The sequence below is a fragment of the Pusillimonas sp. genome (assembly GCF_044464525.1).
Classification (GTDB): domain Bacteria; phylum Pseudomonadota; class Gammaproteobacteria; order Burkholderiales; family Burkholderiaceae_B; genus Pusillimonas.
Window position 1 is genome coordinate 113,686 of record NZ_JBIQLE010000002.1, and the last position, 98,030, is coordinate 211,715.

Sequence of the window (98,030 nt, forward strand, 5' to 3'; positions counted from 1 at the left end):
CGGGGGTTCGATATCTGGAAGAACCTTCCGACGTGGTATCCTGAATCTGTCGTCAACTACACAAATGGAGCTGCACAATGGCAAAGGCAACACGCAAGTCTTCAAGTAAAACCGACAAAGGCATCGCAATCGATATCGGCATCAGCGCCAAAGATCGTGAGGCGGTTGCGCACGAGCTTTCCAAGATGCTCGCCGACTCATACACGCTTTACCTTACAACCCACAATTTTCACTGGAACGTCACCGGGCCCCTGTTCAATACCCTCCATGAAATGTTCATGACCCAGTACACCGAGCAGTGGCAGGCAATCGACGAAATAGCCGAACGCATCCGTGCGCTGGGCCATTACGCGCCAGGCACCTACGCCCAGTACGGCAAACTGGCATCCATCGCGGCGCCCGAAGACGTGCCCCAAGCAGACGAGATGGTGCATTTCCTCGTCAAGGGCAACGAAGCCGTGGCCAAAACGGCACGCGCAGCACTCGAGCGCGCAGAAGACGCCAAAGACGCACCGACGGTCGATCTTCTTACCCGTCGCCTCGACGTTCACGAAAAGAACGCCTGGATGCTGCGCAGCTTGCTGCAATAGCTTTCATATCATCCGTTTCGCAATTCATGAATCAAGAACTTACCTTAGGCTTCATCGGCGGAGGCAATATGGCCTCCGCACTTGCGTCAGGCCTGATCGGAAAGCGCTGCGGCGCATCCGACGTACACGTCATCGACATTGACCCGGACGCGTTGGCGCGCTGGCGCGAACAGGGCGTCAGTACCGCAGCGGCGCCGAACGATACATTATCCTCACGACGCGTCTGGATCTTCGCGGTCAAGCCCCAGGTCATGAAAGAAACCGTGGCGCAGTGCAGGCCGTTCTTGCGTCCCGACACCCTGGTCATCAGCATCGCCGCCGGCATCGATAGCGGAACGCTGGCACGCTGGCTTGGCGGCGACACACCCTGGACACGACTGATACGCAGCATGCCCAACACTCCGTCGCTTATCGGGGCAGGGGCGACCGGCCTGCTGGCGTTGCCAGGAGTTTCCGAAGATGACCGCGCAGTGGCGCAACTTTTGTTCAAAGCGGTGGGCGAGTTCATCTGGGTCGATGATGACACGCAGCTTGACGCCGTCACCGCCTTGTCTGGCAGCGGGCCGGCCTATGTATTCCTCTTTCTCGAGGCGCTGATCCAGGGCGGGCTTGATCTTGGCCTCAATGCCGAACAATCGCGCAAGTTGGCCCTGGCAACCTTGCATGGGGCAACAGAATTGGCGGCCTTGTCGCCAGAGTCGCCCGCCACATTGCGCGAAAGGGTAACTTCCAAGGGCGGCACCACAGCCGCCGCGTTGGCAGTATTCGAACAACAAGGTTTTGCGCCCCTGGTTCGGCAGGCCATGCGTTCGGCCTACGAGCGCGCCGGCGAACTGGCCACCGAACTTTCAAAATAAGTTTAGACCAAACCCTGCTTCTTCAGCGCAGTCTGGGCGCCTGGATCGGCATCCATGCGCTCCATGAACCGCTTCAGATTGTGCAGGTTCGACAGGTCGAGTTTTTTAATACGAGCCCAAAGGCCCACCACATACAGATAAGGGTCTGCAATGGAGCGTTTGCCGGCGATCCAATCTTTTCCTTCAAGCTGCTTGTCGACAACGCCGAACAGGAAGCGCAGGCGCTCTGAGGTTTTCTCGAGCAGTAAATTTTGTATATCGGCATCGTCGGTATACGCTTGCACGCCGAACATCATCGAGAAGGTGCGGTGCAGGTCGGAGTTCGCGAAGTTGAGCCAGCGGCGCACCTCGGTACGCTCGACAATGTCCGCGCCGTGCAGGCCTGCGTCGGGATGAAGCTCGTTAAGATACTCAAGGATGGCGACGGTTTGCGTCAGCACCAGGTCTCCGTCTTTAAGAACCGGCACGGAACCCAAGGGATTAAGCTGAAGGAAGTCGGGTTGCTTAAGGGCATCGCGTTCAACCGACTCGGTTTCGTACGACAGCCCCATCCATTCCAGCACGATTTGCGTGACCAAAGGGCAGGCGCCGGTCAGATAATACAGTTTCATTTTCTCTCCTGTGGTTTGCGGTGGGCGCTTATCGATTATTTAAGATGGACATCAAGAAAGCGCGCCATCCGATGGTAGAACTCGAATTTGTTTTCGTCATTATGGAACCCGTGGCCCTCATTATCCTTGACGATGTATTCCACGTCGATGCCCCGGGCCTGCAGGGCGGCCACCATTTGGTCGCTCTCATCCTTGTTGACGCGTGGATCGTGAGCCCCCTGCGCGATAAGCAACGGAGTCTTGATTCGATCGGCGTTCAAAGCCGGTGAGGTGGCCTCGAGGCGTTCACGGTCGGCCTCCGGGTCGCCCACCATCTGGTGCATTTTTTCCAGCATGGGCTTCCAATACGGCGGGATGGTGTTCAAGAAAGTGAGCAGGTTGGACACCCCCACGTAATCGATGGCCGCCGCGTACAGTTCGGGCGTATATGTAATGCCTGCCAGTGTCGCATAGCCGCCATAGCTTCCGCCATAGATTGCGATGCGGGACGGGTCGGCAATACCCTGGTCAATCATCCACTGGACGCCGTCGGTGACGTCATCCTGCATGGACAGCCCCCATTGCCCGAAACTGCTTTCCCAAAAAGCGCGGCCGTAGCCGGTGGAGCCGCGAAAGTTCATTTGCAGCACGGCGTAGCCACGATTGGCCAGGAACTGCGCCTCGGGATTGAAGCCCCAGCTATCGCGCGCCCAGGGGCCGCCATGCGGGTTGACAACGCAGGGCAGGGCGTGCGCCTCGCGTCCCAAGGGCAAAGTAAGGTAACCGTGTATCGTCAGGCCATCGCGGCTTGTGTATTGAATGGGCCTTACCACCGCCATATGCTCTTCGGGCAGGTCGGGATTTATGTCGGCCAACTTGTCCAGAGTGTCGAGTCGTGCATCGTAAATGTAGCGGCTGCCGGGCGTGCGGTCGTTATAGGCGGCGACGATGAACTTGTCTTCGGCGCGCGTGCTGCTTTGATACGCAACCTCGTAGCCCGGCAGATGGTTTTGAAGTCGCTCATGCCGTTCACGGCTTAATTCGTCGAAAAAATGATACGCGGGCTTGTCGGTTTGGTACGCCGCCATCGTAAGCACTTTGCGCAAGCGCGAGTAGCCCGCCCCGTCCAGATCGACCTCGGAGTGTTCAAAGACAAGTTCTTCTACATCGGGCTTGGCCGGGTCGATGCGTGTCAACGCCAGCTTGTCGCGTCCCCGGTTGCTAAGGGCATAAAAACCCACATTGTCGAAGTCGAAAAACTGAGGTGAAACAGTGGTGCGGAAATCGGTTTGTATCAAGGGACGGAAATCGCTCTTTTCGTCTTCTCGATACAGGAACACCGTCTCGAGGCCATCGCTGGCGATGGCGGCGCGCACACGCCCGGCATGGTCAGTTTGCCAACCCACGACATTGCCCGGGTTCTCGGCCACCAGCGTAAGTTCACCGTTGCGGATGTCGACCCTATAAACATCGAAAGCCTCGGGGTTGCGTCCGTTATGGCTGATCAGCATGTGATCGGGGTCGTCTTCAAGATCGTCTTCGATACTGGCGCGCACGCCGTCGAACGGGGTCAGGTCGGTAACGGCGCCTGTTTTCGTGTCGACTGCCAGCACGTGGAAGTTCTCATCGCCGTTAAAATCCTTTTCATAAATGACGGTGTGTTCGCCTTTCCAGAAATACCCGCTGATGTCGCGCTCGGTTTCCGCCGTGATGCGCCGGGCTTGTCCGGTGGGCCGACTACCGTCCAGCGCTTGAACAAAGACGTTCATGCGCGCGGGCTGCCCATCGATGGAAACGGGTTCCATGAACCCCAACATCGTCCCATCGTCCGACAATCTGAAATAACCCCGTGCCGGGTTGCGAAAAAATGTCTCGATGGGATAGATCGGGGGCACAGGCTGCGAGGAAGCTCCGTCTGGGACGAGGCCGATGCGAAAATAAAGATGGTCAAATAAAGAAAGCATGAGAAAACCCTGAAAGTGCATAGACATTACTATATCGGCTTGAACACGCGCTGCATACGTTTCCCTTTCTTTCATCACCATTTGCCATTCCATGCAAGCCCCTGATTTTTCTCTTTCCGGCAAGACAGCCCTTATCACGGGCTCGACCGGCGGCCTGGGTTTTGAGATCGCCAAGGCCTACGCCGCAAGTGGCGCGCGGGTAATCGTCAACGGCCGCACACAAGATCGCGTCATGCTTGCGGTGAGCGCCATAAACGAAGCCGGAGGGCAGGCGGTTCCGCTGGTGTACGACGTCGGCGACCTGAAGGCGCAGGCTTCGGCCTTCGAGCAGGCTTGCAGGCAAATCGGCACGCCCGACATTCTGGTCAACAACGTCGGCATCCGCTTGCGTAAAAGCCTCAGCGAATCGAAACTTGAAGAAATCCAGACTCTAATCCACGTCGATCTGATCGCGGCAATGCACCTTTCCAAACTGGCGGCCGCGCGCATGAGAGATAATCAGCTCGCAGGGCGCATCATTACGCTGACCTCCATCGCAGATCGCGTTGCGCGCCCGGGTGACGCCGCCTACGCTGTAGCCAAGCACGGCCTGGCGGGCCTGGTAAAGGCGCTTGCCGTGGAATACGGCCCCCATGGCATTACCAGCAACGGCATTGCACCCGGCACTTTCGCCACCGAAAGCAATGCCAGGCTTGCCAGCGACCCCATCGAAGGGCCGCGCGTATTGGGTCGCAACCCGCTCCAGCGCTGGGCGCAGCCTGGCGAAATAGCCGGCGCCGCCGTCTTCCTGGCTTCGTCTGCAGCCTCTTACGTCAATGGCCACATCCTGGTGGTGGATGGCGGTTTTTCTATTGCGTTTTAAAGATGGACTTTTGACATGAACACACCGTTTCGCCTGGCCATAAATGGGTACGGCCGTATCGGACGCTGCTTTCTGCGCGCTCTATACGAGTCGCCGCTGATCGACCGCTTTCGCGTCGTCGCCATCAACGAGCCGGCTGACCTGGACACCATGACCTACCTGACGCGTTTTGACTCCACCCACGGCGTCTTCCACGGCAAGGTGGAGCAGGGCGCGCAAAGCATGCTGATCGACGGGCACGAAATCGCAGTCACCCATGCAAGCACGCCCGAAGAAGTGGATTGGCCCGGGCTGGGCATTGACATGCTGATTGAATGCTCGGGCCGTTACGGAACCCGCGGGCAATTGCAGCGTTTCATCGACGCCGGCGTACCGCGTTTATTGCTTTCACATCCCGGCGCCAGTGCCACCGACGTTGACGCCACCGTGGTGTACGGCATCAATCATCAAAAGTTGACCGGGCACGAGCGTATTGTCTCCAACGCATCGTGCACCACCAACGCGATCGTGCCGGTGTTGAATCTGCTGCACGGTTCCTTCGGTGTCGAACAGGCTTTCCTGACCACCTTGCATTCCGTGATGAATGACCAGCCCCTGATCGACGGCTACCACAACTCCGACTTGCGGCTCACCCGCTCGGCGATGCAATCCTTTGTTCCCGTCGCCACCGGGCTGGCCAAAGGGGTGGAACGGCTGCTGCCCGAGCTTGCCGGTCGCATCCAGGCCAAGGCCATTCGGGTTCCCACCCTGAACGTCTCGGCCATCGATCTCATGTTCCAGACCCAAGCCGATGTGGGCGTTGCGGAAATCAACGCGCTTATGCGCCAAGCCGCAAAAAATGCGCCCGATTACATTGCTTACTCTGATCAGCCCCACGCATCGGTAGACTTCAACCATGACCCGCACTCGGCCATCTTCGACGGCAGCCAGACGCGGCTCTGCGGCTCGCGCATGGCCAACACTCTGGTGTGGTTCGACAACGAATGGGGGTTCACCAATCGCCTGCTCGACGTTACCGCCATCTGGAGCCGGCTGCTGGACGAGCAAAGGGAAACCCGGCCCACCGGCAAAAGCGAAAGCGAAAGCGTATAGTAATAAGTTCAATGGCGAGCCTTTCGTCGAGGTATTGCCTGTTTTCCAACACGCATCAAACAGGAGCCCGCAGCAATGGCCAGCACGCGCGTCGAAACCGATTCCATGGGAGAAATTGAAGTTCCCGCCGAGCGTTATTGGGGCGCTCAAACCCAGCGTTCAATCCATAACTTCCCTATCGGCGTGTCGCGGTTCAAATGGCAGCCGCCCATCATCCGGGCCCTTGGCATCCTCAAACGCGCCGCCGCCGAAGCCAACGCTGAAGTGGGCGAACTACCTCAAGACATCGCCGACCTTATCGTGCAGGCAGCCGACGAAGTTATCTCCGGCAAGCTTGATGAGCAGTTTCCATTGGTCGTGTTCCAGACCGGCTCAGGCACACAGTCAAATATGAACGCGAACGAGGTGATCTCCAATCGCGCCATCGAACTGGCCGGCGGGGCCATGGGCAGCAAAGCCCCGGTTCATCCCAACGATCACGTCAATCGCGGCCAGTCGTCCAACGACACCTTTCCCACCGCCATGCATATCGCCGTTGCGCAAGAACTCGAGCGCGACTTTTTCCCGGCGTTGCGCCAGCTTCGGTCCACCTTGCACGACAAAGCCCGTGAGTACGATCAGCTCGTCAAGACCGGCCGAACCCATTTGCAGGACGCCACTCCCATAACCCTCGGTCAGGAAATCGGCGGCTGGGTGGCGCAAATAGACTTCGGGCTTCAGGCGATAGAGGCCGCCTTGCCGGGTATCTACGACCTGGCCATAGGCGGCACGGCCGTGGGCACCGGCCTGAATGCTCACCCGCGTTTCGGCGATACGGCCGCCGCCCGCATCGCGCAGATCACCGGCTTGCCGTTCAAGTCGGCCGACAATAAATTTTTTGCATTGTCTGCACACGACGCCCTGGCTAATCTGTCTTCCGCCTTGCGCCTGCTTGCCGGCGGGTTGTTTAAGATGGCCAACGACGTTCGCTGGCTGGCCAGCGGCCCGCGTTGCGGCATTGGCGAGTTGGTCATCCCCGACAACGAACCGGGCTCTTCCATCATGCCCGGCAAGGTCAACCCGACCCAGTGCGAAGCGCTGACCATGGTCTGCGTCCAGGTGTTCGGCAACGATGCAACGGTTGCCTTTGCCGCGAGTCAGGGTAATTTCCAACTTAACGTGTATAAGCCCGTCATGGTTCACAACGTGCTCGAAAGCATTGCGCTACTGGCCGATGCAAGCCGTGCCTTCAATGATTATTGCGCCGTGGGGATCGAACCCAATCTTGAAGTGATCGAAGCCAATCTGCAGAAAAACCTCATGCTGGTCACGGCGCTAAACCGCCACATCGGCTACGACAAGGCGGCAGCCATCGCCAAGAAAGCCCAGAAAGAAGGGACCACGCTGCGCGAGGCCGCACTTGAGCTTGGACACGTCACCGCTGAGCAATATGAGCAATGGATCGTGCCCATTGACATGACCCGCAACTAGCGACGGCGAATCCCAGGAGGCCGGCACATGAAAATCAAGGTCGACATCAGGCGCGCCTATGAGAAAGCAGGCAAAAGCGAGGGCTACCGTGTATTGGTGGACCGCATATGGCCGCGCGGCATCTCTAAAGACGAATTGCATTTCGACACCTGGTGCAAAGATCTCGCTCCCAGTCCCGAGCTGCGTAAATGGTTTGCCCATAAGGTAGAGAACTGGGATCGGTTCCGCAAGGATTACCAGGCGGAACTGCGCGGTGAAGATCAAAAGGAGCGCATCCGCCAGCTGGTCAAGGACGCCGGGGAATCACATATCACCCTGCTGTATGGCGCTCGTGACACCGAGCACAATCACGCTCTGATCCTGGCCGACGAAATTTCGCGCGTTGCGGCTTCCATGCGCAAATCAGCCAAAAGCGGCGGCGAAGCTAAAAAATCCGCGTAAGCGGCGGGTAAGGCTATACTGGGAACTGAAGGCGTTCGCGGGGCGCCGCACATCGGAAGCCGCAATGATCCGATCTATTCAAACCCACCTTGTTTCCTTCCGCTGGCTGTTTTGGGCCGCCATGGCGGTCGCCATGCTTTGCGTGGGCAACCTCTCTATCGGCCAGACCAAGGGGCAAGTCGTCGAGCTCAAGCTAGACGGCGTCATCAGCCCAGCCTCGTCCGACTTCATCGTGCGCGGCATCGATCGCGCCGCATCGCAAGATGCCCAGCTCGTCGTCATCACTCTGGACACTCCAGGGGGCCTGGACGCCTCCATGCGCAGTATCGTCAAATCGATATTGTCGTCCCCCGTGCCCGTCGCGACCTATGTCGCTCCCACCGGCGCCCGTGCCGCCAGCGCCGGTACCTTTATCCTGTACGCCAGCCACATAGCCGCCATGGCGCCGGCCAGCAACATCGGCGCCGCCACGCCCGTACAGATAGGCGGTGCATCCAAGCCTGCCGAAGCCGCAAAGAAGGGCGAACAAGAAACCGAGCCCACTGACGCCTCGGGTAGAAAAGCCCGCAACGATGCAGCCGCCTACATCCGCAGCCTGGCGCAATTGCGGGGCCGCAACGCCGACTTCGCCGGAAGGGCGGTTCTGGACGCCGCCAGCATGTCGGCACAGGAAGCCCTTGAAGAAGACGTGATCGATGTCATCGCCACTGATATTTCCGACCTCTTGAAACAGCTCGATGGGCGTCAGGTCGAACTTGCCGGCGGCAATATGGCCAGCCTTCAAACGGCCGATGCGCCCGTTGCGCAAGTAGAGCCCGACTGGCGCACCAAGTTGTTGCTGCTGATCGCCAACCCGCAGGTGGCGGTGATACTGATGATGATAGGCGTTTACGGGCTTTTCTACGAAGTAACCAGCCCAGGCCTGGCGGGCCCGGGCATCGCAGGCCTCATCAGTTTGCTGCTTGCTTTTTATGCGTTCCAATTGTTGCCCGTCAACTGGGCGGGTGTCGGCCTTATTTTCCTGGGACTGAGCCTTATGATTGCCGAAGTGTTCTTGTCCAGCTTCGGCATCGCCGGAGCGGGCGGCGTTGTCGCCTTTGTCCTGGGCGGCATATTCCTTACTGACACTGATATTCCCGGTTTTGATCTGGGGCTTCCCTTCATCATCGGCACTGCATTATTTAGTGCCGCAGTACTTCTGATCATCGGCCACCTGGCGCTTCGATCGTATCGCAGCCGTGTCGTCAGCGGCGCCGAATACATGGTTGGCCAGACAGGCACGGTAACCCATATCGAGAACGGCACTACTTATGCCAACATCCAGGGCGAGCTGTGGAAAGTTCATGGCGGCCAGCCGCTGCATACGGGCCAGACGGTGCGCGTTACATCGATTGACGGCCTGCTTCTTGCTGTCGACGTCGTTGCGCCGACTGCTTCCCGATCCAACCCACGACACTCCTAACTGTCCACCAAGGAAAACCTATGTTCTTCTTCGATTTCGATCTTAACTTCGGCCTGCTGATCCTGTTGATCGTCATTGTGGTCATCTTGATCAACACGGTGAAGATTTTGCGCGAGTATCAGCGCGCCGTGATATTTACCCTGGGTCGCTTTACAGGTGTGAAAGGGCCGGGCCTGGTCATCGTCATTCCCGGACTGCAACAGATGGTGCGAGTCGACCTGCGTGTAATAACCATGGATGTGCCCAGCCAGGACGTCATCTCACGCGATAACGTTTCGGTCAGCGTCAACGCGGTGATCTACTTTCGCGTCGTTGCGCCGGACAAAGCCATCATCCAGGTCGAGCGTTACCTGGACGCCACCAGCCAGTTGGCCCAAACCACATTGCGCGCCGTGCTGGGCAAGCATGACCTGGACGACATGCTCTCCGAACGCGAGAAGCTCAACCACGACATACAGGCCATACTTGACCAGCAGACCGACGGCTGGGGCATCAAGGTAACCAACGTCGAGATCAAGCATATCGATCTCAACGAAACCATGATCCGGGCTATCGCACGCCAGGCCGAAGCAGAGCGCGAGCGGCGCGCCAAGGTCATCCATGCCGAGGGCGAAAAGCAGGCTGCCCAGGCATTGATGGAAGCCGCCCAGAAACTCGCCGAGCAACCCACGGCCATGCAATTGCGCTATCTGCAAACGCTTACGCAGGTGGCCGGCGACAAGACCTCCACTATCGTGTTTCCGGTGCCGGTCGACATGATCGCGGGCTTCTTTGATAAATCGGCGAAGGGCTTCTCTCCCATCGTGCCGCCTGTGCCCGCGCAGCCGACGGCGCCTGCCACCGACCCCGATCTGCCCCGGCGTATCGACCCGGTCGCATAAGGTACGGCATGAGCAATCGTCCAAGCAAAAAGATGCGATCTTCGAAGGCGCGCTATGCGGCGCAGGGCCGAGCGCTGCTTGCCGGCTTGGCAATCGCCGCGGCTGTGCTGCATGCGCCGGCTTTTGCACAAACCGAGACATTTGAAAGTGAAGCCGGGCCGCTCGAGGTAACGACGCTGCTAAAGGGCCTGGAAAACCCCTGGAGCATGGCGTTCCTACCCGACGGCCGGGGCATGCTTATTACTGAAAGGCCGGGGCGCTTGCGTCTCTGGACGCCGCAAGACGGCTTGTCAAAAGCGCTGGCGGGAACGCCCGAAGTGTTCGCCCAGGGGCAGGGCGGTTTGCTCGACGTGGCATTGCCGCCCGACTTCCCCGAAACCCGACGCGTTTATCTGTCGTTTGCCGAAGGCTCGCCCCGCAATCCGAGCGAAGGGCCGGCCGGCACGGCAGTGGGATATGGCAGGCTGTCGCAAGACGGTCTTCGTCTGGAAGACTTTCAAGTCATTTTCCGTCAACAGCCCAAATTATCCAGTGGCGTGCATTTTGGGTCGCGCCTGGTGTTCGACGGCGACGGCCATTTGTTCATCGCCTTGGGCGAAAACAATCAACGCTCCACCGCCCAAGATCTGGACAAACTGCAAGGGAAGATCGCTCGCGTGCACCTGGACGGCAGCGTGCCGGAAGACAATCCTTTTCTTGACCGTGACGACGCCGCGCCTGAAATCTGGTCTTACGGCCATCGCAATCAACAGGGCGCCGCCATTAATCCCTGGAGCGGCGCACTTTGGACCCACGAACATGGGCCGCGCGGCGGCGACGAAATCAATATAGCCGTCGCCGGCAGGAACTACGGCTGGCCGCTGGCCACCCACGGCATCAATTATTCAGGCTTGGCCATACCCGAGGCTCAAGGCGAAGCTGTATCCGGGACAGAGCCGCCACACCATGTGTGGGAAAAATCCCCTGCAATCAGTGGAATGGCTTTTTATGATGCTCAGCGCTTTGCGCAATGGGAACATTCTCTTTTCATCGGCGCCTTGGTCGATAAATCAGTCATACGGCTGAAGCTGGACGGCGACAAGATTACTCACGAGGAAAGATTCCTGAAAGAAATGGGTGCGCGCATCCGCGACGTCAGGGTTGGCCCGGACGGCTATCTTTATGTATTGACCGACGAACGGGACGGACGCTTGTTGAAAGTGGGTCTCGAGCCCTGAAAAGCGGCATAGGCTTACTTGACCAATGTCACGGGCAGGTCGATCAGGCTTATCACCTTGGTAGCCACCGAGCCCATCACCAGGCCCGAAATGCGGCTGAGGCCCCTGGTGCCCATTACCACGTGGCTGCTGCCTTGCTCTTTGGCGTGCTCGACTATGGTCTCGGCCACGGGCCCCACCAACACGGCGAATGTCGTCGTGGGTGCGGATGCGCCCGCCAGCAGCTCACGTGCGTCCTTAAGCGCCTTTTCGCCTTCTTCTTCGTAATATTCGTCGAGGATATCGGCCGAGATGAAACGCTTGACGTTGCCCGAGGCGATGGGCGGCTGCACCGTAATGACTTGCAGCGTGGCGCCGGCGCGCTCGCCTATCATGGCAAGAGCCGTCTTGAGAGCGTTGAGGGACGATTCGGACCCGTCGACAGGGACTAGTACTTTATTCATTCGGAACCCATAAGAATTTTGAGCCGTGCTCCGCGCTACGGATCGTTTTGGAATAGGGTTATCTTAAACCATGCGAATCGGGGTTGTTCCACTAGGTTTCGTACAGTTTGCGTAAAAGGCGCAGCAAGGTATCGCGTTCACTATCTGAAAGGACGCTGGCGGCCTCATCTTCTATACGCAGAGCTTCTTTCTCTGCGCTTCGACAAAGTGTCAGGCCGGCGTCCGTCAGAGAAAAGCGTTGCTTGCGCCCATCGCGGTCGCTGCGCTGGCGAACAAGCAAGCCCCGGGCCTCAAGCCTTTCCAAAACAGGAGCCAGATTGGGCGGCGCCACGCCGATGCCCTGGGCCACCTCTTTTTGGCTAAGGCCGGCGTTGGCCAATAAAAGGCTCAACACGGCGAAGTCGGCGGGCCGCAAGGAAAAAGACGCCATCCTCTGGTCGGAAAATGGTTCGACCTTCAGGAACGCCCGCCGGCAATGATAGCCCAGAAGGCGGTGCATCAGCGATGGAAGCAGGGCGCCTTGGTTATCGTCGTCGGCTGGATTATTCTGATGTGGAGCGGCCGAAGCGACGGCCGTCCGGCGACCCGATGTCAATTCAAGACTCCGCCGGCGCCGCGTTGAGCCGTTGCGCGAAATTGACAAACCAGGCCATGCTGTCGGGATTGGACATGGCATCGGGGCTGGCGACCTTGTCGACGCTGGTACCCAGCAGCAGCTTGCGCACGGGCAGTTCCATCTTCTTTCCGCTAAGTGTGCGGGGAATCTGCGTTACAGCGTGGACGTCATTAGGCACATGGCGGGCTGACGCCTTGGTCCGGATTTGCTCTTTGATGCGCGCCGCCAACGCATCGTCCAGTTCGACGCCCTCGGCCAGCACCACGAACAGCGGCATGTAAGAAGGGCGGCCCAGATATTCAAGATCGACCACCATGCTGTCACGCACCTCGGACAGCTCTTCGACGACGCGATAAATTTCGGCCGTGCCCATGCGTATGCCATGGCGGTTGATGGTCGTGTCGGAACGACCATAAATTACCGCCGTGCCGCGTTGGCTGAACTCAATCCAGTCGCCATGTCGCCAGTAACCCGGGAAGGTTTCGAAATAGCTTTCAAGATAGCGCTGATTGCCGGCGTCGTTCCAGAAACAAAGCGGCATCGAAGGCATGGGCTTGGTAATGACAAGCTCGCCGACTTCGTTGATGACGGCTTCTCCGTCGTCATTGAACGCGTATGCGGCCACGCCCAGCTCGGCGCATTGAATTTCGCCGGCCGTGACGGGCAGGCAGGGGGCGCAGGCCACGAAGCCCGACGCAATGTCGGTACCGCCGCTGATGGACGCCAGCCACAGATCGCGCTTGACGTGGTCGTAGACCCATTGGTAAGCGTCCAGCGGCAGCGGTGAGCCGGTGGAGTTGATACTGCGCAAGGCTTGGAAATTCGCTTGAGCGCCGGGGTTCAGTTCATCTTTCTTGCATTGGATCAAGAATGCGGCGCCGCAGCCGAAATGGGTAATGCCTTGCTCGTCAATGAAACGCCACAGCGATTGCGTATCCGGGTAAGCCGGATTGCCGTCGTACAGCACCACCGTGGCGCCCGATAAAAGACCGCCCACCATCAGGTTCCAGACAATCCATCCGGTGCTGCCCAGGAACATGAATCGGTCGCCCGCGCGCACGTCGTGCTGCAGCTGCATGGTCTTGAGGTGGGTGAGCACGATGCCGCCATGTCCGTGCACCATGGCCTTGGGCATGCCCGTGGTGCCCGAAGAATAGACAATCCAAAGCGGGTGATCGAAAGGCAGACGCGTGAACTCCAGCGGCGCCTGCCGAGATAGCGCTTCAGTCCATGAAAGGCGATTTTTCCAGGACGGCGCGTCGTTGGAAGCCGGACCAGGCACGTGGATGACATGGTCGATAGACGGCAGTTTGTCCAGCAGTTCGGATACCACGGCGGAGCGGTCGTGCAATTTGCCGTTGTAGCGATAGCTGTCAACGGCAAACATGACCTTGGGCTCGATCTGCTGGAAACGATCGACCACCACCGATACGCCCATCTCCGGAGAGCAACTGGACCAAATGGCTCCCAGGCTGGCGCAGGCCAGAAAAGCCACCACGGTTTCGGGAAGATTGGGCATATAGGATACGACCCGGTCTCCGGGGCCTACCCCCAACTGCCGCAAGCGAGCCGCCAGCGCACCCGTTTGTTCTTGTAGATCTTTCCATGACACCTCGCGCGGCGGCGCGTCTTCTGCGCGGGCCAGCAGTGCAGGGCGGGAGGGGTCTGCGTTGCGAAAAACGTGTTCGGCATAGTTGAGCTTCACGTCTGGAAACCACTTGGCTCCGGGCATGCTTGCATCAGCCAACACCTCTGTGGGATCGCCATCGGCCTGCACATCGAAAAAGCGCCAGACTGCGCTCCAAAACTGCTCGAGCTCGTCGACCGACCATTGCCAGAGCGAGGCGTAGTCATCGAAGTGTTTTCCGTGCTCTTGCTTCATGTACTCGATGAACGCCGCCAGCCGTGTCTCGTTGATCTGTTGCGCGGTGGGGCGCCAAAGGACTTCGCCTTGCTCGATGGCCATGCCTGGACCTCTTGATGTAAAGAAACTGGAATAAATGCTTATGATACATAAGTAATTCTGCAGGCACATGAGGATAGGCCTGGGGAAAACCATAAGACGAAGGCGACTCATGGTCCATCAGTTACAAACTGTGCTTCTTTTGTCCATTGAACCTCAAAGCACGGCATATATTGCAGTTTGATGTCATGACCGTGACTTATACGCATACTTATGCACAGACTTTGTGGATAAGCTTCCTGTCGCCGGGCGTGGTGCTTGCTAGGAAGATACAGCCATTTCGATTACCAGGCGAAGTCATGAAAGCGTATCGCGTCGCAATATTGGTCGGCAGTTTGCGTAGGGATTCCTACAACCGGCAGTTGGCCGAAGCCCTCATTGCAGCGGGTTCAGGCCGGTTCGAATTTCAGCGAGTGCGCATCGATGATCTGCCTTTGTACAACCAGGATCACGATGAAAACCAGGCAGAGCCCGTAAGGCGGATGAAACGCCAAGTGCGGGAAGCAGACGGGGTGATTTTCGTCACGCCGGAATACAACCGTTCGATACCAGGGGTCTTGAAGAACGCCATCGACCATGGGTCTCGGCCCTTTGACGATAGTGTCTGGGCGGGAAAGCCTGCAGGAGTGATGGGGGCGAGCCCGGGGTCCATGGCTACGGCGCTGTCACAGCGCGATCTGCGCAATGTCTTGGCGTCATTGGATATGCCGACGCTGGCCCAACCGGAAGCCTATGTGCTGGTTAAAGAGGGAACGTTCAATAACATAGGCGGCGTAAACGAAGAGTCGGTACATGTCTTTATGCAAGACTGGCTGCATCGCTACGCCGCCTGGGTGGCGAGATTCGCTTGAAGGGGAATTAGCTGCTGAGCTTGAGGGTGCCCTTCATGATTGCCCAGTGGCCGGGGAAGGAGCAGAAGTAGGCGTAATCTTCGCCGGCGCTGAGCTTGCTGACGTCGAAAGTGACGGAAGCTTCTTCGCCTCCGCCTATCAGGTCGGTGTGGGCAATAATGCGCTCGTCGTCGGGCTTGAGGTAGTCATTGGCGGCGCCGGCGGCCATGCCGTCGGTGGCGGCGGCCTGCATGTCGGCCTGGGTGGTCAGGACCCAGTTGTGGCCCATGGCGGCCACGGGCAGCTTGCCCACGTGCTTGAGATGAACCGTGTATTTTTCGCACGATTTATCCACGGTGATTTCTTTTACGTTGAACTGCATTGCATCGTTGCCTTCGATGACGGTTTCGCAATTTGCGGCCATGGCGGGAAGCGCGGCGGCGGACAAAACAGCGGCTAGGGCGAATTTGGCGAACATATCTGGCTCCGTTTAGCAGTAAAAAATTCGTGACAACGCGGCCCTTCCGACAATTCCGGAGGGGCCGCGCCGTATCTTGTGTACCCATTCTAACCTTGAGCACGGATATCCGGGTTGACCCTGATCAAACAGAATGTAAAAAGCCCGCCTCAAAAGAGGCGGGCCAGGCAAGGACATATACAAGTCCTTGGATAAACGCGCCGTCACGGCGCGCCATGCCGCTGAATCGGCTTATTGCTTTTTATTCGTCAATGCATCCATGTCGATGAGGGACCAGTCGCCATCCTTGACAGTGATGAGAACGCGGCCACGCTCGTCCATGCCGAAGTGATCGGTTGGCGTCATGTTGTAGATGCCGTGGGTTGCGACCACTTCTTTGGCGTTCTCGATGGCGTCGCGAAGGCCGGCGCGGAATTCTGGAGTGCCGGGCTTGCCCGCCTTGAGCGCTTCAGGCACGGCGTTTTGGAACAGCAGGAAGGCGTCGTAGAACTGTGCGCCAAAGGCCGAAAGAGAGCCCTCGCCGTACTTGGCTTCGTAGCGCTCGGTATAGTCGAGGCCCAGTTTTTTGGACGGGTTGCTGTCGGGAAGCTGATCGGCCACGACAACCGGACCAACCGGCATGATGGTGCCTTCGACAGCCTTGCCGCCCACGCGCATGAACTCTTTGGTTGCCGTACCGTGCGTTTGGTAGATTTGGCCCTTGAAGCCGCGGTCTTGCAAGGTGACCTGCGGCAAGACCGAAGGCGTGCCAGAGGCAACCACCAGCACCGCATCGGGCTTGAGGGACACGATCTTGACTGCCTGGCCGGTTACGCTGGTGTCTGTGCGGTTGAAGCGCTCCACGGCGGTAAGCTTGATGCCCGCGGCTTCGGTGGCTTTTTTCATGGCGGTGAGCCAGCTTTCGCCATAGGCGTCGGTATAGCCGATGAAGCCCAGCGTCTTGACTCCGGTAGCTTTCATGTGGGAGATCAGGCCGTCGGCCATTACATCGTAATGCTGCGGCGCACGGAACACCCATTTGTTCTTGTCTTCAGGCAGCTCGACCGGCGCGACGGTAATCTGCGGGGTCTTGGATTCGTTGGCGATCTCGGCCATGGCCGCGCTGGGCGGGGTGGAGGACGAGCCCAGCAGGATATCGACCTTGTCTTCGGCGACCAGCTTGCGTGCATTGCGGCCCGCCTGGGTGGCGTCGGTGGCGTCGTCAAGAACGATGTAGTTGACTTTTTCACCCTCGATGGTGTCAGGCAGCAAGGGCACGGTGTTTTTTTCGGGGATGCCAAGCGCGGCGGCCGGGCCCGTTGTGGAAAGCGATATGCCCACATTGATGTCGGCCTGCGCCGGCATGGCAAAGACCGCCATCGAACCGGCGGCGATAGCCGCCGCGAGCGTCAACTTTTTATTCATGCTTACTCCTGATTTGCAACTTAAGGCACTGTTATTGAATTATGGCGCTCGCCCGGATCTGTTCTCCAGGCGCCAGCAGCGACTCTACGCCGTTAAAAAACCAGGGTCAAGATTTCTGGTTACATCTTCGGGTTAACCATCCCCATTACGGTATCGGCCGTGCCGCAAGAAGCTGTTGGAGCCGCGAACGCGCCGATTGCGACGAGCGCAAGCTAATGGAACGAGACCTTAAGGCGCGCAGGCCGGAAACACCAGCAGCGGCAGGCCGGTGACGAACACCGCGCCAAGCGCCGAGACGTCGATCAGAAAAGTGGTACGCCACATGAAGCGGCCATGGAGGCCTTCGCCGTGTCCGTGCCGCAGCCTCCGCCACTGGCCGCCGCTGCGCCATGCCAGCGCCGCGCACGCCAGCAGGTGCGCCGCCCACAGTACGCCCAGCGCCAGGCTAACAGTCGACGCCCGCATTTCGGATGGAACAGAGAGGCAAGCCAGGGCGTGGCCCACATACAGGACGGTGAAGGCGACCGCCCACACAATGAAACCGGCGATGGCGCGCCACACGCCGGGCACCGGCCATGAAGCGCCATCATTTCGGCCGGGCCGAAGGGGGCCGTTCATGCCGAACCTCGCAAACCAAGCATCAAGACCAGCAAGCCCAGGCCGCTCAAGCTTGTGTAGCCGGTCCACAGGGCCTGCACCCGCAACTCTTCCAGACATACCGCCTCGGCATGCAGGGCACGCCGGCACAAAGCGTACAGCGCCATCAGCAGTGCGACGGCCAGATGCAGGCCGATATACACCAGAACGACCAGCATCAGAGCCGAATACGCATGCCCGGTCGGCGCTTCAAGCCAGTGAATCAGCACGCCGACCGCCGCCAGGGCCACTGCCGCACAAAGCACGCCGGCCGCCTGTGGCGCGATGCCGCGCCCCCTTGCTGGCGTGGCCAAAGCGGCGACAAGCAGCCCGGCCAGCGGCACACCCAGCATGACCCAGACCCAGGGATCTGGATCCAGCCGGCGCGGCGGCGGCCAGTTGGGCGCATACAGGCTCAGGAACAGGCAGCCAAATATCAGAGAACTCAGCAGGGCGGTGTTGGCGGCCAGCGCGCACGCCATTCCCCACCAGCCAGGCGAACCCCTGGCCGCCCAGTGGCCGGGCAGGTCCACCCCCGTACCGGCCGCAACACGCGGCGGATTGCCCTTGGGCGCCAACTGCCAAATCCATGCGGCAAAGAGCAGCACCGTCGCTGCGACGGCGGCCAAAGCGATTACATAGGTTTTAAAAAGCAGCGCAAGGAAAAACACGCCTGTTGCGATACCGCAATACAAGGGCATCCAGGTGGGGCCGGGCAAATGGATGACGCTGCGCGGCTCGCCGGTGATCACCTCGATGCTGAGTGTTTGGCGGGTGGGCGGCGGACATGCCGCCAGCCACATGCGGCCCCCCTCGATCTCGCCGCCCAGCGTGGGCCTCTCCCACAAGGGATAGCGTCCCGGTATGTCGGGGATGCTTGCAAAATTGTACGAGGGCGGCGGCATGGGCATGGCCCATTCCAAGGTGCCGGCCTGCCATGGGTTGTGGCGCGCGGGATCGCCTTTGCGGGCATGCAGCACCAGGTCGATCAGAAATATGCCGAAGCCTATGGCCTGAATGAAGCCGCCCATGCTGCTTAGCAGATTGAGCGTGTCCCAGCCCGAGTCTTGGCCATATGCGAAGATGCGTCGCGGCATGCCGAGCAGGCCGGTCAGGTGCATGGGCAGAAAGGTAAGGTTGAAGCCAACGAATACCAGCCAGAACGCCGTCGACCCAAGCCGGGCCGATGGCATGCGTCCGGTCAGGTGCGGCATCCAATAGTAGGCGGCCGCCATCAGCGGAAAGACTGCGCCGCCGATCAGCACGTAATGCATGTGGGCGACGACGAAATGGGTGTCGTGCACCTGCACATTGAACGGTATCAATGCCACCATGACGCCCGTCAGGCCGCCCAGCACGAAGATCACGAGAAACCCGCCCAGGTACAGCATGGGCAGGCCGAAGCGCACTTTGCCCGACCATAGCGTGGCGATCCAGGAAAAAAACTGTATGGCCGTGGGTATGGCCACCAGCATGCTCGCGGCGGAGAAAAGCGCAAGGCTCAGTTGCGGAATACCCACGGCGTACATGTGATGTACCCACAGCCCGAAGCTGAGAAAGCCCATGGCCACGATCGCGTTCACCACCCATGTGTGGCCCACCAGAGGATGGCGTGCGAAAGTGGGAATCAAGGTTGAGACCATGCCCGCGGCCGGAAGAAAAATGATGTAGACCTCGGGATGGCCGAACATCCAGAACAGATGTTGCCAGAGCAGGTTGTCCCCACCCAGTTCGACGGTAAAAAAGGGCAGGCCGAAGGCGCGCTCAAGTTCAAGCAGGATGCTGCCCAGGATCAGCGGCGGAAACCCCACCAGGATCATGCCGGCCGTGATCAGCATATACCACGCGAAGATGGGCATGCGCGCGAGGCTCATGCCCGGCGCCCGCATCTTCAGAATGGTGGCGATCAATTCAACCGCCCCGCACAACGCCGAGATCTCCGCGAACGTGATGCCTATCAGCCATATGTCGCTGTTGATGCCCGGTGTGTACTGGTTGCCGGCCAGCGGCGTATACATGAACCAGCCGCTGGAGGGCGCAAGCCCCAGCGCCATGCCCGCCATCAGAATCAAGCCGCCGAATAGATAGCACCACCAGGCATAGGCGCCCAGCCTGGGAAAAGCCAAGTCGCGCGAGCCCAGCATCTTGGGCAACAGATAGAAGGCAAAGCCTTCAAGCATGGGTATGGCGAACAGGAACATCATCACCGTGCCATGCATGGTGAAGATCTGGCTGTACAGCTCGCTGTCCAGGAAACCGCTGTGCGAGGTGGCAAGCTGGGCCCGTATCAGCATGGCCAGCACGCCGCCGATTAGGAAGAAGCAAAGCGCGGCCAGCATGAAGCGCTTGCCCATGGCCGTATGGTTCACCGCCGACCAGCCGCGCCAGCCCGGCGGGGAACGCCAGACGCCGTCCAGGGCGCGATGCAGGGCGGCGGGATCGGCCCGCCCGCTCTGGGCGACGCCCTTCGCTGAGCCGGGCGCTTCATTTAGAGAACCGCGCGCCTTGCCGTTCGAGGGGCCGGGGGAGTCGTTCATGGCGCTCCTTGGCGATGGAGGGGCAGCGAGGCAAGCACCTGGGCAAGCCGCGCCTCTTCATGCGCCACGACTTGAAAATGCATGGCGGCATGCCCGATGCCGCAGTATTCGGCGCACTGGCCGTGATAAACGCCCGCCTGGCCGGCGGTGTACACGACCCGGTTCGTGCGTCCGGGTATCGCGTCCATCTTGCCACCCAGCCGGGGAACCCAGAAGCCATGTATGACGTCGGACGCGGTCAGTTCAATGGACACGGGCGCACCCGCCGGTACATGCAGCACATTCACCGAGTAACGCGCGCCGCCGGGCGCATCGGGGTAACTGACTTCCCACTGCCATTGGCTGGCCGTCACCTGGACGCGGTATTGCGTCTCGCCCTGTCCGGGCATGGCAAGATAGGCGTAGGCCAGCAGCGCCGACATCACGCTCAGCGGAAACAGCACGCCGCCGCCGAGCAACAGCCACAAGGGGCGCCGGCCCGGACGGCTTTCCGACCGCGCGCGAAGAGCGAAAAACACCAAGGCCAGCATCATCAGCAGTACTGATAGGCTGCCCCAGGCCATGACATACCAAATGTTGGCGATGTGCTGGGCCTGAGCACTGGCCGGATCCAAAGTGGATAGCGGAGCGCTATCGCATCCCGCCAGAAATGCCGCCGGCATGATGAGCGCCGACTTCCAATCGCGAAGCCGCTTACCTTGCCGTCCCGGTTGTTGCTCGCTTGCAAGGTACGCGGCTTGCTGGCGTCTATGGTTCCGGGGCAAAAGGACCATATCCATGAAAGCCATGAAAGCATTCTTGCGGCGCAAGTCGGAAAACCCGCATACGGCGATGGCCCTTGGCAGCCATCCCTTGCACCCCATGGTCGTGCCTTTCCCAATCGCTTTCTTGATAACGGCGTTGGCCACGGACCTGATCTTCCTGATGACGGCCGACGCATTCTGGGCTCGCTTATCCCTTTGGCTGCTGGGTGGCGGGGCGTTCATGGGCGTGGTCGCAGGCCTGATCGGAGCGGCCGAACTGCTCATCATCGGTTCCATACGACGCAGGGCGGCCGCCTGGAGCCATTTCGTGGTGGCGGTGATGCTGTTGTCGGTCGCGTTCCTGAACTGGTTCATGAGACTGTCCGATCCGGTTGCCGCCATGTTTCCGTGGGGGCTGGGCCTGTCCTTTCTTGGCTTCCTGCTGGTCTCGATTGCGGGATGGCTGGGCGGAAAGCTGGTGTTTGAAGAGCGGGTGGGGGTAAAAGAGGCTTGAAGCCGCTTTGGCTCTGGCGAGGCTCCAAAATTGGCGCCGGACTAGCATCTGAAAAATAGGGCAGGCGCGGCTTGGCCAACACCAGCCACAGCACGCAGGGGAACAGCAACACCGGCAGGGCGATGCGCATCACACGCGACAAGGCGTTGGCGCGCTCCGCTGTGTGACTTTGCTTGGCCAGGATGACGCCGCAGCGAGCATGAATAATGGCCAGTATCGCCACAAAAAGCAGTTTTACCGCGAACCAGGGCGCGGTCACCTCGCGCATCGGAATCAGCGCGGTCCCGCTCACGATAGCCACAATGGCGAAAGGGGAGGCGATCCAGATATATAGGTTGCGGACCATGCCGTGCAGGCGCAAGTACTCGGGGTTGGATAGGCGCGGGTTATGTTCTGCCATAAGAATTGGCAGGTAGATCAAAGAGGCGCTCCAACAAACGATCGAAATGATGTGCAACCCCTTCACCCAGGCCATTCTTCCTCCATTCGATCCCCGCGTTTCATCACTCGAAGGCTGGAGCAGCAAGCAGCATGCCCATCCGGCTCACCACCATAATCTGCTCAGTGCGGGCGCTCTAAGGGCGAAAGGCATCGACACATTCGCTGCACGGCAAGGGCATAGATATTGCTGATGCCACAGCTCGTTCGACGGGGTAAATACTATGACTAAAAAACTTGATCGGGACTCCGGCCCCTATGCCGGCGTGCATCATGAAAAATCCAGCCCGTACGAAGGCTCTTCAGGGGGGTGGGGTTCTGTGCGCGCCCTGGCCGACATCTTTGCAAGAACTGGCGCCGCTACTGCGATGGCCACGATTCTGCCCAGACAGAACAAGCCGGGCGGAGTCGCATGCGTAAGCTGTGCGTGGGCCAAGCCGGCCGATCCGCACACTTTTGAGTTTTGCGAGAATGGCGCCAAAGCGACGGCGTGGGAGGCCACTTCTCACAAGATAGACGCCTCGTTTTTCGCCGACCATCCAGTATCAGAGCTGCGCCGCTGGAACGATCACCAGCTTGAAAACAAGGGCCGCCTTGTGGAACCCATGGCATGGGATGAAGACTCCGGCTGCTACCAGCCCATTCCGTGGGATCAGGCCTTCGCCGAAATCGGGGCTCAATTGGACAGCATGGAGCCCGACTCGGTGGTTTTCTATACCTCGGGGCGCGCCTCGCTGGAGGCCGCCTACATGTACCAGTTGCTAGCGCGCACCTATGGAACGAACAACCTGCCGGACAGCTCCAACATGTGTCACGAGTCGACGTCCGTCGGCTTAAAAGACGCCATCGGGCTTGGCGTGGGCACTGTACGTCTAGAGGACTTTCGCCAGACTGAGGCCATCTTCTTTTTCGGCCAGAATGTCGGAAGCAACAGCCCTCGAATGCTGCACGAGCTTCAGGCGGCAAGCGAGCGGGGCGTTCCCATCGTCACGTTCAACCCGCTTCGCGAAAGGGGGTTGGAACGCTTTCGCAATCCGCAACGTCCCAGTCAGATGCTGGGCGCCGAAAGCACACCAGTCAGTTCACACTATCACCAAGTACGACTTGGCGGTGACATTGCCGCTGTGGCGGGAATCTGCAAAGCACTGCTTGAACGCCATGAGGCCCAATCGGGCGACGCTTCAGCCGCATCCATTCTGGACATGGACTTCATTGACCGCCATACCTCTGGTTTCGAAGGCTTCGCCCAGTATTTACGCGACGCGCCATGGCCCGACATCGAACGGCACAGTGGCTTGACACGCACCGCGCTTGAGGACGCCGCTCGCATCTACGAAGCAGCCGACGGGGTGTTGCTGGTGTACGGCATGGGGCTTACCCAGCACTTGCGCGGCGTGGACAACGTGCGCATGTTGGTGAATCTAGCCCTGATGCGAGGCAATATCGGCAAGCCCGGCGCCGGCCTCTGTCCGGTCCGAGGCCACTCGAATGTGCAGGGCCAACGCAGTGTAGGCATCACGGAAAAACCCGAACTGGCTCCGCTGGACCGGCTCGAGGAGCTCTATGCCTTCGAAGCTCCGCGCAAGAAGGGGCGGGACACAATCGGCACGTGCGAGGGCGTAATGGACGGTAGTGTGCGTGGCTTCGTGGCCTTGGGCGGCAACTTCGTGCGAGCCGCGCCGGATACCGAAGCGCTCGAGGGCGCGTGGTCGTCGCTCGACCTCACGGTTCATATCACCACAACCCTCAATCGCAGTCATTTGTATCCTGGCAAGGCGTCGTATCTGCTGCCTTGCCTGGGCCGCACGGAAGTAGACGAGCAGCTCAACGTGGCACAGGCGGTATCCGTAGAAGACAGTACGGCTTGCGTGCATGGTTCGCTCGGACGCAAGCCGCCGGCCGACCTGCGCCAGATGTCCGAGCCCGCCGTCATTGCCGGCATTGCCCTGGCCACCCCCAGGCTTGAAAGGGCCAGCGTGCCGTGGATTGAATGGTCGCAGGATTATTCCCAGGTTCGAGACGCCATCGAAGCAACTTATCCGCAACGATTTTCGCGCTTCAATGAACGATTATGGGAGCCCGGCGGCTTTCCTCTGACGAACGCTCCGCGTGAACGCATTTGGCATACCGACACCGGCAAGGCCCAGTTCGCAGCACCTGCCGACTTGACGGCCTTGCGACGCGAGCGGCTCGACGATGAAGACGTCATGCAGCTCATGACGCTGCGTAGCAACGATCAATTCAATACCACCATCTACGGTTACGAGGACCGGTTCCGTGGCGTCTCAGGTACCCGGCAGATCGTGTTCATGAACGAGGCCGACATGCAGCGGCTGGGCTTGGCCGAGGGTGACCGCATTACCCTGCACACTGCGTTGGAAGAGAACGTGGAACGGCGCGTGGCCGGGTTGAAGGTCGTTCCCTACGACATTCCGCAGGGGTGTTGCGCCGCTTATTACCCGGAATGCAATGTATTGCTTCCGGTCTGGCACCATGCTGAAATAAGTCGGGTGCCTGCCGCAAAGTCCATCCCTGTGCAAGTGTCGCATCACACCGAGAGTCTATAAACATACGAAATCCGTCCAGTGCGTTTCGTTGCGTTGCAGCATACAGGTCGACAAAAAAACTTATAGGGCAAATGGCCTAAATTCTGTTACGATCGGCGGCAACTCGAACGGCGACTTGTAAGTTGTGCCGCGAAGCCGCCACGCACTGGAGACAATCTTGAAGAATACAGTTCCAGCCCTCATGGCGGCCGGCTTGGCCGCGTTCGTGCTTGCCGGTTGTGGAAGCGGAGGAGGATCGGGCGACGACACCGCGCAAGGCCCCAACATTCTGTTCGTCATCATGGACGATGTCGGCATCGACCAGATGAAGGTCTTCGGCTATGGCGGCGCCGTCGGCCCCGACCTGCCCAATATCGACGCCGTCGCCCATGCGGGCGTGCGCTTTCGCAATACATGGTCCATGCCCGAGTGCTCTCCGGGCCGCGCCGCCTTCTTCACTGGCCGCTACCCACATCGCACCGGCATCCATCAGGCCATCGGCCCTCTGGATCTGGCCAATTCACAATTGTCTCCCTACGACGCCACCACGCCCAAGCTGCTTAAGCAGGCCGGCTACGAAAGCGCCATGTTCGGCAAGTTCCACCTGGCCGGCCCCGAGAATAACGAGGCCGAGAACGCCACGCCCGCCGTATTGGGATGGGATCATTTCTATGGCTGGGTGGGCGGTTTACCTGGTTCAATCGACAGCACGGCTGGTGGCGTCGACGCAAGCGGGCCATATATGTGCGGCTTCGTGCCGGGGGTCAACCTTCCTCCTGGGGAAAACATAGGAGCGCAAAAAGGCGCTTGCTACCAGCCTGATGGCGCTTGCCAGGTAATGGAGCGCACGTCGCCGGATCAAGACCCGGCCGGATTGCAATGCCTTGCGTCAGGAGGCGTCTTGGTCCCTGGTGAACAAACCTGCGGCACAATGCCGACGAATCTCACCTTCGACAAGCTCAATGGCTACTATGTGTCGCCGCTGGTCATCATCAACAACGGCGACGTCGAAGAAGTGCCGCTTACCGATGAACGCGCACGCGGCTATCGCACCACCATCGAAACCGATGCCGCCGTCGAATGGATCAATTCGCGGCCGGCGAACAAGCCCTGGATGGCCACGGTCAGCTACAGCGCCGTACACACGCCATGGCAGCAGCCGCCCCGAAACCTTCTTGCGGGCCATGTGGGGCCGCTGGATCATCTTAGCTGCACAGATGGAGTTGGCGTGCGTGTCATTCAAGACCGCATGACCGAGGCCCTGGATACTGAATTCGGCCGCCTGCTGGTAGAAACCGGCCTTGCGTCGTACAACGCTGACGGCAGCCTCAATTACGACCCCAGCGCCTCGAACACCGTCATCGTCATCGTCGGCGACAATGGTTCGCTGGCCACGGCGGTCAAGCTGCCTTTCGATTTCACGCGCTCCAAGGGTTCGGCCTACCAGACCGGCGTCTGGGATCCGCTGATCATCGCCGGGCCGCAAGTGGTGCAGCCCGACCGCGAAGTCGACCATATGGTCAACATGGTCGACGTGTTCCAGTTCTTCGGCGAACTGGCCGGCATCGACGTTCATAAAGAGGTGCCGCGCACCGTCGATTCGGTGGGCATCCTGCCTTACCTGAAGGACCCGGGGCAGGGCAGCCTGCGCACCATCAACTTCACCATGGGCGGCATGAACATACAGGCTGACGGCGGAAGAAACGGTCCTTGCATCCTGGCCGAGTCCGCATGCACGGTTATCCCCACATCCAAGAGCGTCTGCGAAGACAACCTGGGTGTGTGGTGGGGCAAAGACTACAACGAGGGCGAGGGGGTGATACCCACCAATCCCCCCGGAGCCGGCTATGAAACCTGCGCTGATGTAAACAAGGCCATGTTCGAGACGCACGGGACGATGTACGGGCTGGTGCCCGAGTCCTCCGTGGCCATCCGCGACGACACTTACAAGCTGGTACGCAACAGCAGCAGGGACTACGACCCCGCTACCAAAGACTTCGTGACGGAAACGGTTGAAGAACTATTCGTAATCGACCAGGCCAAGCCTGTCCCCAAACTCGACCGTGAAGGCGAGAGCCTCCTGGTGGGGCCTGGAAAAGCGAAGGATGCAGAGTCGCAAGAAGCCTACAACTACCTGCGCGTCATGCTGGACGACATGCTGGCCTCCAACCCCGAGTGCCCGGGCGACGGCAATATGGATGGCGTCGTCGACGCTGAAGACCTGACGCAATGGCGGCGCATCGCTCACGCCTGGGGCGAATCCAGCGTCTACGATTTCGTCACCGGCGAACATCGCGACGGCAAGACCAACCACCTTGACGAAGCGGTCATCCTGGCCAAACTGAACACGACCTGCGAACGCACCTACAGCATCTATTGATGCCCACCCTCAAGGCCCGCCCGCCCCGGCGGGCCTGCCGCTCCTTTTGCTTCGGCGCGGTTCCGCATTAATTGTTAGTGGCTTCTTGATTCAACGGGGCGAACACCTAAGGACGCAACATTGAACAAGACCGCGACCACCTTGCTTGCCGCCACCTGCTGCGCACTGGCGCTTGCCGCATGCAGCAGCGGGGGAAGCTCCGACGATACGGCGTCAGGAACCCCCAACATCCTCTTCGTCATCATGGACGACGTCGGCATAGACCAGATGAAGGCCTTTGGTTATGGCGGCGACGATCCTCCGCACATGCCCAACATCGACATGGTGGCGGAAGCGGGGCTGCGCTTTCGCAATACCTGGTCCATGCCCGAGTGCTCACCGGCACGCGCGGGCTTTTTCGTGGGACGCTATCCATTTCGAACCCACATCTACCAGGCCATTGGCGAGAACGACCTGGCCAATGCCCAGCTTTCTCCTTACGAAACCGCCATCCCGCAATTGCTTAAGCAGCGCGGCTATGAAAACGGCCTGTTCGGCAAGTTTCACCTGGCGGGGCCCGACAACATCGAGCAGACAAACACCATGCCGGCCGTGCTGGGCTGGGACCGCTTCTACGGCTGGATCGAGGGCTTGCCAGAATCCATCGACACCTCGGCCGGAGGTGTGGCTTCGGAAGGCGTGCATATGTGCGGTTTCGTTCCCGGCAGCCGTGCTGCGGGCGGGGCCGATGCGGGCGCCTGCTACCAGCCTGATCTTAGCTGCGCGTACATCGAGCGAGAGTCGCTAGACCACGACGCGGCCGGCCTGCAGTGCCTCGATTCCGGCGGAATTTTCGTGCCGAACGCTCAATGCAGCGACACAGCGCCCACAGGCCTGAACTTCAAGCAGACCAATGCGCATTACGTATCGCCCTTGGTGATTATCGAGGCAGGCCAGGTCGAGGACGTACCGCTCGACGACAGCCGCTCGCGCGGTTTCCGCGCCCGCATCGAAACCAACGCCGCCATCGAATGGATCAATTCCCGCCCGGCGCAAAAGCCGTGGATGGCCACGCTTAGCTTCAGTTCGGCCCACACGCCCTGGCAACAGCCGCCCCAAAGCATGCTTCCAGGCGGGAAACCGGCCCTGGACACGCTGGACTGCAGCGAAACAGCACACGGCCGCCGGATACAGAATCGCATGACCGAAGCCCTGGACAGCGAGTTTGGCCGGCTGCTGGTCGAAACCGGCATGGCCACCCGCAACCGCGACGGCAGCCTGAACTACGATCCCAAGGCAAGCAACACCGTCATCGTCATCGTGGGCGATAACGGCACGCTGGCTTCGGCGGTCAAAAAACCTTTCGTCAGCGGCCAGGCCAAGGGCACCGCCTACCAGACAGGCGTATGGGACCCGCTGATCGTCGCCGGGCCGCAAGTGGTCGAACCTGGACGAGAAATCGACCACATGGTCAACGTCGTCGATCTGTTCCAGTTTTTCGGCGAACTGGCCGGCATCGACGTGCACCAGGAAGTGCCTCGCACGCTGGATTCCGTGGGCATCCTGCCTTACCTGGGCGACCCCCGGCAGCCCAGCTTGCGCAGCATCAACTTTGCCATGGCCAACCTCAATGAACAGGCTAATGGCGTCAAGAACAGCCCTTGCGTCGTCGAAGGAACCACGTGCACGCAGATTCCGATGAACAAAGAGATCTGTCAGGATACACAAGGCGTATGGTGGGGCCCCGGGTACGATGACCACAGCGTGATCGATAACGGCGGCGCGGGATACGGAAGCTGCGCCGAAGTCAACCAGGCGCTGCATGTAAAGGGCGAGCCGCTGTTGAATATTCTTGCCGAAACTTCGGTGGCGATACGAAACGTCAACCACAAGCTGGTACGCAATACGAGCCAGCTATATGACTCGGATAACGACAGTATTCGAACCGAAACAGTCGATGAGTTATTCGAAATCGACCAGGCCGCGCCTGTGCCGTTGCTGGACACAAAAGATCGGAATCTGTTGCCGCCCTCAAGCCCCGAAATAGAGGCCATCTACAAAGACCTGAAACAAAAGCTTGAACGTATGTTGGCCTCTGACCCGCATTGTCCCGGCGACGGCAACATCGACGGCGTCGTCGACGGCAACGACCTGGAAAACTGGGCGCGCATCGCCAACGAATGGGGCAAATCCAGCGTCTATGACGCCATCATCGACGACGTGCGCGACGGCGTGACCAATGCTGCCGACGGCACTGTCATCCAGAACAACCTTGGCAAAACCTGCGAAAAAACCTATGCGCTTTACTAAGATGTCACGAAGAAGATGGTTGGTGCTGGGCGGCGCAACGGTCGGCGCCGCCGCAGTGGCGGCGGCGCTGGCCTGGAATTCCCCTGCGCCAAAGGCGCCGGCCGAACCCATCGTCGTCCTGGGCGACGGCGTCTCTGCTCCTGAAGGCATGGCCTGGGTACCGCCCGGCACGTTTCAAATGGGAAGCGAAAGCAAGTTGGCCCAGCTCAACGAAAAACCCGCTCATTCAGTCAGGGTAGGGGGGTTCTGGATGGACGTCGCCCACGTCACCAACGACGAGTTTGCTGAATTCGTGCGCCAGACCGGCTATGTAACAACCGCTGAGCAAAAGCCTGATTGGGAAACCATACGCGTTCAATTGCCGCCTGGCATTCCCAAACCGCCCGACGACGTCCTGGTGCCGGGCGCCATGGTATTCGCGGGCACCAATGGGCCCGTCGATCTGCGGGATTATTCGCAATGGTGGCGCTACGTGCCCGGCGCCGACTGGCGTCATCCCCAAGGGCCGGGCAGCTCCATCGAAGACAAGGGCGATCACCCCGTCGTGCAGGTCAGCTACGACGACGCGCTGGCTTATGCCAAATGGGCCGGCAAACGCCTGCCCACCGAGGCCGAGTGGGAATATGCCGCGCGCGGCGGGCTCGAGCAGGCCACCTTTATATGGGGTGACGAACTTATGCCCGACGGCCGGCAAATGGCAAACTATTGGGATACCGAACAGCAAGGCACGTTTCCGGTCGTCAGCCCCAAGGCGGGCGGCGCCGAGGGCACCGTACCGGCCCGCACCTTTCTACCGAATGGCTACGGCTTGTACGACATGACCGGCAACGCCTGGCAATGGGTGGCCGACTGGTACGGCGCCGATTATTTCGCCAAGCAGGCCACCGCCAAAAAGACCATCGACAACCCCAAGGGCCCCGAAAAATCATTCGACCCCTCAGACCCCGGCGCGCCCGCCAACGCGCCCAAGCGGGTGATACGCGGAGGGTCTTTCCTGTGCAACGAAAGCTATTGCCTGTCGTACCGGCCAAGCGCGCGGCGCGGCTCTGATCCCTACAGCCCCATGTCGCATGTTGGATTCCGCTTGGTAAAGGACGCACCGGCGCCCACGGCGGCGCAGGTGGCGACGCATACAGCCAAGACACCTTGAAACCGCTTCAATGAAAAACGCCGATCGCTGGATCGGCGTTTTTTGTTTCAGCTGAAGATGCCTTAAGGAATGAGCCCGAGAGCGGGCGAGCCTAAGAAGCCGGCCGGCAATCTCTGCGCATGTTCTGGTTGATGATGGCCAGGTCGGCCTCGTTCGTCAGGCCGTCGTGGTTGAAGTCGTACCAGCTTGAATGGCCGCCGTTATGGGTGCTGAAATACTTCCAGTTTTCGACATCTTGCTCGTCGACCACCAGGTCGAGGTTGCCGTCGCCGGGGCAATCGATATGGCTGGCAAGCAGGGTATCCATTTCGGTTGTCAGCGCCTGATAGTTTTGCTGCATTTCAGGCGTCATGTGATGAGGCGGCTGCAGCAAGTCCAGATTCTCGCGGTCCAGAAGCGGCAATGGGACGTTCTGATTAATGGCATAGAACTCTTCGCTGGATTCGACTTCGTTGCTGGCGCAGTTCAGGCGTTCGAGCTGCACCAATTTGAAGGATTCATTGCGCACGGCTCGTTGGGAGTTGGGCAAGAGATCGACGGGGTCATCGCCTTGGTTGACAAGGTACTCATTGACGGCACAGCATGATTCCAAGCCTTCGGCGCCCGCGACGCCACCTGGGCCATACCAGACGCCGCTCTGGTCTGCGCATACCCCCGCTTGTGGAAAGATCTGAACGCACATATTGAACGCCGGAATCACGCAAGGTGAAGGGGGGTCGGCTTTGACCGACGCGATATTGGTGCCCATTTCGGTGTAATTGGTGCTGCGGATGCTTGTTTGAGATGGTTCAGTAAGGTAGGCGAGCACCGGCTGAGCGTCGACCTGCCGCGTTTCGGGCAAGGCCTGCGCAAGATCGATGCCGGCCACTTCGCTGAACAAGGCGTACATATCGGCGGAATTGACCATGTGGGGCACTTCACGGCCGGGCTCTTTGACCATGGGGCCGGCCACTACCAACGGCACCCAGACCCCGGTCTGGTAGGGCGAACCTTTGGCTCGCGTCAGGCTGAAGGGGAATTTGACGCTAGGGCCGTATGTGCCGTTGTCGGCCATTATGACAACCACGGTGTTGGTCTCTTGTGGCCGGTAATCAAGCGCGCCGTCTGCGCGATACTTGGCAAGGCCGGTTTCGACCATCAGGCGCCCGATTTCCGTATCCAGCGCTTCAATCATGTGGGTGGTCAGCTCGCGCTGCGCCAGCAACGAGCCCTCGTTCTCGGCATCGTTTGTACACGTATAGGCGTCGATCTGGGCAGCGGCGTCGGGCAGCAATGAAACAGGCGGCGGCTGCAAGGGCGTATGGATGGCCGAATACCCTACGCTGGCCATCCAAGGCTTATCGGAAGGCTGCTGCGTGATCCAGTCGACAGCCAGGTCGGTTTCCATGATAGTGCGGTAGCCGCGACCCCGAGCGTGTTCCGGGGGGAACACCTGAACCGTGCCGTCCGCATGGTTGATGACAAGCTCGCTGGTGTAATAACCATTTTGTTCGGTGAAATCCAGGTAGCTGGGCGCCGAGGCGTGGCACGACTGGCCCGGGTCGAACAAGCCGCCGCCCGCCACGCAGGCCAGGCCGGGAATGCTCTCTTCCTGGGTAGATATGTCGGTGCATTCACCACTGGGCTGGTAGCAAGCGCCGGTGTCGGCGCCATGAGTCGGATCGGCCGCCAGGGTGGGTACAAAACCACATCCGTAATGGGCGTTGTTAGCGTGGTTGGCGCCGCCGGCGGTCGTGTCGATGGGGTAGGGCGCGCCGTCCAGGTAACCGGCGAAATAATCCCAACCCAGCTCGCGCATGGCGCCGTTTCCCAAGGGGTTGTTGTCAGGGTTGCGGTCGGATCCGACCAGGTGCATTTTGCCGATCAGGGCGTTGACGTACCCCTTTTCTTTTAGCAGCTTGGGCGTGGTGATCTCGAATGGCGACAACTGCGAATTGGCCAGGTCGGTGGAGACGACGGCGTTTTTTATGTTCGAGCGAAAGGGATAGCGGCCATTGAAGAAGGTGGCGCGGGTGGTCGTGCAAGTCGGCATTGACCAGGCATTGCGAAACGTAACGCCGGCCTGGGCGACTGCATTGATGGTGGAAGTTTTGGGTATGCCTTCTTGAATCACTCCGCCGTAGCCGAAGGCAGATAGCTGATCCACCCCAAGATCGTCCAACACCACGAACAAAATATTGGGGGGTTGTTTATCGTTCGACGCCACATCGTTTCCGCCGCTGCCGCAGGAAGCCAGGAAGAGGGCGGACAAAGTCGCCGCAAGCACAGCCGGAACTCTTCTATACAAGGTATTCTCCTGTTTGCGGCCTGGTCCGGGTGCCCCTGGCAGCTCTTATTGCAAGCAATTACATTCTTCTGCGCTTTTGTTATGCAGGGCCAAAGCCATGTTTCGATGCGGATCGGTGCCGCGTTAAAACTAAACTATTGTATGTTGATGAAAAAATCGTAACAGACTTTTTTTACGCCGTCATGAGAAATTTAAACAAAGCGAGGCCAGCATGATATCCATGTGGGCGCCCTGGAATATCGAACCGGCGCTTTGGCTGGCCGCCATGGCGGCCTTTGCCCTGGCGCTGTGCATGCCGCTTGGCCGCATCGCCTATCGGCTGCCCCGGTCTTTGGACCCCGCTATTCCCATTGAGATCACACCTCTTCATCGGCGTTATCGCCTGGGCTTCTGGATCGCGGCCCCGCTGCTGGCCGTGGCGTGCGCCTGGCGTTTCGGTGCGACACCGGCAGCCGTGGCGGCCACCGTCTATGTCGTGATTCTGCTGGCCCTGGCCTGGATCGACGCCGAAACCGGCTTCCTGCCCGATGCGCTGACCCTGCCCCTGCTCTGGCTGGGCTTGCTGGTGAATGTGGGCGGTACATTCACGCCCCTGGCCGACGCTGTCGTCGGCGCGGCGGCCGGCTACATGTCGTTCTGGCTGATCAGCGGCGCCTTCCTGCTGCTGACGGGCCGCCAAGGCATGGGCAATGGCGACTTCAAGCTGCTCGCGGCGCTCGCAGCCTGGCTGGGCTGGATGCCGCTGCCATGGATTCTATTGATCGCTTCTTTGCTGGCCCTGGCCATCGCCCTGGTTCGCCGCCTGGCCGGCCGCATGCAAGCGGGCGAGGCATTCAGCTTCGGCCCTTACCTGGCGGTGGTCGGCATCGCTGCCTTGCTGCGGCTATAAAGCCCTGTTCTCTTTCAGCCGGGGCCGACCCTTGTTGAAATATTTATGATGCCCGCTGGCAGGGCCGTCATGAAGCCGTGAGACCAGCGGGATCGACGGGCACGAACCCTTGGGGCGGCATGGGCTGGCTGGGCATGGTGATATCTTCAACGATGCCGTCCTGGTCGATGGAGACGCCGTTGGGCAGCACCGCCGACAGCGTCACGCCCTGAGCCAGCGTCTGGCCCACGCGATAGGCCTGGGCGGGGCCGCCGTTGATCGACAGCAGCGCCGCGCCTTGTTGTCCCGAGGCAATCAGGCCCACCACCGCAACCCGCAACCGTGCACTGCCGCCACCGAACCAGTTGGACACCGGCGTGAGGTCTTGACCCGGCGCCGGGCCGGAGGCCAAGGCCGGCGGTGCAGGGGCGGGGCGGGGCGCCAGAAGCAACGCGCTCCACAAACCAATGCCCGCCGCCAGCGCAACCATGGCTGCGGCCTGGAGCAGGAAGGGGCCTCGAGCACCTAACGAGGCCGATAAGGAAATTACGCGTGGAAACATGCGACAGATAATGCCTTAAAAAAGCTTGGCACGCAGCAATAATTGCCGTTTCGCGTGCGCTGTTCCCGATATGGGCCGATGAATGATGTCACCATGGCTGTGCTCGTTCGGCGCGCTACCTGCAGGCTCGAGGCTCTTATCAAGAATCATCCCGCCTTTCATCATTCTGACCAACTATAAATGTTAAATAACATTGACTATGGAGTTTGACGGCGAGTAGGATGCATTCGACCCTGGTTGTATCCAATTCATTCTTATTCGGTCGCATTCTTACCCAGCGCCCGATTGTTTTATTTTTCTTTGCAATGACAAGTAAATTCCTATCCTTGAGGTTCGGCCTGCGCTCCTTCTCTGCAAAGCCTTCACGGCACGCGGCGCTTCAGCGCGGCTTCTCGCTCATTGAGATTATGGTTGTCGTGGTCATCATGGGCGTGCTGGCCGCACTGGTGGTGCCAAATGTCATGGACCGCCCAGACCAGGCACGAGTAGTGGCGGCCAAGCAGGACATTGGCGCCATCATGCAGGCGCTCAAGCTTTATCGCCTCGATCATGGACGCTACCCCAGCAATGAGCAAGGCTTGAACGCATTGGTAGGCGAGCAGGGTAAAGGTTCAGCCTATATGGACCGCATTCCCACCGATCCCTGGAATACCCCTTATCAGTATCTCAACCCCGGGGTGCATGGCGAAATCGACGTATTTTCGCTGGGCGCCGACCGGCAACCCGGAGGCGAGAGCGTCGATGCCGACATCGGTTCCTGGACCCGCTGATCGCCGACAGCAAGGGTTCACCCTATTGGAGATGATGATCGTCCTGGTCATCATCGGCATCGCCACCACCCTGGCTAGCGTCTCGGCCTTCGGCAATAACGAAGCTCGGGCGCTGCGCCAGGACGCCTTGCGGCTGGCGCAGCTTTTTACCGCTGCCCAAGTCGAGGCGCGAGCCAGCGGGCAATCCATCGTATGGCAGCATGATGTTGACGGTTATCGCTTCACGAGGTTGCCGCGCAAGCTGATCCTGCCCGCCCGGCTGGCGGCTCGCGGCCATCGCGTGGAAGACACCGCTCTGGATGCCGGGTCTATCCTGCGCCCGCGAGAATGGACGACCGACAAGCCTGTGGATGTCCGCATCGAGCCTCGGGAAGTACTGATTTTCGGCGCTGACTGGATCGCCGGCCCCATGAAAATGGAGCTGGCCTCGGGCGATCGTACAGTGACGCTTGCCCGCCTGGGCAACGGGCGTTTCGTGGTGGAGCAATGACGAGCCGGGCACGCCAGGACGGCTTCACTCTTATTGAAGTATTGGTGGCCCTCGCGATAGCGGGCGTGGCGCTTGCCGCCTGCGTCAGGGCCTTGGGCGTAGGTGCGACAGGCGTGCGCGCGATGCAAGAACGCAGCCTCGCCCAGCAGGCGGCGCAGAACTTCATGGCCGAAATCCGGCTTCAGGCTGTATTTCCCGCAGTAGGACGACGCACTCAGCCTTGTCCGCAGGGGCCGCTGGGTTTCCAATGCGAACAGGTGGTTCAGGCTACCCCGAACCCCGATTTTCGTCGCCTGACAGTGCGCGTGCGCCTGGGCGATGGGCCGGTTCTAACAGAGCTGGACGGCATTTCGTCCAGAGTTCAATGAAACGCGTCGCGGCCCAGCAGGGCTTCACCCTTATTGAAGTCCTGGTCGCGTTGACCCTGATGGCGTTGGTCAGCTTGATCTCATGGCGCGGCCTGGATGCCGTGCAGCGAACCGGAGACCGCCTGGACGAACGCAGCGAAGAAGCCCTCGCGCTTGTGCGCGCTTTGGGGCAGATCGAACGCGATCTGTTATTGCACGCCGGCGCCGACGTGCTGCCCCAGCCGGCGTCCGCCGCCGATGGCGCCATGGCCGGCGACAATCCGGACACTGTCGCGCGCATGCCGACGGGAATCGTCTGGAACCCTCAAAGCGGGCTTAGCCTGGTGCGCTCAGCGGGCGACGGCCTATGGCAACGGTTGCACTGGTATCTGCACGAAGGCAATTTGATGCGAGCCGCCGGCGCTCCATCATATTTATTGCCTTTGCCCGACGTGAACACCGGCGTGGTGGTTCTGGATCAGATCGACGCGCTGCGCATAAGGTTGTGGGTGCCTGGCCAGGGGTGGATCGAGCCTCAGCGCGATGCTGAAGACGGAAACCAAGCCGCGCCGGGCGCAAACGCGCCATCCGGCGCGGCAGGGCGGGGCGCTGCCGCCACCGGCCTGGAAGTATCACTGTACAAGCGAGGGTTGGGCGCCGACCAACCTTATCGAAAAGTGGTGGTGTTGCCATGAGCCCAGTGCATCGTCAACGCGGAATGGCCGTTATTGCGGCGTTGCTGGTGGTCGTAGCAGCGTCTGCCTTGGCCGCAGCGGTGATCGAGCGCCAGGGGCTCATGGCCAACATCCTCATCACCGAGCGAGACCGGATCCAAGCTTCGTGGCTATTGAGAGGAGGGCTGGACTGGTCGCGCGTGATTCTATTGATGGACGCTCGCAACAGCCCCACCACGCGTCTGGACGGCGTCTGGGCCCAACCCGTCCTAGGACTGCCGGTCGGTACGGCCGACGACCCTGACCGGGCTCTTTTTTCTGGCCAGGTCGAGGACGAGCAAAGCAAATTCAATCTGCGCAACCTCGCTGAAAGGGGACGCATCGACCCGCGCGAACTGGAGGCGCTTGAAAGCCTGCTGCGATGGCTGGACATCGATCCCAAGCTTGCGAAAGTGATGGCTCAACGCGTGGCCCAAAGCCAGTACAACGAAAACGGCCCCCCGCGTGCGGTGGGCCTGCGCGGCATCGACGACCTGCGTCTGCTTGACGGCTTTACGGCGCGTATCATCGACACCTTGCAGCCTTTCGTGACGGTCTTGCCTGTGGCCACAACCATCAATGCCAACACGGCGTCCGCCGAAGTGTTGGGCGCAGTCGTCCAGGAACTGGGTTTGGCAGGCGCGCGCGAACTGGTGGTGCAGCGCGACAAGGGCATGTGGTTTACCAACCGCGGCGACTTCATCAATCGCGTGCGCATCAAGGAACCGGATGCCGGGCAACGTATAAGCGTAAACAGCAATTGGTTTCGCGTAACCGGCGAGGTTACCGTAGGGGCTACCCTGGTGAGCCTGCGCGCCTTGCTGCACCGCGCCAACCAGGGCCTTGCATCGGTCCGCTGGGTGACCTACTAATACTAATATGAAACAACATTTGCGCCTGGCTCTGCCGCCTCTTGAATTCCTGTCCATTGATACACGCCTGGCCTTCGTGCTCATCGACCGCCATGGGCAGGTTGCGCGGGCGGGCGAATTGACCCCAATCGAAATGGGTTCCCAGATCGGCTCCCATCCTGCATACGCCGTGTTGCATCCCAACGACGCCATTGTGGCTCAGGTGACGGTCCCGCCGGTGTCGTCCCAACGCCTTGACGCCGCAGTGGCAGGCAGCATAGAACCCATGCTTCTGTCCGACATTGAGCAGCTATGCGTGGCCCATGGTCCGCGCAATCCGGACGGATCAGTAAAAGTTGCCTGGACCGCGCGCCGGCCGCTGGCCGACGCCTGGTCCTTGTTGGCCGACGCCGGGCTGGATGTCGCGGCCTTCATTCCGCATACCCTGGCTGTCCCGATGGACGATCCGCATCCCGAAACGCCGCTGGCCTTGCCTGGGGGGCCGCGCTGGCTCGCACCTTTGCCACCCTGGTCGCTGGCGCACGAAAGCCTGCGTCCGGCCTCAGCGGGCGGACGGTGGCGTAAGGCGGCATTGTGGACGACAGCCGCCGCCGCAATCTGGATTCTGGGGTTGAACGGATACGCAAGCCGCCTTCAGGCCGAGGTGGATACATTGCAAGACAACATGAGGTCGGCCGTCATGCAGGCCTTTCCTCAGATTCCCATTGTCATCGACCCGGTGCGCCAGGCTCAGAATCAACGTGACGCCCTGCGGCTGACCCAGGGCATCAGTGCGGACGACGACTTCATGCCTCTGGCGCTGGCCACCGCACAGGTGCTCGACTTCGCTCAGGGCCATGTGCGCAACTTGCAATATGAAGAGGGCGAACTTGTCCTGACCTTGGCCGAAGGCTATACCCCGCCGGCCAACGAAGCCACACTGGCCCAGGCTGCGGCCGTGCAGCAAGTCGTGCTCGAAAAAGACAACACCCAGCCACATGCATGGCGAATCAAGAGGCCGGCGTCGGCGTCAAGCGCCCGGAAGCCGTCATGAGCATCGCAACCACAATGTCGAGGATGGAGCAGGCCTTTCGCTCACGACTTGCACCAGTTTCCGAGCAAGCGCGCGCAGCGTGGCGGCAACGCACTGCCCGCGAGCAGACTCTACTGCGCTGGGGCGCGCTCCTGCTTGCCGCTGCCCTGGTTTGGCTGATCGGCCTGCAACCCGCGCTCGAACGCATGCGCGCCGCGCACCAGCAACTACCTCTGCTGCAGGCGCAATCCAGTCGGCTCGATGCCGTCATTCTTGAAGCTCAGGCGCTGGATCGCGGGCGTTCAGGCATGCTCTCCGCCGATGAAACCGAACAGGCTCTGCGCGCCAGCCTGGTCAGTGCAGGCCTGGATGAGCTGAGCCGGTTCAATACAAAGCCCGATGCCGTGGCGACATGGCAGATTCATTTCACCAACGCCCCGGCGGGCCGCCTGATCCAATGGTTGTCCAGCTTGCCATATGTGGCCCAGGTAAAAACCGTCCAGGTCGATCTGGCCCGCAGCAACGTCGACGGACGCGACCGGCCAGGGCAACTTACGGGCGCCGTCGTGCTGGCCATGCCTTCCCGGGAGACGCCGTGACACGCTCCCGCATCGCCCAAATACTATTGCTTGCGGCCGTGGCGCTCGCGGCCGCGCTCTGGGCATTGCCCGCGCGATGGACCATGGCCTGGATACCCGATTCGTCTCCAGTGACGGTAATAGACGCATCCGGCACCATGTGGAATGCAAGCGCCACCATTGCCATCGGTGTCGGAGGCCTGCGACGCACCTTGCCCGATCCGGTGCAATGGCGCTTGGCTTTCGATGGCGGGCCGCAGCTTGTGATTCGCCATCCATGGCTTCAGGGTCCGCTCAAGCTCGCACCCGATTGGACCGGCCTGCGTTTATCCGCGCAGACCCTGCAGTTGCCCGCCTCGGCATTGACCGCCATACATGCGCTGTTCAATACCTTGGACCCTGGCGGCGAACTTCATCTGACATGGCCCGAGCTCGCCTTGAGGCGCACGGTCTCGGTGCCGGGGGATGCGGCCACACTGCTCACCGCCCAATGGCGTAATGCGTCTTCCTCATTGAGCCGTGTCAAGCCCATGGGCAACTACACTCTGACCTTGAACGAAGGATCAGACGACACCATGGCACTGGAGCTTGGCACCCGGCAAGGCCCCTTGATGATGGAGGGATCAGGTACTTTGTCGCGCTTTGGAGCCCAATTTGACGGAAAAGCCTGGGTCGAGGAATCCAGCACTGAAGATACCCGGGCATCGCTACAAGGCTTGCTTGCCGCAATAGGGCCCGCCACCGGCCAGGAAGGCTCGGTTCTTATGAAAATACGTTAATGCCTGTGCAAAACCAAAATCTAAACCATACTGCTGCCATGACGAACTCCTCTCGAACCAACAACCGCCCCTCCTCGCCGCGAACAAAGCGCCGGCTTAGCCCGGCGACGCTGATGCTGGCCCTGGCGTTGGGCGGTTGCGCAGCCGGCGACACCGGCCTGCAGAGCGACCGCATGCCGCTAGTGGCTTATACGGCGGTGGGTTCAGAGCAACCTCAGGAAGCAGGCCGATATCCGGACCAACCGGATGCTACTCAGCGCAGCCAGCAGCGCGCCTTGCCCCCCATACAGCAGCGGCCCACCTACGACGATGAACTGCCCGCCAGACCGGCGGCTCAAGCCCAGGGGCAACGCACTACGCTCAACTTCAACGAGGCCGACTTGCAGGGGGTGATCAGGGCGCTGGCGCAGTTCACCGGACGTAATTTCGTCGTCGATCCACGCGTCAGGGGGCAGTTGACACTGGTTTCCGACAACCCGGTGGATGCCGACACGGCCTATTCGATGCTGCTGAGTGCGCTGCGCATGCAAGGCTTTGCCGTCATCGACGTAGACGGCGTCAGCCGCGTGGTGCCCGAAGCCGATGCAAAACTGCAAGGAGGGCCGGTCGTTTCCAGCAGCCAGGCCGCGCGCGGCGGAGAACTGGCGACGCGGGTGTTTGCGCTGCGCTACGAAAGCGCGACCGCCCTGGTGCCCATATTGCGCCCCATGGTGGCTCCCAACAACACCATCGCCGCGCATGCCGGCAACAATACTCTTGTCATTACCGACTATGCAGACAACCTCGATCGCGTAGCCGACGTCATAGCCCGCATCGACACCCCCATGGCCATCAACACCGACGTCATTCCGATCGAGTACGGCGTTGCGCTTGACGTCGCCGCCCTGGCGCAGCAGATGCTGCAGGGGCCCGGTGGCGCCGACCCGGGGCAGCAGGGCACCACCATAGTGGCCGACCCGCGCAGCAACGCCGTGCTGGTGCGTTCCAGCACGCCCGAACGCCTCAAGCTCGCCCGCGACCTGATCCGCCGCATCGACAGCCCGGAGTCCCGCGCCGGCAATCTGCACGTTGTCTATCTGCGCAATGCCCAGGCCACCCAACTGGCCGAGGTGCTGCGCGGCGCGCTTACCGGGCAGGGCGGGTCGGGTTCTTCTTCGGGGGCCTCGATACTGGATAGCGCGCTCGATGGCAGCGGGTCGGCGCTGGACGGGGCTTTTGCAGGCAGCCTTAACACCAGCACCGGGGGCTCGGGTTCCGGCACGGGAAGCGCAATGGGGGCCTCAATGCCTGATTTCCGCGAGGGCAATCAACAGAATGTAGCGTTCTCGGCCGGCGGCGCGACCGTGCAGGCCGACCCCACCACCAACACACTCATCATCTCGGCGCCCGACCCCTTGTACCGCAGCCTGCGCGAAGTGATTGACCTCCTTGACCAGCGCCGTGCCCAAGTTCTGATCGAAAGCCTTATCGTCGAAGTCAACGCCGAGGACGCGGCCGAAATCGGCGTGCAATGGATGACGGGCGGCGACAGCTTCGCCAATGGCGGCACCTCGTTTTTTGGCGGCGCCAACCTGGGCGGCACAGGCGTGGGCGCAAACCTTGCCGACAGCCATACCACCATCGACGCTTTGGGTACGGGCATGAGCCTGGGCATCGTCAAAGGCACGGTCGACGTATTGGGCCGGCCGCTGATCAACCTTGGGGTGCTGGCGCGCGCCATGCAGAGGCAGGGCGGTGTAAACGTTCTTTCCACGCCCAACCTCATGACCCTGGACAACGAGCAGGCCAGCATCATCGTGGGCCGCACCGTACCTTTCGTAACCGGCACCTACACCACCACCGGTGACGGCGCCAGCAATCCCTTCCAAACTGTACAACGTGAAGACGTCGGCCTGACATTACGAATCCGGCCTCAAATTTCCGAGGGCGGCACGGTCAAGCTTTCGCTTTACCAGGAAGTCAGCAGCATCGACCCTTCATCCTCGCTCCCCACGTCCAGTTCCAGTGGCACCATCATCACGCGCAAGCGAGCCTTGGAGACGAGCGTGCTGGTGGATGACGGCCAGATCATCGTGCTGGGCGGCCTGCTGGAAGACATCGTCGACGACTCCACCACCTCGGTGCCGCTGCTGGGCGATATCCCGATCCTGGGCAACCTGTTCAAATACCAGAAACGCGGCCGCAGCAAGACGAATCTGATGGTTTTCCTGCGGCCTCATATCGTACGCAACGCCCAGGACAGCGCCAGCCTGACGCTGGACCGCTACAACTACATGCGCGCAGCCCAGGACAACCTGCCGGTGCGGGCCTCGTGGCTGGTGCCTGGCGCCACCGCGGCCAAGCTGCCCGACATCCAGCGCGACGCCGCGACCGGGCTGCTCGACTTGCGTAACGCCTCGCGCAACGAACCTCAGCCCGATACGCCGCAGCCACAGGCCATTCCGGCGCCGGTCAGGCTGGAACCTTTAGGCGACGGCTCGCTATGATTTCGCGTTTGCCCTATACCTGGGCTCGCACCCATCGGGCCTTGATCCAATCCGGCGCCGCGGGCGCCGCATTGACCGTATCCGAGCGCACGCCCGCCTGGGCACTGGCCGAAATCCGCCGCCGCCATGGCGAGCTGCCCGTACGCACGGTAAGCGATGCCGAGCTTGACACGCTGTTGGCCGCCGCCTACGCGCAGACAGGGGACGCCGCCGAGATCGTCGATGCCGCCGCCAACGAGATCGATCTCGACCGCTTGCTGCAAGACATGCCCGAGATTGAAGACCTGCTTGAAACCAGCGATGACGCTCCGATAATCCGCATGATCAACGCCTTGTTCACGCAGGCGGCACGGGACGGCGCCAGCGACATCCACATCGAGCCTTTCGAAACCCATTCGGTGGTGCGCTACAGGGTGGACGGCACTTTGCGCGATATCGTCAGCCCGCGACGCGCGCTGCACAACGCCCTGGTGTCGCGCATCAAGATCATGGCCAGCCTGGACATTGCCGAAAAGCGACTGCCGCAAGACGGCCGCATCGCGCTGCGCGTGGGCGGCCGGCCAATCGATGTACGGGTTTCGACCCTGCCCACAGGCCACGGCGAACGCGTCGTGCTGCGCTTGCTCGACAAAGAAGCAGGGCGACTGGAACTGGAACGCCTGGGCATGGCTCCGGATGTATTGCAGGGCCTCGACTCGCTCATTCGCCATCCGCACGGCATATTTCTGGTTACCGGCCCGACGGGCAGTGGCAAGACCACGACACTGTACGCGGCCCTGGGGCGCTTGGATGCCTCGACCACGAACATCCTGACGGTGGAAGACCCCATCGAATATGACCTGCCGGGCATAGGCCAGACTCAGGTAAACGCCCGCATCGACCTCACTTTTGCCAACGCCCTGCGCGCCATCTTGCGACAAGACCCCGACGTGATCATGATCGGCGAGATCCGCGACCTGGAGACCGCCCAGATCGCCGTTCAAGCTTCCTTGACCGGCCATCTGGTGCTGGCAACTTTGCACACAAACGATGCCGTCTCGGCGGTGACCCGCCTGGTCGACATGGGCGTTGAGCCCTTTTTGCTGGCGTCCACCCTGCGTGGCGCGCTCGCCCAGCGCCTGGTGCGCAAGCTCTGTCCACACTGCAAGACCCCGATGGCGGACGGCAGCTCGGCCTGGAACCCAAATGGCTGCGCATCGTGCAGCCATACCGGCTACAGCGGACGCACAGGCGTGCATGAGCTTTTCATCCTGGATGACACGCTGCGCGAAATGATCCACGCCGACAGGGGCGAGCAGGCCTTGCGCCGCGCTGCGCAGGCCGCGGGCATGCGCAGCTTGAGCCAGGATGCGCAACGCTGGGTCGGCCAGGGCGTCACTTCGCGCGAAGAGGTTGCGCGCGTAACCCGCGACACCTGACGCGCCAGCGCCACGGAGCCACACCATGCCTTCATACCAGTACGAAGCCGTAGACGCCACCGGCCGAAGCGACCGCGGCATGATAGATGCCGACAGCGAACGCAGCGCCCGCCAGGCCTTGCGCGCACGGGGCCTCCTGCCTTTGTCGGTGCGCGAAACTCGCAAGCGGGCAGGGCAGAGCTGGTCCGCCGGTGCAAAAATCGGCGATTCCGACCTGGGCTGGCTGACTCGCCAGCTTGCCAGCCTGGTGGCCGCTCGCCTGCCGCTTGAAGCCGCCTTGCGCGCCACTATGGAACAGGCTGAGCGCAGGCACGTCGCTCAGACTCTGGCCGCCGTGCGCGACGATGTGCGCGCCGGCCATCGCCTTGGTGAAGCCCTGGCGGCTCATCCGCGCGATTTTCCGGAAATCTATCGGGCCCTGGTCGATGCCGGCGAGCAGTCGGGCGACCTGGCCCAGGTACTTGAAAAGCTCGCCGACTATATCGAATCGCGCGGCGCCTTGCGCAACAAGGTGTTGACGGCCTTCATCTACCCCGTCATCGTCACTATCGTGTCGATCGGCATCGTTATCTTTCTGCTCAGCTACGTCGTACCGCAGGTAGTGGGCGCCTTCACCCAGGCCCACCAAACCTTGCCATTGCTTACCCGCATCATGCTGGCTTCCAGCGACTTCGCGCGCGAATGGGGGCTGCTTACCGTCTCGACCCTCGTCGCGCTTTTTACTCTCTGGCGCCTGAGCTTGCGCAACCCCGCGGCCCGCCTGGCCTGGCATTCCCGTGTCCTGCGGCTGCCGATAGTCGGCCGCTACGCCATGGGCGTCGACGTCGCGCGCTTTGCGGCCACTTTGGCCATATTGACAGGCAGCAACGTGCCTTTGCTGACCGCGCTGGACGCATCGCGCCGCACGCTGAAGAATCGCAAGCTGCAAGCGGCCGTCGACGAGGCCACCCATCGCGTCCGCGAGGGCAGCCCGCTGGCCCAGGCCCTGCAGGCGCAAAAGGTGTTTCCTCCGCTGCTCATCCATCTTGTCGGCAGCGGCGAGCGCACCGGCGAGTTGCCCGCCATGCTCGATCGCGCCGCCAATGTATTGGCGGTCGAACTGGAACGGCGCGCCATGACCATGACGGCCGTGCTCGAGCCGATGATGATCTTGATCATGGGCGGAATAGTGCTGGTCATCGTGCTGGCCGTGATGATGCCCATTATCGAGATCAACCAGCTGGTGCAATAGCGGGCTGCCCGAAATCTAACACCCTGGGCGGCTACGACGAAAGCTCGCGCAGCGCCAGAATAAAAGGAGGGGATATCGGCGATTATTTCTTCGTCGCAATGCCCAGGGCCAGCCCAATGCCTATGCCTATTCCAACACCGACCCCGATGTTGTCCATCACGACTCCGTATGTCGCGCCGATGGCTATGCCAATGGCAATCCATAAGCTTGATGTCATGAATTTACGATAGCATCGATCAAGTAAGCCTGGCAGCTACAAAGAGTTCCTGTGGCTACAAACAGTGACGTCACCAAGTTGCAGACACATTTGCCTCCAGGCCGACCGTGCGCAGAGCCAAAGCGCATGATATGGTTGACGACATGCAGTCATTTCGCTCAACCAATGTAGAAACGGAGCCATTCCATGAAAGGTTTTATAGACGATATTGAAAAACTCACGGTAGAAAACGATCTATTCCGCAAGGTGCTCTATACCGGCAAGCATATGCAGCTGGTGCTCATGACGCTTCAGCCGGGCGAGAAAATCGGCTCCGAAGTTCACGAAGGCCATGATCAATTTTTCCGCATCGAAGCGGGCGAGGGGGAAGTCGTGATCGACGGCAAGGCAACGCCGATCAAAGACGATGACGCCATCATCGTCCCGGCGGGCGCCCAGCACAACGTCATCAACAAAGGCTCGGCGCCGCTGCGCTTGTACACCTTGTACGGCCCGCCCGAGCACCGCGACGGCGTGGTCCACGCCACCAAGGCCGACGAAAAAGAAGAGCACTTCGACGGCAAGACCACCGAGTAATATCCGTGTGTGCGGTGCATCACCCCCACGCCTGAAGTATTTTCGCCTTACTGAGCCCTGCCAGCGTATCCCTGTTGGCAGGGCTCATTGTTTTGAACGCAGCCTGTTAATTGGCTTGCCTGCCAGGACGCAGGAGTATGCAGCACCGCGTTCTACTTGTGTGTTCACCACGGCGTGGATAAGAAGGGCTTTGGGGGAGCAAGCGCGCAAGCCGGGCCATTAAAGGAAAGCAGAATGCCGACATTCAAGGACGCTCACTCTTTACTTTACATAATATACATTATGCGTCATTTATCCATCTATCAAGACGACAACTTCCAAGGTATTACGGCTTTCCTCTTGGCCCGGTAGTTCCTCTTTCGCGAACATCCTCGGCTCATTCCGGCTCGGTTTGAGCCTCGTTATCTTCCGCAGCTTGAACCTTGCGATGCCAATTGAACGGCCTACCGCGGCGAGTTCGAATCCGCGTCGGATTCGCGGTTCCATAAAACGTCCGGCCGGCCGGCGGCACGGTTCAGCGCCCGGGCCAGCACGAAGCAAAGGTCGGAAAGACGGTTCAGGTATTGAACGAGGAATCTTGCCGGTTCGCCCAACGGCCCTTCGCTTGCGGCCGCATCTGTCTTTTCCATCGCAAACACCGATCGCTCGGCGCGCCGGCATACGGTACGAGCCACGTGCGCCAAGGCGGCCGCGCGCGTGCCGCCCGGCAGGATGAATTCCCGCAATGCGCCAAGATCGGCGTTGTAGCGCGCCAGCGTTTGCTCCAGGTAAATCACCTGCTTTTCGGTCACGGCCGTGTGGCCCGGGATGCAAAGCTCGGCGCCAAGATCGAACAAATCGTTCTGCACGCACGCCAGCACGGCATCCACATCGTCCGGCAGCGCCTCGGCGCGCAGCAGGCCCAGCATGCTGTTCAGCTCGTCCACGTCTCCCATGGCCGCAATGCGCGGCGCGTCCTTGCTGATGCGGCCGCCGTCGCCCAGGCTGGTCATGCCCTGGTCGCCGCCGCGCGTGGTGATGATGGAAAGACGTGTGGCCATGATTATGTGTGATCCTTTGGTGTCAAAAATCTACGCTGATACCGCCTCATGCTGAGTCAGACTCAGGTTTCGACCGCCAACAGCTGTCAAAAACCACACGCAACGAAGATTGCGCGGCCTGGAGCGTAGACAGAGAATACCTGAAGCGGCGCAAGGTTCCGGCGCTGACGGTCTGCGCCCTACTCTTCTCTTGTATCAGGCAAGCGGCCGAGCATCTTGCCCGATGCGAACAGCCTGACGGCGAGTCCTCGGCAAAGACAGCCCAGCACGCTTCTTACACGATTCGGCAAACCTCGTCGAAATCCAGCCGCGGCAACCGGGCAAACAGGCCACTGGAATCTCCATGCCCAAGATTGCAAAGGAAATTGGTTTTGACCGTTGTACCCGACCAGAATTCGCGATCGACACCGGCTGCATCGAACCCCGACATCGGCCCGCAGTCAAGCCCAATACATCGGGCGGCAAGAATAAAGTACCCGCCTTGCAGGCTTGAGTTCTGAAACGCCGCGCGCTCAGTACGCGCGCTATTTTGTGGATCGGAGAACAGCGTGTGCATGACGGAGCTGTGAGCGAACAGCCTGGGCAGATGACGATAGAATTCGGTGTCGTAGCCGATGATGGCGGTGACCGGAGCGGCCATGCTCTTTTCTACGTTTCCGCCGGATAGGTGGGGTTTCAGCCTGGCTTTAGCCGCCGCGGAGCGCAAGAATATGATCCGTGCCGGCGATGAGTTGGCAGAAGTGGGGGCCCATTTCATCAACTCGTACAGACGATGCAGCTCGTCGTCTGAAACGGGGGCGTCCGTCCAGGCATTGTGAGTGCGCGCATTGCGAAACAGTCTATCCAATATCGAGTCGGGAATCATGTAGTTCATTAACAGGCCGAAGACAAAAGAGCTTGGGTTGCGTGCCCGTAGCCGCAGGCCTCATCAACCTGTCTGTGTCGATGCACTTGCGCCCTCCTCGGAAGCCAACATGGCAATTCGTTGAACCACAGCCTCGACCTCGGCGCGTGCCTGCTTTGTCAGGGGCATGATGGGCGGACGAGTGGGACCGGCATTTCGGCCGGCAAGCGCCATGGCCTCTTTGATGACGACGGGAAAAGACCCCCCTGGGGGCCAAAAGCTGGAATTCGATTGACTGGGTAAGATCGCCCGCCGAATCCTTGATGCCTACGATGTTCTCAGCACTATTCATGCAGCGCGTCAGGGTCTTGGGCAAGACGTTCACGCTGGTACGCGGTGGATTGTTGTACAGCATGACCGGAAGCTTGGTGGCCTTGGCCACGGCGACATAGTGTTCAATCAACTCTTCTTGACTGGGTTGCGCGAAATATGGCGTTATAACGAGTGCCAGATCTGCCCCGATGGACTCAGCCGCCTTGGTGAATTCGATCGCCTGGCTGGTGGTTACCGCCCCGGTACCCGCATAAACCGGTACTCTCGCGTCCGTAACTTCAACCGCTTTTTCCAGCAGTTGCAAGTGTTCCTTTACAGTCAGGGAGAAGAATTCGCCCTGGCTTCCAGCCACTGATATGCCGTGCACCCCTGCAGCGATATAGCCCTCTATAAGCTCTGCCACCTTGGCGAGGTCTAGTTCGTAATTGCTCTTGAACGGTGTGGCCATTGCCGGCACGACACCGTGAAATCTAGTGATGTCCATCTTGTCTCCATTGAATTGGCGTGTAGCCTTTTAATTGACGCCCATGATCTGTCCCAACTGGGCGACGTAACGCCCAAACTCCACTGCCTCCTTGCTGGCGCGGGGGTCTCTGGGCCGCGGGAGGTTTATCCTGATGTCCTCGATGATGCGTCCGGGGGTGTTCAGACATAACCAATATCCGGTCTGACAAAAACACAGCTTCCGCGATGCTGTGCGTGATCAGCAGGACGGTCTGACGCATTTCCTGCCACAGCCTGAGCAGCTCTACGTTCAATTGATCGCGGGTAAGAGCATCCAGAGCGCCGAAAGGCTCATCGAGCAGCAGGACCTTGGGTCGCGTAACCAGAATCTGCCCCAGCGCGGCGCGCTGTCGCATGCCGCCCGAAAGCTGATGTGGATAGCTACTGCGGAATTTTTCCAGCTTAAGCACGGGAAGCAATGCCTCAACGCGCTCGTCAAGCTCTTTTTTAGGAAGTTTTCGCACCTCGGCAGCCAGCCGCAAGTTGGCCTCGACAGTATCCCAGGGCAGCATATTGTGAGTTTGAAACACCACGCCCACGTCATCGGACATGTCACGGTGCGATTGGCGATGTCCGAATATACGCACTTCTCCGCCGTCATCAGGATCAAGCAATCCGGAAACGACCCTTAACAACGTGCTCTTTCCGCAACCGCTTGGGCCGAGAATGGAAACAAATTCACCCTCTGGTATTGTGAAGTTAACCTCTTGCAAGGCCTGGATCTTCACGTGGCTGTCAAAGGTCTTGCCCACCTTGACAACGTGGATGGCAAGCTCGGCTCTGGGTGCTGCATGGTCGACTGTCACAGATGCATTCCTTATTTCTTGGCGCCCACCCAGCCGCCTTCCGAGATGTCGAAGATGATCCCATCAGGGTCGCGGAACTTCATTTCGTAGTAGAGACTGCTTTTATCGTGCGGAAGGTCAAGAAAAAAAGTACCGCCATTGTCCTCGATGACCTTCCTCTGGGCATCGACATCGTCGACCCAGAATCCGAAATGGTGTGTACCTGTCCAATCTTTACCTCGCTCCAAGCCCGCCGCCTCGTCGGTCTTGTACTTGAGCAGCGCAAGACAGACGACGCCATCGGAAAGATAGATGCCATCGGCGATGGGGGAATAGGTGGGTTCGACAATTTCCATATCGAAAACCTTGCTATAAAACTGGGCTGCTTTCTCGGGGTCAGAAACAGCTAGTGCGATGTGTCGTAGCTTTGCCATGTTGTCGCCTCCTTGAGCGAATAAGATAACGTCGTAATTAAATTCTGAAAGCTTGGAAGTAGATCAAAGCCCGCGCCACCACACCCGCTTGGCGATCAGTTCGATCACTAGATAAAGCAAAGCGGCCAAGGCCGAAACAGTGATCAACGCAGCGAAAAGATAATCAGTGCGCGCATTGGCCGTTGTATTCAAAATGAGATGGCCCAAACCATGCTCTGAGCCGACAAACTCGCCGACGATGGCGCCGATAACGGCCAGCGGCATTGCCTGCTTGCATCCGTCCATGATGGAAGGCAAAGCGGAAGGTACATAGAGCCGCTTGAACATCACCCAGCCCGGGGCCCTTATGGCTCGAAAGTGCTCGATCAGATTGGAAGGCGTTGCGGCCAGGCCTCCCATCGTCGCAATGACCACCGGAAAGAAAGCGAACAGGAAGGCCATGAGTATCTTGGATATCTCCCCGTATCCGAACCAGATGATCATGAGCGGCGCAAGCGCGATCTTGGGTATGCCCTGGAACACGACGATGAAGGGATACAGCGTGCGCCTGACGAAGGACCAGGAATGAATGATCGCCCCAAGAAGCACCCCTGCCACCACGGCTCCGGCAAAGCCAAACAGAACTTCCCGGGTGGTGATCCACGATTGCAGCAGCAAATTGGCTCTGTTGTCCCACATGCTTTGCAGCACGCTTGACAAAGTCGGCAGCAGGTAGGGCTTGATGTTGAATATATCGACCGCAAGCTCCCACAAGACGGCAAACACAATGAATACCGCCAAGGGGTCTACATAAGCACGCCATTCGATCCGTCGCCTCAACGATCGCTGCATGAAAGTCTCCTGAAGTTATTGTTATGGTGACGAGAGGCGGCTATGGGGTCACGTATTTCATGCGTGACCCGCACTGCCATCAGTCGGGCTTTGTTGGCGCCCAGTCTGGGGGCGGTACAACGAACCGGCTGAATTCCCATTGATCGAAGGCGTGTATGTCGTTAGGCCACACACTGGGGGTATGAGGCTGTTCGGGCGTGACCTGCACCATCTCGGCATAAAACTCGCAATAGTTGCCGTCAGGATCCTCGAACACGAGAAATAGGTTCTCGCCCGGCCCGTGCTTGCCCACGCCCCTGACAATGGGTACATCATGCTTCTGCAAGTACTTGGCCGCCTCCTCAATTTCCGCAAGCGAACCCAGTTGATACGAAAAATGCTCGAGCCCCGGGCGGCCTGGCTGGTATGTGCTCCCGTATAAGGGATGATCCTGAGGAATTTGTGCCAGTGCCAAATCGTGATGATCGGTGCTGCAGCGTAAGAACGCCATTTGGTCCTCGATATAGTCGGATACCTCCAGACCCACCATCTTCGTATAGAACTCGACCGACTTGCGCAGATCGCGAACGTTCAGGACTACGTGCCCGATACGCTGCGGCTTGGGACGACTCAGCATATCGCCTCCGCTATTTCAGTAATGCATTGGTGAAGAGATCGTCAACCTCGACTTTCCCCTTGAGATCAAACGCCTTGTCCACGAACTGAACAGTGGAACTCATGCGATCCGGCCTCATGTAGCCCAAGCCCTGATCCTTCGCGCTTTCATCCACGACCAAAGTGTTCATTTCCTTGATCTGCTGCAGGGCGACGTCGGGATCGACCACCGGGAACATCTTGACCATTATCTGCGCAGCCTGTTCGGGACTTTTCAATGCGAACTCGAACCCGGCATATGCGCCGCGCAAAAATTTCCTGACCAGATCTGGATTCTTCTCTATGAGTTCTTCCCTTGTGGCAAAGCCGCTTCCGTAGGCATCGAGACCAAAATCAGCGTAGTCAATCCAGCCTAACTCAACCCCCGCCTGCGCCGCCCTTCTTTGAATCACGGCCCGATTGCTGGCCAACCAGCATTCGGCAAGGTCGATGCGCCCCTCGACCAAGGAGGCATCGATGACGGCGGGATCCATACGCAGCAAGCGGATGAAGTCTCGCGGCTTGCCATTGAGCTCGAGCCAAGCGGGCACAACATTCTGCACCGGCGAGGCGGAGCCGCCTCCCATGGACAAGCCATTCAGATCGTCCAGCTCCTTGATGTCGTGGCGCTTCTTATCGAAACAGATGCCGGCCGGCCACCGGGTGTTCATGGCGCCCACCATACGAATCTTTCCGCCATTGGCCCGGTTCAATATGAGACTGACTGGATCTACATATCCGAACTCATATTGTCCTTGATCCAGCTCGTTAGCCGTACGGTTTCCACCGTAGCCGCGTACGATATTGACATCGAGGCCCTCCTTCTCGAACATTCCCTGGTCCTGTGCCACGATGACGCCGATTGAGCTGCCCTGCGGCAACCATGCCATGTTGTAGGTAACCTTCTCCAGCGCCGCAGCAGGCGCGCAGGAAAGTGCCAAGGCGGCACATAAGGTAAAGCCTTTCAATATGGAACTCAGTCTGGTTTTGTTGGTGTGCATTGCTTGTCTCCGCTATGGTTATCACTGCATGCGTGGCGCTGGTCTTCAGCGCCTTCCATTCAACAACCGCTTCATCTATTTGCTTTACTACATCGTCTCCGCCCGAACTACGTTAGCCAAGCTGCCTATTCCTTCTATGCGGGCGACCAGGCGGTCACCGGCTTTCAGATATACGCCCCGCCCCATGCCGACCCCCGTCGGAGTGCCGGTAGCTATCACGTCTCCTGGCTCCAGCGTGACGATGGTGGATAAATAGGCTATCTGCTCTCGGACCGTCCAGATCATATTGGCCGTGGTGTCTTCCTGCATGGGTTCGCCATTGACGTCAAGGCGCATATGAACCGCCTGGGGCTCGGGAATGTGCCAGGCGGGAACGATCCAAGGCCCGATTGGCGCAAAGGTGTCATGACATTTGCCTTGGAACCAATCGTGCTTGAACGGATAATCCGAGCGCACATTCAGGTCGCGCGCCGAGATGTCGTTAATGACCGTATAACCCGCGATATGGTCGAGCGCATCGTCTACTGAGATTCGGCGCCCTCGCTTGCCGATGACTGCCGCAAGCTCTATTTCCCAGTCCAGCATCTGGGTTTCCGGCGGCATCAGGATCGTATCGCCATTGCCGATAACCGTATTGGATAGTTTCAAGAACATGTAAGGCTTGCTTTGCGCTTTCGCGGCCAGCTCTGTACCCATTTCACTAGCGTGCTCGGCATAATTCGATGCCGCGCAAAAAATGCGCTGGGGCACATAAGGAGGGGCCACGCGTACCTCGCCGGAAAGCGGGACCATGGCTCCTTCCGCAACCTTTTGCATAACGATGGGCTCCGCTTCTTCAATCCACTTGCGAGCCTCGTTCCAGTTAGTAAGCATTGCCTTAACGCCATCCGGCGCGAGCCACTCTTGCTTGACAGAAGGAGCGCCCGCTTTAACGGCTTGCTCCAGGTCATACAGCTTTTCCTCCACTACAACAGCAGGTTTCAAGCCGGCGCCATCGTCATAAGTGCCAAGTCCGATCCAACCCATCGCTCTCTCCTCGTGTTTTACTGCACTCAAATTATCTGATTTGTATACAAGAATAGTTTATTGAGTCCTTTCCGTCAATGAATGTCGACGAAATAAGGGAAAACGATAGTACTTGGGGCCTCTTAAAAAAAACGCCAGGTGGGAGCAACGAGGGGCGATGCTTCCTACCTGGCAATCGAGGGCCGCACGGACACGCAGTGACAATGGCAGCGGGCCAAGGAAAAACGACAGAAGTATGTCTAATTAGCTGTGTTCGAAGTGCTGCAAGACGTTCACCGCAGAATTAGCGGCATGGCTGTACATAGAGCGCGCGGCTGCCTCGGCGTCTTGCGCCAATAGGGCTGCAACCAATTCTTCGTGCTCTTGGTTCGATTTTTCGATGCGGTTATCAGACACGAAGAACCCTTGAGCGCGGAATGGCGCCAAGCGCTGGCGCATTCCCAAGGCAAGCTCCTGTAAAACATTATTGTGGGCGCCCGCATAAATCAGTTTGTGCAGCTCATCGTTGAGCCGGGAATAAGCTTTCGTATTATTATCTGCGGCAGCTTGGCTGGCCTCATCGTGAGTACGTTCTATTCTTTTTCGTTCTGCCGGAACCGCACGCAAGGCACATAGCTTGGCACACAACGCTTCGATTTCGCCGGCCGCTTCAAATAGTTCATCAAGTTCCGAAGGTTTTATTGTCGCAGCGGAGAAGCCGCGCCGCGGCAGGTAATGAACCAGTCGCGTCACAGCCAACTGGCGCAAAGCGTCGCGTACCGGGCTGCGTGAAACCCCAAAACGAGTCGCGAGCGATTGCTCGTCCAGGCGCGCGCCCGGCAAAATACGACGCAGAACAATTTCCTCAGCTAGTTGATCAGCAATAGTCTGTGAGAGGGTCTTCCCATTTTCCATATTTTCTGGCCTGGATGTTGATGTGCGATAAAGCGTGAAAGCAAGACGATTCACGAGCTTGATTTGTCTACATTTTTTGATTATCCCATACAATCTGGCCCTTTAACTAGGAAAGTAACCGCCATGGTATGGAATTTATCTTTATCCCCTCCGCTGCAAAAACCATGATTATTGCCTCAGCCGTATTTATTTTGACCCTTGTTCTCGTCATCTGGCAGCCTCGAGGCCTGGGCATCGGCTGGAGCGCCATGATCGGCGCGGGGCTGGCGTTGGCCACAGGCGTCGTCCGGCTCTCGGACATTCCAGTGGTCTGGGGAATAGTCTGGAACGCCACGGCCACCTTCATCGCGATCATCGTCATCAGCCTGCTGCTGGACGAAGCCGGCTTCTTCAAATGGGCGGCCCTGCACGTTGCGCGCTGGGGGCGCGGACGGGCGCGGCGCCTGTTCATGGCCATCGTCCTGCTGGGCGCTATGGTGTCGGCGCTGTTCGCCAACGACGGCGCCGCCCTCATCCTGACGCCCATCGTCATGGCCATGCTGGTCACCCTGGGCCTGAGCCCCGCGGCCACGCTGGCTTTCGTGATGGCGGCCGGATTCATCGCCGATACCGCCAGCCTGCCCTTCATCGTTTCCAACCTGGTCAACATCGTGTCGGCGGATTTCTTCGGCATCGGGTTCGGGCGCTACGCCTCAGTAATGGCGCCGGTGAACGTGGTGTCGGTGGCGGTTACGCTGCTGGTGCTTGTGCTGTACTTTCGCGGCAGCCTGCCTGCTACCTACGACAAATCACGGCTGCGTCCGCCAGCCGGCGCCGTCCGCGATCGGCGCACCTTTCGCGCCGGCTGGCTGGTGCTGGCCCTGCTGCTGGCGGGCCTGTTCGGCCTTGAGCCGCTGGGTGTTCCGGTCAGCGCCGTGGCCGCGGCGGCGGCCTTTGCGCTTTGGATCGTGGCCCGTTCCGGCCGAGTCATCGATACGCACAAGGTGCTGCGAGAGGCGCCCTGGCAGATCGTGGTGTTTTCCTTGGGCATGTATCTGGTGGTCTATGGCCTGCGCAATCAGGGCTTGGCCACTCATCTTGCGGCCTTGCTGGATACCTGCGCGCAACACGGCCTGTGGGCGGCCACCTTTGGCGCCGGCTTACTTGCCGCCCTGCTCTCCTCCGTAATGAACAACCTGCCGACCGTGCTGATCGTCGCGTTGTCCATCGACGCCAGCCAGGCCGAAGGCGCGATCCGCGAGGCCATGATCTACGCCAACGTCATTGGCAGCGACCTGGGGCCGAAGATCACGCCCATCGGCAGCCTGGCCACTTTGCTGTGGCTGCACGTGCTCGCGGGCAAGGGCATGCTGATAAGCTGGGGATATTATTTTCGCGTCGGCGTGGTGTTGACCACGCCGGTATTGCTGCTGACGCTGGCGGCCCTGGCCATTCGGCTCGGCTAGAGGCCGTGGCGCGGCCACGGAAGCCGCCCCTCTTCATCAGCCGACCATAATTTGTCACGAGCAATCTATTGGCAGCGGTCTGGAGCGCGACTATAGTGAATGTTGATCCGGCGCCTGTTCGGCATCCCGTCGCGCCGGAAGCCCATCACAAGGAGAATCCGTATGAGCAACTCCAGCAAAGACCTGGCCAGGCATTCCACGACCGGCTCCGGCGCGCCGGCGCAAAGCGATCGCAACACCTTGTCCGTCGGCCCCGACGGCCCCCTGCTTTTGCACGATGTGCATTTCCTCGAGCAAATGGCCCACTTCAATCGCGAAAAAGTCCCCGAGCGACAACCTCATGCCAAGGGCGCGGGTGCTTTCGGCGTATTCGAAACCACCGAAGACGTCTCGGCCTACACCCGTGCCGCCCTCTTCCAGAAAGGCTGTAAAACCGAAATGCTGGCGCGGTTTTCCACCGTGGCCGGCGAGGCGGGCAGCCCCGACACCTGGCGCGACGTGCGCGGCTTTTCGCTCAAGTTCTATACCTCCGAAGGCAACTACGACCTGGTGGGCAACAACACGCCGATCTTTTTCGTGCGTGATCCCATGAAATTCCCGCACTTTATCCGCAGCCAGAAACGCCTGCCCGATTCGGGCCTGCGCGACAATCACATGCAATGGGATTTCTGGTCCAGCAACCCCGAAACCGCGCACCAGGTCACGTACCTGATGGGCGAGCGCGGCCTTCCGCGCACCTGGCGGAACATGAACGGCTACGGCTCCCATACTTATATGTGGGTCAACGCCAAGGGCGAAAAATTCTGGGTCAAATACCACTTTCACACCCAACAGGGCATGGAGTTCTTCAGCAACCAGGAAGCCGCCGACATGGCCGGCAAGGATGCCGACTTCCATCGCCGAGACCTGTTCGATGCGATCGCCCGCGAAGAATATCCCAAATGGGTGATGTCGGTGCAGGTGATGCCTTACGCCGACGCCAAGACCTACCGCTTCAATCCCTTCGACCTTACCAAAACCTGGTCGCACAAAGATTATCCGCTTATTCCGGTGGGCACGATGACGCTCAACCGCAACCCCGACAACTTCTTCGCCCAGATCGAACAGGCGGCGTTCTCGCCGGGCAACACTGTGCCGGGCATCGGGCTGTCGCCCGACAAGATGCTGCTGGGCCGCGCCTTCGCCTACGCTGACGCGCAGCGCAACCGCATCGGCAGCAACTTCCATCAGCTACCGGTAAACCAGCCCAAAGTGCCGGTAAACACCTATATGTTCGATGGCCAGATGGCCTATCACCATAGCGGCAACGCGCCGGTGTATGCGCCCAACAGCCATGACCGCGCGTGGGCGGACGATACCGGTCCGGTGCCTGACGGCTGGGAATCGGACGGCGACATGGTGCGCTCGGCCTACACGCTGCATGCCGAAGACGACGACTTCAGCCAGCCGGGCACACTGGTGCGCGAGGTGTTCAACGACGCCCAGCGCGACAAGCTGATCGACCAGGTGGCCGGCAGCCTGCTGGGCGGCGTGCGCAGCCCCGTGCTCGAGCGCGCGCTCGAGTACTGGAAGAACATCGATGCCGACGTGGGCCGCCGTATCGAAGAACATGTGTTCGCCGGCCGCGGAGAAGACCCCGCCGCGGGCATGGGCGACGCCTGATCTCAGCGTGCACAAATAGCAGCACGCGCCTACTGCACGAGGGCCTTCAGCACATTGGCCCCCGTGCGTTCCACATGAAAGCGCAATAGCTCGCAGGCGTCGTCGGCACGGCGCTCGAGCGTGGCGGTGCAGATGTCGACATGCTCTTGCCGCACGTCGCGGTCGATGGGGTTGGCCGACAGGAAGATGCGGCGATAACGGTCGTTGAGGTCGTGCAGTGTTTGACAAAAATCCAGCAGCAACGGCATGCCGCAAGCCGAGATCAGGTTCCGGTGGAAAACAGTGTGCGCCTGCTCCCATTGGCTGACCCCTTGAGCATCCACGCGTTCGCGTTCTATTTTGTTGAGCCTGTGCACAGATGCCAGCATTTCTCCTTCCCAGGCATCGTCGCCCTTCTTGATGGCTTCGCGCAAAGCATAGCTTTCGAACTGCACCCGCAACCGGATGACCTCATCCAGATTATTCTGCGACACCGGCACCACGCGGTAGCCTCGTTGATCCTCCATGGCCACAAAGCCCTCGGCGCATAGGCGCGACAAGGCCTCGCGCAGCGGGCTGAGGCTGACGCCGAACATGGCTCGCAACTCATCGAGCCTTAGCTTGGCGCCAGGCGCAAATTCGCCATGCGCGATGCGCTCGCGCAGCAGGGCGGCGATACTGCTGGCTAGAGTAGGTGTGGAATCTGCCTTGGACATGGGAAAAGGTACTGTTATTGGTGGCCCTACGGATTGACAGCGATTATAAACCCAACTACATTTAATCGATATTATCCTATGAAATCGAAATTTAAAAGGAATATCGATGGGCATTCAGGACACCGACCGCACCTTGCCGTCAAACCGCATGGTGTTCGAATTGCGGCGCGACCAAGATCGCTACCAGCAATTCCAGCAAGACATCGAGGCATCGATGCAGCATTACGGCCTTACCGAGCCCGAACGCGAGGCCTGGCGCAATATGGATATCGCCGGCCTGGCTCGCATGGGCGTGCACCCCTATTTTCTGCCCCAGATCAGCCGCCTTTTCAAGGGCGGCGGCTACAACCACAACAACAGTGATGCAGCCCAGCTATACGCCCAAAAGATGGGCATCGTTTCGGAGAACCAATAAACATGGCAAAGCTCGTCGCTACTTTGGGCATTGCCCACGCGCCCGGCGTAACCGGCTGGATAGACCGCGCCCCTAAAGATCAGCAAGATGGGGTTCTTGCCGGCTATCAAGAGTTCCACCGCCGCATGGAAGAGCTCAAGCCGGATGTGGTCATTGGCGTGGCCAACGACCACCTGCTCAATTTCCCCATGGAAAACGTGCCCGACTTCTGCGTCGGCATCGGCGACCATTGGCAGGGTCCGGCGCCCTGGTTCAAAGATTGGCTCAATGTGCCCGATTACCAGATCACGGGGCATCGCGAGCTGGGGCGTGCGCTGGTACGCGACTCGGCCAAAGCCGGCATCAACCATGCCTTCGCCGAAGAACTTCTCTTCGACGACAACTGGTCGGTGCCCCTGATGTTCCTGTTTCCCAAATACGATGTTCGTTTCGTGCCGGTGCACATGAACTGCATCGTGCCGCCCATGCCCAGCGCGTCGCATTGTCTTGAGGTGGGTGCGCAAATCGCCCGCATCGTTGAAAGCTTTCCATCCGATGAGCGCGTCGTGCTCATGGCCACCGGCGGTCTCTCGCACGACCCGGGCGGGCTCGATTACTTCACCGTGCACGAAGAGTTCGACCGCTGGTTCATGAAAATGCTCGAATCCGGCGACCTGGACAAGGTCCGCCAGGAAACCACCTTCGAAAAGCTGCTCACGGGCGGTGATGGCGGCGCCGGCGAGCTGCTTGCCTGGCTGGTAGCCATGGGCGCAGCGGCCGAGCACGGCAATTCCAAAGCTGAAAGCGTGTTCTACGTTCCATCTGTGCCCATGCGCTGCGGCATGGGCGGATCGTACTGGGCATTGTAGGGGGCTTCATGAACGCAATTCATCCTGTGCAAGACGGCCCGCTTGACGAAGCCTTGCGGCCCGACGCGGCGGCGCTGGTCGTCATCGACATGCAAAATGATTTTTGCGCGCCGGGCGGCTATATCGACACGGTCATGAGCAAAGACGTTTCGGCGGCGGCCGGCATTTGCGAGAATCTCACGCGCCTGGTGCAGGCCGCCCGTTCACGCAAGGTGCCTGTTATCTGGATCGCAGCCGATTACTCACACGAACGCATTCCCGCGTCGATGCTGCGCAAGCTAAGGCAACGGGGCATCACGGCTGTCTGCTGCGAGCCCGGTACCTGGGGCGCCGACTGGTTTTGCGTTCGTCCCGACGCCGGCGAAAAAGTCATCACCAAGCATAACTACAGTGGGTTCTCGGGCACTGATCTCGAACAAGCGCTACGCGCCCATAATGTCGAAACGCTGGTGCTTACCGGGGTGCAAACGCAAATATGCGTTGAATCCACGGCGCGCGAAGGCCATTCTCTAGGCTATACCTGCATTGTACCCAAGGATGCGGTGGCTTCGCATACGCCCCCCCTGCACGAAGCCAGCCTGATGAATATGCAATTCTTGTTCGGCGAGGTATGCACCACGCAAGACGTCGTGTCTGCATGGACGCACTCGCCCTCTCCTGTTTCAACCAACTGATAAAGAGCTTCTGAAATGCTACCTAAACGAATCAACCTCGATATTGTCCGCGAGTCCATGGGCGAGTATGCCGACACCAAGAAAAGCGCCGAAGAGCGCGGCAAAATCTATGAGGAACTGCTGGGCTTCGTGCCGCCCCGCATCGAGGCGCGCATGAACGTCACGGGCGCGCTCGACCCGAAGATGGTCGATCTTCAAGAGCAGATGCGCGAACACGCGATGTACCCAGAAAGCTTCGATGTAAAAACGACGCAACTGATGCTGTTTGGCATGCTGCTGATCACGCTTAGCGATGCGGCCATCCTGCATGGCATGGCGGCTCGGCGGGCGGGGGCCACCTGGAAGGAAATGCAGGATGTGGTCAACCTTACTTTCCTGTTCCGGGGGCTGTCGGCGGCCAACCGGGGTGCCGAGGTCCTGGCCAATATTGCAGAACGCGAGGCGGCGCAGGCGAATAAGTAATACTTCCTGGCTGTTTTACGCGCTTACCATGCGGCGCTTTGCTACTGGGCTTATTTGCTCGATGCGAAGCGCCGTTTTTTGGTTGGGTTCTTGAAGCGGCGTGGGGCGGAAGAGGTATTTTGGGCGCCGCTCCCGGCGGCCCGGCTTTGCCGGGCTTCCCTCCCACCCTGCCAATTTCGGAGCGCCCCTCGGCGGGCCCCCGAAAAACTCGCGGGCGGCGGACCATGGTCCGCCAAGCTTGCCCGCTCAAACAGTTCCGGGCTTGCCTCCCCGAAATTGCCACGGTGCTCGGCTTGGTCGGACGTCGCCCAAAATACCTCTTCCGCCCCACGCCTCGTTATGTCTGGTATTGGGGCGTTGATTAGAGCATTGGAAATTGTGACGGGCGATAGCTATAGGACGATCACCTTGCAATGTGTCGCGAGCTTGCCGTGCTGCGATGTGTTTGCCATGCGCGGCGTAACTACAAACCCCACGCAATAAGAACAAACCAAAGGGCGGGTCAGAATCCCCCGCCCCTGTTCAAAACACCATCAAGCCAAGCTTCAGTCGCCGGAAGCCGCGTCGTTATCGTAGATCTTCACGTACTCGAAATCACCCGGCTTGCTGTTGATGCCCACTCGCGGAGGCGCGATCCAGCTGGCGTATTTGCCCGGTTCGTATACCGGCTTCATCAGCGAATCGATGAAGTCGTGGTCCGCCTCGTTGCACAGCCACTCATCCCTGCGCGCCTCGAACTCTTCCGCCGATATGATTTCGCCCTCGGGCGTGATGTGGTGCCCGGCGAACTCACCGATTTTGCGATTGAAGCCCTTGTGCGGCTGGGTGAAGGCGAAGTCGACGCCGGCGTTGGCGATGACCTTGTTCCAGCGGTCGATGCCGCCCTGGCAATCCTTGATGTAGTCATCCAGCAAGCGGCTGTTGATCGCTGCCAGAGCGGGCTGCTCTTCGGTAACGATCTCCCCGTCGCGCACCGTCATCACCGGGTAGGTGTCGTTGGTCAGCACGTGGTCGTCGTCGATGCGCGTTTCCTCGTAGCGGCCTTTAAGCCCCGCGCTGAATAGCTCGGCTCCGTTGCTGGAGATTTCCGAACCGAACAGGTCGCGGGTCACCGACATGTGGAAGTTGGCCTTGCGCTGCAAGGTCGGCAGATCGACCACACCCAGGGCGCGGATGGCTTCAACGTCGTGTGGGTCCTTGATGCCGGCGGCGTTCATGGCCTTGACAGTGGCTTCCACGGTGCGGCCCACACCGGTTTCGCCGACAAACATGTGGTGCGCTTCTTCGGTCAGCATGAAGCGACAGGTGCGCGACAAAGGGTCGAAGCCCGATTGCGCCAGCGAGGCAAGCTGCATCTTGCCGTCGCGGTCGGTAAAGTAAGTGAACATGAAGAACGACAGCCAGTCGGGTGTGCGTTCATTAAACGCGCCGAGAATGCGGGGGTTGTTCTCATCCGCGGAACGACGCTCGAGCAGCCCCTTGGCTTCTTCGCGACCGTCACGGCCGAAATACTTGACCAGCAGATAAACCATGGCCCAGAGATGCCTGCCCTCTTCCACATTAACCTGGAACAGGTTGCGCAAGTCGTATAGCGATGGCGCCGTCTGACCCAGATAGCGCTGCTGCTCGACCGATGCGGGCTCGGTGTCGCCCTGTACGACGATAAGCCGGCGCAAAATCGAGCGGTACTCACCCGGCACCTCTTGCCATGCGGGCTCGCCCTTATGACGCCCAAAGGGGATGGTGCGCCCTTCTTCCTTGGGAGCCAGAAGGATGCCCCAGCGATAGTCCGGCATCTTTACATGGTCGAACACCGCCCAGCCGCTGGGATCAACCCCCACGGCGGTGCGCAGATAAACCTCGGCGTCGTGAAACCCCTCGGGGCCGGCCTCTTTCCACCAGTCGATGTAGTCGGGCTGCCAGGATTCGAGCGCCCGTTGCAATTGCAGGTCGCTGCTCAGATCGACGTTGTTGGGGATTTTTTCGTCATAATTGACTTCCACAAAATTTGTGCCGCGGATGGCTTCGCTTTCGCTCATGATGTTCTCCCGACGGGGTCTGCCGCCCCAAAGTTTTCATCGTGCATTTGCGGGATGGATTCCCGCCCTTTCGTCTTTATGCACTTTGATTCATGCAATGACGATTAAATGCATGATAATGCTCTTGGCAAAGTTGATTTTGATAAAAATCAAACTTTTGATTCGGAAGAAGCGGGGTTACGGGAACACAGCGGGCCGGCGGTTGTATTTATTGTTCACCCGTTATTTGCCTGCCGCAACCGCCACACGCTATTTGCCTGCCGAGACGGCCAATCTGGCAGGCTCGGCATCAAGCTGTGGCGGGCCGCTCGCGTTCGAAATGCCGATGATGCCCCAAGGCAGAGACAAAACACTGAATCGCCTTTGCATCGCTTTTGTTCGTTACGAAAACACCCGGCAGGGTCTCGTCCTGAGGGCTGATACCGGCCAGGCGCAACAGCGCCTCTGCATCCCGCGAAGCCCAAATGGTTTTCGAATGCAGGAACTGGTCAGTGATGAATTCACGTGCCTTGGGGTCGGCAGCCAGTATCTGCGCCGCCTTCCCACCCGGCGGGACGATGACTCCGTCGAACAAGACTCCCGGATGATTTTCAAGGGACGCATCGGCATCAATGGCTGGACCGCCCTGCTGCGTGACGGCGCCAATGTGCTGGCCGACCAAGCGAACGACAGCCCCCTGTTCCTGCAACACACGGGCGGTTTCCCAAACAGCCTTGCCATCTACACCGTCGGCCACCAGCACGGCTACTTTCCGGGCCTGGATGCCCACTTCGCCCGGGCGCGCCATGAGGGAAAGCGCAGGTGATAACTCCACTTCCGGCTTGGGAGGGTTGGCTAAGGCGGAAGGCATGGCTTCGGGCAGCTCCATGCCCAAGCCGTCGGCCACCTGGGCCGCAAGCTCTTCGGACGCATTGCGAAGCATGGCTACCACTCGCCTGCGCACCGCCGGCACCGTCACCTTGCTCAACTCGAAACGGAAAGCCGCTGCAATGTGGCGCTTCTCAGCTTCAGTCTGGCTGTTATAAAAGAGTGTCGCTTGGTTGTAATGCTCGGCGAATTTTTCCGGTTTGCCGCGTACCTCATCCTGCTCAACAGGCTCGGGAAACGACACGTAGCCTTCCATGCCCGCCTGGAAGGGACAGCCGCCGCCAAGAGAGTTGGGTTCATAAGCGGCACGACCACGATGGATCGCCTGGCGATGCATGCCGTCCCGCTGATTGTTCTGCACCGGAGCCAGGGGTGCATTGATAGGCAGCTCATGGAAATTGGGCCCGCCCAGGCGGCTGATCTGCGTGTCCACGTATGAGTGGATACGCCCGGCCAGCAGAGGGTCGTTGGTGAAATCTATGCCCGGTACAACATGGGCAGCGCAAAAAGCCACTTGCTCGGTCTCGGCAAAAAAGTTGTCGGGATTTCGATTCAGCACCATTTTTCCTATCGGCTGCAATGGGACGAGTTCCTCTGGAACAATCTTGGTCGAGTCCAGCACGTCGAAACTGAATTTCTCAGCGTCGCTTTCAGAAAAAGTCTGCACGCATAGCTCCCATTCGGGGTATGCGCCGGCCTCGATGGCCTCCCATAGGTCCCGCCGGTTGTAGTCGGGATCGGCCCCTGAGATCTTGACCGCTTCGTCCCACACCAGCGAGTGCGTGCCTTGTTTGGGATTCCAATGAAATTTAACGAAGATGGACTCGCCATCGGCATTGACGAAACGAAAGGTATGCACGCCGAACCCCTGCATCGTGCGAAAGCTTCGGGGGATCGCCCTGTCGGACATCTGCCACATCAGCATATGGGTCGACTCGGGCATCAGGGAGACGAAATCCCAGTACGTGTCATGGGCGGAAGCGGCCTGGGGCATCGCGTGATGCGGCTCTGGCTTGACGGAGTGCACCAGGTCCGGAAACTTCATGGCATCCTGAATGAAGAACACCGGCATATTGTTGCCCACCAGATCCCAGTTGCCTTCGTCGGTATAGAACTTGACGGCAAAGCCGCGCACATCTCTCGCTGTATCCTTAGAGCCGCGCTCTCCGGCAACCGTCGAGAACCGCACAAACACAGGGGTGATTTTTCCGGCCTCAGAAAACAAGGATGCCTGCGTCAATGCGGTCAAAGGCTCATAACATTCGAAATAGCCGTGTGCGCCCGATCCCCGGGCATGGACGACCCGTTCGGGAATGCGCTCGTGGTCGAAATGCGTGATTTTCTCGCGCAGTATGAAGTCCTTCAACAAGGCGGGCCCACGCAAACCGGCCTTCAGAGAATTCTGGTTGTCCGAAACCTTTACGCCTTGATTGGTGGTAAGAGCCTGTCCTTCCGGATCGGCGCGCACACGCTCCAGGCAGCCGCCCGCGGCGTTCACCCCGGGCTCGGCCGGGCCGCCATACTTTTCTGTGTGGTTTTTCTCCGCCAAGGTGCTGCCCGTGGCGTCGCGCGAGGCAGGTTCCACGGACGCGCCTTCTGGAGGCGCCAAAGCATTGGCATGCCCATGCTCGGCTTCCTTGTTGGGGTTATAAGGCATGTCCGAAGCCAGCTTGCCGACGGCGGCCGCTTTGGCCACGCCCTCGCCTGATCCCTTGCCAACGGCCGGATCACTGGCTGGGCCGCTGTCCGTCAGGTTGTATCCGGTTTCCGCTGCCTGCGCCTTTTTCCCAGGTGGGTCTTTCTTGGCCATTTGTCAGTCTCCTTGATAATGAAACGCAAGGCGGCCAACGCATATGCCGCGGTACCTTGCCCGCAGCCACGTTGGCCGCCAAGACGCCGCTGAACATAGCGGCCCCAATGCGGGAGTGTCCGGACGCCGGCAAAACGCCGGCGCCGACGCTATCTCTCTGTCAACGATTGTTGTCGAAGAATTCACTTACCTCACGCTCGGCTTCCTCGCGGGTCCTGCCATATTTTTCCTGTATCAGGCCCGCCAGCTGTTGGGCATCGCCTTTGGTTCTCGCCAACTCGTCGTCTGTAAGCTCGCCCCAAGCCGATTTGGCCTTTCCTGATAGCTGCTTCCATTGACCTTCAATTGTGTCTTTGTTCATGCTTGAACTCCTGTTAGAAATTATCGGCTTGTTTTTACCGCGTGCACCTTGCCGCGTCCTTCGAAACACGCGCGCGGATGCATGCGCCGCCAATGAGGCAGATGGTCCGGGCTTTCACCTGCCTCTGGGCTCATGCATCCACACAAGCTACAAAGCAAGCGCCGTACCCGCGGCCAGCAATGAGGTGGCGGAATCACATTGCTCTCAAGACGCCGCGCAATGAGCACTGCATGCTTTGCAATGCAATGCGTTATTGGTAATCTTGGTGACAGATGTTGATGCAATACAGTCGGGGCTTTCCGGCCATTCCCAAAGCGCCAGGGAAAATCGTCGCCAAAGCCGTGGTCTGTTTCTCGGAGCCCGCATGAAATACGTTGACTATTACAAAGTGCTTGGCGTCGGCAGGGATGCCTCGCAGGACGAAATCAAAAAAGCCTATCGCAAGCTGGCGCACCAATACCACCCCGACGTCTCCAAAGAACCCGACGCCGATCACAAGTTCAAAGAAGTGGCCGAAGCCTACGCCACATTGAAGGACCCTGAAAAAAGAGCGGCGTACGACGCCCTGGGCCGACACCCCCAAGGCGAGGATTTTGTTCCGCCACATCAATGGCAGCAACATTTTCATGAAGAGTCGGCCGATTTTTCCGACGTCGACCTGGCCGACCTGATGGCTGCATTCGCCGCCGCCCAGCAGGCCGAGCAGCAGGCTCGCGCACGCCGCCCCTTAAATGGCCAGGATTTTGAAACCGCCCTGCCCGTCACCCTCGAACAGGTTTATGACGGCGCCGAGACCGATCTGACAATATCTCTGCCCGATTACGATGCGCAAGGCATGCCACGCCGCAGCCTCAAGACTTACCGTATCCGGGTGCCCAAGGGCGCCTCCGACGGCCAAAGGCTGCGTCTGCCCAACAAGGGCGGACCAGGGTTCAACGGCGGTCGGGCAGGCGACCTGTACGTCACGATGCAGTTCCAGCCTCACCCGCTGTACCGGGTGAGCGAACGCGACCTCTACATCGATCTTCCTCTGTCTCCATGGGAGGCCGCCCTGGGCGCAACGGTCGAAGTACCTACACCAGGAGGCACCGTGGAAATGAAGATACCCGAAGGCACGGTCGCCGGTCGCAAGCTGCGCCTGTCAGGGCGGGGGCTCCCTGACGCATCGGGCAAGCACGGCGACCTGTACGCCATCATCAAGATCGATGTTCCCGCCAAGCCCTCGGCACGCGAACGCGAGCTTTTGCAGCAGCTTGCCGCCGAATCCAGCTTCAACCCCCGTTCCTACCTGGGAGCACGCTCATGAATACCCACATCACGGAAAGCATCTGGCTCAATACCTCGGATATCTGCTCATTCGAACATGTGGTCGAGGTTTCGGGCCTAAGCGCCCAAGAGCTGCGCGAACTCATCGAGATCGGCATCATCGAGCCATCGAACACCGATGCTGACAATTATTTTTTTCATACCCATTGCATCGTAATGGCGCGCAAGGCCCGCCGGCTGCGCGACGATTTCGAACTCGACACGCGCGGATTAACGCTGGCGTTAAGTTTGCTGCGCCGCATGGACGACCTGGAAACCGAAATAGCACGCTTGCGCGCCCGGCTGGTACGCTGACGGCGCCGACCCCGAACACACTAGCTCAAGGCGGTATCCAGCACCATCATGAGCACAAAGCCGATCATGAGGCCGCCAGTGGCCCAGGCCTCATGCCCTTGGCGATGTGATTCAGGAATGATCTCGTGGCTGATGACAAACAGCATGGCGCCGGCGGCAGCTGCCAGGCCCCATGGCAGCAAGGCATTCGACAAGCCCAGCAGCACGACGCCCAGCACGGCTGCCAGCGGTTCGATAAGCCCCGACAGCACCGCGATGCCGGCTGAAAGCCAGCGGCTGTAACCCGCCGAACACAAGGCCAGGGCCACCACCATGCCCTCTGGAATATCCTGAATGGAAATGCCCGCTGCAAGCGATTGCGCACCAATGATATCGGTACCGGCAAACGCGACGCCTATGGCCAGACCCTCGGGGAAGTTATGCAGCATGATGGCCAGTGCAAACAGCCAGGCACGCCTCATTGCGCGCGCGCGGCCTCCTTCGACCCCTTTGACAAAATGCTCGTGCGGCGTGAGCTTGTCGATTAAAAACAAGACACCGGCGCCAAGCAATATGCCTAAACCGACCAAACCACTTGCGCCCCAAGAGCCAGCCCCCTGCTCACCGGCGACATTGAGGGCCGGTATGATCAATGAAAACCCGCTGGCGGCCAGCATGACTCCGGCGCCAAAGCCCAACATGGTGTCAATAAAACGCTGAGAATACGTGCGAGCGAAGAGCAATGGCAAGGTACCCAGCGTTGTCGCGCCGGCCGCGGCCATTCCACCCAGAAAAGCACCCTTCATGGCCCGGTTTCCGGACTGGATTTCCTGGTAAACATGAAAGCACAAAAGACACAGCAACAATCCGACCAAGATCCACAGCCAGCGCGCCCGCAGAATGGACAGGACCGATGCCCTTGGATTGCCTTGGATTACTGTTGCGGGTTTGCTCATAGTGTGCCTTCCGGCCCTTTGGCGCCCTGATATATGGGCGCCTCGTGCTCTTGAAGGATGCTGGAAAATGCGCTGGCCGCCGGAGACAAAGGCCGTTGCGCACGCTTAAGAAGAAATAAAGGGCGTTTATACCCGCCGGCCTTGCAAGTATTCATGGTAGCCAGACGCCCCAGGGCGAGCAAGTCTTGGATCACCACTTCGGGCAGCATTGCAACACCCAGACCCTGCGCCACCGAGCGGGCAATGCCCTCGTTGCTTCCGATTTCCACACTGCGGTCGCACTGTACGCCTTCCGCGCGCAGCAGGCGTTCGGCCACTTCGCGCGTGCCCGAGCCAGGCTCGCGCACCAGCCACCGGGCACGGCTCAAGCGCCTGGAATCCAGCTCTTCAACGCCGGCCATGTCCGTGCCCGGCGCGGTCACCAGAAGAAGAGACTCTTCCCTCCATCTTAAAGAGCTGATGCCGGGGTCGTTCACCCCGCCTTCGACCACGGCGACGTCGACTTCGCAGTCGAGCAAGCCCTGGCTGATTACGGCTGTATTGCCCACCACGACATGCAGGTCGATATCGGGAAAATTATCGGCGAACAATGCGAGGTAGGCGGGCAGCCAATAGCCCGCCACCGTGGTGCTGGCGCCCACTGTCAATGTGCCTTTTTGCATGCCTGTGCGAGCCCCAAGATCGTCCAGGGCGGCGCGTTCGAGGGCGAATATACCGCGGGCGTGCTCGTACAGCGCCCGCCCCGCCTCGGTCAATCGCAGGCCGCGCCCCCCCTTTCCTCGCGCCCCGCCCCGCTCGATCAGCGCCAGGCCAAGCTGGTCTTCGAGTTCGCGCACGGCTTTGGACGCTGCCGATTGGCTGATGTGCAACAGCTCTGCGCCACGCGAGAAACTGCCGCGGGTTGCCACTGTGAAAAAAACTCGAGTCAGATGAAGATTCAGGCGCATGGCTATAGGTTATGAATTTAACTCATGAATTCTTGAGAAATGGGTATTGGACTCATATTACTGCAATCTATAAGCTTAAGCCTTGAATTGATGTAACGTTTTACAGGCCTTCCCTCGCATGACGCAGTCCGCCACCCTATCCTCCACCCTCTTCGCTCCGCTGACCCGCCCGGGTCTGGCAGCAGGCCTGGCTCTTACCGCGGCGCTGGCCGCGGCGGCCATCCTCCTGGCGCAAACCTCGTGGCTTGTCCAGGCCGGCGTTAGTGCACTTACCTTGGCCATCGTGTTGGGCATGGTGGCGGGCAATTCTTTCTTTCCGGCCATTGCCGTTCGCACAGGCGCCGGGGTCGATTTTTCCAAGAACATCCTGCTGCGAGCCGGCATCGTCCTGTTCGGCTTTCGTATCACTTTTCAGGATATCGCCCAAGTCGGCTGGAGCGGCGTGCTGGTGGCAGCCCTGGTGGTGGGCTGTACTTTCATGTTGGCGGTCCTTGTCGGTACCCGGGTCTTCCGCCTGGACAAACAAACCTCCATGCTCATCGGCGCGGGCAGCGCTATTTGCGGCGCGGCGGCCGTTATGGCCGCCGAACCCGTCGTCAAGGGCCATGCCCACAATGTCGCCGTGGCGGTGGCCACAGTCGTGGTGTTCGGCACCGTATCCATGTTCGCCTATCCTTTTTTATATCCGCTTCTGGGCATGACGGAACAGGCCTTCGGTATCTACGTCGGCTCAACCATCCACGAAGTCGCCCAGGTCGTCGCGGCCGGCGCAGCCGTCAGCGACGCCGTGGCGTCCACGGCCGTCATTGAAAAAATGATAAGGGTGATGATGCTTGCGCCATTCCTGGTGCTGCTGTCGCTTGCCATAGCTCGCAAAACCGGGGGCGCCGCAGGGGGGCGTGTCGTTGTGCCCTGGTTCGCAGTATGGTTTGTGGCGGCCGCCGGCATCAACTCATTGCAGATTGTGCCCGCCCCGGTGGTGCAAGGCATCTTGCACCTGGATGCGGTCCTGTTGGCCATGGCCATGGCCGCGCTGGGCCTGCGCACACGTATAGCGTCGCTGCGCGAAGCGGGCCTGCGGCCGATTTTGCTGGCGGCCCTGCTATTCATCTTCTTGGTATTGGGTGGCTACGGCATCAATATCGCTGTAATGTCGCTGTTCAACTGAGGCGCCCACGCCTGCCGGCAACCCAAAAGCCTCTACGCCGCTCGAAACATATAGCCTTGTTTCCGGAACTCTTCAAGCCGGTTGTATAGAGTCTTGGGGCTGATGCCCAGCGCGATGGCCGTGCGACGCTTGTCGCCTCCGTAGTAATCAAGAGTAGCCATGATAATGGCACGCTGTGCCGAATCAAGCCGCGTGCCCACGGCAATTTTAAGCAACCCATGCTTGACGTCGGGCCGCCCAGGCTTCGCGTCGGCGTTCAATGGAGGAATTTCGACTTGGTTGTCGGCAAGGATGAACGCCCGCATGACGGTGTTCTTGAGTTCGCGGACATTTCCAGGCCAATGATAGCTTTCCAGGTGAAACAAGGCGTCTGGTGCAAACACTTTATTCGTTCCCTCGTGCTCGTTCAGCTCTTGGAGAAACCGCTGGGCGAGGTAGGGAATGTCGCTTTTGCGTTCGCGTAGCGACGGCACCCGCACGGGAAACACCGCGAGCCTGTACAGCAGGTCGGATCGGAAGGTGCGGGCCTCGACCGCCGACTTGGGGTCGCGGTTTGTTGCAGCGATAATGCGCACATTCACTTTTTTCTGCTCGGAGCCTCCGACACTGTGATAGGTGCCGTTTTCGAGTACACGCAGCAACTGCACCTGCATGGCCAACGGCATTTCGGTAATTTCGTCCAGGAAAAGCGTACCCATGTGGGCACGTCCGAAACAGCCTTCGGTACTGCTGACTGCGCCCGTGAAACTGCCTTTTTCGTGCCCGAAGAGCTCGCTTTCGGCCAGCGAGGGACTGATTGCGCCGCAGTTGATGGCTACAAAGGGCTGCTTGCGGCGCGAACTTCGTCCGTGAATGGCGCGCGCAACCACTTCTTTTCCTGTGCCGCTTTCACCAATGACCAATACGCTGGCGGATGTTGGAGCCGCTTTGACGATCGACCGCGCCAAACGAAAGGCGGCCGAGGAATGTCCAAGGAATCGTGAGGTTTTAATCATGAAAAAGACAGGTTTGAATCAGACACGACGACATGTCCTTATTCCGGTGAATAGTAAAGCGTGAACGCGTTCGATCAAATTAGTATTAGTATCGAGAATGTAACAACACAGGCCTATGAATTGAATCCCGCCCAATTCATGAATAGCCGCAATAAATAGGCCACCAACCCCAAGGCCGCCACCCCTAGAACCCAGAACAACGCCATCCATCCCAGGCGTGTTGCCCATTGCCGCTGCCGCTCATCGGGAGCGCTCATTAGTGGTAACCCTCGCCCGGTCGGACCTTGCCACGAAAAACGTAGTACGACCATCCGGTGTACATAAGGATGAACGGTATGATCAGCAAGGCGCCCACCAGGGTGAAGCCCTGGCTTTGCGCAGGCCCCGAAGCTTCCCAAATGGAGATGTCCGGAGGAATGACATTGGGCCAAATACTGATGCCCAATCCGCTATACCCCAAGAAAATTAACGCGAGCGTCAGTAAGAAAGGCCCCGAATGCGGTTCGCGCCCGAGCATTCGCAGCAAGTAGTATGCCGATACCGCCACAAGTACCGGCACCGGCGCGAACCAGAACAGGTTTGGCAGGCTGAACCAGCGATCGGCAATTGACTCATGGATCAGCGGCGTCCAGATACTGATCACCACGATAACGCCCAGCAATACAAAGGTAAGCGGGCGGGCCAGCGAACGCATGCGGTCATACAGCAGCCCGTCTGTCTTCACAATGAGCCAGGTGCAGCCCAGCAGCGCATAGGCGACGATCAGGCCCAGCCCGGTGAAAATGGAAAACGGCGTAATCCAATCGAGCACTCCGCCGGCGTAGCCCCGGTCGACCACCGGGAGCCCATTCATGTATGCGCCCAGCACCACTCCCTGGAAAAACGTGGCGCAGAACGATCCGAAGATGAAGGCCTTGTCCCACCAATGCCTTTTTGCGGGCTCGGCCTTGAAACGAAACTCGAAAGCCACTCCGCGAAATATCAAACCCAGCAGCATGAAGATCAGGGGCAGCATGAAAGCATGCAAAATCACTGCATAGGCCAACGGAAAGGCGGCCAACAAGCCCGCGCCCCCCAAAACAAGCCACGTCTCGTTGCCATCCCAGACTGGAGCAACGGTGTTCATCATGACGTCACGATCATGGGCGTCGGGCATGAACGGAAACAATATTCCTATGCCCAGATCGAAGCCGTCCATGATGACATACATGAGTATGCCGAAAAGGATGATAATCGCCCATAGCAGTGCCAGATCGATCCCCATGTCTTATCCCCTTTCCACATTGGCCTTGCTTTCGTCCGCAGCCGACATCGGCCGTGCGGGTGTGCGTCGTTCGCCGGGGCCGCCTTCTTGAGGTTCATGGCTTTGCGGCCCCGTGCGTATCAGGCGCAAGATATACACGATGCCCGCACCGAACAGAATAAAATACACGATGACGAACAGGGCAAGCGCCAGCCCGACCTCGGATGCGCTATGCGGGGTAACGGCATCAGCGGTGCGCATTACGCCATAAATGATCCATGGCTGCCGACCGATTTCGGTGGTGTACCAGCCGGCAAGCAATGCCACGAGCCCAGAGGTTCCCATATATAGTGCGAACCTATGCAGCGCGCGCTGACGGTAAAGGCTGCCGCGCCAGCGCGCCCAAGCGCCCCATACTGCCAATGCAATCATCAGCAGCCCCAGCCCCACCATGATCCGAAAGGTCCAGAACACCACAGTGGCGTTGGGCCGATCTTCAGGAGCGAATTCTTTAAGCCCCTGAAACTGGCCATCCCAACTATGAGTAAGGATGAGGCTGCCCAAATGGGGAATCTCGACCGCAAAGCGGTTTCGCTCCTCTTTCATGTCCGGCCAGCCGAACAAGGTCAGTGGAACTGCTTCGCCGGGCTTGTTCTCCCAGTGGCCCTCGATGGCCGCGATCTTGGCCGGCTGATGCTTGAGCGTGTTAAGGCCGTGAAAGTCTCCCACCACCGCTTGCAAAGGGGCCACGAGAAGCAGCATCCACATCGCCATGGACAACATCTTTCGCACAGCGGGATTATCATTGCCGCGCAATAGATGCCAACCTGCCGAAGCCGCCACCATTAAGGCGGTGGCCAGATATGCGGCCAAGGTCATGTGCACCAGACGATATGGAAAAGACGGGTTGAATATGACGGCCAGCCAATCGACCGGCACGACTTGGTTATTGATGATTTCGTAGCCTTGCGGGGTATGCATCCAGCTGTTGGAGGCAAGGATCCAGGTAGCGGAAATCAAGGTGCCCAAGGCAACCATGACAGTCGAGAAAAAGTGCAGCCCCGGCCCGACGCGCTTCCAGCCAAACAGCATGACCCCCAGAAACCCGGCCTCGAGGAAAAAGGCGGTAAGCACTTCGTATGCCAGCAATGGGCCGGTGATGCCTCCGGCAAACTCTGAAAAAACGCTCCAGTTGGTGCCGAACTGATAGGCCATGACGACCCCCGATACGACCCCCATGCCGAAGTTGACGGCGAAGACCTTCACCCAAAAATGATAGAGATTGCGATAAGTAACGTTGGATGTGCGCAACCAACAGGCTTCAAGCACAGCCAGATAGCTGGCAAGACCAATGGTGATGGCCGGGAAGATGATGTGGAAGGATATCGTGAAGCCAAACTGAATGCGGGACAACATCAAGGCGTCGAGATCCATTCCTGCGCTCCTGTAGGACGAAAATCGGTATGGGGCATAGGCCGGGTGCGAACAGCCAGGTGGCTGCGAGACCGCAAACGACGGGCCAAAGCCATCTCATCCACGACACTATAGCGCCAGAAAGAGTTCTGGACCAGAGCGGAAACAGCGCTTGCGCGTGCACCGGCCGCAGAAGTCCGGGCATGCCGTTTGCAGTGGCTTGCACTTACAAACCGCAGGAGCGCCGCATGGCAGCCACACCACATCTTGCCGCTCGGAAATCCAAATATCGTATCGCTGTCGCTTTTCCACGGCGGCAAAACAGCTCACGCCACGAAGTAGCTTCGCAAGACGCACTGGCGCGCAAGCTCGCCGACGTGCTGCAACTGGATTTCGTCCAGGACTATCAGCCTGAGGCGATGCTCTCCTCCGGCGGCATCTATTATGTGCCGGCACAGACCCTGGTGCGTGTAAACGCGATGCACGGCGCTCCGCCCTACTTTCAGGATATTCAAGACGCCGAAGACTTGTTCGGGGGTCTCGTCCCTTATGAGTTCGTTGCGACCAAGGCGATCACCCACGGTTTGCTCAATCCGGGTGCTGCGGCCCCCGAGGGTTGGAGCCATGACTTCGGGCAGCAAGTGGCGCACGCTACGCTGGCCGGCATCACCGTGTTCAGCATGACAGACGCAAGGCTCGCGGGAATTCGGCTTTTGGCGCTTGGGCCCATACGCATCAAGCCGGTCCAGGCTAGCGGCGGCCGCGGCCAGCTCGTAATATCAGACCGCCGCCAACTCGATCAAGCGCTGGCGGGCCAGAATGACGATGAATTGGCCAAGTGGGGTTTGGTACTGGAGGAGCATCTTCAAGACGTAGAAACCTATAGTGTGGGTCAGGCGCGTGCCGGGGGCGTGGAGTTGTCGTACGTAGGCACTCAGTCGCTCACACCCGACAACGAAGCACAGCCGGTTTACGGCGGATCGGCTTTGCTATGCGTACGCGGCGGTTACGAGGACTTGATGGCATTGCCATTGGACGAGCCCCAGCGTCAAGCTGTACGTCTGGCGCGCCAGTATGATGCGGCGGCCCAGCGCTGCTGGCCCGCCTTGCTCGCCTCGCGGCGCAACTACGACGTGGCTCGAGGCAAAGATGCGCGAGGACGCATCAAGATGGGCGTCCTGGAGCAAAGCTGGCGCGCGGGAGGCGCAAGCTTTGCCGAAGCCTGCGCGCTGGGGGCTTTTCGGGCGGAGCCCAAGCGCGCCGTGGCCAAGGCCTATACCTGCGAACGTTACGGCAAGGGCTATCGGCCGCCCGACACCGTTCAAATCATCTATCAGGGCGACGACCCGGCAACCGGGTTCATCACCAAATACGGCGCAATCGAACCTCATGGGCACCCTTAGTGAAACCATCCTGATTCCCGTCGAAGGACAGAATATCGCTGGTACTTTTCTTGAGCCGTCGAATAAAGTGCCCGGTGTCCTGTTCGTACACGGCTGGGGCGGCAGTCAAGACTTCGACCTGCGACGGGCGCGCGGGCTTGCCGGCCTGGGCTGCGTATGCCTTACCTTTGATTTGCGCGGACATGCGGCCACGCTGGAGCAGCAGATGAAGGTTTCGCGCGAGGACAACCTGCGCGACGTCGTGGCCGCCTATGATTCTTTAGCGGCCCACCCCGCGATCGATTCTTCGGCCATCGCCGTGGTGGGCAGCAGCTACGGCGGCTATCTGGCCGCCATCCTGACCAGCATGCGGTCGGTAAAATGGCTGGCCCTGCACGTGCCCGCTCTGTATCGCGACGACGAATGGATGTTGCCAAAGCGGCAACTCAATCGCGAAAGCCTTGCCGCCTACCGGAAAAGCACAGTGACGCCAAACGACAACCGGGCTTTGGCGGCGTGCCGCCGTTTCGCAGGCGACGTCCTGATCGTGGAGGCCGAGCACGACGACTTCGTGCCGCATTCCACCATCATGAACTACCGAACGGCTTTCCGCGTAGCGCATTCTCTTACTCACCGAACCGTCGACGACGCAGATCATGCGTTAACCCAAAAAGAAGCCCAACGCTCATACACCTCGATACTGCTCAACTGGGCAACCGAAATGGTGGTGGGCGCACGCACTTCTTCGGCACGGGTATGAAAATTGCTTTGAGACTGGGCATACAGCTACGATGGAGCATTGCATGCGCGAAGGATCCGGGCAGACCGTCAAAGTATTGACGGTGAACGTTCATAAAGGCTTCACGATATTCAACAGGCGCTTCATATTGAGCGAACTACGTGAGGCCATCCGCGGCACCGCCCCCGACGTCATCTTCCTTCAAGAAGTGCTGGGCGAAAACCACCGCCACGCGGCGCGGCTGCACGGTTGGCCCACCACTTCACATTATGAATACCTGGCCGACACCATCTGGACGGATTTCGCCTATGGGCGCAATGCCGTGTATCCGGCAGGCCACCATGGCAATGCGGTGCTGTCCAAATACCCCATCTCCGCCTACGAAAATCACGATGTCAGCGTCAACCGCCACGAGGCGCGCGGCATTCTGCATTGCGTGCTCGAGGCGCCTGACAACGGCTTGCGACTGCACGCGATATGCGTCCACTTGGGCCTGCGCGAGGCGCACCGGCGCCGGCAACTGCGCCGACTATGTGAATTGGTCCACAGCGACATTCCCGCCGACGAGCCGATTATCGTCGCGGGCGACTTCAATGACTGGCGTTTGAAGGCAGGCCGGCACCTGAGCAGTTGCGGGCTCGTGGACGTCTTCGCGCATGCGCACGGCCGCCCGATCCGAACGTTTCCGGCCCAGTGCCCCTTCCTGCGGCTCGATCGCATCTATGTGGGCAACATCTCCGGGCACCGGCCGGTGCCTATGGCGCGACGGCCATGGAACGGCTTGTCGGACCACTTGCCCCTGGTTGCGGAGGTGGACGTATGAACAGCCCGTGGCGCGACGGCAACGAATTCCTGCTTCTGGAAAACGGCGAGGCCTACTACCCAAAGGTGAACCAGGCCATCGCCGAAGCCCGATCTGAAGTTCTGATAGAAACCTTCATCCTGTTTGACGACAAGGTCGGGCGCGCGCTAAGGCAAACCATAATAGATGCAGCGAACCGCGGGGTGCAAGTAGACATCACTGTGGACGGCTATGGCTCGGACTCCTTGTCCGAAGAGTTCATACAGGGGCTGGCCGACGCGGGGGTGCGTCTGCATGTATTCGACCCCCGACCGCGTTTACTCGGGGTTCGCACCAACCTTTTCCGTCGCATGCATCGCAAGATAGTCGCCATTGACGGCCAACTGGCCTTCATTGGCGGCATCAATTTCTCGATCGACCATCTGCAGGAATTCGGCCCCATGGCCAAACAGGATTATGCCGTCGAAGTGCAAGGCCCTTTGGCAACGGATATCGCGAACTATGTGCGCGGGATGCTGAAAGCGGCGCACGTCGGCAGGCGGCGCTGGCGCCGGCCCGCAAAGCTGGCGCCGCCCACGGGCGATGCCAGCGGGCGCTTGATCGTGCGGGATAATGACACCAACCCCACCACCATAGAAAGCGCCTACCGCGTCGCCATACGAGGCGCGCAGACAGATGTGCTTATCGCCAACGCCTATTTTTTCCCAGGCTATCGCCTCCTGCGCGACCTCGTCGCGGCCGCGCGGCGAGGTGTACGGGTGCGGCTTATTCTGCAAGGCCAGCCGGATATGCGATTCGCCCAGAAAGCGTCGGAAATGCTGTACGACTACCTGGAGTCGGCCGGCGTCGTCATCTACGAGTATTGCGACCGGCCTTTGCACGGCAAAGTCGCGTGCATCGATCAACGTTGGGCCACCGTGGGCTCCAGCAACCTGGACCCGTTCAGCCTGGCCCTGAACCTCGAGGCCAATGTGGTCATACATGACCAGGAGTTCAACCGCGTGCTGCGCGACAATCTCGAGCAGCTCATCGAGCGGCACTGCCGGCGCATCGCCCAGCCCCGTGTCAAGCGCGGCTGGCTTCGCCGCCCTTGGACCAGTGTGCTGGTGTTTCATTTTCTGCGTCGCTTTCCAGCCTGGGCCGGAAGCCTGCCCGCCCACAAGCCGCGCCTCGAGACTGTGGGCGTCGATACTATCGCCGATGAGGGCACCCAGGAGCCGGCATGAATATCAGCTTTGCCAGAACACATTTGCGTCGCATCCCATGGCCGATAGTGACGCGTGTGCTGACCGGCATCATGGTCCTGGCGGTGATTGTGCTGTTATTCAATCTCGCACGCAGGTTGGACTGGGCCGCGGTGCTGGAATCGGCCGCAACCATCGGAACGCCGACTCTCGCCCTTGCAATGAGCATGGTCGTTCTGGCTCATCTGGTCTATACGACCTTCGACCTGCTGGCCAAGCGCTACGCAGGCACTCCTCTACCCTGGTGGAAGGTCATGGGTGTCTCGTCATTGAGTTACGCCATGAATCTCAACCTCGGAGTGCTCGTGGGGGGCGTGGCGATCCGGTTCCGCCTATATCACCGCCTGGGGGTGCGCGCGGCCATCGCCGGGAAAGTCGTCGCCTTCAGCACCTTGACGAATTGGATCGGCTACGGATGGCTGGCCGGCGTGCTGTTCATCATTGGCGCGATACCCCTGCCGGGAGCCTGGGACCTGGGCCGCGCCGCACTGCAGTTGGTTGGCCTTGCCATGCTGGCCGGCATAGGCCTTTATCTGGGCCTGTGCGCCTTCTCGCGCCGCCGCTCATGGAGGATACGCCGCCATCGCATAGAGCTTCCTCCCATAAGACTGGCGGTGGCGCAATGCATCCTTGCAGGCATTTCCTGGTCATTGATGGGCGGCATCATCTACATCCTGCTTGGGCAACAAGTGCAATACACGGCCGTGCTGGGTATTTTGCTGTTTTGCAGCATCGCCGCCGTCATTGCCCACATTCCGGGGGGCCTTGGCGTGACCGAGGCAATTTTCGTTGGAGCGCTCGCAGGTTCGATGCCCGCTCATGAAGTATTGGCGGGCGTATTGACCTACCGCGTTCTGTATTGTGTTGTTCCGCTGGCATTGGCCTTGCCTGCGTACCTGATCACTGAAGCCCGCCTAAGGGGAAGGACACCTAAAGCAACCGAACCCGAGGCAAGGGCGGCAACCACCCCTGAGCCCCAGGCCGCCGCGCGGCCATAAAGCAAATAGGCACACAAATTGCTACTTTCTGCACGATATAAATACTGCAAAGAGGCCTATATATGGCTCGCGTCATCTGGAAAGGCGCCATCACATTCGGCCTGGTCCATGTTCCCATCGTGCTGCATGCGGCGACCCGCGTCACGCGCCTGGATTTTGACTGGATAGACAGGCGGGACAACGCGCCCGTTGGTTACCAACGCATCAACAAGCACACCGGCAAGCCCATTGATGCAGAGCACATCGTAAAAGGCTATGAATACGAAAAAGGCGACTATGTCTTTTTAAGCGACGAGGATTTCAAGCGGGCAAAGCCGGGCGCGACCCAGTCCATCGACGTGCTGAGCTTCGTACCCGCCTCTGAAGTGCCCCTCTATTACTTCGATACGCCCTACTACCTGGCTCCGGACAAGCGGGGAGCCAAGGGCTATGCCTTGTTTCGCGAAGTTCTGCGTAAAAGCGGCTTGCTGGCGCTGGCCTCGGTCGTACTTCACTCGCGGCAATACTTGGCCGCCATGCTTCCGCTGGACGAAGTATTGATGTTGGTCACCATGCGTTATGCCGACGAAATCCGCGATGCCGGCGAGTTGGACATCCCTCAAGGTAAAGATCACGCGCCAAACGCCAAGGAAATGCAGATGGCCACCCGCTTGCTCGAAGATATGACGCAAGCTTGGGACCCGGATCAATACCGCGACGAATATCGGGATGACCTTATGGCCATGATCGAAGAAAAGATCGAGTCCGGCAAAACTCATGTGGTGGACGAAGCTGATGAAGCGCCTCGACGCAAGACCGGCAAGGTCATCGACTTAATGTCTATGCTGCAGCGCAGCATAGACGAACGCACGGGCTCGTCGCAGAAGTCGTCCAAATCGGCCAAGAAGGCGGCGACAACCACCGCCTCTGCACGCAAAGCCACAAAATCGACAGCGAAAAAGACATCCGCCAAGAAAGCGGCTCGTTCTTCCGGGAAAGCAGCTTCCGGCCAAGCACGGACCAAAAGTGCTTGAACCATCAAGGCCGGTGGCCGGTCCGGCCGGGTTAGTTTGGTTCCAATTCCAGCGAGGTGGTTTTGTTGAAGAATCCTTTGCAAACATATCAACGGAAACGCGACTTTGACGTTACAGCCGAGCCACGCGGTCGCACACCCAAAAAGCCCAGGCAACGCGCTGCCCAGTACGTCATACAGCGCCATGAAGCACGCCGCCTGCACTATGACTTTCGCCTGGAGGTCAACGGAGTGCTGGTAAGCTGGGCTGTGCCCAAAGGACCGTCGCTAGACTCCACCGTCAAGCGCCTGGCCGTGCATGTGGAAGACCATCCGCTGGAATATGGATCATTCGAAGGAGACATACCAGAAGGCCAATACGGAGCCGGCCACGTCGACATCTGGGACAGCGGCAACTGGACGCCGGAATCCGATCCGGCGCAAGCGCTCGCCAAGGGCCACCTGAAATTCAACCTGGACGGGGGTTTGCAAGGCCAATGGCTGCTGGTGCGCACAAACAAAGAAGCTAACCAATGGCTATTGCGCAAGCTGGACGACGAGCATGCCGCGCCCGGTCACGATGCCGAGCGGGACGGCTTGCCCGGCAGCTCGTCTCCCAGTCGTGGCAACAGCCAAGGCAAGACCTCCGGCAGGGGCGCGAACAAGAGCGCCCCACTCGACGTCGACGACCGGCCGAAACGACGGGCGGCCAAGCCGCGAGCCACCGCAATGCCGTCTTTTATTTCTCCGCAATTGGCCACGCTTGTCGATCGGCCTCCGGCCGGCGGGGGCTGGTCCTACGAAGTCAAGTATGACGGATATCGCATACTGTGCTGCCTGGAAAACGGCAAGGCCAGCCTGTTAAGCCGCAACGGCAAGAGCTGGAACGTCCGCATGAAAAACCTTGCGGAAGAGTTATCCAATCTTGCCTTGGGCAATGGCTGGATCGATGGAGAGGTCGTCTGCTTCGACGATAAGGGCATCAGCGACTTCCAGACCCTGCAGCAGGCGCTCGACGGCGGCTCGAACGAGCTCGTTTATGTCGCTTTCGATCTGCCTTACTGGAACGGCATCGATCTGCGCGCTTTCCCTCTGGCGGAACGGCAACAACGGCTTGCCGAGTTGCTCGAACCGCTGCCCGCCGATGCCCCCATCATGCTCACGCAAACGCTGGACGTTTCAAGTGACACGGAAGGCGAATCCGCCTGGACCGAAGCCTGCCGACTGAGCCTCGAAGGACTGATTTGCAAAAAGAAAGACTCTCTCTATGCCGAAGGCCGCAGCACCACGTGGCTGAAGCTTAAATGCAGACCTCAACAAGAATTCGTGGTGGGTGGCTATACAGAGCCGTCGGGCTCCCGATCATATTTGGGCGCATTATTGGTGGGCCTGCGCGACGGCGAACGCTTGAAGTTCACAGGCAGGGTCGGAACGGGCTTCAAGCAAAAGTCTCTCGAGCTTTTGCACAACCGGCTTAAGGCGCTGCATCGCAAAACCAGCCCATTTTCAACGTCCACTGAAGGCCGAGGACGTTATGGAAGAAGCGGCGGCGCCATCCAATGGGTAACCCCAAAGCTGATCGTCGAAGTTGAGTACGGCGGCTGGACGCAGGAGGGCTTGCTGCGGCAAGCCTCGTTCCAAGGCTTGAGAGAGGATAAGCCGGCTTCGGCCATCACCGGAGAAACGGCCACCCCGCTGGATGCCATAGAAGCCGACGAGCCTGCTGATAAAGGCCGCACACGCACAAGGCACAAGCGGCAAGATGCAGCGCCCAGCACCGGACCGACCCGTCTGGGCGAAGTAAAAATCACCAATCCTGATCGCATCGTCTATGCCAAGCCTGATCGCAGCAAGCTCGACGTGCTTGAATACTATGCGTCGGCGGCAGAGTGGATGCTGCCTCATCTTGAAAACAGGCGTATAGCGCTCTTGCGATGCCCGCGCGGTACGAACAGCACTTGCTTCTTTCAGAAGCACCTGCACGGAACTCCGCCTGAAGGCGTGGAGCTGGATGACGAAGAGATTGTCGTTCAGAACGAAAGAGGCCTGCTCGAACTTGCACAAATGGGGGTCATCGAATTTCACACCTGGGGCTCGTCTCTGCCCCGCCTCGAAAAGCCTGATCGCATCACGCTTGACCTCGACCCGGACCCGGACATTCCATGGGCGGACGTGGTCATCGCCGCCCGCCTGGTCCAGCGTTTGATGGAAGACGCTGGGCTGGTCCCCTATTTGAAAACCACCGGCGGCAAGGGCCTGCACCTGGTTGCGCCCATCAAGGCTGCCCACTCATGGGACACCGTAAAGGATTTTTCTCGCGCCATGGCCGCCTACCTGGCCCGTGAAGCACCTGGTCAATTCACAGCCAGCGTCTCGAAGGCGCGCCGCAAAGGGGTGGTCTTCGTCGATTATTTACGCAACGGAAGGGGCGCCACCGCCATCGCGGCGTTTTCTGCCAGGGCGCGGGAAGGCGCACCGGTGTCCATGCCGGTGGCGTGGGAGGAATTGGACACGCAGCATGATTTGCGCGGCGCGCGGTTCAATATCGCAAATGCGCTGGAGTATCGGCAAGAACAAGGAGGCGATCCCTGGCAAGGCTATGCCTCGTCTCGCAAGCCGTTGCGCTTGGCTTTCCGCAAAGAACTGACCCGTTAAAGCCCCCCGGCCATATTGATGTTTTGCAGGCCGGGGGTTTTGCCGCGCTTGTTTTTCAGTCGGGCCCTTTAACCCGCGTGTTTTTCAGTCGGGGCCCTTGCCGCCTTACTTCCTGTTTTTGCCGGTGTCCATGTTGCCAGGATCCTTGGCGTCTTCGTCTGATATCCCCGGAGGCAACAGGTTCCAGTCGGCGCCCATACGATTCGGATCGGCCGGGCGGTTTCCCACCGTTCGCTTTTGCGGTTCCTGCGCGCTGGCCTCATGCCGCTCTGGTTTGCCGAGGCTATCCGGCTTGCGCATCGATTCCGGCGACCCTCCGGGGTTCCTATCTTGCGAAGGCCCCGGATAGGCGCCTCCTTCCTCGTACTCCGGCCCCTGCGGATTGGGCCGCTTGCTGTCATGCGCCCGAGCCGGCTCAGGTTCACCGTAAGCCGGCTCTTCGCTACCCCAACGTCCGCTTTTTCGCGTCGCGTTATCTTCGTCGAAATGCTCGTCCGAAGCGGGCTTGTCCTGCGGGCGTTTGCTACCCGGGCCCGGGTCATCGGTTCGCTGATTTGAGCTCATTGCCTATCTCCGAGAATGGCCGGAAGACAGGCATTTCCCCATCAACAAGCCGATGACGCCGGCGACGCAGACGGCCGTCCAGGCGTGCTTGTGGACGCATTCGTCGGTAGCGCGTGAAACCGCGTGATAGCTCTCTTTGAGGCTCTGCCTATAACTGCCCGCTTCTTTGCGGGCAAGTTCAAGCTGAACTTTAAGGCGGTCGCGAGCCGCCTCGATTTCGGCGCCGCTGTAGGCGGCTGTGGAGCGTAGCAGGTCGTCGGCGCTGCTGATCAGATCTTTTATGTTGGAAGCGACTTCGTCACGCTTCTCAGACACGTCGTCGCGTAGAGAATTACGGGCCATGATTACTCCTTGTATCGCCATATGGCGTCCCGAATGGACGCCAACGATCTTTAAGCAAGCAAGCCGTGTGCCGACTCTGGGAAACCTCTTGTTAGTCCCATTCAGCGGGCAGATGGTCTATTCCCGGAGTCTGCTGCGGGTCGACCCCCGGCAACGGGTTGGGAATGCTGTCCGGCGGCATCCGCCTTCGAGGGCTCTCGTCGCTGCCCTCGTTCTGCTCAGGGTTTGGGTTGGGATTTTTTCCAGGTTCCCGTTCGGACCGAAGGGCGCTTGAAAGCATGTGGTTCTGCATTTATGGCTCTCCTACTCGTAATTCAGGCAGCAGCAACCCGCCTGCTCGGGCCTGCCGCAGGCACTGGGTATCAGTATTAGTTACGAACCCAGCAACCTTCGTACCGACGCCGGCCAACCACGGAACGATTGCCTCTTTGTGGCAAGAGGATGGCCGCGCAGCTAAACGAGTTCGCGTTGATGCGGCGCCTCGAAATCCATGAGAGGACCCGCCGGCACCACACCTGTCGGATTAATCTGGGTATGACTACGATAATAATGAGCTTTAATATGCCGCATGTCCACCGTGTCGGCCACCCCCGGATACTGGTACAGCTCGCGTGTGTATCCCCACAGCGCCGGGAAATCGACGAGGCGCTTCAAATTGCACTTGAAGTGTCCATGGTAAACCGGGTCGAAGCGCAGCAGCGTCGTAAATAGCCTCCAATCGGCCTCGGTAAGCGTTGCGCCGGCAAGATAGCGTTGCTTCAGCAGCCGGCGCTCGACTTTTTCAAGCGCATCGAACAGTTCGCCTACCGCTTGTTCGTACGCTTCCTGAGTCGTGGCAAAACCGGCGCGGTACACGCCGTTGTTGATATTGGGATAAACAAGGGCATTCATCTCGTCGATTTCGGCACGCAGTTCGACGGGGTAGTAATCACCGGCAGCCGCGCCCACGCCATCGAAGGCGCTGTTAAGCATGCGAATAATTTCGGACGACTCATTGTTGACAATGGTGCGTCGCTGCTTGTCCCACAGCACGGGCACGGTGACGCGTCCGGTATACCCTGGTTGCGCCAGGGTGTACAGCTGATGGAGGTAACTGGCGTGATTGACGTGGTCGGGCACAACGCCCTCTTCGGGGTCGAATGTCCAGCCGTGGAGGGCCATGAGGGGGTTCACCGTTGAAACGGTGATCATCGAATCAAGTTGCTTGATGGCTCGGAAAATCAGTGTGCGGTGCGCCCACGGGCAGGCCAGGGAAACATAAAGGTGATAGCGCCCCGCCTCGGCCTGGAACCCCCCTTCGCCCGAAGGGCCGGCCGAGCCGTCCGGCGTGATCCAGTTGCGAAATTGTGTTTCAGTGCGAACAAAGCGTCCGCCGGTACTTTTCGTGTCATACCATTGGTCGGTCCACTGACCGTCTATAAGTAAACCCATGGAATCACCTTCTTTTTCAGGGGGTATCGAAGCTGGAGAGCTCCTCGAGTATGGGACAGTCGGGACGATCATCACCATGACAGCAGTTGGCCAGAACCTGCAATTGGTCGCGGATGGACTGCAGCTTCGCAATATCGTGGTCCAGCTCTGTAATGTACTGGTGAGCCAGCCGTTTCACGTCATGGCTTTTGCGTTCCCTGTCCTTCCAAAGCCCGATAAGCGTACGAATGCGATCCAGAGAAAAACCCAGATCGCGCGCGCGGCGTATGAATCGCAGTGTTTGCACATCGGCCTCGCCATAAAGACGATAACCCGCCGCAGAACGCTCTGCGGCGGGCATAAGCCCAACGCTTTCGTAATAGCGTATCATTTTTGCCGTAACGCCCGAGGCGTCAGCGGCTTCGCCTATATTCTTCATCCGGCTTCCTCCCGTAGCGCGCGGGCGCAACGCCGCACTCCTCCAACACCTTACCACGACGGGAAGCTTAGAGAATTGAACAGTTGTTAAGGCCAAGACTCCCACGTATGTAGATTGGATGGATGCCGGAAACTTTTGATTTCAAGCCCTATTTTCGTATATAAAGCTGAATGTAAGCTGCCGATTTCACCGGCGGCGATATAAGCCGGCAAAACAGCACGCCGCCGGCGACGAATCTCCCACAGGAAGAGACATGAGAAAAATAACCCTGATACTGGCATTGGCCGGCCTGGGCGCGCTGGCTGCATGCCAGACGCCGTCAAATTCGCATGGCCGCTCAAGCAATTCCGAATTCAACTGTATCGCCGGCACGGTGGGCGGCGCGGTCGTTGGCGGCCTGCTGGGCAGCACCATTGGCGGCGGCACCGGCCGTACGGCTGCCACCGCCGTGGGCATAGGCGCAGGCGGCTATATCGGAAACCGGATGGGGTGCAAATAATGAAGAACATCGCGATCAAACCGCTGCTTACCGCCGCTTTCGGCCTAACACTGGCGCTCGCAGGCGCAGTCCACGCGCAGGCGCCGTCCGGGCCGCAAGCCGAGCTTACCCCCGAACACTTCGCCAAGCTTGACCGCAACGGCGACGGCGGCATCAGCCGAGAAGAGTACGAACAGTTCATGCGCGAATCATTTCAGAAACTGGACACCGACGGCAACCAGCGCCTAAGCAGGGCCGAAGCCGGCGCCGTCCTGACGCCCGAGCAATTCGACGCGGTTGATGCGAATAACGACGGCGAATTGACCCTGGACGAGTTCATCGCACACACAATGCGCGACTTCGACCGCCACGATTACGACGGCGACGGCATGCTGCGGCAGTAAGCCGCGTCGTCCAAACGCGTACGGCCGGCAACAAAACGGGTGGTCCTGCAGCAGGATACGGCCGGCCAAACGCTACACCGGAGTACCTCCATGAACCGCAAGAAAGCCTCCGATTTCCACCCCGACGTCCTGAAACTGTTCGACCAATACGTGCACGGCGCCCTCGATCGCCGGGCGTTTCTACAAAAAGCGGCGCGCTATGCCGTCGGCGGCCTCACTGCCGCGGCCTTGCTCGACAGCCTCAAACCCAATTTTGCGTGGGCAGTGCAGGTGCCCGAGTCGGATGAGCGCATCGCCATCAGCCGCGAAAAGTTTTCTTCGCCCAAGGGCAACGGAACGATAGAGGGCTATCTGGCCCTGCCCGCCCAGGGCGACGGCAAGCTCCCCGCCGTGGTGGTGTACCACGAAAATCGGGGCCTCAACCCCTATATCGAGGATGTTGCGCGCCGTCTGGCAGTGGAAGGCTATGTCGCATTCGCGCCCGATGCCCTTACCCCATTGGGCGGCTACCCCAATGATGAAGACCAGGCTCGCGCCATGTTCGCCAAGCTGGATCAAGCCAAGACGCACGAAGACCTTTTTGCGGCTGTCGATCATGTGCAAGCGCATCCGCGCTATGGCGGTCGGTACGGCGCAGTGGGTTTCTGCTATGGCGGCGGGGTGGTCGGAAAATTAGCCGCGCGACGCGCCGACCTGGACGCCGCAGTGCCTTTTTATGGCCCTCAGCCCAGCGCCGACGAGGCCGCCCGTATCCAGGCGCCGTTACTGATCCATTATGCCGAGCACGACGAACGCGTCAATGCCGGCTGGCCGGCGTTCGAAGAAACCTTGAAAGCCAACAAGGTCGAATACCAGGCCCATTTCTATCCCGGAACCCAGCATGGCTTTCACAACGACACTACGCCACGCTACGACGAAGAGGCTGCCGAACTGGCATGGCGGCGCACACTGGAATTCTTCAAACAACACTTGAAGGGATGATGCGCGGGTGAACCAGTGTGTTGTCCAGCTTGCGCTTGACCGCAACGGCCACGGGCGTTGATCCGCGCTTCAGGATATCTGTTCTATGGCGGGGTTTGGCGCCCCCGTCCAGCTCAGGCGATACGCTTGTGCACGGCGAACATTGCCGACCAGCGCCGGCCGGAAACAAGCCACATTCGTGCCTGGCTGATGGCGCACGCTGGGATACACCACGCCCAGCGAGCCGTCATCAAGCAGCCGCTGCGCCAACTCTTGGGAAGCCACATAGCTGGCCGGGTCAAGGCACTCTGAAAATTCGGGCGCATCGCGCAGGTCGTGGAACTGGGCGCTAAAGTCGGCCAGCAAAGCCTGATAACTGACGCTGTCTTGGAAATAATCGATTTCGGCGTATTCAACGGTTTTATGGAAAACGATTTCGGCCAATGCGGTCTGTACGTCGAACGCACAATACCAGGCGCCCCGCTGCCCCGAATTGAAACGGCTTCCTTCGGGCCGCGGATACGTGAACGCGGCGTTCACGATGCGGAAATTAGGCACGCCAAAGACAAGCTCGTCTATGCCTATGCCGGCCAAGCCGCCCTGCTCGGCCCTTAGCCTTTGATTGGTGGCGTTATCCAGTGTAAAAAGATCGGCCAGATGCTCGACGCTTTCAGACAGCGGCGCCAGTACAGAGTCTTCTTGATCAACAAAGCGCGAAGGCAGAAGGCGGTACGTATCCAGTTGGCGCACCAGCGAGATGGGCGGCAACGAAGACATGGGCTCAAATGCCGCCACGCCGCGCGTCGAGCAATTGCCTGACGGCCTGCATGCTGATAAGCCCGCCCTCTAGCATGCAGGCCAACGGCGTGCGACCGCCAAACAGCACGTTGCGGTTGGGCAAATGCACCCATTTATCGGCCAGGTCGTCGCCATACAGGATATGCAAAGACTTATAGATGCCGAGCAGGTACGAAATGCGCGTGAGACGGTCGACCTCAAGTACGCGCCGGGGCTTTTTCTTCCATTCGTAGTACGAACTGCTGGAGACCCCGCCCAACAGAACGCAGGCGTCTTCGTCGCGCAGGTTCCAGGCTTGGGCAAGTTTGAAAAACCCTTTTAGCGCGGACGCCGAAAGACGTTCGCGTACCGGCCGCGCGTTCAGGTCGACGACCGGGGCCGGTTCGAAACGACTGAAAGGATAGGCGTAGGCAAGGGACATAATTTACTCCAGTTACGGCTAGTTTAATATCCATAACTGGAAATGTCCAGTATTTCAGCTACTTATTGCCCGAGTATCGGGTATATGCGCACGCCGACTTGGCCCCTGAAGGCAGGAACCCGCGCGAGCGCGCAACGCCGAGTATCTTGCGGTTCTAAAGAATCTCGTCCACCGCTTCGATGGGGCGGCACAGCCGCGTGCCCTTCTCGGTAACGACGAAAGGCCTATTCATCAGTATCGGGTTTTCCGCCATGGCGTCCAGCAATTGCTCTTCCGAGGCCTTTTCCAGCGCCCGCTCGGTGTACAGCGCCTCTTTGGCGCGAATCGCTTCGCGCGGGGAAAGCCCGGCATCGCTGATCAGCTTGGCCAGTTCGTCTCGGCTGGGCGGAGTCTTCAGATACTCGATAATCTCAGGCTCACGCCCATGGTCGCGCAGGCGCTGAAGCGTATTGCGCGAGGTGCTGCACCGAGGGTTGTGGTAAATGGTGGTCATTGCCTATGTACTCCGTCTGAAAATCACTGCAAAGTATTGCATTGATTCTATACGAGGCGGCATCTTGCTTTTTGAGGCAACGCTGTAATACCCTACTTCACTTGTATGAGCTTCAACTATCCAAGCTTCAAATAAATCCACCGGAGACAACGAATGCAGTTGACGCTGTTGATCGAACTGGCCCTCAATGGGCTGCAGTTCGGCCTGATGCTGTTCCTGCTGGCCGCGGGTCTTACACTCGTGTTCGGCATCATGGATTTCATCAACCTGGCCCACGGCTCGCTTTACATGCTGGGGGCTTATTTTGCCGCTTCGTTCGTGATGGCCACCGATTCATTCTGGCTGGGGCTGGTGCTGGCGGTGGCGGCCACCATGGTGGCCGGCGTCATTCTCGAAATGCTGGTCTTCAGGCGCCTTTATCAGCGCAATCACATGTCTCAGGTGCTGGCCACCTTCGCGCTCATCCTCATTTTCAATGAAGGAGCACGCATGATCTGGGGCGAGCAGCCGCTACGCTTGAATACACCCGAGGTGCTTTCGCAGCCAGTGCAAATATTGCCCGGCTTCTACTATTCCTCCTTCCGGCTGTTCATCATCTTCACGGGTCTTGCCGTGGCAGCGGCCTTGTACGTGCTGGTCACCAAGACGCGGCTTGGCATGCGGGTACGCGCCGGGGCTTCAAACCGCGAGATGGCCACCGCCATGGGGGTCAACATCAAAACCATCTTCACGCTGCTTTTCGCCTTCGGCGCTGCCTTGTGCGCCATCGCGGGCGCCCTGCTGGGCACCATACTTTCGGTGCAGGTGGGTATGGGGGAAAGCATACTGATACTGGCTTTCGTCGTCATTGTGGTGGGCGGCATAGGCTCGATACGCGGTGCTCTGATCGGGTCGCTGCTGGTGGGCTGCGTCGACACGGTCAGCCGCACGCTGCTGCCCTCCTTGCTGCACGCGATCATGCCGGCGGCGGTGGCTTCCAGTCTGGGGCCGGCACTGGCTTCGATCCTGATCTACCTGTTCATGGCCGGGGTGCTGTTCTTCAAGCCCGAAGGCCTGTTTCCCGCCCGCAGCTAAGGAGGCCCGCATGCACAGCACTTTGCATCATCGTCTTTCGGGCCCCTGGATCGTCGCCTTGCTAATCCTGCTGGCGGCATTTCCACCCGTCGCCGCGCTGTTCGGCCAAGAGTTCTACATCAGCTTCGGTTCACGCCTGATCATCTTCGCGCTGGTCGCGTCCAGCCTGAACCTCATCCTGGGCTTCGGCGGCATGGTCAGCCTGGGCCACGCAGCCTATTTCGGCGCAGGAGCCTACGTCGTGGCCATACTGATGTATCACGATCTGGCCTCGGCCTGGCTCAGTTGGCCGGCCGCGGTGTTGCTGGGCGCGGCGCTGGCCTTTCTGATAGGGCTCGTCTGCCTGCGAACCAAAGGGGTCTATTTCATTATGATCACCCTTGCCTTCGCGCAAATGACATACTACATATTCGTGTCGCTTCGCAGCTATGGCGGCGATGACGGCCTGGCCCTGATGCAACGTTCCACCCTTGGCGTCGACCTGTCTTCCGACACGGTTTTCTATTACGTTTGCCTGGCCCTGACCGCACTGGTGCTGTTTTTCATGCACCGCCTCATCAATGCGCGCTTCGGCCGCGTGCTCCAAGGCATTCGCGAGAATGAAACGCGCATGCAGGCCATCGGCTATCCCGTCTTTCGCTACAAGCTCGCCGCATTTGTCATCGCGGGCGCCATCGCCGCCCTCGCAGGCGCCCTCTTCGCCAACCAGAATTACATGGCAAGCCCCAGCCAATTGCACTGGATGCAATCGGGCACATTGATGGTCATGGTTCTGGTCGGCGGCTTGGGTTATTTCTTCGGCGGCGTCATCGGGGCAGTCACCTTGTTGCTTCTTGAAGAAATCCTCATGGCCTATACCACCCACTGGGCGTTTTACCTGGGCTTCATCCTTCTGGCCATCGTGCTCTTCCTGCCCAACGGGCTGGCCAGCCTGGCCCTGCGCCGCGCGGCCGGCGCCGGCGGAGGCAAGCCATGACGACACCCATGCTCGAGCTGCGCAGCCTGGTCCGCCGCTACGGCGGCATTATCGCCACCGACCACCTCAATCTTGCCATCACCGAGGGCGAAACCCACGCCATCATCGGCCCCAACGGCGCGGGCAAGACCACCCTCATCCACCAGATATCCGGGGGGCTCACTCCCGACGAAGGCAGCATCCTGTTCCAAGGCCAGGACATCACCGCTATGCCGATGGACCAACGGGTGCACTTGGGGCTGGCGCGCTCTTATCAGATAACCAACATATTTCGCCAGTGCACGGTCCTGGATAACCTCGCCCTGGCCGTCCAGGCGCGGCATGGTTCCAGCATGCGTTTCTGGCGGCCGACGGTTAGCGAATCGCAACTTTTCAACGAAGCCCGCTCCTTGGCCGAGAAAATCGGCCTGGAGCAGCTTCTGGATGCCCAGGCCGGCAATCTGGCCCACGGCGAACAACGCCTGCTCGAAGTCGGGTTGGCGCTGGCCACGCGCCCGCGCATGCTTTTGCTGGACGAGCCCATGGCGGGAATGGGGCCTAAAGAGTCGCGCAGCCTGCTGCCGCTCATCCAGTCGCTAAGCGACGAGCTTGCCGTGGTGCTGGTCGAACACGACATGGAGACCGTGTTCCAGCTTGCCGATCGCATTTCAGTACTGGTGGCCGGTCGCGTCATCGCCACCGGAACCCCCGAGGAAATCCGCCACAACGCCGAGGTGCGCAAAGCCTATCTGGGCGACGAGGTAAGCACATGAAGCCATTGCTCGAAGTACAAGCCATTGAAACCGCGTACGGCAGCAGCCAGATACTGTTCGGCATCGACCTGGCCATCGAGGCGGGCCAGACGGCCACCCTGCTGGGACGCAACGGCATGGGCAAGACAACCACCGTGCGCTCGGTGCTGGGGCTGACGCGTATCCGGGGCGGCAACATACATTTCGATGGCCACGACGTCGGACGCTGGAACGCCGACCGCATCGCCCGCCTGGGGGTTGCCGTGGTGCCCGAGGGTCGCCATATCTTCCCCAACCTGTCTGTGCGCGAGAACCTTGTCGCATTCGCCTGCAATCGCAGTGGCACGGCACAGCCCTGGACGCTCGAGCGCATCTTTGAACTGTTCCCGCGCCTGCGCGAGCGCACCGGCAATATGGGCAATCAGCTCTCGGGGGGCGAGCAACAAATGCTGGCCATAGGGCGCGCCCTCATGACCAACCCTAAACTGCTTATCCTTGATGAAGCCACCGAAGGGCTCGCCCCGCTCATCCGCGAAGAAATCTGGCAATGCCTCGCGCAGCTGCGTGCCATGGGGCAGACCACCTTGGTTATCGATAAATATGTGCAACGGCTGATTGAGCTGGCCGACCAGCACACCATCATCGAGCGGGGCCAGGTTGTATGGAGCGGAAGCTCTGAAAGCCTGCGGCAGTCGCCGGATATCTGGGAGCGCTACGTCGGGGTGTAGGCTTTGCCGGCGTTTACCAACGCCTCTGCGTCCGGCGACTCTGGTTTCCCGCGCCGGAATTTCACAGGCTATCGCTGCAGCGTTTGCAAGGGCGTGCATCCGTAGCGCTCGCGGTAGCGGGTACAGAAACGTCCCAAATGGGTGAAGCCCCAGCGCAGCGCCACATCGGTAACCCGCACGCCCGGCGAGGCTGTCAAAAGCTCGGCATGGGCGCGTTCCATACGCTGCTCGCGCGCATAGGCCATCGGCGACAGGCCGTACTGATCTTTGAAGGCTGCACACAGGCTGCGAACGCTGGACCCGCTTGCCTGGGCGATACGGCCCAGATCAAGCGGCTCTTGAAGGTGAGCCCGTATGTATTCCTCGGCCAGGCGCACATTGCGCCTGGCAGTACCGGAACGTCTTTGGAGCAGTTCGGAGTAGTTATGGCGCTGGCACAGCAGCAGATGCTGGATGAGGGTTTCTTCTTGCGCCTCGACCCATTTGGACGGCGGCGTCTGGCCCGGCGCCTGGAACCAGCTAAGCAAGGCTCCGATCTGATGCTGCCATGAGCGGCCTTGCGGAGTGTCGAGCGCGAACTGCGGACAGAATTCGACAGGCTGTTCGATTCTGGCCCCGAGCAGATTGCTGCAAGATGCCTCGATGCGTTCGCGCGGCACTTTCAACAGCAGTTGCTCGCAGCCCTCGCTCCAGTCGAGCCGCAGCGGCAATGTGGGAGAGATCAGCGCGCCCGTGCGCGAGTCGGCTGCCACGACCGAATCGCCGACGGTGATGCGGGCTGTGCCCTCGAGCGGAACCTGGAACAGCAGGAAACGCCGCAGTTCGCCCGGGGCGATGTGCACCGCCGCGCCATAGCGCAACAAGAAAAGCGACACCTCGCCCAATTTCAAATGGCGCAGGAACGAATCGACCTTTCCGGAGCGCCAGACGAGGTCGTGCTCTTTGAGCGCCCCCGTGGTGGCCAGTTTGGCCTCTTGGGGGTCGCTCGAGGCAAACAGTGGCGATGCCTTGTATAGCGGGGTCAAGCCCTTTTTAAACCATGGTTCCATCGTACGTCCCTCGGCAGCGGATGACGGAGATAGGCAAATGTTGCACGAGCTGGCTCAAAATTGCCAGAAAAGGATAGCCGCTCCCGGCCATCCCCAACATCATATAGGGAAGCTCTGCATACCGGTACCACGATCCGGGTCCAAGCTTGCGTAGTACAACTTTATAAAAAAACGGAGACAACGCATATGAAACCCACCTCTTTCAAGCTGGGCCTGCTCGCCGCCGCCATGTGTGCGGCCGCGCTAAGCCTTTCGCCCGCCCACGCCGCCGACTCGATCAAAGTGGGCTTCCTGTCCACGCTTTCCGGTCCGGGCGGCGCCCTGGGCATCGACATTCGCGACGGATTCCAGCTTGCGCTCAAGCATGCGGGCGGCAAGCTGGGCGATCTCGAAACCGAAGTCGTCGTGGTAGACGACCAGCAAAAGGCCGACGTTGGCCGCCAGGCCACCGACCGCCTCCTCAAGCGCGATCGCGTCGATGTCATGACCGGCATGGTGTTTTCCAACGTGCTGCTGCCTTTGATGCCCAGCATTCTTGCCAGCGACACCGTTTATATTTCCACCAATACCGGCCCGGCCGACTATGCCGGCAAAGATTGCAACCAGAACTTCTTCGTCGTCTCGTGGCAGAACGAAGACATTCCCGCCGCCATGGGCCAGTACGTTACCGAGCAAAAACACGATAGCGTCTTCCTGATCGCCCCCAACTATCCGGGCGGGCGCGAATCCATCGGCGGCTTCAAGCGTCTTTACAAGGGCAAAATCGCCGACGAAGTCTACGTCAAGCTGGGCCAGCTCGATTATTCAGCCGAACTCGCCCAGGCCCGGGCCTCGGGCGCCGATTCCGTGTTCTTCTTCCTGCCGGGCGGCATGGGCATCAGCTTCATCAAGCAGCTTGAAAGCTCGGGGCTGTCCAAAAACATGAAGATCTACATGCCCGGCTTCTCTGGCGACCAAGACACCATCAAGGCCGTGGGCGACCCCATGCTGGGCACCTTCAACTCGTCGCAATGGTCGCCCGACCTTGACAACCCGCAAAACCAGAAATTTGTCGCCGACTTCGAAAAAGAGTACGGCCGCATCCCCACGCTTTATGCCTCTCAGGGCTACGACGCCGCCATGCTGCTCGACGCGGCCGTGCGCGACGTCAAGGGCAATATCGAAGACAAGGACGCCTTCCGCCAGGCACTGCGTGCTGCGAACTTCAAGTCTGTACGTGGCGACTTCAAGTTCAACACCAACCAGTATCCCATCCAAGACTACTACCTGCGTGAAGTCGTCAAAGACGATCAGGGACGCATCACCAACAAGGTCGTCAGCACCATCCTGGAGGACTATCACGACCCCTTTGCCGCCGAATGCAAGATGGGGCAGTCATAGGCAGATATAAGCAGGAGCAACATCATGTCGTACAGCAACGAAAGCATCGCCGAACTCATCCGCCCTGACAGCGTGCATAAATCGGTCTACACCGACCCCGAGCTGTTCAAGCTGGAAATGGACCGCATCTACGGCCATGCATGGGTCTACGTCGGTCATGAAAGCCAGGTTCCGAACGTCGGCGACTACCACACCACCCTTGTCGGTGACCAGAACGTCATCATGGTGCGGGGTACCGACAACAAGGTTCACGTGCTTTACAACCGATGTCCGCACAAAGGCTCCATGCTGGTTGGGTGCGAAGACGGCAATGTCGGCAAGTTTTTCCGTTGCCCCTACCACGCCTGGACATTCAAGCTCGATGGCAGTCACTTGGCCGCGCCCATCCGGCGCGGCTTCGAGGGCACGGCATTTGACCCCGCCTCTCCCGAGTTCTCGATGCGGCCGTTGGCCCGCGTCGAGAGCTACCGAGGCTTCGTATTTGCCAGCCAGGCCGCCGAAGGCCCGCCGCTGCTCGACTTCCTGGGCGGAGTGCGATCGTCCATCGATAATCTCTGTGATCGCTCTCCCGAAGGCGAAGTCGAGGTGGCCGGCGGCTCGTTCAAGGTCATGCAGCCATCCAACTGGAAGGTGTTCTACGAGAACCTGCACGACACCATGCACGCCAATGTCACGCATGAGTCCTCGTACACCTCGGCGCGCAAACAGGCCGAGTCCTTCGACAAGATGCCGCTCGAGCTGCACATCATGGACGGCAACGGCGAGCCCTACGACTTCTGGGAGAAACTCTCGCTGGTGGCCTTCGACTACGGCCACGGATACATGGAGGGCATCTTCAACCCCGGCGCCATCGAAGCTGATCCGGTCATGCGCTCGCATTTTGAAACCCTGGCCGAAGCCTACGGGCGCGAGCGCGCCCTGGCCATTCTTGGCGAGAACCGCCACAACACCATCATCTATGGCAGCGGCTCGCCGCACACGGTTTTCCAGCAGTTTCGCGTTATCCGACCCATTGCGGTAGACCGCACCATGGTAGAGATTCAGGTCTTCAAGCTAAAAGGGGCGCCCGAAGCGATCTTCAAGCGCGGCCTGATGTACGCCAACCTGATCAACTCGCCTTCTTCCAATGTGATGCCCGACGACCTTGAACTGTATGGACGCTGCCAGCAGGGCAACTCCACACACGGCGGAGACTGGGTCAGCCAGCACCGCTACGCCGGCACCGACAAGCCCATCGAAGGAGGCATGACCTCTATCAACGGCACCAGCGAGCTACCCATGCGCAACCAGTTCAAAGCCTGGAAGCAATACATGTTGGGCCAGATCTAAACGGCCCGCACAGCAGCAAGGAGTTTCCCATCATGTTATTTGACATTGATTTTGACGTATCCACGAGCGAGAAAAAAGACGTCACCGTCCCGCTGGAAACGTATCACCGCATACAGCAATTCATTTACCACGAAGCTCGCCTGCTCGACGAGCGTCAATGGCAGCCCTGGCTCGATCTATGGACAGAAGACGGCATGTACTGGATTCCCCAGCAACACGACCAGTCCAGCCCCTTCGACCACATCTCGCTGTGCTGGGACAACGGCATGCTGCGCGAGCTGCGCTTTCGCACCCTCGACAACCCGCGCAATTGGGCGCAACAACCCATTACCCATGCCACCCGGGTTGTCAGCAACGTCATGGTCGACGGCGCCGACCCCGACGGCTGCCTCATTGTCCGCTCGGCCTTCCACATGGCCGACTGGCGCAAAGGCCCCATGCGTCATATGGCTGGGTCGTACATCCACAAGCTGGTTGCCCATGATGACAGCTGGCGCATCAAGCTCAAGCAGGTAAATCTGGTCAATTGCAGCGACGTGCAAAACGCAATTCAAGTCTACATATGACCCAGCCCCCATTTGGCGACACCGCACTGGTCGCCCTGCACTACCAGAACGACGTTCTGCATCCCGAGGGCAAGATACGCGTCGGGTTGGCGGCCGACAGCCCGCAGCGCAGCCGTTTGGTGAACGCCGCCCAGGCCTTGCTGGATCGGGCGCGGGCCCGGCGCATGCCCATCGTCCATGTCAGGGTAGCCTACCGCCCAGATGGCGCCGACATCATCTTCAACGCGCCGATCTTTCGCAATGTGGCGGCAATCGGAGCAGTGCAAGACGGTTCGTGGGGCGCCGAGTTCTATACCAGCCTGGCGCCCATCATGGACAACGAGCGCGAATTCGTCGTCAAGCATTCCCGCATCAATGCCTTTTTCGGTTCGCAGCTGGAAGAGGTCTTGCGGGCCTTGGGCGTTTCTCGCCTGCTCGTGGCAGGAGTCGCCACGCATTCCGTGGTTGAAAGCACCGTGCGCCACGCGGTGGACATGGGCTTCGAAGTAGACGTTGTCGCCAACGCATGCTCTGCCGCCGATATGGACGTGCACCGCGCCTCGCTGCACAGCATGAGCCTTATCGCTCAAATCCTGGACGCCGAAGATCTGGAACAGAACTACCCGCCGGCATGATGCCGCCCTGGCCCGTTTCGGTTCCTGACAAGCACACTACATCGCATCTTCATGACAGCCTATAGCCCACTCGTTGACCTGACCGGAAAATCCGCCATCGTTACCGGCAGCACGCAAGGCCTTGGCGCCGACATCGCAAGGGTGCTGGCTGGCTGCGGCGCTTCTGTCACCATAGTGGGCCGCAACGCCGACAAGGGCCAGGAACTGGCCGCCGCACTCTGTGAACAAGGCGCCCGCGCCCTGTATTGTCCCACCGACATACAGCAAGACAACGAGATCGACAGCTGCATCCAGCAGACACTCGACGCTTTCGGGCGCCTGGACATCCTCGTCAACAACGCCTGCATCTACGAAGACGCCGGCCTGGATTCCACCCGCGAACAATGGCACCACACGCTGGGCGTGAACCTGGTTTCAGCCGCCATCTTCGCGCAGAAGGCCTGCGCGCACATGAAGCCTGGCAGCGTCATTGTCAATCTGGGCAGCACCGGCGGCAAATTCGGCGCTGCGGGGCGCGCCTTGTACCCGGCCTCCAAGGCAGCCATGCTGCAGTTCACCAAAAACCTGGCCGTCACCCTTGCGCCCGAAGGCATTCGCGCCGTGGCGGTGTCGCCCGCCTGGACATGGTCTCCTGCCGTCGAACGGCTTAGTCAAGGGTCGCGTGCCGATGCCGACCGGGTCGCAGCAGCCCTCCATCCTTTGGGGCGGGTCGGCGACGGCGCCGAAGTCGGCAACGCTGTGGCCTTCCTCGCCAGCGAAGCCGCATCCTGGATTACCGGCGTCGACATCCCGGTGGACGGCGGGTATTCCATTCTGGGGCCCGACCAGGGAGACTCGCCACGCCAATGGTTCGAGCGTATTCTTAAAGAATAGCCGGACATACGGAGGGTGCTCCATGGGTACTATAAACACCTACGACGTGCCAAAGTCGGATCGTCAT

99 protein-coding genes and 1 pseudogene (1 of these 100 running past the window's edge) are annotated in these 98,030 nt (G+C 59.8%); 57 read left to right on the forward strand and 43 right to left on the reverse strand.

Annotated elements, in window-relative coordinates; genetic code table 11:
- The 3 genes in view from ACIY1O_RS01745 to proC are tightly spaced (at most 33 nt apart) and all read left to right on the forward strand, a layout consistent with a single transcriptional unit that may run on beyond the window.
- On the forward strand, positions 1-44 hold the final stretch of the coding sequence (locus tag ACIY1O_RS01745; protein WP_397473345.1) for a LysR substrate-binding domain-containing protein. 904 nt of this gene lie to the left of the window's left edge; 44 of the gene's 948 nt are visible here — the last part of the coding sequence; its start codon lies beyond the left edge, outside the window; its stop codon occupies positions 42-44.
- 33 nt (positions 45-77) lie between these two features.
- Entirely contained in the window at positions 78-590 is a 513-nt protein-coding gene (locus ACIY1O_RS01750) for a Dps family protein (protein ID WP_397473346.1), read from the forward strand.
- A gap of 26 nt (positions 591-616) precedes the next feature.
- Complete coding sequence (proC, locus tag ACIY1O_RS01755; RefSeq protein ID WP_397473347.1) at positions 617-1,447, forward strand: pyrroline-5-carboxylate reductase; 831 nt, start codon at positions 617-619, stop codon at positions 1,445-1,447.
- Positions 1,448-1,449: 2 nt separating this feature from the next.
- Here proC and ACIY1O_RS01760 read toward each other — a convergent pair whose 3' ends face one another.
- Both ACIY1O_RS01760 and ACIY1O_RS01765 read right to left on the reverse strand, forming a co-directional pair.
- Complete coding sequence (locus ACIY1O_RS01760) at positions 1,450-2,058, reverse strand: glutathione S-transferase family protein (protein ID WP_397473348.1); 609 nt, start codon at positions 2,056-2,058, stop codon at positions 1,450-1,452.
- Positions 2,059-2,093: 35 nt separating this feature from the next.
- Positions 2,094-4,001 (reverse strand): alpha/beta hydrolase family protein, encoded by a 1,908-nt coding sequence (locus tag ACIY1O_RS01765; protein WP_397473349.1) that lies wholly within the window; start codon positions 3,999-4,001, stop codon positions 2,094-2,096.
- A 91-nt stretch (positions 4,002-4,092) separates the two neighbouring features.
- On the opposite strand from ACIY1O_RS01765, the gene ACIY1O_RS01770 reads away from it, so the two are divergent.
- The 7 genes from ACIY1O_RS01770 to ACIY1O_RS01800 all read left to right on the forward strand — a co-directional run bounded on the left by ACIY1O_RS01770 (position 4,093) and on the right by ACIY1O_RS01800 (position 11,426).
- Positions 4,093-4,863, forward strand: coding sequence for an SDR family oxidoreductase (locus ACIY1O_RS01770; RefSeq protein ID WP_397473350.1), 771 nt, complete (start codon positions 4,093-4,095; stop codon positions 4,861-4,863).
- Positions 4,864-4,878: 15 nt separating this feature from the next.
- Complete coding sequence (locus ACIY1O_RS01775) at positions 4,879-5,955, forward strand: type I glyceraldehyde-3-phosphate dehydrogenase (RefSeq protein WP_397473351.1); 1,077 nt, start codon at positions 4,879-4,881, stop codon at positions 5,953-5,955.
- A gap of 75 nt (positions 5,956-6,030) precedes the next feature.
- Positions 6,031-7,425 carry a class II fumarate hydratase gene (gene fumC / locus ACIY1O_RS01780; RefSeq protein ID WP_397473352.1) on the forward strand — a complete coding sequence of 465 codons (1,395 nt, stop codon included), beginning with the start codon at positions 6,031-6,033 and terminating at the stop codon, positions 7,423-7,425.
- A 27-nt stretch (positions 7,426-7,452) separates the two neighbouring features.
- Positions 7,453-7,866: a DUF488 domain-containing protein gene (locus ACIY1O_RS01785; RefSeq protein WP_397473353.1), complete on the forward strand. Its 414-nt coding sequence runs from the start codon at positions 7,453-7,455 to the stop codon at positions 7,864-7,866.
- A 64-nt stretch (positions 7,867-7,930) separates the two neighbouring features.
- The gene (locus ACIY1O_RS01790; RefSeq protein ID WP_397473354.1) at positions 7,931-9,328 is read left to right on the forward strand and encodes an NfeD family protein; all 1,398 of its coding nucleotides are present in this window, start codon (positions 7,931-7,933) and stop codon (positions 9,326-9,328) included.
- A 20-nt stretch (positions 9,329-9,348) separates the two neighbouring features.
- On the forward strand, positions 9,349-10,209 hold the full coding sequence (locus ACIY1O_RS01795; protein ID WP_397473355.1) for a slipin family protein: 861 nt from the start codon (positions 9,349-9,351) through the stop codon (positions 10,207-10,209).
- 8 nt (positions 10,210-10,217) lie between these two features.
- Entirely contained in the window at positions 10,218-11,426 is a 1,209-nt protein-coding gene (locus ACIY1O_RS01800; RefSeq protein WP_397473356.1) for a PQQ-dependent sugar dehydrogenase, read from the forward strand.
- A 14-nt stretch (positions 11,427-11,440) separates the two neighbouring features.
- Here ACIY1O_RS01800 and ACIY1O_RS01805 read toward each other — a convergent pair whose 3' ends face one another.
- The 3 genes from ACIY1O_RS01805 to ACIY1O_RS01815 form a co-directional block, all read right to left on the reverse strand.
- Complete coding sequence (locus ACIY1O_RS01805; RefSeq protein WP_397473357.1) at positions 11,441-11,869, reverse strand: universal stress protein; 429 nt, start codon at positions 11,867-11,869, stop codon at positions 11,441-11,443.
- A gap of 91 nt (positions 11,870-11,960) precedes the next feature.
- On the reverse strand, positions 11,961-12,464 hold the full coding sequence (locus tag ACIY1O_RS01810) for a MarR family winged helix-turn-helix transcriptional regulator (protein WP_397473358.1): 504 nt from the start codon (positions 12,462-12,464) through the stop codon (positions 11,961-11,963).
- 1 nt (position 12,465) lies between these two features.
- Positions 12,466-14,451, reverse strand: a complete 1,986-nt coding sequence (locus tag ACIY1O_RS01815; protein ID WP_397473359.1) for an acetoacetate--CoA ligase — start codon at positions 14,449-14,451, stop codon at positions 12,466-12,468.
- Between the two features lie 296 nt (positions 14,452-14,747).
- Between ACIY1O_RS01815 and ACIY1O_RS01820 the strand changes: the two genes are divergently transcribed.
- On the forward strand, positions 14,748-15,299 hold the full coding sequence (locus ACIY1O_RS01820) for an NADPH-dependent FMN reductase (protein WP_397473360.1): 552 nt from the start codon (positions 14,748-14,750) through the stop codon (positions 15,297-15,299).
- Positions 15,300-15,306: 7 nt separating this feature from the next.
- Here the strand turns inward: ACIY1O_RS01820 and azu are convergent, their stop codons facing one another.
- The 5 genes from azu to coxB form a co-directional block, all read right to left on the reverse strand.
- A complete protein-coding gene (azu, locus tag ACIY1O_RS01825; RefSeq protein WP_397473361.1) occupies positions 15,307-15,756 on the reverse strand; it encodes an azurin in 450 nt (149 codons plus the stop codon).
- Between the two features lie 231 nt (positions 15,757-15,987).
- Positions 15,988-17,160 (reverse strand): ABC transporter substrate-binding protein, encoded by a 1,173-nt coding sequence (locus ACIY1O_RS01830; RefSeq protein WP_397473362.1) that lies wholly within the window; start codon positions 17,158-17,160, stop codon positions 15,988-15,990.
- 228 nt (positions 17,161-17,388) lie between these two features.
- Positions 17,389-17,778, reverse strand: a complete 390-nt coding sequence (locus ACIY1O_RS01835) for a hypothetical protein (RefSeq protein ID WP_397473363.1) — start codon at positions 17,776-17,778, stop codon at positions 17,389-17,391.
- Entirely contained in the window at positions 17,775-20,333 is a 2,559-nt protein-coding gene (gene ctaD / locus ACIY1O_RS01840) for a cytochrome c oxidase subunit I (protein WP_397473364.1), read from the reverse strand. The genes ACIY1O_RS01835 and ctaD overlap by 4 nt, the downstream gene beginning before the upstream one ends.
- Positions 20,330-20,995, reverse strand: a complete 666-nt coding sequence (coxB, locus tag ACIY1O_RS01845; protein ID WP_397473365.1) for a cytochrome c oxidase subunit II — start codon at positions 20,993-20,995, stop codon at positions 20,330-20,332. Before coxB ends, ctaD begins: the two co-directional genes overlap by 4 nt.
- 115 nt (positions 20,996-21,110) lie before the next feature.
- Here coxB and ACIY1O_RS01850 point away from each other — a divergent pair, with 115 nt between their 5' ends.
- Positions 21,111-21,590 carry a DUF2231 domain-containing protein gene (locus ACIY1O_RS01850; RefSeq protein ID WP_397473366.1) on the forward strand — a complete coding sequence of 160 codons (480 nt, stop codon included), beginning with the start codon at positions 21,111-21,113 and terminating at the stop codon, positions 21,588-21,590.
- 79 nt (positions 21,591-21,669) lie between these two features.
- Here ACIY1O_RS01850 and ACIY1O_RS01855 read toward each other — a convergent pair.
- Positions 21,670-22,065: pseudogene (locus ACIY1O_RS01855) on the reverse strand (CopD family protein); the annotation flags it as partial.
- 187 nt (positions 22,066-22,252) lie between these two features.
- Between ACIY1O_RS01855 and ACIY1O_RS01860 the strand changes: the two are divergent.
- The 4 genes from ACIY1O_RS01860 (at position 22,253) to ACIY1O_RS01875 (ending at position 30,393) form a co-directional block, all read left to right on the forward strand.
- The gene (locus tag ACIY1O_RS01860; RefSeq protein WP_397473367.1) at positions 22,253-24,595 is read left to right on the forward strand and encodes an FdhF/YdeP family oxidoreductase; all 2,343 of its coding nucleotides are present in this window, start codon (positions 22,253-22,255) and stop codon (positions 24,593-24,595) included.
- Between the two features lie 157 nt (positions 24,596-24,752).
- Positions 24,753-26,954, forward strand: a complete 2,202-nt coding sequence (locus ACIY1O_RS01865; protein ID WP_397473368.1) for a sulfatase-like hydrolase/transferase — start codon at positions 24,753-24,755, stop codon at positions 26,952-26,954.
- A gap of 120 nt (positions 26,955-27,074) precedes the next feature.
- Positions 27,075-29,243, forward strand: a complete 2,169-nt coding sequence (locus ACIY1O_RS01870; RefSeq protein WP_397473369.1) for a sulfatase-like hydrolase/transferase — start codon at positions 27,075-27,077, stop codon at positions 29,241-29,243.
- A gap of 1 nt (position 29,244) precedes the next feature.
- Positions 29,245-30,393, forward strand: coding sequence for a formylglycine-generating enzyme family protein (locus tag ACIY1O_RS01875; RefSeq protein ID WP_397473370.1), 1,149 nt, complete (start codon positions 29,245-29,247; stop codon positions 30,391-30,393).
- 91 nt (positions 30,394-30,484) lie between these two features.
- Here the strand turns inward: ACIY1O_RS01875 and ACIY1O_RS01880 are convergent, their stop codons facing one another.
- Positions 30,485-32,680, reverse strand: a complete 2,196-nt coding sequence (locus ACIY1O_RS01880; RefSeq protein WP_397473371.1) for a sulfatase-like hydrolase/transferase — start codon at positions 32,678-32,680, stop codon at positions 30,485-30,487.
- A gap of 211 nt (positions 32,681-32,891) precedes the next feature.
- Here ACIY1O_RS01880 and ACIY1O_RS01885 point away from each other — a divergent pair, with 211 nt between their 5' ends.
- A complete protein-coding gene (locus tag ACIY1O_RS01885) occupies positions 32,892-33,569 on the forward strand; it encodes a prepilin peptidase (protein ID WP_397473372.1) in 678 nt (225 codons plus the stop codon).
- 67 nt (positions 33,570-33,636) lie between these two features.
- Here the strand turns inward: ACIY1O_RS01885 and ACIY1O_RS01890 are convergent, their stop codons facing one another.
- Complete coding sequence (locus ACIY1O_RS01890) at positions 33,637-34,110, reverse strand: type II secretion system protein N (protein ID WP_397473373.1); 474 nt, start codon at positions 34,108-34,110, stop codon at positions 33,637-33,639.
- A gap of 305 nt (positions 34,111-34,415) precedes the next feature.
- Here ACIY1O_RS01890 and gspG point away from each other — a divergent pair, with 305 nt between their 5' ends.
- The 11 genes from gspG to gspF are packed head-to-tail and all read left to right on the forward strand — an operon-like array spanning position 34,416 to position 44,806.
- Positions 34,416-34,880, forward strand: a complete 465-nt coding sequence (gene gspG, locus ACIY1O_RS01895) for a type II secretion system major pseudopilin GspG (protein WP_397473374.1) — start codon at positions 34,416-34,418, stop codon at positions 34,878-34,880.
- Entirely contained in the window at positions 34,852-35,370 is a 519-nt protein-coding gene (gene gspH / locus ACIY1O_RS01900) for a type II secretion system minor pseudopilin GspH (RefSeq protein ID WP_397473375.1), read from the forward strand. The genes gspG and gspH overlap by 29 nt, the downstream gene beginning before the upstream one ends.
- Positions 35,367-35,738 carry a type II secretion system minor pseudopilin GspI gene (gene gspI, locus ACIY1O_RS01905; protein WP_397473376.1) on the forward strand — a complete coding sequence of 124 codons (372 nt, stop codon included), beginning with the start codon at positions 35,367-35,369 and terminating at the stop codon, positions 35,736-35,738. Before gspH ends, gspI begins: the two co-directional genes overlap by 4 nt.
- Entirely contained in the window at positions 35,735-36,412 is a 678-nt protein-coding gene (locus ACIY1O_RS01910) for a PulJ/GspJ family protein (protein WP_397473377.1), read from the forward strand. Before gspI ends, ACIY1O_RS01910 begins: the two co-directional genes overlap by 4 nt.
- Positions 36,409-37,302 (forward strand): type II secretion system minor pseudopilin GspK, encoded by an 894-nt coding sequence (gene gspK / locus ACIY1O_RS01915; protein WP_397473378.1) that lies wholly within the window; start codon positions 36,409-36,411, stop codon positions 37,300-37,302. The genes ACIY1O_RS01910 and gspK overlap by 4 nt, the downstream gene beginning before the upstream one ends.
- 7 nt (positions 37,303-37,309) lie before the next feature.
- Positions 37,310-38,335: a type II secretion system protein GspL gene (gene gspL, locus ACIY1O_RS01920; RefSeq protein WP_397473379.1), complete on the forward strand. Its 1,026-nt coding sequence runs from the start codon at positions 37,310-37,312 to the stop codon at positions 38,333-38,335.
- Positions 38,332-38,913, forward strand: a complete 582-nt coding sequence (gene gspM, locus ACIY1O_RS01925) for a type II secretion system protein GspM (RefSeq protein ID WP_397473380.1) — start codon at positions 38,332-38,334, stop codon at positions 38,911-38,913. The genes gspL and gspM overlap by 4 nt, the downstream gene beginning before the upstream one ends.
- Complete coding sequence (locus ACIY1O_RS01930) at positions 38,910-39,671, forward strand: type II secretion system protein N (protein ID WP_397473381.1); 762 nt, start codon at positions 38,910-38,912, stop codon at positions 39,669-39,671. The genes gspM and ACIY1O_RS01930 overlap by 4 nt, the downstream gene beginning before the upstream one ends.
- A gap of 38 nt (positions 39,672-39,709) precedes the next feature.
- Complete coding sequence (gspD, locus tag ACIY1O_RS01935; RefSeq protein WP_397473382.1) at positions 39,710-42,157, forward strand: type II secretion system secretin GspD; 2,448 nt, start codon at positions 39,710-39,712, stop codon at positions 42,155-42,157.
- Positions 42,154-43,575: a type II secretion system ATPase GspE gene (gspE, locus tag ACIY1O_RS01940; protein WP_397473383.1), complete on the forward strand. Its 1,422-nt coding sequence runs from the start codon at positions 42,154-42,156 to the stop codon at positions 43,573-43,575. The genes gspD and gspE overlap by 4 nt, the downstream gene beginning before the upstream one ends.
- 25 nt (positions 43,576-43,600) lie before the next feature.
- On the forward strand, positions 43,601-44,806 hold the full coding sequence (gene gspF / locus ACIY1O_RS01945; protein WP_397473384.1) for a type II secretion system inner membrane protein GspF: 1,206 nt from the start codon (positions 43,601-43,603) through the stop codon (positions 44,804-44,806).
- A gap of 82 nt (positions 44,807-44,888) precedes the next feature.
- On the opposite strand, the gene ACIY1O_RS01950 is transcribed toward gspF, so the two are convergent.
- Complete coding sequence (locus tag ACIY1O_RS01950; protein ID WP_397473385.1) at positions 44,889-45,023, reverse strand: glycine zipper domain-containing protein; 135 nt, start codon at positions 45,021-45,023, stop codon at positions 44,889-44,891.
- A 186-nt stretch (positions 45,024-45,209) separates the two neighbouring features.
- Between ACIY1O_RS01950 and ACIY1O_RS01955 the strand changes: the two genes are divergently transcribed.
- Positions 45,210-45,599 carry a cupin domain-containing protein gene (locus ACIY1O_RS01955; RefSeq protein WP_397473386.1) on the forward strand — a complete coding sequence of 130 codons (390 nt, stop codon included), beginning with the start codon at positions 45,210-45,212 and terminating at the stop codon, positions 45,597-45,599.
- A gap of 443 nt (positions 45,600-46,042) precedes the next feature.
- Here ACIY1O_RS01955 and ACIY1O_RS01960 read toward each other — a convergent pair whose 3' ends face one another.
- The 10 genes from ACIY1O_RS01960 to ACIY1O_RS02005 all read right to left on the reverse strand — a co-directional run bounded on the left by ACIY1O_RS01960 (position 46,043) and on the right by ACIY1O_RS02005 (position 53,978).
- The gene (locus tag ACIY1O_RS01960; protein WP_397473387.1) at positions 46,043-46,639 is read right to left on the reverse strand and encodes a cob(I)yrinic acid a,c-diamide adenosyltransferase; all 597 of its coding nucleotides are present in this window, start codon (positions 46,637-46,639) and stop codon (positions 46,043-46,045) included.
- A 274-nt stretch (positions 46,640-46,913) separates the two neighbouring features.
- Positions 46,914-47,513: a malonic semialdehyde reductase gene (locus tag ACIY1O_RS01965; RefSeq protein ID WP_397473388.1), complete on the reverse strand. Its 600-nt coding sequence runs from the start codon at positions 47,511-47,513 to the stop codon at positions 46,914-46,916.
- Positions 47,479-48,300: a dihydrodipicolinate synthase family protein gene (locus tag ACIY1O_RS01970; RefSeq protein WP_397473389.1), complete on the reverse strand. Its 822-nt coding sequence runs from the start codon at positions 48,298-48,300 to the stop codon at positions 47,479-47,481. The genes ACIY1O_RS01965 and ACIY1O_RS01970 overlap by 35 nt, the downstream gene beginning before the upstream one ends.
- Complete coding sequence (locus tag ACIY1O_RS01975) at positions 48,287-49,126, reverse strand: ABC transporter ATP-binding protein (protein WP_397473390.1); 840 nt, start codon at positions 49,124-49,126, stop codon at positions 48,287-48,289. The genes ACIY1O_RS01970 and ACIY1O_RS01975 overlap by 14 nt, the downstream gene beginning before the upstream one ends.
- 11 nt (positions 49,127-49,137) lie before the next feature.
- Positions 49,138-49,539, reverse strand: coding sequence for a VOC family protein (locus ACIY1O_RS01980; protein WP_397473391.1), 402 nt, complete (start codon positions 49,537-49,539; stop codon positions 49,138-49,140).
- Positions 49,540-49,602: 63 nt separating this feature from the next.
- Positions 49,603-50,370, reverse strand: a complete 768-nt coding sequence (locus ACIY1O_RS01985; RefSeq protein WP_397473392.1) for an ABC transporter permease — start codon at positions 50,368-50,370, stop codon at positions 49,603-49,605.
- Positions 50,371-50,449: 79 nt separating this feature from the next.
- Positions 50,450-50,986: a VOC family protein gene (locus ACIY1O_RS01990; protein ID WP_397473393.1), complete on the reverse strand. Its 537-nt coding sequence runs from the start codon at positions 50,984-50,986 to the stop codon at positions 50,450-50,452.
- 10 nt (positions 50,987-50,996) lie between these two features.
- Positions 50,997-52,004 carry an ABC transporter substrate-binding protein gene (locus tag ACIY1O_RS01995; RefSeq protein ID WP_397473394.1) on the reverse strand — a complete coding sequence of 336 codons (1,008 nt, stop codon included), beginning with the start codon at positions 52,002-52,004 and terminating at the stop codon, positions 50,997-50,999.
- Positions 52,005-52,091: 87 nt separating this feature from the next.
- Positions 52,092-53,030 carry a fumarylacetoacetate hydrolase family protein gene (locus tag ACIY1O_RS02000; RefSeq protein ID WP_397473395.1) on the reverse strand — a complete coding sequence of 313 codons (939 nt, stop codon included), beginning with the start codon at positions 53,028-53,030 and terminating at the stop codon, positions 52,092-52,094.
- Between the two features lie 243 nt (positions 53,031-53,273).
- Positions 53,274-53,978: a GntR family transcriptional regulator gene (locus tag ACIY1O_RS02005; protein ID WP_397473396.1), complete on the reverse strand. Its 705-nt coding sequence runs from the start codon at positions 53,976-53,978 to the stop codon at positions 53,274-53,276.
- A gap of 110 nt (positions 53,979-54,088) precedes the next feature.
- Here ACIY1O_RS02005 and ACIY1O_RS02010 point away from each other — a divergent pair, with 110 nt between their 5' ends.
- Together ACIY1O_RS02010 and ACIY1O_RS02015 are read left to right on the forward strand one after the other, a co-directional pair.
- Positions 54,089-55,369, forward strand: a complete 1,281-nt coding sequence (locus ACIY1O_RS02010; RefSeq protein WP_397473397.1) for an arsenic transporter — start codon at positions 54,089-54,091, stop codon at positions 55,367-55,369.
- 162 nt (positions 55,370-55,531) lie between these two features.
- On the forward strand, positions 55,532-57,031 hold the full coding sequence (locus tag ACIY1O_RS02015; RefSeq protein ID WP_397473398.1) for a catalase: 1,500 nt from the start codon (positions 55,532-55,534) through the stop codon (positions 57,029-57,031).
- Positions 57,032-57,060: 29 nt separating this feature from the next.
- Here ACIY1O_RS02015 and ACIY1O_RS02020 read toward each other — a convergent pair whose 3' ends face one another.
- Positions 57,061-57,726: a GntR family transcriptional regulator gene (locus tag ACIY1O_RS02020; RefSeq protein WP_397473399.1), complete on the reverse strand. Its 666-nt coding sequence runs from the start codon at positions 57,724-57,726 to the stop codon at positions 57,061-57,063.
- Positions 57,727-57,832: 106 nt separating this feature from the next.
- Between ACIY1O_RS02020 and ACIY1O_RS02025 the strand changes: the two genes are divergently transcribed.
- Genes ACIY1O_RS02025 through ACIY1O_RS02040 form a run of 4 tightly spaced genes read left to right on the forward strand, consistent with a single transcriptional unit; the run spans position 57,833 to position 60,125 of the window.
- Positions 57,833-58,141 (forward strand): hypothetical protein, encoded by a 309-nt coding sequence (locus ACIY1O_RS02025; protein ID WP_397473400.1) that lies wholly within the window; start codon positions 57,833-57,835, stop codon positions 58,139-58,141.
- A 2-nt stretch (positions 58,142-58,143) separates the two neighbouring features.
- Entirely contained in the window at positions 58,144-58,989 is an 846-nt protein-coding gene (locus ACIY1O_RS02030; protein ID WP_397473401.1) for a DODA-type extradiol aromatic ring-opening family dioxygenase, read from the forward strand.
- A gap of 8 nt (positions 58,990-58,997) precedes the next feature.
- Positions 58,998-59,663 carry a cysteine hydrolase family protein gene (locus ACIY1O_RS02035; RefSeq protein ID WP_397473402.1) on the forward strand — a complete coding sequence of 222 codons (666 nt, stop codon included), beginning with the start codon at positions 58,998-59,000 and terminating at the stop codon, positions 59,661-59,663.
- 15 nt (positions 59,664-59,678) lie between these two features.
- Positions 59,679-60,125 (forward strand): carboxymuconolactone decarboxylase family protein, encoded by a 447-nt coding sequence (locus ACIY1O_RS02040; RefSeq protein WP_397473403.1) that lies wholly within the window; start codon positions 59,679-59,681, stop codon positions 60,123-60,125.
- 545 nt (positions 60,126-60,670) lie between these two features.
- Here the strand turns inward: ACIY1O_RS02040 and boxB are convergent.
- From boxB to ACIY1O_RS02055, 3 genes are all read right to left on the reverse strand, one after another.
- A complete protein-coding gene (boxB, locus tag ACIY1O_RS02045) occupies positions 60,671-62,164 on the reverse strand; it encodes a benzoyl-CoA 2,3-epoxidase subunit BoxB (RefSeq protein ID WP_397473404.1) in 1,494 nt (497 codons plus the stop codon).
- Positions 62,165-62,453: 289 nt separating this feature from the next.
- Positions 62,454-64,841, reverse strand: a complete 2,388-nt coding sequence (locus tag ACIY1O_RS02050) for a catalase (protein WP_397473405.1) — start codon at positions 64,839-64,841, stop codon at positions 62,454-62,456.
- Positions 64,842-65,001: 160 nt separating this feature from the next.
- The gene (locus ACIY1O_RS02055; protein WP_397473406.1) at positions 65,002-65,202 is read right to left on the reverse strand and encodes a CsbD family protein; all 201 of its coding nucleotides are present in this window, start codon (positions 65,200-65,202) and stop codon (positions 65,002-65,004) included.
- 364 nt (positions 65,203-65,566) lie between these two features.
- On the opposite strand from ACIY1O_RS02055, the gene ACIY1O_RS02060 reads away from it, so the two are divergent.
- Positions 65,567-66,508 carry a DnaJ C-terminal domain-containing protein gene (locus tag ACIY1O_RS02060; RefSeq protein WP_397473407.1) on the forward strand — a complete coding sequence of 314 codons (942 nt, stop codon included), beginning with the start codon at positions 65,567-65,569 and terminating at the stop codon, positions 66,506-66,508.
- Positions 66,505-66,822: a chaperone modulator CbpM gene (locus tag ACIY1O_RS02065; protein WP_397473408.1), complete on the forward strand. Its 318-nt coding sequence runs from the start codon at positions 66,505-66,507 to the stop codon at positions 66,820-66,822. Before ACIY1O_RS02060 ends, ACIY1O_RS02065 begins: the two co-directional genes overlap by 4 nt.
- 20 nt (positions 66,823-66,842) lie before the next feature.
- On the opposite strand, the gene ACIY1O_RS02070 is transcribed toward ACIY1O_RS02065, so the two are convergent.
- Both ACIY1O_RS02070 and ACIY1O_RS02075 read right to left on the reverse strand, forming a co-directional pair.
- The gene (locus ACIY1O_RS02070) at positions 66,843-67,757 is read right to left on the reverse strand and encodes a ZIP family metal transporter (RefSeq protein ID WP_397473409.1); all 915 of its coding nucleotides are present in this window, start codon (positions 67,755-67,757) and stop codon (positions 66,843-66,845) included.
- Positions 67,754-68,704 (reverse strand): LysR substrate-binding domain-containing protein, encoded by a 951-nt coding sequence (locus tag ACIY1O_RS02075; RefSeq protein WP_397473410.1) that lies wholly within the window; start codon positions 68,702-68,704, stop codon positions 67,754-67,756. The genes ACIY1O_RS02070 and ACIY1O_RS02075 overlap by 4 nt, the downstream gene beginning before the upstream one ends.
- Positions 68,705-68,822: 118 nt before the next feature.
- Between ACIY1O_RS02075 and ACIY1O_RS02080 the strand changes: the two genes are divergently transcribed.
- Complete coding sequence (locus tag ACIY1O_RS02080; protein ID WP_397473411.1) at positions 68,823-69,872, forward strand: YeiH family protein; 1,050 nt, start codon at positions 68,823-68,825, stop codon at positions 69,870-69,872.
- A gap of 32 nt (positions 69,873-69,904) precedes the next feature.
- Here the strand turns inward: ACIY1O_RS02080 and ACIY1O_RS02085 are convergent, their stop codons facing one another.
- The 4 genes from ACIY1O_RS02085 to ACIY1O_RS02100 all read right to left on the reverse strand — a co-directional run bounded on the left by ACIY1O_RS02085 (position 69,905) and on the right by ACIY1O_RS02100 (position 73,544).
- Positions 69,905-70,867, reverse strand: coding sequence for a sigma-54 interaction domain-containing protein (locus tag ACIY1O_RS02085; protein ID WP_397473412.1), 963 nt, complete (start codon positions 70,865-70,867; stop codon positions 69,905-69,907).
- A 113-nt stretch (positions 70,868-70,980) separates the two neighbouring features.
- On the reverse strand, positions 70,981-71,124 hold the full coding sequence (locus ACIY1O_RS02090; RefSeq protein WP_397473413.1) for a DUF2474 domain-containing protein: 144 nt from the start codon (positions 71,122-71,124) through the stop codon (positions 70,981-70,983).
- Positions 71,124-72,131: a cytochrome d ubiquinol oxidase subunit II gene (gene cydB, locus ACIY1O_RS02095; protein ID WP_397473414.1), complete on the reverse strand. Its 1,008-nt coding sequence runs from the start codon at positions 72,129-72,131 to the stop codon at positions 71,124-71,126. Before cydB ends, ACIY1O_RS02090 begins: the two co-directional genes overlap by 1 nt.
- 3 nt (positions 72,132-72,134) lie before the next feature.
- On the reverse strand, positions 72,135-73,544 hold the full coding sequence (locus ACIY1O_RS02100) for a cytochrome ubiquinol oxidase subunit I (RefSeq protein ID WP_397473415.1): 1,410 nt from the start codon (positions 73,542-73,544) through the stop codon (positions 72,135-72,137).
- Between the two features lie 227 nt (positions 73,545-73,771).
- On the opposite strand from ACIY1O_RS02100, the gene ACIY1O_RS02105 reads away from it, so the two are divergent.
- The 7 genes from ACIY1O_RS02105 (at position 73,772) to ligD (ending at position 82,334) form a co-directional block, all read left to right on the forward strand.
- Positions 73,772-74,926: a DUF3182 family protein gene (locus tag ACIY1O_RS02105; protein WP_397473416.1), complete on the forward strand. Its 1,155-nt coding sequence runs from the start codon at positions 73,772-73,774 to the stop codon at positions 74,924-74,926.
- On the forward strand, positions 74,913-75,665 hold the full coding sequence (locus ACIY1O_RS02110) for an alpha/beta hydrolase family protein (RefSeq protein WP_397473417.1): 753 nt from the start codon (positions 74,913-74,915) through the stop codon (positions 75,663-75,665). The genes ACIY1O_RS02105 and ACIY1O_RS02110 overlap by 14 nt, the downstream gene beginning before the upstream one ends.
- Positions 75,666-75,708: 43 nt before the next feature.
- Positions 75,709-76,467 (forward strand): endonuclease/exonuclease/phosphatase family protein, encoded by a 759-nt coding sequence (locus tag ACIY1O_RS02115; RefSeq protein WP_397473418.1) that lies wholly within the window; start codon positions 75,709-75,711, stop codon positions 76,465-76,467.
- Positions 76,464-77,672, forward strand: coding sequence for a cardiolipin synthase ClsB (clsB, locus tag ACIY1O_RS02120; RefSeq protein ID WP_397473419.1), 1,209 nt, complete (start codon positions 76,464-76,466; stop codon positions 77,670-77,672). Before ACIY1O_RS02115 ends, clsB begins: the two co-directional genes overlap by 4 nt.
- Positions 77,669-78,688, forward strand: coding sequence for a lysylphosphatidylglycerol synthase domain-containing protein (locus ACIY1O_RS02125; RefSeq protein ID WP_397473420.1), 1,020 nt, complete (start codon positions 77,669-77,671; stop codon positions 78,686-78,688). Before clsB ends, ACIY1O_RS02125 begins: the two co-directional genes overlap by 4 nt.
- Positions 78,689-78,750: 62 nt before the next feature.
- Positions 78,751-79,701: a non-homologous end joining protein Ku gene (gene ku, locus ACIY1O_RS02130; protein WP_397473421.1), complete on the forward strand. Its 951-nt coding sequence runs from the start codon at positions 78,751-78,753 to the stop codon at positions 79,699-79,701.
- A gap of 77 nt (positions 79,702-79,778) precedes the next feature.
- The gene (ligD, locus tag ACIY1O_RS02135; RefSeq protein WP_397473422.1) at positions 79,779-82,334 is read left to right on the forward strand and encodes a DNA ligase D; all 2,556 of its coding nucleotides are present in this window, start codon (positions 79,779-79,781) and stop codon (positions 82,332-82,334) included.
- 105 nt (positions 82,335-82,439) lie between these two features.
- Here ligD and ACIY1O_RS02140 read toward each other — a convergent pair whose 3' ends face one another.
- The 5 genes from ACIY1O_RS02140 to cueR all read right to left on the reverse strand — a co-directional run bounded on the left by ACIY1O_RS02140 (position 82,440) and on the right by cueR (position 85,089).
- Positions 82,440-82,898, reverse strand: a complete 459-nt coding sequence (locus tag ACIY1O_RS02140; RefSeq protein WP_397473423.1) for a hypothetical protein — start codon at positions 82,896-82,898, stop codon at positions 82,440-82,442.
- A gap of 3 nt (positions 82,899-82,901) precedes the next feature.
- Complete coding sequence (locus tag ACIY1O_RS02145) at positions 82,902-83,240, reverse strand: ElaB/YgaM/YqjD family protein (RefSeq protein ID WP_397473424.1); 339 nt, start codon at positions 83,238-83,240, stop codon at positions 82,902-82,904.
- A 91-nt stretch (positions 83,241-83,331) separates the two neighbouring features.
- Positions 83,332-83,532, reverse strand: coding sequence for a hypothetical protein (locus tag ACIY1O_RS02150; protein ID WP_397473425.1), 201 nt, complete (start codon positions 83,530-83,532; stop codon positions 83,332-83,334).
- Positions 83,533-83,693: 161 nt separating this feature from the next.
- Positions 83,694-84,671, reverse strand: a complete 978-nt coding sequence (locus ACIY1O_RS02155; RefSeq protein ID WP_397473426.1) for a glutathione S-transferase family protein — start codon at positions 84,669-84,671, stop codon at positions 83,694-83,696.
- Positions 84,672-84,687: 16 nt separating this feature from the next.
- Positions 84,688-85,089, reverse strand: a complete 402-nt coding sequence (cueR, locus tag ACIY1O_RS02160; RefSeq protein ID WP_397473427.1) for a Cu(I)-responsive transcriptional regulator — start codon at positions 85,087-85,089, stop codon at positions 84,688-84,690.
- 253 nt (positions 85,090-85,342) lie between these two features.
- Between cueR and ACIY1O_RS02165 the strand changes: the two genes are divergently transcribed.
- From ACIY1O_RS02165 to ACIY1O_RS02175, 3 genes are all read left to right on the forward strand, one after another.
- Complete coding sequence (locus tag ACIY1O_RS02165) at positions 85,343-85,588, forward strand: glycine zipper 2TM domain-containing protein (RefSeq protein ID WP_397473428.1); 246 nt, start codon at positions 85,343-85,345, stop codon at positions 85,586-85,588.
- Positions 85,588-85,971 (forward strand): EF-hand domain-containing protein, encoded by a 384-nt coding sequence (locus ACIY1O_RS02170; protein WP_397473429.1) that lies wholly within the window; start codon positions 85,588-85,590, stop codon positions 85,969-85,971. The genes ACIY1O_RS02165 and ACIY1O_RS02170 overlap by 1 nt, the downstream gene beginning before the upstream one ends.
- A 90-nt stretch (positions 85,972-86,061) precedes the next feature.
- On the forward strand, positions 86,062-86,952 hold the full coding sequence (locus tag ACIY1O_RS02175) for a dienelactone hydrolase family protein (RefSeq protein ID WP_397473430.1): 891 nt from the start codon (positions 86,062-86,064) through the stop codon (positions 86,950-86,952).
- 69 nt (positions 86,953-87,021) lie between these two features.
- On the opposite strand, the gene ACIY1O_RS02180 is transcribed toward ACIY1O_RS02175, so the two are convergent.
- The 3 genes from ACIY1O_RS02180 to arsC all read right to left on the reverse strand — a co-directional run bounded on the left by ACIY1O_RS02180 (position 87,022) and on the right by arsC (position 88,643).
- Positions 87,022-87,708, reverse strand: a complete 687-nt coding sequence (locus tag ACIY1O_RS02180; protein ID WP_397473431.1) for an RES family NAD+ phosphorylase — start codon at positions 87,706-87,708, stop codon at positions 87,022-87,024.
- 4 nt (positions 87,709-87,712) lie between these two features.
- A complete protein-coding gene (locus ACIY1O_RS02185) occupies positions 87,713-88,150 on the reverse strand; it encodes an MbcA/ParS/Xre antitoxin family protein (RefSeq protein WP_397473432.1) in 438 nt (145 codons plus the stop codon).
- 154 nt (positions 88,151-88,304) lie between these two features.
- The gene (gene arsC / locus ACIY1O_RS02190) at positions 88,305-88,643 is read right to left on the reverse strand and encodes an arsenate reductase (glutaredoxin) (protein WP_397473433.1); all 339 of its coding nucleotides are present in this window, start codon (positions 88,641-88,643) and stop codon (positions 88,305-88,307) included.
- A gap of 153 nt (positions 88,644-88,796) precedes the next feature.
- On the opposite strand from arsC, the gene ACIY1O_RS02195 reads away from it, so the two are divergent.
- Genes ACIY1O_RS02195 through ACIY1O_RS02210 form a run of 4 tightly spaced genes read left to right on the forward strand, consistent with a single transcriptional unit; the run spans position 88,797 to position 92,152 of the window.
- Complete coding sequence (locus ACIY1O_RS02195) at positions 88,797-89,717, forward strand: branched-chain amino acid ABC transporter permease (RefSeq protein WP_397473434.1); 921 nt, start codon at positions 88,797-88,799, stop codon at positions 89,715-89,717.
- Between the two features lie 10 nt (positions 89,718-89,727).
- Positions 89,728-90,693: a branched-chain amino acid ABC transporter permease gene (locus ACIY1O_RS02200; protein WP_397473435.1), complete on the forward strand. Its 966-nt coding sequence runs from the start codon at positions 89,728-89,730 to the stop codon at positions 90,691-90,693.
- A complete protein-coding gene (locus ACIY1O_RS02205) occupies positions 90,690-91,445 on the forward strand; it encodes an ABC transporter ATP-binding protein (protein ID WP_397473436.1) in 756 nt (251 codons plus the stop codon). The genes ACIY1O_RS02200 and ACIY1O_RS02205 overlap by 4 nt, the downstream gene beginning before the upstream one ends.
- Positions 91,442-92,152 carry an ABC transporter ATP-binding protein gene (locus ACIY1O_RS02210; RefSeq protein ID WP_397473437.1) on the forward strand — a complete coding sequence of 237 codons (711 nt, stop codon included), beginning with the start codon at positions 91,442-91,444 and terminating at the stop codon, positions 92,150-92,152. The genes ACIY1O_RS02205 and ACIY1O_RS02210 overlap by 4 nt, the downstream gene beginning before the upstream one ends.
- 68 nt (positions 92,153-92,220) lie before the next feature.
- Here the strand turns inward: ACIY1O_RS02210 and ACIY1O_RS02215 are convergent, their stop codons facing one another.
- A complete protein-coding gene (locus tag ACIY1O_RS02215) occupies positions 92,221-93,201 on the reverse strand; it encodes an AraC family transcriptional regulator (protein WP_397473438.1) in 981 nt (326 codons plus the stop codon).
- A 186-nt stretch (positions 93,202-93,387) separates the two neighbouring features.
- Here ACIY1O_RS02215 and ACIY1O_RS02220 point away from each other — a divergent pair, with 186 nt between their 5' ends.
- Genes ACIY1O_RS02220 through ACIY1O_RS02240 form a run of 5 tightly spaced genes read left to right on the forward strand, consistent with a single transcriptional unit; the run spans position 93,388 to position 97,963 of the window.
- Positions 93,388-94,581 carry an ABC transporter substrate-binding protein gene (locus tag ACIY1O_RS02220; RefSeq protein WP_397473439.1) on the forward strand — a complete coding sequence of 398 codons (1,194 nt, stop codon included), beginning with the start codon at positions 93,388-93,390 and terminating at the stop codon, positions 94,579-94,581.
- A gap of 24 nt (positions 94,582-94,605) precedes the next feature.
- Positions 94,606-95,910 carry an aromatic ring-hydroxylating dioxygenase subunit alpha gene (locus ACIY1O_RS02225; RefSeq protein WP_397473440.1) on the forward strand — a complete coding sequence of 435 codons (1,305 nt, stop codon included), beginning with the start codon at positions 94,606-94,608 and terminating at the stop codon, positions 95,908-95,910.
- A 32-nt stretch (positions 95,911-95,942) separates the two neighbouring features.
- The gene (locus ACIY1O_RS02230; protein ID WP_397473441.1) at positions 95,943-96,476 is read left to right on the forward strand and encodes an aromatic-ring-hydroxylating dioxygenase subunit beta; all 534 of its coding nucleotides are present in this window, start codon (positions 95,943-95,945) and stop codon (positions 96,474-96,476) included.
- Entirely contained in the window at positions 96,473-97,090 is a 618-nt protein-coding gene (locus ACIY1O_RS02235) for a cysteine hydrolase family protein (RefSeq protein WP_397473442.1), read from the forward strand. Before ACIY1O_RS02230 ends, ACIY1O_RS02235 begins: the two co-directional genes overlap by 4 nt.
- Before the next feature lie 51 nt (positions 97,091-97,141).
- Positions 97,142-97,963, forward strand: a complete 822-nt coding sequence (locus ACIY1O_RS02240) for an SDR family oxidoreductase (protein ID WP_397473443.1) — start codon at positions 97,142-97,144, stop codon at positions 97,961-97,963.
- Positions 97,964-98,030: the final 67 nt, after the last annotated feature.

Excerpts from the sequence above, each read along its gene's own strand:
- ACIY1O_RS02115 (WP_397473418.1), top strand. The coding sequence starts at position 75,709 with ATGCGCGAAGGATCCGGGCAGACCGTCAAAGTATTGACGGTGAACGTT.
- ACIY1O_RS01770 (WP_397473350.1), top strand. The coding sequence starts at position 4,093 with ATGCAAGCCCCTGATTTTTCTCTTTCCGGCAAGACAGCCCTTATCACG.
- ACIY1O_RS01885 (WP_397473372.1), top strand. The coding sequence starts at position 32,892 with ATGATATCCATGTGGGCGCCCTGGAATATCGAACCGGCGCTTTGGCTG.
- ACIY1O_RS02075 (WP_397473410.1), bottom strand. The coding sequence starts at position 68,704 with ATGCGCCTGAATCTTCATCTGACTCGAGTTTTTTTCACAGTGGCAACC.
- ACIY1O_RS01965 (WP_397473388.1), bottom strand. The coding sequence starts at position 47,513 with ATGAACTACATGATTCCCGACTCGATATTGGATAGACTGTTTCGCAAT.
- ACIY1O_RS02230 (WP_397473441.1), top strand. The coding sequence starts at position 95,943 with ATGTTATTTGACATTGATTTTGACGTATCCACGAGCGAGAAAAAAGAC.
- ACIY1O_RS02145 (WP_397473424.1), bottom strand. The coding sequence starts at position 83,240 with ATGGCCCGTAATTCTCTACGCGACGACGTGTCTGAGAAGCGTGACGAA.
- gspG (WP_397473374.1), top strand. The coding sequence starts at position 34,416 with ATGACAAGTAAATTCCTATCCTTGAGGTTCGGCCTGCGCTCCTTCTCT.
- ACIY1O_RS01990 (WP_397473393.1), bottom strand. The coding sequence starts at position 50,986 with ATGCTGAGTCGTCCCAAGCCGCAGCGTATCGGGCACGTAGTCCTGAAC.
- ku (WP_397473421.1), top strand. The coding sequence starts at position 78,751 with ATGGCTCGCGTCATCTGGAAAGGCGCCATCACATTCGGCCTGGTCCAT.
- gspE (WP_397473383.1), top strand. The coding sequence starts at position 42,154 with ATGATTTCGCGTTTGCCCTATACCTGGGCTCGCACCCATCGGGCCTTG.
- ACIY1O_RS02065 (WP_397473408.1), top strand. The coding sequence starts at position 66,505 with ATGAATACCCACATCACGGAAAGCATCTGGCTCAATACCTCGGATATC.
- ACIY1O_RS02185 (WP_397473432.1), bottom strand. The coding sequence starts at position 88,150 with ATGTCCCTTGCCTACGCCTATCCTTTCAGTCGTTTCGAACCGGCCCCG.
- ACIY1O_RS01815 (WP_397473359.1), bottom strand. The coding sequence starts at position 14,451 with ATGGCCATCGAGCAAGGCGAAGTCCTTTGGCGCCCCACCGCGCAACAG.
- ACIY1O_RS02205 (WP_397473436.1), top strand. The coding sequence starts at position 90,690 with ATGACGACACCCATGCTCGAGCTGCGCAGCCTGGTCCGCCGCTACGGC.
- ACIY1O_RS01950 (WP_397473385.1), bottom strand. The coding sequence starts at position 45,023 with ATGACATCAAGCTTATGGATTGCCATTGGCATAGCCATCGGCGCGACA.
- ACIY1O_RS02090 (WP_397473413.1), bottom strand. The coding sequence starts at position 71,124 with ATGAGCGCTCCCGATGAGCGGCAGCGGCAATGGGCAACACGCCTGGGA.
- ACIY1O_RS01835 (WP_397473363.1), bottom strand. The coding sequence starts at position 17,778 with ATGAACGGCCCCCTTCGGCCCGGCCGAAATGATGGCGCTTCATGGCCG.
- ACIY1O_RS02175 (WP_397473430.1), top strand. The coding sequence starts at position 86,062 with ATGAACCGCAAGAAAGCCTCCGATTTCCACCCCGACGTCCTGAAACTG.
- ACIY1O_RS01760 (WP_397473348.1), bottom strand. The coding sequence starts at position 2,058 with ATGAAACTGTATTATCTGACCGGCGCCTGCCCTTTGGTCACGCAAATC.
- boxB (WP_397473404.1), bottom strand. The coding sequence starts at position 62,164 with ATGAGCGAAAGCGAAGCCATCCGCGGCACAAATTTTGTGGAAGTCAAT.
- ACIY1O_RS01970 (WP_397473389.1), bottom strand. The coding sequence starts at position 48,300 with ATGGACATCACTAGATTTCACGGTGTCGTGCCGGCAATGGCCACACCG.
- azu (WP_397473361.1), bottom strand. The coding sequence starts at position 15,756 with ATGTTCGCCAAATTCGCCCTAGCCGCTGTTTTGTCCGCCGCCGCGCTT.
- ACIY1O_RS01820 (WP_397473360.1), top strand. The coding sequence starts at position 14,748 with ATGAAAGCGTATCGCGTCGCAATATTGGTCGGCAGTTTGCGTAGGGAT.
- ACIY1O_RS02165 (WP_397473428.1), top strand. The coding sequence starts at position 85,343 with ATGAGAAAAATAACCCTGATACTGGCATTGGCCGGCCTGGGCGCGCTG.
- ACIY1O_RS01980 (WP_397473391.1), bottom strand. The coding sequence starts at position 49,539 with ATGGCAAAGCTACGACACATCGCACTAGCTGTTTCTGACCCCGAGAAA.
- ACIY1O_RS02225 (WP_397473440.1), top strand. The coding sequence starts at position 94,606 with ATGTCGTACAGCAACGAAAGCATCGCCGAACTCATCCGCCCTGACAGC.
- ACIY1O_RS02030 (WP_397473401.1), top strand. The coding sequence starts at position 58,144 with ATGGCAAAGCTCGTCGCTACTTTGGGCATTGCCCACGCGCCCGGCGTA.
- ACIY1O_RS02105 (WP_397473416.1), top strand. The coding sequence starts at position 73,772 with ATGGCAGCCACACCACATCTTGCCGCTCGGAAATCCAAATATCGTATC.
- ACIY1O_RS01800 (WP_397473356.1), top strand. The coding sequence starts at position 10,218 with ATGAGCAATCGTCCAAGCAAAAAGATGCGATCTTCGAAGGCGCGCTAT.
- ACIY1O_RS02125 (WP_397473420.1), top strand. The coding sequence starts at position 77,669 with ATGAATATCAGCTTTGCCAGAACACATTTGCGTCGCATCCCATGGCCG.
- ACIY1O_RS02195 (WP_397473434.1), top strand. The coding sequence starts at position 88,797 with ATGCAGTTGACGCTGTTGATCGAACTGGCCCTCAATGGGCTGCAGTTC.
- ACIY1O_RS01830 (WP_397473362.1), bottom strand. The coding sequence starts at position 17,160 with ATGAATAAAAAGTTGACGCTCGCGGCGGCTATCGCCGCCGGTTCGATG.
- gspI (WP_397473376.1), top strand. The coding sequence starts at position 35,367 with ATGACGAGCCGGGCACGCCAGGACGGCTTCACTCTTATTGAAGTATTG.
- ACIY1O_RS01955 (WP_397473386.1), top strand. The coding sequence starts at position 45,210 with ATGAAAGGTTTTATAGACGATATTGAAAAACTCACGGTAGAAAACGAT.
- gspF (WP_397473384.1), top strand. The coding sequence starts at position 43,601 with ATGCCTTCATACCAGTACGAAGCCGTAGACGCCACCGGCCGAAGCGAC.
- gspM (WP_397473380.1), top strand. The coding sequence starts at position 38,332 with ATGAGCATCGCAACCACAATGTCGAGGATGGAGCAGGCCTTTCGCTCA.
- ACIY1O_RS02025 (WP_397473400.1), top strand. The coding sequence starts at position 57,833 with ATGGGCATTCAGGACACCGACCGCACCTTGCCGTCAAACCGCATGGTG.
- ACIY1O_RS02155 (WP_397473426.1), bottom strand. The coding sequence starts at position 84,671 with ATGGGTTTACTTATAGACGGTCAGTGGACCGACCAATGGTATGACACG.
- ACIY1O_RS02170 (WP_397473429.1), top strand. The coding sequence starts at position 85,588 with ATGAAGAACATCGCGATCAAACCGCTGCTTACCGCCGCTTTCGGCCTA.
- ACIY1O_RS02070 (WP_397473409.1), bottom strand. The coding sequence starts at position 67,757 with ATGAGCAAACCCGCAACAGTAATCCAAGGCAATCCAAGGGCATCGGTC.
- ACIY1O_RS02180 (WP_397473431.1), bottom strand. The coding sequence starts at position 87,708 with ATGTCTTCGTTGCCGCCCATCTCGCTGGTGCGCCAACTGGATACGTAC.
- ACIY1O_RS01805 (WP_397473357.1), bottom strand. The coding sequence starts at position 11,869 with ATGAATAAAGTACTAGTCCCTGTCGACGGGTCCGAATCGTCCCTCAAC.
- ACIY1O_RS02020 (WP_397473399.1), bottom strand. The coding sequence starts at position 57,726 with ATGTCCAAGGCAGATTCCACACCTACTCTAGCCAGCAGTATCGCCGCC.
- ACIY1O_RS02100 (WP_397473415.1), bottom strand. The coding sequence starts at position 73,544 with ATGGATCTCGACGCCTTGATGTTGTCCCGCATTCAGTTTGGCTTCACG.
- ACIY1O_RS01785 (WP_397473353.1), top strand. The coding sequence starts at position 7,453 with ATGAAAATCAAGGTCGACATCAGGCGCGCCTATGAGAAAGCAGGCAAA.
- ACIY1O_RS02050 (WP_397473405.1), bottom strand. The coding sequence starts at position 64,841 with ATGGCCAAGAAAGACCCACCTGGGAAAAAGGCGCAGGCAGCGGAAACC.
- ACIY1O_RS01775 (WP_397473351.1), top strand. The coding sequence starts at position 4,879 with ATGAACACACCGTTTCGCCTGGCCATAAATGGGTACGGCCGTATCGGA.
- ACIY1O_RS02060 (WP_397473407.1), top strand. The coding sequence starts at position 65,567 with ATGAAATACGTTGACTATTACAAAGTGCTTGGCGTCGGCAGGGATGCC.
- ACIY1O_RS02040 (WP_397473403.1), top strand. The coding sequence starts at position 59,679 with ATGCTACCTAAACGAATCAACCTCGATATTGTCCGCGAGTCCATGGGC.
- clsB (WP_397473419.1), top strand. The coding sequence starts at position 76,464 with ATGAACAGCCCGTGGCGCGACGGCAACGAATTCCTGCTTCTGGAAAAC.
- coxB (WP_397473365.1), bottom strand. The coding sequence starts at position 20,995 with ATGCCGGCGGCATTTCTGGCGGGATGCGATAGCGCTCCGCTATCCACT.
- ACIY1O_RS02110 (WP_397473417.1), top strand. The coding sequence starts at position 74,913 with ATGGGCACCCTTAGTGAAACCATCCTGATTCCCGTCGAAGGACAGAAT.
- ACIY1O_RS01850 (WP_397473366.1), top strand. The coding sequence starts at position 21,111 with ATGAAAGCCATGAAAGCATTCTTGCGGCGCAAGTCGGAAAACCCGCAT.
- ACIY1O_RS01985 (WP_397473392.1), bottom strand. The coding sequence starts at position 50,370 with ATGCAGCGATCGTTGAGGCGACGGATCGAATGGCGTGCTTATGTAGAC.
- gspD (WP_397473382.1), top strand. The coding sequence starts at position 39,710 with ATGACGAACTCCTCTCGAACCAACAACCGCCCCTCCTCGCCGCGAACA.
- ACIY1O_RS01875 (WP_397473370.1), top strand. The coding sequence starts at position 29,245 with ATGTCACGAAGAAGATGGTTGGTGCTGGGCGGCGCAACGGTCGGCGCC.
- ACIY1O_RS02240 (WP_397473443.1), top strand. The coding sequence starts at position 97,142 with ATGACAGCCTATAGCCCACTCGTTGACCTGACCGGAAAATCCGCCATC.
- ACIY1O_RS01910 (WP_397473377.1), top strand. The coding sequence starts at position 35,735 with ATGAAACGCGTCGCGGCCCAGCAGGGCTTCACCCTTATTGAAGTCCTG.
- cueR (WP_397473427.1), bottom strand. The coding sequence starts at position 85,089 with ATGAAGAATATAGGCGAAGCCGCTGACGCCTCGGGCGTTACGGCAAAA.
- ACIY1O_RS02000 (WP_397473395.1), bottom strand. The coding sequence starts at position 53,030 with ATGGGTTGGATCGGACTTGGCACTTATGACGATGGCGCCGGCTTGAAA.
- ACIY1O_RS02150 (WP_397473425.1), bottom strand. The coding sequence starts at position 83,532 with ATGCAGAACCACATGCTTTCAAGCGCCCTTCGGTCCGAACGGGAACCT.
- ACIY1O_RS02080 (WP_397473411.1), top strand. The coding sequence starts at position 68,823 with ATGACGCAGTCCGCCACCCTATCCTCCACCCTCTTCGCTCCGCTGACC.
- ACIY1O_RS02085 (WP_397473412.1), bottom strand. The coding sequence starts at position 70,867 with ATGATTAAAACCTCACGATTCCTTGGACATTCCTCGGCCGCCTTTCGT.
- ctaD (WP_397473364.1), bottom strand. The coding sequence starts at position 20,333 with ATGAACGACTCCCCCGGCCCCTCGAACGGCAAGGCGCGCGGTTCTCTA.
- cydB (WP_397473414.1), bottom strand. The coding sequence starts at position 72,131 with ATGGGGATCGATCTGGCACTGCTATGGGCGATTATCATCCTTTTCGGC.
- ACIY1O_RS02200 (WP_397473435.1), top strand. The coding sequence starts at position 89,728 with ATGCACAGCACTTTGCATCATCGTCTTTCGGGCCCCTGGATCGTCGCC.
- ACIY1O_RS02140 (WP_397473423.1), bottom strand. The coding sequence starts at position 82,898 with ATGAGCTCAAATCAGCGAACCGATGACCCGGGCCCGGGTAGCAAACGC.
- fumC (WP_397473352.1), top strand. The coding sequence starts at position 6,031 with ATGGCCAGCACGCGCGTCGAAACCGATTCCATGGGAGAAATTGAAGTT.
- ACIY1O_RS02035 (WP_397473402.1), top strand. The coding sequence starts at position 58,998 with ATGAACGCAATTCATCCTGTGCAAGACGGCCCGCTTGACGAAGCCTTG.
- ACIY1O_RS02015 (WP_397473398.1), top strand. The coding sequence starts at position 55,532 with ATGAGCAACTCCAGCAAAGACCTGGCCAGGCATTCCACGACCGGCTCC.
- ACIY1O_RS01960 (WP_397473387.1), bottom strand. The coding sequence starts at position 46,639 with ATGGCCACACGTCTTTCCATCATCACCACGCGCGGCGGCGACCAGGGC.
- ACIY1O_RS02235 (WP_397473442.1), top strand. The coding sequence starts at position 96,473 with ATGACCCAGCCCCCATTTGGCGACACCGCACTGGTCGCCCTGCACTAC.
- ACIY1O_RS01890 (WP_397473373.1), bottom strand. The coding sequence starts at position 34,110 with ATGTTTCCACGCGTAATTTCCTTATCGGCCTCGTTAGGTGCTCGAGGC.
- ACIY1O_RS01750 (WP_397473346.1), top strand. The coding sequence starts at position 78 with ATGGCAAAGGCAACACGCAAGTCTTCAAGTAAAACCGACAAAGGCATC.
- ACIY1O_RS01860 (WP_397473367.1), top strand. The coding sequence starts at position 22,253 with ATGACTAAAAAACTTGATCGGGACTCCGGCCCCTATGCCGGCGTGCAT.
- ACIY1O_RS02010 (WP_397473397.1), top strand. The coding sequence starts at position 54,089 with ATGATTATTGCCTCAGCCGTATTTATTTTGACCCTTGTTCTCGTCATC.
- ACIY1O_RS01995 (WP_397473394.1), bottom strand. The coding sequence starts at position 52,004 with ATGCACACCAACAAAACCAGACTGAGTTCCATATTGAAAGGCTTTACC.
- gspK (WP_397473378.1), top strand. The coding sequence starts at position 36,409 with ATGAGCCCAGTGCATCGTCAACGCGGAATGGCCGTTATTGCGGCGTTG.
- ACIY1O_RS02220 (WP_397473439.1), top strand. The coding sequence starts at position 93,388 with ATGAAACCCACCTCTTTCAAGCTGGGCCTGCTCGCCGCCGCCATGTGT.
- gspH (WP_397473375.1), top strand. The coding sequence starts at position 34,852 with ATGCCGACATCGGTTCCTGGACCCGCTGATCGCCGACAGCAAGGGTTC.
- gspL (WP_397473379.1), top strand. The coding sequence starts at position 37,310 with ATGAAACAACATTTGCGCCTGGCTCTGCCGCCTCTTGAATTCCTGTCC.
- arsC (WP_397473433.1), bottom strand. The coding sequence starts at position 88,643 with ATGACCACCATTTACCACAACCCTCGGTGCAGCACCTCGCGCAATACG.
- ACIY1O_RS02055 (WP_397473406.1), bottom strand. The coding sequence starts at position 65,202 with ATGAACAAAGACACAATTGAAGGTCAATGGAAGCAGCTATCAGGAAAG.
- ACIY1O_RS01795 (WP_397473355.1), top strand. The coding sequence starts at position 9,349 with ATGTTCTTCTTCGATTTCGATCTTAACTTCGGCCTGCTGATCCTGTTG.
- ACIY1O_RS02210 (WP_397473437.1), top strand. The coding sequence starts at position 91,442 with ATGAAGCCATTGCTCGAAGTACAAGCCATTGAAACCGCGTACGGCAGC.
- ACIY1O_RS01765 (WP_397473349.1), bottom strand. The coding sequence starts at position 4,001 with ATGCTTTCTTTATTTGACCATCTTTATTTTCGCATCGGCCTCGTCCCA.
- proC (WP_397473347.1), top strand. The coding sequence starts at position 617 with ATGAATCAAGAACTTACCTTAGGCTTCATCGGCGGAGGCAATATGGCC.
- ACIY1O_RS02215 (WP_397473438.1), bottom strand. The coding sequence starts at position 93,201 with ATGGAACCATGGTTTAAAAAGGGCTTGACCCCGCTATACAAGGCATCG.
- ACIY1O_RS01790 (WP_397473354.1), top strand. The coding sequence starts at position 7,931 with ATGATCCGATCTATTCAAACCCACCTTGTTTCCTTCCGCTGGCTGTTT.